This is a genomic window from Peribacillus phoenicis (assembly GCF_047238085.1).
Classification (GTDB): Bacteria; Bacillota; Bacilli; order Bacillales; family DSM-1321; genus Peribacillus.
The window spans coordinates 2,662,564-2,777,906 of sequence record NZ_JBDFMF010000001.1; the positions used below are offsets into that span (position 1 = coordinate 2,662,564).

Genomic DNA, 115,343 nt, shown 5'->3' on the forward strand with positions numbered 1-115,343 from the left:
CCCTGAACTTATATTAATACCGGGGACTTCAGAAAAAGTGGTTGAAAAAGCGAGGAAACTTGCTGAAAAAGCTGAAGCTTCATGTATGATTTCCAAGGCGATCAAAGGGAATGTAGCGGTGGAATTGAATGCAGCAATTTCCATAGCACAGTAACCTTGAACAAAAAAAGTGCCTAACCCTATATCGGTTTAGGCACTTTTTGAACTATTGAATGGCGTTCATTTTATTTTCAACCTCGCGGCACACTTCATCAGCCGTTAAACCACTTGCCTCAATGATAGACGCTTTTAATGAAGTATCGCTTATACCCATTACATTACTTTCCAAACCTGTTACCACACAACAATCCACGTTTTTTGCGTCAGCTTCTTGTTTAATCTCCACAACATCAAAACCTTTTTCACGAAGTGCTTCCTGAATATTCGTTAATGATTCTTCAACACCGATTTTTGACATCAACACACACCTCCTCTACCTTCTAACCTGTCCTTTTCACCTTCAATATATGTATAGGATGCAAAGGAAAAAGGGAAAGTAATATCGAGGTGATAAACATGAATGGAAAAAACAAGAAAGATGCTTCACAAACCCGTTTAGGGTCTTCCCAGGTAGAAGGGCAAGGTACCACTACGAAAGAAACCGGGTCCTTCACTCAACCCTCTTCACTTAAAAAGCAAAAGCGTTCTTGATAAGAATCCTAAAACAACCATGGAATTCCGTCTTCATGATACGCAAAAAAAAACGCTTGGTTTATCCGCCAAGCGTTTTCCTCTGCATGATCCTTTTTTGCTTAACTTTGAAGTCAGGGACTTCTCTTACATATTTTGCTTTCTGATTTCCTCTTGGATCTTTAGATCATTCAATTGATCTCCATCAATTGTTTTTGAATCCATTTTTCCTTTATCGGCTCCATCTGGGTTTAAATCACTTGCCCTTAAATTATTATTGCGAGATGCTTGCTCGTTCCATTTGGTCATCATGATCTCCTCCTCAGTCCTTATCCTTCCCAATCCTAATAATATTCATGAATACACCCCATCCTTTATTGCCAAGATACAAATGGAGGTGGTTTAATTGGAACCAAACAGACCCGGCAATAAGAATATTCCGGATTTTAAAGAGTTGAACGACCGTATCATCAGAGAAGCATCACAGAGTCCCCGTTTAGTGATTAAAACAAATTTGGATGCAAAGAATGTAAAAGATGAGAACCCTTATACCGATCGAATTAACAGTGAAGGATTTGCTGATTTTTTTGAGGAATAAAACAAAACCGGCTTGGCAGCCTCAACCAAATGGTTCGGCACCAGTTGATCTATAGTAATCATTTCAAGTTGAACACGCTGAATAGAGTCATGTTTAGAAAGCATCCTTATCACCTCAAGTTTTATTAATTCTATTTTTTAAGCAATAAAGACTTTAGGCGTAAGGGTTCTATCTAAAAGTTAAAACAAAGTTGATTGGAACGTAAGGTGCGAGACCCCTACGGGAAATGCGAGTCCAGGGGAGACCCCGCAGGCGCAAAGCCGCCGAGGAGGCTCCCGGACCGCCCGCGGTAAGCGAGTGCCCTACGTTCCAATCAACGTCCAAATTACAACAAACCCCTAATAAAAACTGTAGACAAACTGAAACCGGCTTAATAAGCCGGTTAATTTTAAAAATATTTTTTCTTCCAAAAAATGAATGCCGTCGTCCCCGCCAATGTGATGGCTATTAATAATGTAAAAATGAAAGCAAACCGATTATGTTCAAATGGCAGTTCCACATTCATTCCGTAGAAGCTTGCCACCATCGTCGGCAGCGTCAAAATAATGGTCACGGAGGTTAGAAACTTCATGGCATTATTGACATTATTGGAAATGATCGAAGCGAATGCATCCATCATACCGCTAAGAATGGATAGATACACTTCTGCCATTTCAATTGCCTGAGCATTTTCGATGATTACATCCTCAAGCAATTCTTTATCTTCTTCATACATTTTCAAATAATTAAAACGGAGGATCTTATCAAGTACTACGCGATTGGATTTTAATGATGTCGTAAAATAAACCAAGCTTTTTTCCAAAGCCAGGAAAGTGTATAATTCTTTATTTTTCATGGACTGATGCAATTCACGTTCCGCTTCATTAGTCATCTTGTTGATTTGTTTTAGGTAACGTAAATAATAGGATGAAATCTCAAATAGTAATTGTAAGGCAAACCTTGTTTTCTTATTGGTGAAAAATCCTTTTATCTTATTGTTTTTGAAATTCGCCAATATCGGTGTTTCTTTCAAAGATACCGTAATGAAACAGTCTTTGGTAAAAATCATCCCTATAGGTATTGTTTCAAAAATCGGTAAGTCGGCCTCATCCCTGGTCAAATATGGGAAGTCGACAATAATTAAAACATTATCATCCTCTTTTTCGATTCGAGGCCTTTCCTCATCATCCAACGGATCTTTCATGAAATTTATCGGTAACTTCAAAGTCGTACATATATAATCTATTTCAGCTTCTGTGGGCGCGACAATGTTCACCCAGGAACCTTTTGTCATTTCCTCGATCTTGTTTAGGTGTCGGTTTTCATCCGTCTTGTAGATTTCAATCATTTCTTGACCTCCTCTTCTATAGAGAAAGCCTTATTTACCTTCTTCGAGCAGATACTCAGGGAGAATAACAGTCTCGACTTCTAGCATCATATTGGCTTCCTCTTGCTTTCTGGGTTCAGGATCATAAGAACTGCTGCTCACTCGTATCCACTTCCTTTCGATTCTTTAATCTTAATCCTTATTCTTTTAAAGCACAATAACGAATTTAATACCTTGGTTCCCTGTTTTGAATTCGAAATTATCAGTTTTTATCGCTTGGAAAATTTAATAAAAACTACCACAAAAAAAACACTTGGGTTTCCCCAAGCGTCTGATAACGTTATCCATGCTTAGCATTATTATAATAGTGAACACCATACATGGCGCCTTCATCTACCATTTTATTGTCGTCATGATCATATGGATCAGGGTGACCTGCCTTTTCAATTACAGGATCCAGCTCTGAAGTCGTCCTATTCCAAAAGCCTACTGTTTTTGCTTTTGCATTTGACCATATGTCCTTCATTTTTCCTCTGTTCGTTTTATTCGATAAAAATGAGACTCCGGCAACTCCGACTCCTAGTAATACCACGTTTCTTCCTAATGCCATCATTACCTTCCCCCTTATTTATTGGCTTGATATATATATACCCAACGCCAATTAATGTAAACCTTTATTTATATGGAGGAATTTGATAAAAGAAATTAGGTTTCATTATTTCATTATTATATGGCTGATGAAAAACGTGGGTTGTGGCTGGAGATACCGGCGGAATTAACCAGGTCCAGTCCCCAGTAACTTTCCGGTTACAAGTGGTTTCTTTTTCTTCGAATTTCTTGAATTGTTTAGCTGCTGTATGGTGATCAACAATGCTGACTCCGTGTTTTTTATACGAATGAAGGACTGCTTCATTCAGTTCGATAAGAGCTCGATCTTTCCATAAACTTGAATCACGTTTAATATCCAAGCCCATCCTCTCCCCAATTGCCGGCAGCATATTGTAGCGTTCTTCATCAGCAAGGTTCCTGGCACCGATTTCCGTTCCCATGTACCACCCATTAAATGGTGCAGCTGAATACGTGATTCCGCCAATTTCCAGCCTCATGCCAGATATGATCGGAACTGCATACCATTTGATTTGAAGATCTTTGAACCATGTCAGTTCAGGGTGGGTGATTTGAACTTCTTTAACGAGGCTCTCAGGTATTTCATGTAAACTAGGGGTTTTTCCGTCCAATTGGACTACTAGGGGTAAAATATCGAAACGCCCGAATTTCCCTTCCCATCCCAATGCCATACATTGCTTGGTGAATGCTATTGAACTTGAATCGCCGATTACGCCATGCTCCGTCTCATATCCTGCATATCGAATAAGCTGATGATTCCAAATATCCACTTTTTGATCATGATCTTTTTGTTTGAAAATTGTAATCACAGGCCTGATGCTCCCATTATTCGTTGCATATTCGATATGCTCATAGAGAGCCGATACAATTTCTTCTTCGCTTTGAATCATCCTTTTATCAATCACCCTCAGCGACTCCCAAAAAAAGCGCCCTATGCAACGATTGCTATTACGCCAAGCTAATTTAGCACCATAAACCAATTCTTCATATGTATGTTCATATCTGCCTGTTTCATCTATTTCCTTTTTGATTTGTTCAATCCTGCCATCTATGTCCTCTTCCGTTTTCGATAATTCCAGATAACTTGTCCTGATAAAGGATACGGCCTCTTGCAGTAAATCACTCATCTTTCCCACGAACCCTTCCATTTGTAAAACTTTGACTTCAATATTAAAATAACATATTTTTCACGGTATCCCTAAAGAACACATTTTTTAAAAGCGCATTTTTTTAAAAAATGTGGCAATTACGAGGCGAATTTCTTTTCATGATACTTAAAGTAAGCACATAAATTTCTTATACTTTAATATCCTCTAGTAACTAAATAATTATCGGTAAAGTTGTTACATATGAGGTAAATGCATTATAATATATTAATAATGAGGTGATAAGATGAATAATACGACACTTTGTCCACGATTTGAAAAAGGAATGCAAATCTTGAGTAAACGCTGGACTGGATTGATTGTCAATCAATTACTTAATGGCCCTCAACGGTTTTGTAATATTGAATCTGCATTCCCGATAAGCGGCAGGATTCTTTCCGAACGTTTAAAGGACTTGGAAATTGAAGGTATTGTTAAAAGGGACGTATATCCAGAGACACCGGTCAGGATTGAATATTCTTTAACTGAAAAAGGCAAGGCTCTTGCACCGGTAATGAACGAAATTCAAAATTGGGCACAAGAATGGCTCGAACCAATACAAGAACAATGATACCGGCATTAACTGAAAAAGAGGAAGGTCCGCCAGCTGGCGGACTTTCCTCTTTTTTGTTTAAGCGCCAGCGACTAGTGGTATATTTTTTACAGATAGAATAACACTAGGTTTATTCCAAATTTATGGGCGGTGAATTCATGAAACAAGCAGATTGCATTATTATTGGTGGAGGTATAGCCGGTATTCAGGCAGCTATACAGCTCGGAAGGTATAAACATGATATTATCGTCATTGATTCTGCTCAAGGCCGCTCTTCCATTGCCAAGGCTTATCATAACATTCTTGGATGGCCGGATGGGGTAAGCGGTAAACAATTAAGGACGCTTGGCAGACAGCACGCTGAAAAATTCGGTGTCGAATTCTTGGATGATACTGTGACATCTCTTGAAAAAAAACAGGACAAGTTTTTTATCCAAACAAAGAATGACAGGGAATATCAAGCAAAAATGATTTTTCTCGGTACCGGCATTACCGATAACATTCCTCCAATCAAAAACATCTATCCAACTCTTGGGACATCCACATATATATGCCCTGACTGTGATGGGTATGAGATCATGGATAAGCAAACCGTTGTTCTTGGAGGCGGAAATACGGGTGCGGGCATGGCCCTTACACTTTTATATTGGTCAAAAAATATCATTTACGTAAATCATTTGAAATCAAAAATTGATGATGATTATAAGGAAAAATTGAAGGGAAATCAGATACCCGTAATCGAAGAAGAAGTTTGTGAGGTTCATGTCGACGACAAACAGCAGCTAACGGGCATACAATTAGTCTCAGGTAAAATAATCGAGGCTGAAAAAGCATTCACGGCGTTTAAAGGGAACAAACTAAATAATGACCTAGCCCTACAATTAGGTGTGCAAGTCAATGAAAACAATCATGTCGTGATTCATCCCCGGACTAAAGAAACGAATATTAAAGGAGTCTGGGCAGGCGGTGACCTCGTTGCCCATTCCGAACAAGTCACCATTTCGATGGGGGATGGCACCCAAGCAGCGATATGGATTCATAAGAGGTTGTTAGGCCAGCCACTTCCTTACGATTGACAACTTAATGGAAATGTAAAAGGCGGCCTGTTCACCAGGCCGCCTTTTACATTGGTATTTATAAGCTTTTCCACGTCAGCCATTCAATACACATCTACATTCGATTCCTTCCCTTAAAAACTTTAACCAAAATGAGAATGACCGCGATGATAAGCAAGATATGTATAAAGCCTGCAGCCACTTTAAAGACTAAACCAAGAACCCATAATAATATTATTACACCAATAATCGTCCAAATCATGATACTCCCCCATTCTTTAAGGATTTTTATTAATAAGAAGTTACATCAAAATATTTGCTTACATTTAAATTACCCATATCTTTCTTTAACAAACCCTTACCTATTTTTTTACATAAAACTGTAAATGCTGTAAATGATAATAAAGAAATAAGGAATCTTCCATAAAGAAAAACATTTTACAAGGAAGAGACTTTAAGGTTTTAAATGTTCTACAATTCTTCATAAGGCAAAAAAACAAAAGAAGGAGTCGTTCATTCATGAAAAAGTTTTTAGTCATCTGTTTAACAGCCTGTTCCCTATTCTTATTCAACCTCAACCACCCAGCTGCAGAGGAAAATAAAGCAAAAACGGAACGTGTACAATTCACTGATGCTCAAAAATCTGAAATCGCCAAGATCCAAAAGCAGATACTCGCTGACAAAAAGATATTGATCCAAAAATATGTCGAGTATGGAGCGCTTTCAAAAGAAGAAGCCGATAAAATGGTTTCAAATTTTGAAAAACATTATAAAATGATGGAAGAACATAATTTCCAAATACCGCCGCACCGCCCACATACACGACACATGCATAAGTAGTTGTGAGTTTTTTCCTATATAACCTGATGATCCGACCTGATGAAAAGGCCGGATTTTTTTCATTTCTTTCGTCCTTGATAAATAAACCTTACGCGTTTACCATTTACTAAAGGAATTATATTTCTCTTTAGCGAAATACATAACTATGAGAAATGAAAGGGTGAAAAGGATGAACAAAATAGGTATAACAGCAAGAGACTTATTTCACTTAAAATCAGTGACCGATCCAAAGCTATCACCGGATGGCAGTATGGCGGTTTATGTCCAAACCAGAATCGATGAAAAAACGGAAAAATACATTTCCAATCTGTTTATGTTCAGCCTGATTACGAATGAAACAAAGCAATGGACGTTTGGGAATAATCGTGATACATCACCATCATGGTCCCCCGACGGCAAGCATATTGCCTTTATATCAGACAGATCAGGGAAAAAACAAGTCCACATCATTGGGAGCATTGGTGGGGAAGCTCGCCAGTTGACCCATTTCGTTAACGGCGCTTCAAAACCTATTTGGTCTCCTTGTTCCACCAAGTTGCTGCTTTCTACCGGGTTAAAGGAGGACGAAAACCTTAATACGGTTAAGGAAAATGATTTGACCAAAGAAGTTAATAGGTATGACCGGATTAAGTATAAATGGGATGGAAGAGGCTATTTTGATCAGTTATATCAGCAGCTGGTTATAGTGGACATTTTTAAGGGAGAATCCACATTGCTAACGGAAAACAATGTGGATCATCAACCGAATGCATGGTCACCAGACGGACAGCATATTGCATTCATAAGCGAGGATGCAGAAAGAAGTGATGATGAACTTTTTTCCGATATTTTCATAATGGACCTTGAAACGAAATCTTTAGAGAAGATAACGGATAGTACAGGTTTCTTTAGAGATCCGAAATGGTCTCCAAATGGCGAATATCTATCTTTCATTGGCCATAATAAAGAATTTGCCGGTGCCACCTTTTCAAATATCTGGTTATATTCCATTTTCGATCAAACGACTCAGTGTTTGACCGATGGATGGGACGTCCAAATAGGCGATTCCGCAATTGGAGATTTCCAAATCGGAGCCGTAGACCCAGGTATTTTGTGGACAAACGATAGCCAAGGTTTTTACTTTTTAATAAGTGATTACGGAAATACTGGAGTATATTATGGTTCGATTGAAGGAGCCATGTATCCATCAATCCTTGACCCGCAGCATATATACGGCCTGACTATAGATCCCGAAAGCCACCGTGCTGTCGTGGCCATCAGTACACCTGTTCATCCCGGCGATCTCTTTGCTTATAACCTTACCAATGGCGATAAGGAACAAATCAGTTTTGTTAATGAGGATTTTTTGAAGGATAAACATTTGTCCACGGCTGAACCAATTACATTCCAGTCCGTTGATGGACTTACCATCCACGGCTGGATCATGAGACCGACCGATTTTGATGGCAATCAAAAATATCCGCTCATTTTAGAAATCCACGGCGGTCCGCATATGATGTATGCCAATACCTATGTTCATGAATTCCAGACCTTGGCTAATGAAGGCTATACTGTATTGTTCACTAACCCGCGCGGGAGTGTAGGGTATGGCCAAGACTTCGTAAATGCCTGCCGGGGCGATTATGGAGGCATGGATTATAAAGACTTAATGGCTGGAGTTGATCACGTTTTAGCTACGTATGATTTTATAGACCATGAAGATTTAGGGGTATCCGGAGGAAGTTATGGAGGGTTCATGACAAATTGGATCATCGGACATACCAACCGCTTCAAGGCCGCTGTCACTCAGCGTTGCATTAGTAACTGGCTAAGTTTTTATGGGGTCAGCGACATCGGCTATTATTTTACAGAGTGGGAAGTTGGCGGCGATATCGTTAACTCTGCTGAAAAATTATGGCAGCACTCTCCATTAAAATATGTTTCCGATGTGAATACCCCTTTACTTTTACTTCACGGTGATAAGGACTTCCGCTGTCCCATTGAACAGAGCGAACAATTTTTTGTCGCCTTAAAACGTCAAAATAAAGAAGCGGTACTTGTTTCCTTCCCAGATGAAACTCATGAAGTATCCCGAAGCGGATCTCCAAAAATGCGCTTGCAACATGTTGAGGAAATCAAAGAATGGTTTAATAAATATCTTTAAAAATAAAAACTCTGTTAGCAAAAGCTAACAGAGTTTTTATTTTTAGTGTTGAATTTGGTCTCTGTCTTCGGAAATTGAACTTAATGCATTTCCCGCCATTGAATTTGTCTGTTGGTGTACAGCAAGATCACCTAATGCCACGACTCCGACCAGCTTGTCATTCTCAATGATAGGGAGCCTTCTGATTTGTTCGGTAGCCATTAACTCCTCAGCTTCTTCCACTGACATATCAGGCGTGCCTGTTACAAGATTGGTGGAAATGACATCGGTAATTCTAGTCGAATTCGGCTTTTTCTCGGCAACACAGCGAATGACGATATCCCTGTCTGTAATAACACCAATTAAATGGTTATTCTCCAATACAGGAATGACACCAACATCATCATTCTTCATTTTGACTGCTGCTTCATATATATTATCTTCCGCAGTGCAACAGTCCACGTCTGTTGTCATGATATCTCTTAATTTAGTCACGGAAATCCCTCCATTTTTCATAAGTTGCTTGTTTATTTTTGACTTCTGAAGAGAAATTATTCATGAAACTCGTTCACGCTTCATTCCACATATTTCCCGTGATCCGGTTTAGCTAATGAATCGAATTCCTTTGCAAGCTTCGCTAAACCCATTTCCAGTTCTTTCCCTTCAACAGGATAACCATGTCCCGTTATGGCAACAGTCGGCTTTAGACTTTCCAATAACCTTACCGATTCTTTGGCAGCCTCCCAATCGGTTGTCAAATACCGCGGTGGGCCTGCTATTTCTTTCTCCTGAGTGATAACCTTGTATAGGGAATCTTGCCTGACATTCACAAAAGCATCTCCAGCAATCAAACTTCGGTCACCTTCACGGAAAAGTGAAATATGTCCTTTCGAATGGCCAGGGGTGTGAACCCATTTCCAATCGTGAAGCCCGGGAACACTATGATCATCAGGCAATGGCTGAACTTTTTCATCAAGGTTGATTCCCTCATTCGGAAATACCCATGAAATTTTAGCGACCATTCCCCCTTCAACGGTAGGATCAGGTTCGGGGTAATTTTCCTGTCCCGTTAAATAAGGCATTTCTTTAATGTGGGCATAGACAGGAGCATCCCAATACTCCATTAACTCAATCAGTGCACCAACATGATCGAAATGTCCATGTGTCAAAATAATCGCGGCAGGTGGATTTTGCGGTCCGTATATTTCTTCAGCAGTTTTCTTTATTACCTCTGCTGAACGCGGCATCCCAGCATCTATCAATACCCATTTATCATCTTTGGGTGACCCTATAAAAATTACATTAACGATTTGGACGGACAGACAATATATATCCTCATTTATAATCTGTACATCTCCACTGGAAACTGAAGTCATTGGCATGAATTTTTCATTCAAATGATTATCATCCATTTATAATCCTCCTAATTTGAACATACTGTTTTTTAAAGGATACCCTGTACGAGAAAATAAAAAACAACCTATAATTTATATAGGCTGTTTCAGATGGTAAGAAAGATTCGAAAGCGAGTTTGCCTACAGTTCTTTAAAAAAGTTGCAGTTGATTCCAGCCGGACTTTTTTCGTCAGTCACGGCACTTTTTTCGACCGTCCACGCAGGTATTCGACCTTCATCGCACTTTATTCGACCGTCCACGCAAGTTATTCGACCTTCCCTGCACTTTATTCGACCGTCCACGAATTTTTTCGACCTTCACTTCATTATTCGGGCTCCGAACCCCATTTTGTCGCCAAACTGAGCCATCTTTTATAATCATGTTCGGGGTGCAACACTCCCGAACCATTTATGTCAACAAACTGAAACTACCTATAATTTATTAGGCTGTTTCTCAGTATACATCCCGCCGGGTAAATACTGTAAAAGATACGATTAAAGCAAGCGCCCACCAAACGAGCAGAGTAATGACGGAGGATAATAAAGTCATCCCTTCAATCGGTGGAGCCGTCCCGCTAATGTAAGCGGTCAATTTCAAATTCACCATAAAGAAATATTTCGCTGATTCCCATGATGAAACCATATTGTTCAATATAGCCCCGGAAATCAATGCAGCCAGCATGATGCCCATGCCTGCAGGGGTGCTTCTCACTAAAACCGAAAGCATGAAAGAAAGGGTACCTACAACAACCGCCACCAGCCAGACAAGTCCCAAATCCATCAATAGGAATTTCCATTGTTCCACTAACCTTACTTGACTGACATCCACGTCTGACCCATTCAATTCGAATCCGGTTATTACAGGGGCCCCCCATCCTTGATATCCGAAAACGACACCTGATAATAGGTAAGATAATAAGGCTGTCATCGCCACGATAATCGAAACCGATAATAATAATGTTACATATTTGCTCAATAAGATTTTCCAGCGCTCCACTGGCCTGGTCAACAAAAGCTTGATCGTCCCTTGACTGCTTTCGGAGGAAACCATATCACTAGCCACAATCATGATCAACAGCGGAATGAACAAATCGATTGCATTTTCCAAAAACATGCGTGTAAAGGTGGCTGCGCCTGGTTCTGAGGGATTGATATCATGATCTAGATAATATTGCTGCTGCTTCAGACTTACTTGCAGCTGTTCACGCCACTCATCGAGCATCCTATTCGAGCCCAATCGATTTTGAGTATCAATGATTTGCTGCTGAAGAGCTGCACGCCAATCATCAGTTCCCAACTTCTCCCGCTGCTCTTCCACTTGTTTGTATTGGGCATATGTAAACATCAGCACTAAAATTCCCACGATGATACCGATTATGATTAACCGTTTCTTTGCCAACAACTTCATCATTTCATTTTGAATCAAGTTATTCAATGCCTGCACCTCCGACACTGGTAACTTGCAAAAACAATTCTTCCAATCCCGGGAGCTTACGATTCATTTCATGGACCCTCACCCCTGCTTGGTTAAGTGCAGCATTCCATTCGGGTGTTTTTAGTTCATCATAGGCTGTAATGATATATTTTTGATCTATGGTAATTTCGGTGAAGCCGCTAAGAATTTCCGCTCCCTTTTGTATAGGTTCCACCCGCCAAAATATCCGCTCCTGAGTGGATAATAAGCTTTCCACCGTATCCGTTTTGATAATTTCCCCCCCTTTAATAATTGCGACCCGGTCACAAAGTTGCTGTATTTCACCTAGTAAGTGTGAAGAAACCAGAACGCTCATACCTTCTTCTTCAGCCAACTTTCTGATGAATTGCCGCATTTCACGGATTCCGGCAGGATCTAGACCATTGGTCGGTTCATCCAAAATCAAGAGCTTGGGACTGTTCAGCATTGCCTGCGCGATTCCTAAGCGCTGCCTCATACCTAACGAATAGGTCTTCACTTTATCGTGAATTCTAGCTTGCAGACCGACGAGTTCAACAACCTCGTTCATTCTTGTTTCATCAACTTCAGGTAACATTCTTGCAAAGTGGAGCAAATTATCCCATCCGCTTAAAAAAGGATACAACTCTGGATTTTCAACGATGCAGCCCATTTGCTTCATAGCCTTCGTAAATTCCTGACGAACATCATACCCGCATATATGGATGGAACCCGAAGTTGGCTTAATCAAACCGACCAACATGCGGATCGTCGTCGTCTTTCCTGCTCCATTCGGTCCTAAAAAGCCGAAAACCTCCCCTTCATTCAGTTCAAAATCAATTCCTTTAATAATTTCCCTTTTGCCAATCCTTTTTCTCAAGTCCCTGACAGACAATGTCACCTGTTTCATCGTTCCACATCCTCCCATTTTATTAAAGGAGCAACTCTATCAGCAATTAAACGATATCCCTTCTTATTAGGGTGAAATTTATCCGAATACAAATACTCATTTACCGACAATTGAAATAAATCAAAAGTTGGAACGAAAATTGCATTTTGATAAAGAGCCACGACTTCCGCCGTTTCATTATTCCAGTCCCGTACGATGCGGTTCGTATCAAAGTCTTCATCCAAATCTATAAACGGATTATACAGCCCAAGCAATAAAATGGTAGCTGTATCATTGACTTTATTGATATCTTTAAAAATTTCATGTAAATTTCCCAAGAAATTCTTTTGTGATACAGATATAGCTTCACGATCATATTCAAGCAGGGTCTGGCCTTTTTGAAATAAATCGTTACCCCCGATTGTAACTAAAATAACATCAGCTGCCTGGATTTGGCGCTTCACTTCCGGTTGTTTCACTTGCTGCACCAATTCTTTAGACACTTGTCCATTAATTCCGAGGTTATGAATGATTGGTTTTCTATTGTACTCACTCTTCAAATCTTCAACAACAAGTCCAACGTAGCCTTTCCCTGTTTCATCACCTGTGCCACGTGTCAATGAATCGCCTAATGCCACTACCGTAAAATCATCAGGAAGATCATTTTTAATGGGGGTTTCTTCAATTACTTCTCTATCGGAAGTTCCTTTTCCGTAATGGTCAGTAATCGCCCATCCAAGGCAAAATAAAAAAAACAGGCCGGTAAGAGCCGATACGATGGTAGCAGCCAACACTTTTGGTTTGCTCAAAACAATCACCCTTCCATTCATTCTCTACCTTCCATTAAATCATATTATTTCCAAAAACAAAAAACTGATTGTTCTGGTTATAAATCCCAATTTTTAAAAGCATCTCCTTTTTAAAATTACCAATAAAAAAAGGCGGAAAGGGATTACAAAAGGGGTTCTATCATACCCTAAAAAACTTTTAATCGAGTTTGTATACAGTCTGAGGGATTCAATGAATACCATTCGGCTTTTATAGAATGTTCAAGCTGCTTGATCATTTAGCAGGCCTCTCAAACTTGTAGAGAGACAAGTAAAAAAGACCTCTTCACCATGAAAGGGTAAGAGGTCTCTCGTTATATTTTCCATCATTTACCTATTGTGCGTATGGGTTTTCCCATTACTTTTAATTTAATATCTAACCTCATGAGCCATATTGTAAGCAGCATCCCGATCAGCGTGAGTAAACCATAAAATAAATAGACAGCATATATTCCTGATTTATCCAAGATTATCCCGCCGCTGAAGGTACTGAACCAGTTACCCAATCCATTGCCAATGGCGGAATAAAGCGTTATTGCTGTTACTGTTATTCGTGCAGGGACAACTTCCCTGATATATTGTAAAGCTGCTGGAATGAATAAGCCAAGTGAAAACCCTTGAATGATCGAAGTCACATATACGGTAGCCAAACTTGGTTCGGTGAAGTACAAAACCCAGCGGACCAATGAGGCCGTTCCAGCCAATAAGGTAATTGGCAGCAGGCCTATTTTATGGATCCAGGTACCTGCGATTCTCATAAAGGGGATTTCCGATAATACAGCTAAAAGGAACGCAATGCCAATTCCTGTATATGTCCCACCCCTTGCCTCTACAAATAAACCATAGTATACATTATTTGCAAGATTAGGACCAAATAGCAGGAACGTTATGGCAAGAAAGATAAGAAATCGTTTCATGGTGATCAATTCTTTCATTCCACCGAAAAGCTTCACCTTTTCCCCAGGTGGCTCTTCAGGCAAACGAAGAGCAAGACTAGCCGCAATCAAAAGACCGAAGAAAAAGGCATAAAATATCACTGATGGACCCATGAAGGATTCAGATAACCTTCCCATTACAAAAACAGCCACACCGTAACCAAGTGATCCGAATAAACGGATTTTCCCATAATTCGTTTTGATTTTTGTTGTATATTGAAGGGTGATGCTATCTGAAACCGGTATTATCGCACTTTGAAAGATAGCTAAAGCGATTGCGACGGATACTATAAGTAAATAGTGCTCGAACAGTAAGTAGCCTAAACCGAATACACCAGCAAGCAACGATGTCATTGCCAGTATTTTTGCTGGTCTCCCGCTCCAATCACAGACAATTCCCCAAAAAGGTTGAAAAACGATCATCACTATCGGTCCAACAGACATGATCGTACCTATTTCAATACCGGACAAACCAGCCTCATTGGCCAAATAAACGCTTAATAGCGGTGTTAAACTTCCTACTGCAAAAAAAGAAAATAAGTAAAATACCTTCAAGCTAATAATATTGACATGCTTTTGTTTATCCAAATCCAGTTCCCCCACGCAGACAGCTTCTAAAAAGTTGTTGATTTAATTCATTGCTTCCTAGTATGGATATTAAATAGGGAGCACGATATTAAAGACTGTACCTTTATTGACCTCGCTCTCGACAAAGACATTTCCCAAATGGCTTTCTATGATTTTAAAGCTGATCATGAGACCTAACCCATTACCAGTTTTTTTCGTTGTGAAAAATGGTTCTCCCAGTCTCTTAAGCTGCTCTGGCGGCATCCCAATTCCTGTGTCGGTAATGGATATATGCACTTTATCATCTTTAAGTTCAGTCATGACTTTTATGAACCCACCGTCAGGCATAGCTTCCATAGCATTTTTAATGAAGTTCAATATGACTTGTTTTAATCGATTCTCATCACAACGAACGAGGATCTCTTCTTCATTGCAATCCGAAATTATCGTGATGTTCTTCTTCCTGGCTTCAAAATCCGTCAAAGATACGACGTTTTGAATGATCGGCACAAGATTCTTCGATTCCAATATCAAGGCCTGTGGTTTGGCCAATTGCAAGAACTCTTCAACTATCTCATTCACACGATTGATTTCGTCCATGATTATTTCCAGATATTCTTGTTTATTTTCGTCCGTTTCATCTAATTGCAAAAATTCCGTATACCCTTTCATGGAGGTCAGTGGATTCCGTATTTCATGTGCCACTCCAGCAGCAAGCTGACCGACAGCGGCTAATTTATCCTGCCGATTGAGCATCTCTTCCGATTGTTTACGCTCAGTTATGTCATATCTAATTGTTAAATACTGAAATGGCTTTCCTTCTTCGCTGAAAAATGGAACAATTGTTGTATCGACCCAATAAAAACTGCCGTCTTTCGCCTTGTTTCTAATTTCACCTTTCCAAACTTTGCGTTCACCGACGGTCTTCCACATATTTTCAAAGAATTCATTTGAGTGGTATCCAGAATTAACTATCTTATGGGTCTGGCCTATTAATTCACCTCTCCCATAACCAGAAACCTCCGAGAACTTTTCATTCACTTCGATAATGACTCCTTTATCATCAGTAATCGCCACAATCAAGGATTGGTTGATTGCATAATGCATATCTTCAAGTTCCTTAATTGACTCCTTTAAAGCATTTTCTGCTTTTTTACGACTGGAAATATCCGAACGGATGGAAATATATTGATATGGTTTACCCTTTTTCATAAATGGAACGATAGTTGTATCCACCCAATAAACATTACCATCTTTAGCCCGATTGCATATTTCACCATGCCATGTTTTCCCTTGGCTGATCGTTAGCCATAAGTCAGTGAAAAATTCTTTTGGATGATAACCAGAATTGATGATGGAATGATTTTTCCCTATTAGTTCATGTTTTTCATATTGTGATATTTCCAGGAATTTTTCGTTAACATATGTAATGATTCCTTTTGCATCCGTGATGGCAACGATCGCCGATTGATCTAAAGCATAACGGATATCGCTCACAGTATTGTCGCTTTTTGCCAACCGCCGGCCTACGATCGTACTTGAAGCGATCAAGCTGGCAAGGATGAATAATGAAACGAAGCATGTAAGATAAAGCATAAATGGGGTGAGTGGAACAAATTCACCCGTTTCATTTTTCGCGTTCATCGGTAACACTCTTACAAAAAGATAATAGCCTTCAATGATTGCCCCGCTCATCATGAGAGTACTGACTGGTTTTAGCGAGGATTGACTTAATTTATTAAAATAAAATAATATTGCAAGTGCTGCTACAAATAAAATAAAGATACTGAAAAGCGTACTGAAGACCGACAATGGACTAAAGTGCAAAGATTGGTTTAATGAGGATGTTCCCATTATATAATTAGATAATATGGCCATCGTAAACATGAAGCCGCAAAAAACGATTTGCAGGACTTGTGTTTTATACGAAATGGCTAATAACCCAGCCCCTGCGAGAGCAATCGCTAATGCTAAAGAAAAAATTATTGTAAAAAAGTTGTATGCTGCCATTCCTGAATTATCGAGGGTGAATATGACCACAAAATTAAGCGTCCAAATAGCCACACCCATAGAGCAGCTGCTCCCTATATACACAAGGCGTTTATATCGCTTTATCGTCAGTAATGTTGTCAATAAATCCAACGCCGTATAACAAGCCATTATTATCAAAAGTACTGCAATCATAAAGAGAAAAGGATTTGATGCTACAATTGATTGTTCCATTTTTTTACTTGATCACCTCAAACGTTCTATTCTCCTATATTGTAATGGAAATTCATAGTACCACAAAGGTTTTTTATTCCCTTACCCCTATATATTTACACATTGATTCTTTCGGTGCACCCCACATCTCAATAAAATGCAGGTTTCTTTCATAAAATCAATAAAATTAGAAATACTATTGTTTTGTAAGGAGTAGAATAGGAATACATGGTATTGACAAGCATTTTCAACCCTGCTTCATCATTGCAGGACATTATCAATAACAAAAATAATTATTCGGGAATATATTAATCAAGAATGTTAATTTCTTTATTTAATTATACCTATAGGTTTATAATTAAATAGAACCTATATAGAGAGAAGGAGTGGGGGGCATGATTATGTCAGACCTGGCAGGTGCAAGTACAACAGAAATTATGCAAAAGAAGACCCAGCATAAAAAATTAACACTGAGACAAATTTTACAGAGAGGTCTACTAATTACAATCGGTGCGGTTTTGATGGCTGTCGGCCTCGAGATTTTTTTAGTGCCGAATAACGTAATCGACGGGGGCATAACGGGTATATCGATTATGTTATCTTACATTACTGGATGGAAGCTTGGAATCTTTCTTTTCATTTTGAATCTTCCTTTCTTTTTTATCGGTTATAAACAAATCGGGAAAACCTTCGCATTATCTACCCTTTATGGAATTTTAGTCCTTTCCATTACCACTACATTGCTTCATCATGTACCAGCTTTCACTCAAGATATCCTCCTAGCGTCCGCTTTCGGCGGAATGATTCTTGGCATTGGTGTTGGAATGGTCATTCGATATGGCGGCTCATTGGATGGTACAGAAATACTTGCCATACTCGCGAGCAAGAAGCTCCCTTTTTCCGTTGGGGAGATCGTCATGTTTTTTAATTTATTCATCCTTGGCAGTGCGGGCTTCGTATTCTCGTGGGATCGTGCCATGTATTCGATCATAGCTTACTTCGTAGCATATAAAACGATGGATATCGTCATCGCAGGTTTGGACGAATCCAAATTTGTTTGGATTATCAGTGATGAATTTAATGATATCGGTGATGCCATAATGAATCGCCTTGGACGGGGCGTAACCTTTTTAGCTGGTGAAGGTGCTTATTCTGGTGATGATAAAAAAGTCATCTTTTGTGTAATAAACAGACTTGAGGAAGCTAAACTTAAAGAGATAGTCAAAAGTTTCGATCCATCTGCATTTCTTGCCGTTGGGGATATCGCGGAAGTTCGAGGCGGTCGATTCAAGAAAAAAGATATCCACTAATCATTCACCTGCTTTTTGCTTGATCCATTTGGCAAAAAGATAAAAAAAGCTGAAGGGAGAATCCCCTTCAGCTTTTTTTATGACCTTAATAGTTTCTTGGATTGTTGATTGCTTGAAGCATTCTGGTGCCGGGTTTCATCTCGCTGCTACATAACGGACAAACGTGTTCATCATTACTTGTAAAGTTATCGCGAATCCAACCTTTGCAATCTTCTGATGTACATTCCCACACCTTTGTTTCTTCAGGAATGATTTCTTCCGTATTATTTCTTCTATACATGTATCTCACTCCTTAGAATTGAATTGACTCCGTCCTGCATAACAGATCACAAGCCATAAAGATAAAAGAAGAATAGATGGCGTTTAATCTAAATTGTGAGTAAATACCCATTCGCAAATCTAAGTATGATCATTGTTCTTTCAACCAAACTTTTTGAATGGTAAGAACTTGAGATTACGACATGAATTTTTCATATCTCAGTAACCATTATATCATATATATGCTTTATATATTTGAGGAAAGATTCTAAAAAAGAAAGTAGTCCCCAAATGAAACACAGTCCCTGACTTACCCTTCAAGATAATCGAGACTGCGCTGTTTAAGAATCCATTCCATATGGTTCTTCCTGCTCGTTTGATGGAACATCGAGCATGAGAGTAATTTTTAATGCCAAAACCTAAAACAATGAAAGCCCTGCCTCTCTCCCATCCATACGGTTCCTAGACCGTGCCTGCGAGAATCAGATAAAAGCTTGTAAGTACATGTTTATTAATTAAAACCGTCCGTAATTCCAATTGGGTAGATTAAATTCCAAAAGACAAATGGTACATAGAAGTAAGTTAATGAAGAACAGAAATGGATCGAGGAAAATACTTGGTGATTACATGTATTTCTTTTTTCTAGATATGTTTAACTTGATTCTACTTCATCATGAAAATGATGAAAAATTATTTTATTAATAAAAATGTTACTTTAAATTACCCTCCAGTGCTTTCTTTTCATAACACTGAAATTTAATAATACCACACATATTTTTATATGTAAAGCATTAATCCAGAATAAAACCACTCCGCCCTACTTCATTTTAAAATAAAAAATAAAGAGGCTAAGATTCACCTCTTTTATTTAAACGCATTATACTCATTTTCAATTTTAGGAAGTTCCCTGACTTCCTCAACTAATTGACTTCCACACATTGGGCAATCATAGTTTTCCGAGGCAAAGTCTTTTCTCATCCAACCATTACAATCTGCTGATCCGCACGCATATACTATCGTATCTTCCATAACGATTTCTGGTTCCTCTGAATTCTTTTTACCAAAATACATGAGCAACCTCCTCTTTTTTATATAAAGACTCTGATTAAAGGCGCGAAATTTCACCTTTTTATCATTCCTAGTATACGCATTAAACCATATTCTTATTTATTCAATGAAGAAATTATCCAAAAATCCTTAGCACCTTTCGTTTTCCAGTCCTGCTTTAACCAAGATCGCTTTAATCATAAAGTAGGAAATATGCTCAGGCAGGGCTTCTTTTAATGGTTTCAATTTTTCAGAATCCACTTGTTTCGCAGTTTCCAAAACAAGATCGAAATCTTTCTCCAAGAAAATCTCATCCCAATTGATATCCAAGTGTTCTTCTGCACACTTTAATAAATGATTTTCAATTGAAATGGAAGACAGTCCTCTCAATGTCCCTATTTCCTTGATGGATTTGCCTTCCTGATATAAGCGATAGCTTTCTAAGTGAGATGGTTTAGTAGCTCGCTTTACCGTTTCCTTTGTAACCATAGTATTCGTTTCTAATTCTGGATGTGCCTGTACATACTGGGAAATCCCTTGTAAAAACACGGCTCCGAAGCGTTCGAATTTCTGCATCCCCACCCCTCTAACTTCCAGGAATTCCTCTTCCGTCCTCGGCAGTTTGACGGCCATATCTTTCAAGGATGCATCGGAAAAAATAATGAATGGAGGTACATTTTCCTTAACAGCCAATTCTTTTCTTAACTGTCTCAACTCTTCAAACAACCCATGATCCGCACTGATGCTCCTTACTTTTTTTATTTCCTTACGCAGTACTTTTTTCTGTCCCAATAGAACTTCCCTGCCAGCATTGGTAACTTTAAGTACCGGAAACTGGCCGCCCGTCATTTCGATATACTGTTTTGCTGTCAGGAAATCAATGAAATCACCTACATCCTTCGCTGATTGATCATTGATGATTCCATAGGTTGAGAGCTTCTGGAATCCGAACTCTTCAATTTTCTTATTGCGTGATCCCGTAAGCACTTGGGAAATCATCGTTTTACCGAATCGCTCACCCATTCTCAACATGCATGAAAGAACCATCTGTGCCTGTGTAGTTACTTCAACAGAGTCACGTTTATCTGTACAATTTTCGCAATGACCGCAATCCTCGGGGTTTTCTTCTCCAAAGTATTGCAGAATAAAGGCTTGCAAGCACCCTTCGGTAAAACAATAATCCTTCATTCTGTTCAGTTTCTTCAATTCCTGGGCTTGCCACTCCTGCGAGGGATTTGATTGATCAATCAAGAAACGCTGTATCTGCATATCCTGAGGGGAATATAAAAGGATACATTCACTATCCAAACCATCCCTCCCTGCACGGCCCGCTTCCTGGTAATAACTCTCCATGTTCTTTGGAGTTTGGTAATGGATGACGTATCTAACATTCGATTTATCGATTCCCATACCAAAGGCTGATGTCGCTACCATCAAGGGTATGTCATCACGAATGAATTGATCTTGCTGTTCCGAACGGTCTTGTTCATTCATGCCAGCATGGTATCGACCTGTTTTGAATCCCGCTTTTATAAGCTTCGCATACAAAGAATCGACTTCTTTCCTAGTGGCTGCATAGATGATACCCGATTCATTTTTGTTTTTCTCTAGATAGCGCATTAAAAACCGGCCGCGATTTTCTTCTTTCACTACGGAAAAGAACAGGTTATCTCTGGAAAACCCCGTTGATATTGTATGCTGCTCTGATATTCCGAGCGACTGACATATATCGTCCGTCACATGCGGTGTGGCTGTTGCGGTTAATGCCAGTACTGTCGGAGCTGATGGCATGTTTTTCAATAAGGTTTTGATTTTTAAATAGCTTGGTCTGAAGTCATGACCCCATTGAGATATACAGTGGGCCTCATCGATGGCTACCAATGAAATATCCACATTAAATAAATCCTGTTGAAATGCAGGATTTTCCAATCGTTCCGGCGCCAAATAAACCAACTTATATCTTCCGTGTTTAATATCGTTCATTCTTTTGGATGATTCCAACCCAGAAATGGAGCTATTAAGAAACGTGGCATCAATCCCAGTTTGTTCGAGGGCATCTACTTGGTCCTTCATCAAGGAAATTAGTGGGGATATAACGAGTGTTACACCTGGTAACAGAAGTGCTGGAATTTGGTAACATATTGATTTACCTCCGCCGGTAGGCATGATTCCCGCCGTGTTTATTCCTCCCAACACCTGTTCGATAATCTGTTCCTGACCTTTTCGGAATGACTCATAACCAAAGTATTCTTGTAAATATTCACGTGCTTTTTCCATCAATTTACTATTCCTCCTATTTATCTTCTAAGGATTTATAAGGATCTATTTCTTCCATTGTACCTGCTTTTCCCGACAACCTAAAGGACAAAAAAAGCAGACACATTATGTCTGTGTCTGCTTTATAAATATATAAACATGTTTTGCATGGTTAAATTAATTCAGGATTTGCACTTTAACGTTTTTAACGCCCCAATTCACGGCATCCTGTTCGTTTGGAACAAAAATGTCCACTCTGTTCCCTTTGATGGCACTGCCTGTATCGGCTGCCGTTGCGTATCCATAACCTTCAACATAAACCTTTGATCCTAGTGGAATGACTGAAGGGTCCACGGCAATCACCTTTGCATCAGGATTAGCTTTCAAGTCCACTCCTGTGGCTGTTGTTCCGCTGCAGCCTTGACAATCAGCCGTATATGCGGTTGCACTTACAGTAATCTCTTTTCCAGATTCTGCTTTATCTTGGGATTCATTATTTGTGTCTGCTGGTACCGATTGTTCAACTGGTTCTGATTGTTCAACTGGTTCCGATTGTTCAACCGGCTTTGTTTGTTCTGCTGGCTTGGATTGTTCTGCTGGTTCGGATTGCTCTGCTTTCTGTGCAGGCTCTACACTAGCAGCTTCGACTTTGTTAGCTGCCGGTTTAATGACCAGTTCTTGACCAGGATGGATTGTATCTGAATTTAAACCGTTCCAAGATTTAATATCATTTACCGCTACATCATATTTGTGTGCAATTCCCGATAATGTGTCCCCTGACTTTACTTTATAATGCTCTTCTTGAGAAATATGTATGGTTTCTCCGGCATAAATCGCGTCTGAAGACAAATCGTTCCAAGACTTAATATCTTCTACTGATACTTTATATGTTTGAGATATCCCCCATAATGTGTCTCCATCTTTCACTTTGACATCTTCTGCTTGTACCGGAATTGTGAATGCACCGGATATAGCAGCCGCTGCCGCTAACGATAAGATTGATTTTTTCATATGTTGTTACCTCCTTGTGAGCTGCTTTATAAGCTACGAGTTAAATCTTAACATAGTTTTTTTCTATACAAAGAACAAACAGATAAAGAATAGATGACAAACATCACAGTAAGATAACGGGACTATAACAAGGTTTTATAATATTCTGAAAAAACATCATTTCCCAGATAATTTCCTTTCCAGACCAGAGGAGTCATATTATGCATTAACCGGGCATAAAAATTAGAGGCTATATCTTTACAAAGGAGGTATTTTTTGTGACTCGCGAAAAGACTTTTACCTTAGTTAAGTCATATAAACCTTTCCATAGTAAATTCGATCCGTGTCCGCCTATTGGGAGAAAGTATTACAGGACACCTCCTAATTTGTATATTAATTTTCAACCGCCTAATATGGAGCAGTTCACACCTGAGGAAGCTTTGAAATACGGTACACTTTGGAAATTCTTTTATGATTTTTATGATAATCCATATCGGGAAAGGGAGACGTAAATGAATAAGAAACTGGATGATGAATATTATCAGTTGCTTGAACAAATACAGGCTGCCGATTTCGTACTTGTCGAGTTGACTCTTTATTTGGATACACATCCTAACGACCAGCAAGCATTACAGCAATTCAATCAATTTCATGAATACTCAAAACAACTGAAATCGGTTTTTGAGCCTAAATATGGTCCATTATTGGGATTTGGAAACAGTCCAGGCGGTGAAAATAAATGGGAATGGGGCCAAGGCCCTTGGCCATGGCAGGTATAAGGAGAGATGAGCTATGTGGGTTTATGAAAAGAAGCTGCAATATCCAGTTAAAGTAAGAGACTGTAATCCTCGATTGGCTAAATATTTAATAGAACAATACGGGGGTGCTGATGGTGAGTTGGCTGCAGCACTCCGTTACTTAAATCAACGATATACAATTCCGGATAAAGTGATTGGTCTGCTGACGGATATCGGAACGGAAGAATTTGCCCATCTCGAAATGATCGCCACGATGATTTATAAGCTTACAAAAGATGCCACACCTCAGCAGATGGCTGCCGCCGGACTAGGGGACCATTATGTCAATCATGATAGTGCCCTTTATTATCATGACGCAGCGGGGAATCCTTGGACCGCCACTTATATCCAAGCCAAAGGAGATCCGATTGCAGATTTATATGAAGATATCGCCGCTGAGGAGAAAGCCAGAGCAACCTACCAATGGTTGATTGACATCTCGGATGATCCTGATATCAATGATTCCCTCAGGTTTTTGCGTGAGAGGGAAATTATCCATTCGATGAGGTTTAGGGAAGCTGTGGAGATTTTAAAAGAAGAAAAAGGTAAAAAGAAGTTTTTTTAATGAAATTCACAAGAAAAAAGACAGCGGAGAAAATCCGCTGCCTTTTTCATTTACGGTCTGAAGAATATGTCCATCCATCTTCCTGGTAAATCTTTTCTTCTTTCATCAGTTTGCCGAGAGCACGCTTGAACGCTCCCTTGCTCAAACCGAAGTGAAATTTGATATCATCAGCTGGCGTTTTGTCACCATAAGGCATTGCACCGCCGCGATTCATTAAATAAGTGAAAATGACATCGGCATCTTCCCCCATTAAATCTTGTTTAAAGGGGATTAAAGAAACGTTAAGCGTTCCATCTTCTTTACTATCAATGACGCGCCCTTCAACTAATTCACCAAGACGGGGCTCCTCCTTGCGTTCACTTTCGTGAATGAAACAGCGGTACCCTTCTTGTGAAATAAAGAAAGATCCAACCATAAGCAAACGATAGACATTTCCCTTAATACTGGTGTTACGAATTCCTTTTAAAGGGGCTTTTACTGCAATCTCCTGAATGACATCTTCGGTTGCAAGTTTACCAAACAGGCGATCATGACGATCTGTCTTCAGGGATACATATAGACGATCACCAACCTCGGGCCATAATCGATCTATATTCGGAAGGTCGTCCAGAGATACAAGAATATCTTTGGAAAGACCGATGTCAACAAAAACACCCAGTTTCCTTTTCACATTGACAACTTCCGCCCAGCCATACTGATCAATCTGGATTTCGGGTATCTTCATTGTCGCTGTTAGCCTTGCTTGTTTGTCATGGTAGATGAACACAGTTACTTCATCGCCAATCTCAAGTTCCGTTCCTTCATTCATTTCATTATGATGAAGTAAGACATCTTCTGAACCATCCGTTAAAAACCATCCGAAATCAGCCTTACGTTCCACTTCTAACTCTACAGCCATGCCGGCCTGAATTTTTTGCATGTATAAAAATCCTCCTGTAACTTACCTTTACCTACAATTGTACCCAATTATTTATTTTTCCAACATATTTGAATTTATCATTTTTTTGTTGTTCTGTATACCTATTACGGTTTTTTATTTTTTAACCCTTGTTTTCTTCATGGAATGCCTGCGGAACCAGAATATGCCCTTGTTTACCGTTACTTAATAAAGTATGCATGATCACTTTGGATAATTGGCTCGGTTTATACGGTTTAACTAAATAATCCTTTGCTCCCAAGGAAATTCCCTTCTCCCTTTCGTCAAGAGCGGTCGATACAAAAACGGGAATCTCATTCAAGTCAGCGGAACCTTTTAATTCCCTCAAGATCGTCCAGCCGTCCATCTCACCCTCTTCAAGAAGGATATCCAGTACAATGGCATCAGGAGGTGAGCTTTTTAGCTTTTGAAATGCCTTTCTACCACTTTTGAAATAGCTGACGTGGAAGCCACTGTCCATCAATTCATATTTTAACAGTTCCGCTAAGTTAATATCATCTTCAATGACCATAATTTCATGGCTCAGTTTTCTTGACTGTCCATCATTGTTCAGTCCAACTTCTTTCAGAGTTACTCTGGGTAAGGATATGGTGAATGTACTTCCATGTCCATAATTGGAAACCACCGTAACATTTCCGCCGTGTGACTTTATGATTTCATCAACGATGGCTAATCCAAGGCCGGTTCCTCCAATCCGCCTGCGATCTGAATTATCTACCCTATAAAATTTCTGGAATAAATGTGGCAGTGATTCTTTTGGGATGCCTAACCCCTCATCCTGGATATCGATGGAAAGCATATCGTCCCTGCTATATACAAGGACAGAGATCCTTCCCCCATCCGGAGAATATTTGATTGCATTGCTTAAGAGGTTGGAAAAGGCTTGTTCAATTTTTAAGCGATCTCCTAGAATCATTAAATCCGTGGTTTCAATATTGAGCCGAATATCATGCTGTGCTGTATTAATTTCTAAATGTTCAATTACCTTTTGAATTAATGGAATGATTTCCACATATTTTTTATCATATATCTGTTTACCGGACTCCATTTTTTGAACATCCAAGAAATCATTGATAAGTGCGGTAAGCCTTTTTGCTTCATTATAGATTGTCTGTAAATATTTTGTCTGCCTTTCGGGTTTCAATGTTTTGTTCAGCATCAGTTCGGTAAAACCAAGGACGCTTGCAAGCGGTGTCCTTAATTCATGACTTACTGTACTGACAAATTCGGACTTCATTTGATCCACTTCATATTCTTTTGTAATATCACGATAAACCAAAATTGTACCATAACCTTCTTCGCGATAATGCAGTGTCTCAAGATATACTTTTATTACCTGATTACTCTCTTCCTTTTTGAATGTAAAACTTCGTTCTTCATAATTTACCCCCTCCAGATTATCAATAGCTTCATCCATTGCATGTAAAAACCTCTCCCCCTCCATTTGACCAGCCATTTCAGCACTCCACGTTTCCCATGGCAGGTCAATTATTTGCTCAGGAAAAGAACCTGTTTTAAAAATATCGCAAAATGGCTGATTGACCTGAATGACCTTTCTTTCCTGATCAATCAATTGGATACCTTCCTGAATCGTGTTCAGGATGTCCTGATTCAGCCTCCTATTCTCTTCCGTCTGTTCGTAAAGCTTGATCTTGTCAAGCGACGTTGAAATTTGCTTAGCCAACGTTTCGCATTCTTCCACTTCCTGATCGGTAAACGGGGTCCCATACCTGCTGAAAACCATGATGGCATCCACTTCTTTAAACGTGGATAAAACCGGAAGATATAAATCATAACTGTAATTCTTATTTTCGTGATACCCTTTCTCAGCCACATCTTGTTCTCTCTTTATTGTGAAGGGTTTCTTCTCTTCAAGAAGACGATGATTCAAACCGCTGTGGATATTATTCCGGAATTGCCGTACGCCATTTTCAGATATTCCGAATGACGAGAAGGCATCTTCATGAACTAAAGCAATCATTCCCCGATCGGCAGAAATCAATCTGCTCATATTAAGGACAATGCTTTTTAACACTTCCTTTTTATCTAAAGTAGATGATATACCATTGATCAGTTCATTCCTCCTCGTGAGCTTCTGCTCATTATCAGTGATGATTCCAAGTGTTGCTTGAAGTTCATTTTGCTGGGCTTGAAGTTCATCCTGCTGTGCAAGGAGTTCTTCATTATGCGCCATCAGTTCCTGCTCTTTTTCCTGAACGCTTGTAAACATTTTTTTGAATGCAATTGACAAAACCCCAAGCTCATCCCTACGGTTTTCCTTGACGGAAATAACAGCCTCCCGTCCAGCTGCAATTTCATTCGCCGCTATTGAAAAATCCGAAAGAGGTCTTCCTATGTTCCTGATGATCGATCTGACAATGAATAAGAAGATGAATAAAAAAATAAGGACGAATCCGACAAAGGCTCCTTGAATAATGGACTGCTCTTTCGTGAGATCATTCACATTTTTATCGAGCCTTTCCGTTAAAGTGCCAGAGTAAGATTTAATAGTACTGCGAAGATTCGTAATTTGTGCCGTAATTTCAGTACTATCCATTTTTTCAACCTCTAACTCCCCCCTTTTTTCGGAATCAAAGAAGGATGGTAGAACTCCACTAAAATAATATTCAGTAAATGCCTCAAGCTCATTGGAGATATTCTTATCCCCCTTTGTATTAGCAATCTCCTTAAACGCTTCAATATTCTCCGAAATTGAGGTTTCCTCATTTAATGCCTTTTCCTTCAATGCATCATTATCGAATGCTATATATCCCTTAATATCTAAAAAGACCGTATTATATTGATCGAATATTTCATCCATCAACAATTGTTTATCCACAATGCTTTGCCTCTGTTGGATATATTCTGCATTCAAAGACTGCAAAATATAAAACAAAATCCCTGTTCCGACTATAAATAAAATGATGCAACCCGTCATTAAAGAGACTACCTGCCTAGATAGGCTTTTAGTAAAGTAAGGATTCAGTTTCATGCAAAATGACCTCTATTTTTTCTATTAATTTTAACGGACTAAATGGTTTGGCCATGAAATAATCCGCACCAGCTTCCAATATCCTTTCTTGTTCAAATTGTTGGCTTTTTGCAGATAACATCAAGATTTTCCCTTGGTTTTTGATTTCAGAGGACTTGATTTTTTCAATGATTTCCAATCCGGTATATCCAGGCATCATATAATCTAGAATGATAAGATCATACGCATTGCTTTCGAGAAGCTGTACGGCCTCCATTCCATCCGCTGCTTCGTCAACCTCATAATCTTCATCCTCTAATGTGTCAACCACGAGCATTCGTAACACTTCCTCATCCTCCGCTAATAAAATACGCTTCATCATTCATCCTCCTAATTAACCTTCACTCGAATGGTGCCTTACCTCCTGAAGTATTTAGACACCATTTTGCAAATAGAAATCCATCAATGCATAACTGAAAATCCGTTTGCAATTTAAATTAACTTCGTCAATAGACGCTCTATTCTAGCCTCAAGTTCCCTAATGCTAAATGGTTTCGTTACATAATCATCCGCACCAAGTTTCAATGCATTTGCAATATCATCCATACTTTTTCTTCCAGTTAGCATTAAAACGGTGAAAAACTCCGCATTACTGCTTTGTTTCACTTTCTGAAGCACTTCTATTCCATCCATGATAGGCATCACTCCATCCAGGATTAAAAAATGCACTACATCTTCTTTGGCTCGATTGGATTTCAAAAAAGATGGACCATCTTCATACACCGCGATATTCAAATCAAAATGTGGAATCTGAAGCGAATGCAAGGCTTTAGTTAAGATGGTGCGGATAATGATATCATCATCGATAACGGACACATTGAGCGATTTCTTGTTATTTCCCACTTCTTGCATGCTTTCAACTCTTCCACGGCCTGAGCGTTTCGCCACATATAAAGAAGTGTCAGCTTCCTCCAAAGCCTCCTTGGGCGTAACATTTTCATGATCAATCGTAAAAACACCCGCAGAAAATGTAACCGAAAATGTGTAACCATTTTGGATGAATTTCTTTGCAGAAAAGTCCTTGATTAATTCTGTTAACTTGTGTTTAGCTTCATCATTCGAAGTATCCGGGAAAATAATGACGAATTCTTCCCCACCATACCGGCAGATTAAATCCGAACTCCTGATATTGCTTTTGATGAATTGTGCAAACTCAACCAGTACAAGGTCGCCCACCGAGTGTCCGTATTGATCATTCACCCTTTTAAAGTGATCTAGATCAATGATGCTTATCGTAAAATGACGCCCTGACCGCTTATAATCATTAAAATATCGTGGCAGTGTATCTTCAAGGAATCTTCTATTATATACCTGTGTCAACTCATCAATAAGAACCGATTGATCAAAGATTTTCTTCCGCTGTATATGCCTTTCCATCTTTACAATAAACTCATCGATATCAATCGGCTTACCAATAAAATCATCAGCACCCATCTTGAATGCTTTTATCCGGGTATGTTTATCGTTCTGAATGCTGATCATGATTTTCGGTATGAAATATTTTTCGTTATGCAGATGAATCTCCTGAAGAATTTGAAAACCATCCTTTGCAGGTAACTGAATATCAAGAATCAGGCAATCCGGCTGCATTTCAAAATATTGATTTGTCGCTTTGACGGGGTCGGCATTCGTTATGACCATCCACCCCTTATCCTCCAATAGATCTTTCAATAAAATCAGCATGGAAATATCATCGTCAATGATCTGGATAAGCGGGGCTTGTGAATCGCGGACAGGCTTAGCTTTTATTTCAACTTCATCGAAATGCTCATATTCATATGTATGTTCAATGAGCTCAAAAAGGAAATTCCTAAGTTCCGTCCGATTCCAGACCCGCTCACTGTCTTCATCAATTCCAGCCAATAACTGTTCTGTGATGGCCGTAAGTCCACATAATTGCAGCGTTCCAGCCGTCCCTTTGACTGAATGCAGAAAACGGAATATCTCTTTAGCCGGAATGGTTTGCCCTACATCCAGCCCCAGCCAATCAGAAAGTTTGTTTTTTATATTCCCAAATAAGCTATTTTTGTATTTTTCCATATTTAAAAGATTCACTTCATATCACTTAACCCTTCCCACTCAAATGATCCCATGGTCATCCTATTCCTAACAATCTTAACAGTGACCTTTTAACTATACAAATCTATTTAATTAGATTTTCATTAGGTCTAAAGTATATACTTTCAGGAATATTTTACATCATAAGGGGTAGTCTATAAATAGATTATTGCCATCTTGCACAATTTATTTAGGATTTGTCATAAAGTTTACTTATTTACCTGACTAATCTTCTAAACCCACGATTTCAAACTCTGGTATTTCGGTGATATAATTTAATGATCAATTGAAAGGAAAAAGAAATCATTCATGACAAAAAAATTGTATTACACGTCCACCAAGACTTCCCAATGGGATACCAAAATTCGGGAGACCATTGAAGAAAATGGCTTTTACTATATCACTCTTGAAGAAACCGCTTATTATCCCGAAGGGGGCGGTCAGCCTGCAGATACTGGTAAAATAGAAGGAATCACCGTTCTTGACGTTATAAAAGACAATGATGGAAAGATCCTTCATAAGATGGAGAGACGGCCAGATTCAGAGATCGTTCACTGTGAACTTGATTGGTCCCGCCGCTTCGATCATATGCAACAGCATAGCGGCCAGCATTTACTATCTGCTGTCTGCAGGGAACTGTTTGACTCTAATACGGTCAGCTTTCACCTTGGAAAGGAATATTTAACGATCGATATAATGGCAGGATTTCAATGGACTGAAGTACATACTGCTGCTGCTGAAAAGCTAGTTAATCAATATATCATCGAGAATCGCGAAATACTTATCTATTACGTGACAAACGAGCAATTACAGACACTTCCTGTCGTCAAAATGCCTAAAGTGTCTGAAAATATCCGTATTGTTGAGATAGAAGGAATTGAATATAACCCTTGCGGTGGAACTCATGTAGGGCGTACCGGTGAGATTGGCTTAATAAAAATTTTCAAAACGGAGAAGCAGAAAGAACTTACCCGTCTCTACTTTAAGTGCGGCTTCAGGGCATTGAATGATTATACCGAAAGTCTAGGAATTCTTGCTGCATTATCGAATAAATTCAATACCGGACGTACAGAGATCCTGAATAGGGTGGAGAAACTTGAAAATGACTATAAGCAGCTGCTATCGGCAAATGAAAACTTAAAACTTGAAAATGCAAATTTTCTTGCCGACTCCCTGCTTGCAGAAAATGGAGGGGGATTCATCTCTCGTATTTTCGAAGATAGCTCAATGAAAGAACTGCTTTACCTTGCAGGTACGATTGTAAAAAAAGAAAAGGTTACCGTATTATTAGCATCACGTAAGGAGCAAAAGGTCATCCTTTCACACAGTGGGGATACCCCCTTTCATTGCGGACAATATTTTAAAGCGGAACTGGGCTCGTATAACGGAAAAGGCGGAGGGAACGAACAGACTGCACAAGCAGGTTTTGCGTCACAAAATGACTTAATTGCTTTTTACGAATACACAGTTGAAAAATTAGGCCATAATCCTGGTGTATAAAATCGATCCGTAATGAGGGCATACGTGATGAACATGGAAATCATGACTTCTCGGAATTAGAAAAGAGAGGACAAATTAAGTCCTCTCTCCAGACTGTAGACAAACTCGATGAAAATCGAGCTTGTCTACAGTTTTTTTTCGCTTGTACAAATTTGGACGTTGATTTCCACTTCAGGCACTCGCTTTCCGCGGGCGGTCCGGGAGCCTCCTCGGCGCTCTTGCGCCTGTGGGGTCTCCCTTGGACTCGCTATTCCCGCAGGAGTCTCGCACCTTCCGTTGCAATCAACTATGTTTAAAAATTTAGATAGAACTCCTTTTGCCTACAGTCTTTTTTGTTTTAAAATAGATCTATAAAACTTGAGGTGATGAGGATGCTTTCGAAACATTATTCTATTCAGAGAGATCAACTTGGAATGATTACTTTAGATCAACTGGTGCCTGCGAACCATTTGGTTCGTAAAATTGAGGCTTCCATTGGGACTTCACTTTCATTTACGACTTGGCGAAAGATATGTATTCAGAGGTAGGACGCCCAAGTATTGATCCAGTTTTTAGTTAAACTGACATTCATTCAATATACCTAAGGTATTCGTTCTATGCGTAAAATGATTGAAGAAGCTGAAACAAATATGGCTTACCATTGGTTCTTAGGCTCTGGTTTCCATGATAAAGCACCTCATTTCTCAACGTTCGGGAAAAATTATGAGCGAAGCTTTAAAGATACAGACCTGTTTGAACACATATTCGTCGATTCCACTCATGTAAAGCCAATGCGAATAAGCCCAAATTTGAAAAGGAAATCGTACGCAAAGAAACTCGAGCATAACAAGGACGTCTTCAAGATGAAATAAATCAAGATCGTGAAAATCATGGAAAGAAGCCTTTTCCACCAGATAAATTTGATAAGGAAGAAACCAGAGCAATTAAAGAAAGTACTACGGATCCGAGAGTGGCTACTATGTAAAGATTGACGAATAAAACAGTTTGCCTATTCATTCTACGCGGCCGCAGACCGAAACGGTTTTGTATTGGGAAGAATGTAACACTTGGTAATACACATGACAGTCATATTTTGGAGCCACTTGTTGAGCAATTGATTGAGAAAGTTGGAAAACCAGAAGCAGTTGCCGCATATGCAGCTTATAAAACACCAGCGATTACAAGCTACCTATTTAACAAAGAAATCACACCTGCTTTACCCTATACACATCACCGTACAAAAGAAGGATTCTTTCGCAAACATGACTATGTTTATGATGAACACTTTGATTGTTATCTTTGCCCTTCGGGTGAAACTTTAAAGTACTCAACAACAAATAAAGAGGGCTATCGCGAGTACAAATCGCCAAAACATATTTGTGCAACGTGCTCATTTTTATCACGGTGTACAGAAAGCAAAGACCATCAAAAAGTAGTGACACGGCATATCTGGCAAGCATATGTGGAAGAAGCAGATCATCTGCGTCATCAACAAGATGTAAAACCTATATATGCGAAACGTAAAGAAACGATTGAGCGTGTATTCGCAGATGCAGAAGAAAAGCATGGTATGCGTTGGACTACTTTAAGGGGACTTAAAAAATTGTCGATGTAATCGATGCTTACTTACGCTGCCATTAATTTAAAGAAGATGGCCACGTGGACATTGCAAGGTCCTAAAATGGCTTAACATAGTGGCTCGAAGAACCCAAATCTCTTAACCTTTGGTCAAAAGGGGTTCGGAATTTTTTAATTCCGAACCCCTTTGTCTAAAAACTGAAGAGAGGACAAATTAAGTCCTCTCTCTTTTTATTCTTCCATTTTCAATTTCCCTAACCCGCGTTCTTCAATATGTAGATGATATTTTTCCTCGAGCTCCATGATGCGTATAAACGCTTCCTCCTGATTATATTCATGGTTTTCAGACTCCTCGGCAAACTCTTTTCTAGCCAAATGATAGGCAAGCTTATCCCTGAACACTCCATCTTCATACTCATTTATGACTGTTTGAAGTTGATCCTCCAATTCCCGGCTCAAATCATAAATTTCATATTCCTTCACAAACTGTACTCCTTCCATGCCGAAATCTTTGGCAAAGGAATTGAGATACTGTTCCATATCACTAAATTCTTCTTTATTATCTTCAGTATCGGAAGCAACCCAATATCCGTACTGAACCATTTTGAATAATGTTTCATACTGTTTCTTGGTAAAATTGATTTTCATTGTCGATACTCCTTTTCCTGTTTCCTTACAACAAAAAGAATAAACCGCATTGAAACAAAAGTCCAATACGGTTTATCTCAATCCGATATTTCCGTTACAGAAAAATAAGCTGCTTTTTCCGTATCTACTACATAATGGCAATCGCCTTTAACTAGATTATAATAACGGTGCTTTTGAATATTTGAAATCATTTGAGTTGAGTCGTCGCCTTCTACCTCATGCTCTAGTTCTTTGCCGCCCGGAAAATAAAAACCAACTTTCAATTTCATCTTTCTCATCCTTCCCTTCGTCTGGTTGAATCACTCTTTTATTTCATATCCTTTCTCATGCAGTTATAAACATAAATAAAATGCTTATTCACTTTTTCCATGATATTCTAGGGGAAAATACGAAATTCAGAAGGTGTTTTTATGAAGATAAGGAAAGCCATGGAACAAGATGTAAATGGAATAGCAAATGTACATATAAACAGTTGGAAAACGACTTATAAAGGAATCCTCCCGGATCAATATTTGTCTTCCATGAATCTGGAAGCCAAAAAGAAAAACTGGCTAAGAAATTTAAAGATGCTGCATAATGCCACCCTTGTAGCGGAAAACGCCAATGGGGAAATCATCGGTTTCGCTGCCGGCGGCCCTGAACAAACGAATGATCCGCTTATTCAAGGTGAAGTATATGCCATTTATTTTTTACAAGAATATCAACGACAGGGACTCGGCCGAAAAATGATAAAAGCGGTCATACATGAGCTTATGAAAATGGAACATCAGAATTTAATAATATGGGCATTAAAGGATAATCCTTCATGCGGTTTTTACAGAGCCCTTGGCGGTCAAGTGATAGCTGAAAAAACCGTTAAAATGGCAGGCATCGAGCTTATCGAAGTCGGTTTCGGGTGGGAAGACATTCAGGATATCCTTTTGCATTTGTAAGCATTCCCGAGGAGGGTGGTTACTCTCCACCCTCCCCCTCTCATGTCTCGATAAGGAAGGCCTTTTTCTCATTACCTAAAAAATAAAGCCGGTGCAATGGCCTTGTCATTGTTACGTACAGCAATTTGATATCAAGTTCATTTCCATGGCAATACGCTTCTTCGAGGGATATTGCAAATACGACATCGAATTCGAGACCTTTGGCTTGATAGGAAGGAACAATCAATGTTTTATCTTTAGGGATGTTTCCCGCTTCGTCTATTAAATGAAAGCCTTGATGGAATCCACTTAGTTTCTCGTTTGCCAGTTTGCAATCTTTCATCGTTTTGGCAATAACGGCAAACGTTTTAAAACCTTCTCCTTTAAGGCTTTCGATAAGATCGATCAGTTCTTCTTCCCAACCTTCCTTTTCAATGGAAATGAATTCTGGATCCTTGCCATGTCGAACTACAGGTTCAACTTCCGGGAAATCGTACGTTAACATCTGAAGTATTTCATTAGCTTGTTTCATTATTTCAACAGTTGTTCTGTAGCTTTTTTGTAATTCAGTATAAGTCGCCCGAGGGAAAATACGACTGTGAACCTCGTCCCACGTTTGAATTCCGCGATATGAATGGATGCCTTGTGCAAGATCGCCTACAAGTGTGAACATATCGGTATCCACTGCCGTCTTTAGTGCCTGTAACTGCATGAAGCTATAATCCTGTGCCTCATCAATGACGACATTTTTTGCTTTGTTTTCTTTATCGACACCAAAAAGCCGCTCATGAAGATATAATAATGCTCCTAAGTCCTCCATCTCATAACTTTTAGCAGAGAATAATTTATGATTATACTCACATAAAACACTGGCATCTTCAACAGTAAGTTTACCGTTGCTGTACGAGGCGAGACGCCCCGGATCTTGGTATAATTCCTGATAGTAATCCAGGAGATCTTTACTTTTGAATTGCTTAAAATACCCTTTTACCGAAGTACGGATCGCCTTTTGGACCTGCCCCATCCTTTCCTCTTTCTTATCGAGGCATTTTGTAACAAAGTCCTTGCGAATGACTGGATCGATATTCTTATAAAGAGCTTTCTCAATTTTGGCATCATAAAAATCAACAACACGTTCAAGCATTGTTTTCTTTTTCAATTTGACTTCATTTTGTAGTATGGCCTTCAGTTTGTCCAGCCTGCTGTATAACGGTAAATACCAATAATCCTCTTCCAATAATCTAATGAACTTCTTAGCGGAATAGAGGCGATATTTATCACAATAAAAATCAGCATCTGGATGAAAACCACTGAAAATATCCTTTACATATTCGTCCAATATATATTTAAAGGCAGGGGAACCCTTCAGACCTGATATCCAGACGGCTGAATTAATTTCTTCATCATCCTTTTCCAGCAATCGAGTTAATTTATCATCCGCGATAAGCTTCACTTGCTTTCCTATCGCTGCCTGAACATATTCCGAAAATGTGAATTGTTTTACCTTTTCGACACCCAATTCAGGTAAAGCTTCAGATATGTAATCAATGAAAACCCGGCTCGGAGCAAGAATCATTAATTGACGCGGATCGAACAAGTCTTTATAGTGATAAATGAAATAAGAGATCCTATGTAAAGCAATTGTGGTTTTACCACTGCCCGCTGCGCCCTGAACAATGATAGGTTTATTCAAATCTGCCCGAATGATTTTATTTTGTTCTTCCTGGATCGTGGTAATGATATCTGTCAATCGATTGCTGGAACTTTTGGAAAGCGATTCCTGCAACAATTCATCCGTTGTTGTCAAATCAATGTCCCTTATCTCCTCCAGGACACCTTCTTCTATCATTAGCTGTCTTTTTAAAGTGATATTCCCGCTGAATGTCTCCCCTTCCGCTTCATATTCTATTTCACCAATCCGTCCCTCATAATACAGGTTTGCAATCGGTGAACGCCAATCGACGATGATCTGTTCCTGGCTTTCCCTCTGATAAAGCGATGTTTTTCCGAAATAAAGGACTTCGCCTCTATCACCGTCATTCCTTTCAAAATCCACTCTTGCAAAGTAAGGTTTTTTACTTGCTTTGCGTAAACTTTCAAGTTCGGTTTTGGACATCTCAAAAAAGTTGGCCGTCGTCAGCAGCTGTGAATATAAGGCTGATTCAGACCAATCGGCATCGCCAAAAGCTTCTTGCATATTCCTCTGAAATTGATCTTTGCTTGTTTCTGATGTTTTGATGACTACATCGATATAACGTTTCGTAAAATCCAGCCGCTGTCGTTCCTGTTCAAAATCAGGGTGATTACCCAATAAAATCACTTCCCCTTCCTTGTGTATTTATCAAACTTATTAAAATGCCGATGCTAAGACGAAATGGACATTTATACTACCAGAAAAGCCAATGGTTGACAAATCTGGAGACATAGAATTATATAGTTGAAATTTACAATCCCTGATATTTCATATAATTCGAAGAATACACTATATATTCCAGATTGATTTTAGCTATAATATGTTGACTTTTGAACTGCTATTGTCATCAATTCTTAACATAAATAACGCTAATTTAATGTTTTATTGGAAACTCTCATTATATACTTAAATTACAATTACATAACTTTTTTAAGAAAGTGGGTTCTGTCATGGAAATAAATGAAAGACAACCAATGCTATCCCCTAAATTAATCCATGAACTTGAAAATTTATCATCCAAAACAAATATGCCTATTTCTGAATTACTGGAAATATCTGTTGTGTCACTACTGGAAAAAGTGAATAATACAAAAGAACTCAATGTTGGACTTAATAATAAAGAAATGATTTTAAGAAATAAAATCATCATTAATCAAAATAAAGAGGTTTTGAATAACAAAAGCACTTGACCCTTAAGGTTAAGTGCTTTTCGCTTCCTAATTGCCAGTGTATTAATGGAATAGATAATTCTATCGTGGTTTCGAATGTAATATTTATACCTTAAATTGTAATTTACCCGCAAAAAAAATCGTATCGGATTTTAAATTGTAGATTTGCATAAAAAAAAGCAGCTATTAAACTGCTGATCCATTATTCATGGTTTATTTGATGTCACGTATGTACCTGCTATGAAATCATGTATCGCTCTATGGTCTTTCCTTATACCAACCATGAATGCACTAACAATAAACCCTATCCCTAATGTAATGGCATAAACCAAAGCAGCAATAGCATTGTGCCTATCACTGTATAGCCATACCATAGTATCGGGACAATCACCATGTAGAGAAAGTTAAAAAACGTTGAAAAATTTTCATTTTCCCAATCACCGGTAATCACCCCAAATATTATCGCTAATGGTGCTGATACAATTATGCCACCCAATACTCCTGCGAAAAGACGTTTTCAAAAACCTAATGAATCACTCATATATGATCCTACCGTTGTGTTAGTTACAGTTACCTATATTACCAATAATAAGGATGGTGCATAATGAGTCTTTGTACCCGTAATTTTATTCAGCAAAAAAATAGTACTTACATTATAGGTGACAATTTATAAACAAAATTAAATCTCTGTGTAATTTTTGCTTATAAACGTTTGTTTTTGCTAATCTGCCTTTAATTTTCATTAGAAAGTAAGATACAATTTAAATGATGCACAGTTTAAAACATACAAGATCGTAAACTGCTGTTTGTATGAATCAGCGTAAAACTAATGAAACAAAGTGTTGAACACGTTGAAACAAAGTATTTTGCTGATTAAAATACTCTTTTAATAGTCAAAGTTTTGTTTAACTTGCTTAATCTTTTCTTGGTCACCATTTTCCATGTCAGGGATACAATGGCTGCGAATCCACCTTCTTTTAATAACATGCTTAATATATCTGGTTCCAAACTTTCCTCCCCCTTTCATTGCATAATAAAAAGCCGCCCTTATGGAACGACTTGATTTTTATTGGTGCTTATTAGCATTGTCTAAGTAATCGGTAAAGACTCCGTCAACACCGTAAGAAACCACTTCTTCAATTTGTTTTTTCTCATTTTTTTTATCGAAAAAAGTATGCACCACTAAATTAGCTTCATGCATCCTTCCTACAAACGCCTCATCAACCAGTTTGCCATTTAAACCAATTCCTATAGCGTATTGGTTAATTTCATTTAACTTTAGATAAGGCACTTCTGCATCTTTACAAAGCAGAATAAGAGGAATATCCTTATTCAATTTATGAACTAATTTCAAACTCTCTGATGAAAAGGACTGTATTACTACCTTATCCAAGAGTTGTCGTTCTGAAAGTATTTTAAGTAATTTCTTCTCCATAACGGTTTGATTATCGACTGTTCTGGTTTCAATATAATAGTTTGCATCAGTTTTAAATCTATCAAATATTTCTTCTAAGGTAACAACTTTTTCTCCTTTATAATCCTCATTAAACCAACTACCAGCATCCAATTTCTTTAGTTCATCTAAAGTGTATCCTGATACTTTGCCTATACCGTTAGTTGTGCGATCTACAGCTTCGTCATGCATGGCAATTAACTGATTGTCCTTTGTTATCCTTAAATCAATTTCAATAAAGTCGGCTCCCGAGTTAATTGCTTTCTCATATGACGGCATAGTATGTTCTGGTGCTTCAGAAGAATCTCCTCGGTGGGCAATGATTAACAACTCATTAGTTTCTGATACTTGAGTGGTACATCCAGTTAATAAAAGTGTGATTAAAATTAATGATTTTTTCATAGGTTCAGATAATTATAGTATAAATTCAGTTTTTTCATCTTGAACTTTAAGGTCGATACCTTTAGCGCCAGAGTCGTTAAGTAATTTTTTTGTTGGAAATCTTTTAATTTTTGGTATTCTTCTTTATCTTCAGTAATGTTTTTGTAAATAAGACCATAGTTAGTAGCGAAGTCTTTTCGTGAAACATTAGCTTTCGCCCCATCAGACAGATTATTGTAGTATTTATTCATTAATTCTTCATTGAACGAATAATCCTTAAAGAAAAGCGCTTTTTCTAGTTCTATAAATAATGTCGCACCTTTACTCATATCTATTAAATCTTCGTTTCCTTCATTTCGTTCAACGAATGATTTATGAGATTCATCAATTGTCTCTTGAGATACCCCTGAGTATTTCATAAGTTCATTCCTAAGAATACAGACTCTTTATCGAATTTTTTGGATTCGCCAAGACTAGACATATATTCATCAGCAAATTCTTTCAATTGTTTTCCGTTAACATCTTTACCTTCATAATTGAACACCACTTCACTATCTTTTAATTGACTCACTTGGTCCTTCTTATCCACTTTAGCAGGCGCACTTTGAGCAGTTGGTTGTTTAGTAGAACCAGCTTCCTCCCCTAATCCACAAGCAGCCAAAACTAATATAGACAACGATAATGCAAAGCCTAATACGATTTTTTTCATGATGAAATTCCTCCTGATTTTAAAAAGACTTTAATATTTTAACATAAAAAAAGGTAAAAATACCTACTTTTCCATAATAAACAAGAAGGTACAATTAACTTTAGAAAATTCATACTCGTATACGTTTTAATGTTCTTTACCAATTAGTGGATTAAATAATAAAAAGCCGCCCTGACAATTATATAAGGTTATTCTACTCACTCCGACTGTCTAAGCTATCTCTTTTTTCTCAATGTTACCAGTAGCTAACAACTCAGCAGCAGTCTGTTGTGCTATACCTAAATTACTTACACTATCCTTATCCACCTCACTTCATCCCCCCTTTACACGTTAATCTACAATGGATAATTCATGTCCCACTTTTCCCATCACAACAATAAAAAAAAGACATCATAATAATTAATGTCTCTCGGAAATAATCCTATTCGATCCCATTAAGCGCATAAATTCTTCAACATACATATTATCAAAGTCGCTTAATTTCATATCATATTTGTCCATTAGATATTGTCTTGCTTCCTTAACAGATGGAAAATCCATTCTATAAACATTCCTAATTCATTAATAATGTAATTACATAAGCAATAATACTGGCTAATAACATAGACAATTCACGGTTTTTAACTTGATGGGCTTTACATCATTTAGCTAACAAATCAAAAGAAAAATTTACCAGCTTTTTCTTTTACTTACTTATGATACTATAAATTCCTAGGCGGATTTTAATGAGGTAAAGCAAATTCTTAAACACGTTTTATGATTTGATCAGGTAGCCGAGTTGTTTATTTCAATTAGCCTAAATTTAAAATAAGAGGCGCAAAAATGCATTTTCCAACTATAATTTATGATGAATCTATCCATGCAATTAAAGACCAAAATAATAGTGAGTGTGGGTTGAAATACAAGGGCTTTTTTGTATTAACTAAGTACGATTTAAAAAAGATAAAATTTAGGCCACTTCAAGATATAACCTGTTCAAAATGTAAAACCATCATACTTTCGTGATGGTTTTTTATTAACTTCCTTCTCCAAAATTAAAAAGCATCCAAAGGATTGGATGCCTCATAAATTCATTACATGTCTATACGTGGAATAATATACTTCTGCAAAGTAGCTTTTCCTTTATAATCAACCAATGTATACACGTTAACATTTTCATCATTCAATGATATAAAGGTTTTTTCAATATTTAGTTCAGAAGGTAATGCAATACTACTCACTATTGAAGCTTGTTTTTTATTTAATATAGTATAACCTACTAAGTATTCACCATTTTCGAAAGAAATTGTATAAATTCCATTTTCAACATTAGTAAAGGCTTCAACTGAACCCTCAGCCAAATTATAACTCTTCTCAGTACCATCTTCATTCCAAATCAGATCCTTAGCTTTGAAATCGTAAGCCTCTGCTTCACTTGATCTTCCAAAGAATAAAACATCATTATGTAAAGTTGTTATAATAGGTATCCCAGAGTACTCTCCAAGATCTACAGCGTAATTGTCAATTGAATATAAAAGTTTTCCGTCTTTATCCATTACTCTTGATTTTGTTTCTTCATCTATAGAGATTGACTCAATAATATAAGTTTGTTCAAGCCCATCTATAAAATCATAACCTATACTTTTAGAAGTTTCATAGCTTTCATTGTTCGTCTCATCAAAAATTTTCTTATAGTGAGCTACACCGTCTTGAGAAAATGAGATCCGGTGAATTTGATTTATCGGGTCAACGTTTGAATTACTTTCAAATGTTGTATTAGTTTGGACAAAAAAGTTTGACCCACCCAGGTGGGTATTTGAAAACCAATATTTAGCATTCAAATCCTTTGTGTTATATATCTCATTAGTTAAATCTGTTGTTTTCCCCTTAACTACCCATTTGCCATCTTTAATAACTGATACTTTGAACATGAACGATAAAGCACTTGAGTCCCTTACGTTATTGTCAAAAACCGGTTCAATAACATAGGTATATCCATCTTGTTCAGTAACGATTGTATTTAAATGATCTGTTGGAAGACCACTCAGAGATTCGTTCCCAAGTTGATCAATCTTTTCTTTAACCTCAAATTGTTTAACCTCTTCTTCCAAAGGTTCCCCTGATTCATTTACTTGTTCAACAGAACCTTGCTCTTTACTTTCCTCTTTCTTTTCTTGACCACATCCACCTACAAGTAGAATGATAAAAATAACTAATGATGCCACTATTGAGTTTTTCATTGCTGCACTTCCTCTAAGTAATAAATTATTTAATACTAACAATCAAAAATAATACCAAAGTATCATATTATCTACAATAGTTTTCTAATGCAGGAGCTTTTTACCACTTATTCATTCATTAATTTCATCGAAAAATATTTATTTTTAGACAAAATATAAAAAGCCCTCAAAAAATGAGGGCTTCCTTTAAACTGGATATAGTTGAACCTCATTTTTAATAATGGTATCAACAATATATCCTCCTTCATAAGTCACAAGAGGTTTGCCATTGTTAATAAACTTAACTTCACTAATTGCAACTCCGCCATTTTTAATTCCTCTAGATACAGAAATGAGTTAATTTGTAATTTCAATAATAATTACCTTATTGAAAAGTGTAAAATGACCTATATCCTCATACACTCTTCCATCGATAATAATCTCATGAAATTTTTCCATCATTGCAGAATGCTCCCCTTTCGATTATCAATTCGATAATGTCAGAAGGATATCCTGCCAATAAAAATCACCCGATGAATGGATGCTTTCGTTTTATACATACTCTTTTACTGATTTAAGAAACCACTCTTGCCGGTATTCCTACAACTGTTACATCACTTGGGACATCTTTATTTACTACAGCATTGGCACCAATCTTAACATTATCGCCAATTGTTATTCCACCAAATAATTTAGCTCCAGGTCCTATATAAACATTATTTCCAATTACAGGACATTTCCCTTTTTTAATTCCTATATTTACAGCAGAGTGAATTTTACAATTCTTCCCTACCTTTGTTGATTTATGAACTACTATACTTCCCCAATGAGCCATACATAATCCTGGGCCAAAAACATTTCTTCCGATTGAAAACCCAAGCCTTATTCCTTGATTTATTAGAGTACCTTCAAGGAACTTTAAATAGATTCTACTAAAGGGACTCTTTTTACAATTCTTATAATATTCAACTTTCCTTAGAGTTCTTTGGTAATGAACAATAGGAAAACGATATCGTAAATACCAATTCCACTTTGCTATCTTATGTGCCTTTAAATCTTCATTTAAATAAAATCTATAATCCTTTTTCGACTTAATCATTTACCTTCTCCTTGTTGTGAAAACTCTAGATGAAATTTAAGATAATCTTAATAATTATTATGATTATATATCCTTAAACACATCATATAAAAATATCATAAATAGGAATAACTTACTATATAAATTTTGGTTATTTCATGCACAACTAAAATCCCTATAGACTTTATCTCTTCTGTTCAATTCAGGAACTTCATAATGTCCACCTTAATATTGTTCTCTTTAGCATGTTAATATTTAGTATCGAAAGGAAAACGTTAGAAATGTCACTGTGTTCACCTGTTTTTACTAATCCTCCTTTAACTTTTTGCAAAAATGAGATACAATTTAAATGATGCACAGTTTAAAACATACAAGATCGTAAACTGCTGTTTGTATGAATCAGCGTAAAACTAATGAAACAAAGTGTTGGACACGTTGAAACAAAAGTATTTTGGAGGAATGTAAATAAATGATTACAGTAAATAATGTTGGTTTACGTTATGGCGATCGTAAACTGTTTGAAGATGTTAATATAAAATTCACTCCTGGTAACTGCTATGGGCTGATTGGTGCGAATGGTGCGGGTAAATCCACTTTCTTAAAAATCCTTTCCGGTGAAATTGAAGCGCAATCCGGTGATGTCCATATGGGTCCTGGCGAACGCCTTGCCGTTCTAAAGCAAGATCACTTCGCTTATGAAGAGGAAGAAGTCCTTAAAGTAGTCATTATGGGACATGAAAGATTATATGAAGTCATGCAAGAAAAAGATGCCATCTATATGAAGGAAAACTTCACCGACGAAGACGGAATGAAAGCGGCCGAACTTGAAGGAGAATTTGCCGAATTAAACGGCTGGGAAGCTGAACCTGAAGCTTCAATCCTCTTAAAAGGCCTTGGCATCGCGGAAGACCTGCATACAAAGAAAATGGCTGAATTGAACGGTGGCGACAAAGTTAAAGTATTGCTTGCCCAGGCATTATTCGGTAAACCGGATGTTCTTTTACTGGATGAGCCTACCAACCACTTGGACTTAAAAGCGATCAAATGGCTGGAAGAATTCCTAATCAACTTTGAAAACACCGTTATCGTAGTTTCCCATGACCGTTACTTCCTTAACAAAGTTTGTACACATATTGCGGATCTTGATTTCGGTAAAATCAAAGTTTATATCGGTAACTATGACTTCTGGTATGAATCAAGCCAGCTTGCCCTTAAACTGACTCAAGATGCCAATAAGAAAAAAGAAGAAAAAATCAAAGAGCTTCAAAATTTCATCGCGCGTTTCAGTGCCAATGCATCCAAATCGAGCCAGGCTACATCCCGTAAGAAATTATTGGACAAAATCAGCTTGGATGACATCGAGCCTTCTTCACGCCGCTATCCATACGTCGGCTTTACTCCTGAACGTGAAATCGGGAACGACCTGCTTCGTGTAGACGGAATCTCGAAAACGATCGATGGCGTAAAAATATTGGATAACGTCAGCTTCACGATGAATAAAGGCGACAAAATTGCATTTGTCGGTAAAGATGAGATTGCTAAAACAACAATGTTCAAAATCTTGGCAGGTGAAATTGAACCTGATAGCGGCTCATTCAAATGGGGAGTTACCACCTCTCAGGCATACTTCCCTAAGGATAATGCTGAATTCTTTGAAGGTGTCGATTTAAATCTTGTCGATTGGCTCCGTCAATATTCACCAAATGACCAGAGCGAAAGCTTCCTGCGCGGTTTCTTGGGCAGAATGTTATTCTCTGGCGATGAAGTCACGAAAAAGGCAAGTGTACTTTCAGGGGGCGAAAAAGTCCGCTGTATGCTTTCCAAAATGATGTTAAGCGGTTCGAACGTCCTGATGCTTGATGAACCTACTAACCATCTGGACTTAGAGTCGATTACGGCATTGAACAACGGTTTGATCAGCTTTAAAGGATCTATGATCTTCTCTTCACATGATCATCAGTTCATCCAAACTATAGCGAACCGTATCATTGAACTTACTCCAAAAGGTACAGTCGATAAGCAAATGAGTTATGATGAGTACCTTGAAAATGGCGAATTGCAAAAACAAGTGGCTGAAATGTACAAATAATAATTTTATGAAAGCACATCCTTATTGGATGTGCTTTTTTCGTTCCTGATTCTTGCTGCCTGCATTTATTTCATACCTTGAATGCATTGAAGGTATAAAAAACACGCTGCAATAAATATAATAATATTCCCTGAAAGATGAGCACTGAATAATTTCATCGATAAAAAGGTATATTGGTAAGGAAGGAGTGAGTTAGAATTGGATAGTCATACTGTGAAAAATATTTTTGATGATACAGGGAACCTTTTTTTATATGATAAATTCAGTTATCATTTTTATATATCCGGATTGTTCGATGTAGTGGAACAAGAAAAAGTAATCTCGGATTTTTTAAATTCTTATAGCTTCGATGATAAAAACCCTCTCTTTTTTGACGACTTTTCCTTTTACTTTAATTGCTTTCATTATTCCCACCAAAAACAAAGGATGATGAATTACTTGAAAACCGAGTATGACGAACATATTTGTTAAGTATAAAAGGCCAGATAAACTGATCATGCCTTTTATAAGCGAAAACTATTTAAAAAAAGGTAAGAGCATATTAGTGCTCTTACCTTTCTTCATTTTATTTTACTCTTCCTTGCCTGCTGCCATATTCATGATCGCCTCGGCATGCTTCCGTTTTATGGTGGAAAATGGTAAATTCTGCTTTCCTGAGAAATTCTTAAGCAAGTCTTTGATCAATTCCCGAAGATGCCTATAATGACTTCGGCAATGTTGCCATTAAACCCGTTGCATATCCAGTCACTTTATTAGCACCCCTATTCACACCGGTTCCACCTGTATCCACTACAGTAATCTTGTCGATATTACTGAGTGGGCTTGACACTTGTTTTGCATACTACGGTAGCATTTTCAAAATCATGTCCATTACATCCGCTTGTCCAAACTGTTCAAAAGCTTCAGCGATCTTCTGCTTGGCTTCTGCCTCTGCGACCGCTGTTTAACCGGATAATTTCCGCTTCTTCGTACCTTGTGACCTTTGTGCGTCCGCTTTAGCAAGATTCTAAGGCCGGCTCTCTATGTCCCTCATCAAACATAATGAAATTAATCTGATTCTTTAATTTTTCAAAGTGCTCAGGATTTTTCTTTTTTATAACAAGTTTTTGAATTGTAATTATCAAGACTTTGTTATTTTGATTATTTAATACCTTATCTAAATAATCCGAATGTATCTCCATATTTTCCTTAGGTAGTTCTCCATTATATATCAAATTCCCTGCAGAAATCCCTCACAACAGGCAAAAACAAATCTGTCAAATTTAAATATACGGTAGAACAGAGACCTGTCCCAGTATCCCTCTCAGTCGCTCGATAACCAGTCTCCCTTTGCGACCAGTTGCACCTTCCCGCCAATCTGGATATCATATGTTCCATTTTTTAATTTGGCGGCCATATTCACATTTGAGGGACGTCCCATCTCGTAGCCCTGATTGACACGAACATCGATCTTCTCCTTATCAAAGAACCGATATTTCAGAAGGTAGCCCGCCAAATTGCCATTTGCGCTACCTGTCGCAGGATCCTCATAAAAGCCTGTGTCGCTCATGAATACCCGCACACGAAGGCAGTTTGGGTCCCTGCTTTCCTCCTCAGAAAAAACAAGCAGGTTACATTTATAATAAGTTTCCAGAAAGCGTTTGAACTGTAGGGGGTCGATGCTGCATCGTTGTACCCCGTCAACCGATTTCAGTGGGACAATGATGCAGGGCAGTCCTGTGGAGACCAGCTGGATTGGAAAATCTGTCCGTATGTCCTCCACTTGGATATTAAGCACCCTTGCGACAAATTCGAGCTGGTCTATCTTCATGTCGAAGGAAGGTTCGTTTTGGCTCATGGTGAGAGTGTCGCCGTTGAAAACAACTGGAATCTGTCCGACAGGCAGGTTCAAGACGACTTTGGAAGCCTTTCCGTTTTCCATAATCCGATTGATGATATACGCAGTGCCCAAGGTAGGGTGTCCCGCGAAGGGCACCTCCTCATCTGGGGTGAAGATTCGAACATCATACCCGCCATTTTCCTGTTTATTGGACATGATGAAGCTCGTTTCCGAAAAATGAATTTCTTTGGCAATCTGCTGCATCTCCTTCCTTGTGAGATTACTCTCTGGCACTAGAACAGCAAGCTGATTTCCCTGATATTTTTCTTCAGCAAAGACATCTACGATATAAAAATCCATATCAATTCCTCCTTTTTGCTCCATTATAGGTGAAGGGGAATAGAACAGATGAAAATCATTAGACCAGATCAAGGAGAAATATGCTAAAATCAAAGGGGTTGGGAGGGAAAGAAATGAATGGAGATTACTTATTTAAACAAGTATACGATTATGTATTACACCGAATCGAACTTAATGAATGGAATGAGAATGAAAAGCTCCCTTCAATTAGAAATTTAGCTGCTAAGATGAAGGTTCATCGCTTAACCGTATTAAAGGCCTATCAGCTTCTTAAACAGGAAAATAGAGTCTATGTCAAAGATAAATCCGGCTATTATGTCCAATCCCGTGAAATTAATAAATTAGAAAACATGGAAAATCCGATCGTTTCTGCATATGTACAAAAAAATCATTTATCGGAAATCCATGAGACACCTGTTTCCTACCAATTTTCACAGGCATTAATTGACCCTAATCTTTTGCCAAATCGCTTCATATCGGACTATGTAAAAAAAGTTTTTGATCTCTATCCAAAGGTTCTCTCCACCTACTCCACCGTACAAGGCGATCATGAACTGCGTCAATCACTTTCTGACTATTTTAATCAGCAATATAAAACGATTACACATCCAGATCAGCTATTAATTACGACCGGTTCGCAGCAAGCCATTCATCTGATTGCCCAGGCCTATGTAAAATCAAGAGACACTATCCTTTTGGAGAGACCAACCTATAGTTCTGCCATTGATATTTTTCGAGCACAAGGAGCCAATATTGTAACCGTCGATATTCATCCGTACGGATATGATTTAGAGCAGATTGAATTCATCATGAAAAAACACAAACCTCGTCTGTTTTATTTAAATCCAACCTTCCATAATCCAACAGGATACACGGTCCCATCGGCTCAAAGAAAACAATTAGTCCAGTTAGCCGAGGACCACCGTTGTCTGTTAATAGAAGACGATGTTTACAATGACATCTTTTTTGATCAGAAGCCTCCGCCGCCCATGTATACCTATGATACCTCCGGCATGGTGATATATATCAAAAGCTTTTGCAAATATGTATCACCGGGGTTGCGAATAGCCGTCATGATGAACTGTCAGTCTTCCGTGGTGAAATCATTGCTAGCAGTAAAATCATTGGCCGATAATGGATCACCGCTTTTAAATCAAAAGATTTTCCTGCATTACTTATCATCTCCAAGGCTGCAGCAACATGTTGAGAAACTGCGAATTGCGCTCCAAATACGAAAGGAAATCATGGAGGAAGAACTGTCCGTAACCGATTGGCGATGGACCAGCCCAAATGGTGGCTTGAATTTATGGGTACAGCTCCCAGGCTCCCTGTCAACAGAAGACTTATTGGTCAATAGTCTGGAGCAATCAATTTCCTTTGTTCCCGGCCAAATATGTGACCCTTTAAAGGAGCCTTCCTCATGGCTCCGGTTAAGCTATTCCTATGCCAGTGAAGAGCAAATCTCTGAAGGACTTAGGAAGTTTATTAATTTAGTACGCTCTACTCAATAAGGGGTAGCGTCAGGAAAATACGGTTTTACATTGTTTAGGAAACTTCAATACTAAAAAGCCCAATTTCTCTGTATTAAATTAGATAAATTGGGTTCATATTTATTACTACATTAAAGCGCCCAATTGTGGAAGATAATGATTATGATTGATGTCTTTAACTTGTTGAACTAACGCTACTCGTTAATAGTATCAATATTTCCATGATTTGGAGATTAATTGTAATTATCTTGGAGTTTTTGCACCAGAACCCTTTTTTATATGCCGCCAATCAATTTCAATATTTCCTCTTATTCTTTGAATAAGAATTAAAAACTAATTTCTGTTCCTCAATATTAATACTCTGAAGAGCTGTTGCATTAAAGTATTTCTCTTTTTTTCTATCAGTTTATATATTTCTTTTCCTTTTACTGTAGGGAATAGTTTTTTTATTTTTCTGTTCTCCTAATCACCCACTCTTTTTATAAATCCATTTATTTCTAACTTTTTTATAGCGCGAGCTGCTGTAGTTCTGTCTACTTTAATCACTTCAGCTATCTTTTCTTGAATCATTCCCGGGTGTTCACAGATTTGAATGAAATACAAGTACTGTCCCCTAGAAAGGTTAAGATCTTTATATACTATATTGTTGAGTGTATCTAAGCATCTTGCAATAACTTTAATCTCTTCAATAATTCTATCCATAATTCTTCTCCACTTATTTTTTCAAGATATGTTTATAAGGAGCGTTATCTAGAATTGCTTCTCTCTTTATCCAAGTAATGCTGAAAATCTATGAGCGTTAAGATTGTCGTAAAATATTGAATTGTTATTATTCAAATTAACTTTATGCACAAGGAGGCGATTGCTTCACTGGGGATTCTTTACACATAAGGCGATCAGGCGAAGTTTCAAGCGGTCATTTTTCAATTTGTTGCATCTGCGAAGACTATAGAATTTTCATGAGAACTAAACCCTAGTATCTTGCTTTAGTTAACAATTGACCAAACTGCTGATGAAAAAAAGCGTGCTTTAATGTAAATGTTGCTTTTAAATATCATGTAGAAGAAATCACTGTAAAAGGTATACGCTAATCCTGTTCTTTATCAATTACTCTTTATTTATCCGCTAACATCCTTCCCAATTGAAGAGTGTGATACCACCAGAAAACGCTGATTAACAATGTTCAGGATACTTCTGGGTTAAAATCCCAATCTCTCAGTATATAAATCAGAAATTGGGATTTAATAATTTATAAGCTACTCCCTCTTGTTGAATAAGGGTTATAACCTAGAAAGTAGTTATCTACTCTTGATATTATGTAGAAACGCGATTCATAAATTTACTGGTTTCATAGTTGGATTCACACTTATCTTAAGTATGGTCCGCGTTGAAAACATTTGATACATGGTACTATGAATTCCATAACATTTGCAGACAGAGTATGCTATTTGACTAATCAAAGATTGTAATTTCCCTATTATTAATATCTAATACTTCAATCTTCACAATACCACCAAGTTTATGTGACACTAAATCAGACAATTCTTTTAGCGCCATATGAAATTCATTACTTCTTGTTTCATCTAATAATTCAATGCAGAGGAATGCATTTTTTGTATTTTCTGTTAGCATCGTCCTCAGAGTTTCACGCCAATTCCAGCATTTGCATATTGCTCCGTCATCATCTTTATAAACAATTTCACCTTCATATGGTGAAGCATTTTCATCTTCTCCCAATGGGATAAACGGTTCGTTTCCATTTGCCTGCGTTAGCCGAATATCGCCTACGAAAGTGTCGATATCTTCTCCGCCGCATGGAAGCCCATAACGCAATGAAATTGAATTATAGATGTCAACAAGCGGGTTTATTGTTCCGATATGATTGCCATTTTTCACTCTTTTTAATAAAGCTTCAATGGAACACCTTGCCCCTTTCTTTGTCTTGAATTTCTGAAAAGCTTCTCGCCAAACGAATATGACTGGATTACTACTCAATTCCTCCAGACTGAGAAATTTATGTGCTTCTTTCTCTGCCTCCTGCAGCAGCTTCTCGTAGAATTCAACGTCCTTTATTGAAATGTCAATCCCCTGGCAAATAAGGGTGCCTATTTTTGCATGAGGGAATAACGACCAAAAATCATCTTCAATGATAAATCCAGGCATAAATTCTCTCTCCATTTCATTTTACTTATTGTCTTAGTGGAATCGCTATTTGTTGTGTAACAACTCGATAAATTTCATCAAACACTCTTATGTTTTGGAGGGACTCGCAAAGGCGGAGAATACCCCTAGAACAATATATAAATAACCAGTTATCCGATTCTGCAACTTAGAATTTACTTCACTACCCAGAATCCGCTTTCTAATACTTGCTGCAAGAACTGCATACAGACCATCACTAATAAAAGCTAGGATAATAAAAATAATTCCTAAAAGTAAAAATTGTATTGTGACTGATCCGGCCGAAGGTGATATGAATTGCGGAAAGAAGGCTAAAAAAAAGAGTGCTGTCTTAGGATTCATTACTTCTACGAGCGCAGATTCGTAAAATATCTTTAATAACTTTTTGCGAGGGGCTTTTGGAATTTCTGAAGCCGTTCGATCAGATGTAGAAAATAAAGTCCTACAACCCAGATAGATAAGATAAGCAGCACCTAAGTATTTAACGATATTAAAGGCCGTTGCTGATGTCATAAGGATTGCTGAAACTCCAATTGCTCCAGCTAAAACGTGAACAGAACCACCAAGAGATACACCAAGAACTGATACTATGCCCGCTTTCTTCCCTTGATCAATACTTCTTGCCATAATATACAACACAGCCGGTCCAGGTATTATTAACAATGTAGCAGCAGTAATTACAAATAGCCAAATATTTGAAAACTCCATAAAAAGCAACTCCTTGTTGTATTTTTGCATATGTTTTATTGGGCTCCTCCTCGATGGTGAAAGCAAGGTTACCACTTTTTTAAGGTTCGCTTTCATCAAGGAGGCGATTTGTTGCTCATTTAGAAAAGGAATCTGTTCCAACAGTTTTATTATGAGCTCTTGTCTGTGTAAGGAATGGTTTTGACTTACCTTTGCTTTCCCTTAAAAGTGATAAACACCATTTTTGCTTTTAGGGGTGCCACCCAAAAATCATTTAATTAACCCATTCCTTTGCTCACGCATCCATTGAGCAACCTGAATTTCCCCTTGTTCATTTGATTTCTCAAGCTCTGTAACAATCGCTTTGTAATCAGTGTCATTACGATTTTGACTCATTTTGGCTGCAGCTTGAATAGATGTGATTTCAATTTCAAAGCCCACTATTCCTTTCATTTCTCTCTTAAGCAACTCTGGATCAAACGTTTCCCAGGTCCGACCATTTTCTCGGTGAGACTCATAGTGATTAAGCATGGTATCCAAGGAGGAAATCAGCTCGTCTTCAGTGATTAAACGTGCTGATCCATACGCATGTACAGCTAGATAGTCCCAAGTAGGAACCTCTTCGCACTGATACCAACTTGATGAAATGTAAGCGTGCTGCCCTTGAAAAATCAGTAACACATCACTATTATTGTCTAAAGTTTTTTTCTGCTTGTTTCCGTATGCAATGTGCCCAGTCGCATAGATTTTCCCTTCATCTTCCCGTATTTCCAATGGAATATGCGTAGCCAAGGGACGATGTTCATTAACAGTAATCAATAAGGCAAACGGGTTTGACTTCATAATTTGAACTGCCTCTTCATTTTTCATACGATATTGCTTAGGAATGTACACAATAATCATCCTTTCAAATTTGTATTAGAGTTTTTAAAAATATAAGCATTAAAAATAAATATCCGATAAAAAAATATTATTATACAAGTTGACATGAAAAAAGGTACAATACTAAATAAATATACATGTCAGAGGGAATGCAAATGAATAATACCATTTTTACTTTCAATGATAACACCCCAAAATACAAACAAATCTATGAGAAATTTAAATCATATATTGAACAAGGAGACATTTTGGCAAATGAGCAATTGCCCTCCATTCGTCAACTTGCAGATTCCTTACATGTAAGCCGAAATACAACTTTACTGGCATATGAACAACTTGTTGCTGAAGGGTATATTCGTGGAGAAGGCAGAAAAGGTTATTTTGCAAATGAGTTAGAACCGCTAATATTTCAGGAGCCATTAATCTCTTATAATAAAAAGCAGACTGAGTCCAAGAAACCTCCGGTAGTTAATTTCAGGGCAGATGCCGTTGATCAAAAACATTTCCCGCTGAAAATTTGGAGGAGAATTGCTAATCAAGTATTAACTTTACAGGATAGCTTTCGATACGGGGAACCATTTGGGGAAGAATGCCTGCGCAGACAAATCTCCACATATTTATTCCAATCACGCGGAGTGAAAACAAATGCAAATGCAATTATTATCGGAAGCAGTACCCAACAAATGCTTGTATACCTTGGACATATACTGAAGGATGAATTCCAGAGTATTGTAGTTGAAGACCCAGGTTACGACGGTGCTAGGGAAGCTTTTCAATTCCATCGTTTTATGTTTGAAACTTTGCCGGTTTATGAAACAGGTGCTGAACTTTCACAATTAGAACAAATGAAATCACGATTAATCTATGTAACCCCTTCCCATCAAAGTCCAATTGGAGTAAGCATGTCTATTCAACAACGGCAAATGCTTATTCATTGGGTTAACAAGATTCGTGGATATATTATTGAAGACGATTATGATAGTGAATTTCGCTATACACAAAAACCATTTCCTGCTCTTGCCTCCATTGATTCAGCAAGAGTCATTTATTTAGGGAATTTCTCGAAGTCCTTTCTTCCAGGAATTCGTTTAAGTTATATGGTCTTGCCACAGCCATTAATAAATCGTTTTAAAAATCAGTTTCTTCATTTTGAAGCTACTACCTCCCTGCTTAGCCAGCTTACAATGGCTAAACTTATGGAAGAGGGAGAATGGAGTCGACATATTAAAAGAATGCGCCTTGTTTATAAAAGAAAAATGCAGCACTTAGTATCCGCATTAAAAGAGCAATTCGCTCAAAATATATCCATTATTGGTGAACAATCCGGTTTGTATGTATTAGTCAAAGTACATCTGAAGCATTCAGAAGAATGGTTAATTCAACAAGCTTCCTTTCATGGCGTTACGGTGTATCCTACGTCCCTCTACTTCATTAAAAATAACACCGACGGACCAATGGTTAAACTAGGTTTCAGTAATCTTTCTTCAAATGAAATTGATGTGGGTGTGAAACTCTTAAAGAAGGCATGGTTAAAAGAATGACTCCACAATTCTTTTAACTAACGAATTGTAGCTGTTTTATTTGAATGTTTGGTGTTGCAATGATAAATAATCTTCATAGGGCCCTTAAATGGAAATATCCCCCTTATTAGTTATTGGATTTGGAGCGGGATTGGCGTTTCTTTCCACCCTTCCTATGGGGGGACAGCTTATGGAATATGTGATATGGGATAATCCGAAGATTGGAAGAACTAGTTTTTATTGCGATGACATTAAGTGCAGCTATAGATCTAAAACTTGCTTTTTTATAAATTAATTAGAGGATAATTTTAAGCCTAATTTCCATCTGAAATTAGGCTTAATTTTTTAACAAATCTACCACATTAGTTGAACAAGACAAAGTCGAATAACTTTTATTTTTGTAGATTTTTCTTCATAAGAGATGCTATTTGTATATTATCTTGTTGAGAAGTATTTTCTAGATGCTTAATAATTAATTCTTGACGTTCCACAGGGTGATTTTGACTTAATTTAGCTTTCGCTTCAATTTTTGTGATTTTTATTTTAAATGCTACAATCCCTTTACTCATTCCTTCGATAAAACTGGAATCCACATCATTTAAATTGTATGGGCTATCTGGATTTTCATATTTGTTCACCATATCATTCAGAGAATCGAATATGACTTTTTGATCTTTGACAATCTCCATCTTTCCATATAAATGGATAGAGACATAATTCCAAGTAGGAACTGCCATCGTTGTTTCATACCAAGACGGAGATATATAAGAGTGAGGACCTTGGAAAACCGCAAGAACTTGTTGGTATTCTATATCCTTCCATTGTTCGTTTGGGCGGGCAAAATGACCATATAAAGCACTTTCACCTTTATTTAATGTGAGTGGAAGATGGGTAGCGTATGGTTCTCCATTGTGTTGAGAAAATAAAGTGGCAAAGCTGTACTTTTCGATAAAATCATAAATTATTTCTTCATCCTTGAGTTGAAAATGTTTAGGTATATACATGATTTGGCTCCTCCTGAAAAAGCCTTTGTCTTTTCGGCTATCCCCAATTTTAAAAACTAAGTATTATATGAGATATTTTATTATGTAAACTGACTTCTAAAAAGGTACAATTATTAATAATTGAACATGTCAACGGTGATTATAATTTTTCAAAGTTTAATTTTGCATTTAAGGATCCTTTTAAACCCTCTCCCCCGATATAGAAATGAAAGTTCATTGATTTCACCTTTTATTTTTGACGTATATAAACTTACATTTAGTGAATTAATTACATTTAAAATTAAATAACTTCCACCCGTATAAAATAAGGTATTTATGAGGAGCAATACTTCAATTTTAAGCAGTAATTAGATATGATTTCTGTTTAACCCGGCCCGTTATCCAACATCATAGTGAGTTATTTATGAACCAAAATAACTGATAGCTAATGGTGTTTTTTAATTTTACCCAGCAATCACGCCAAATTATGGAATAATTCCTTCAAATAAAGTAACTTAATAACTAGATTATTTTATTGGAGCATACATACAGATAGCCAATAATTATTTTCATTAGAAAGGATTGAAATAGTATCGAATTAAGACATTTAGAATATTTTTTAATGGTCAGTAAAGAACTACATTTTACAAAAGCAGCTGAAAAATTAGGAATTTCGCAACCAACTTTAAGCCATCAAATTAAAATGCTTGAACAAGATGTAGGCTATGCACTATTTAACCGTATTGGCAAGAAGATTGAACTTACTAAGGTGGGTGAAATCGTACAAAAAGAAGCATTGAATATTCAAAATTCCTTACAAAGTATATCTTCTCAAATTAAAGCCCTTACAAAAGTAGAAATCGGGGAATTGAAAATTGCCGTGTTACCAGGAGAAATAACTGATTTGGTATCCACTTTGTGTATTAAATTCAACCAATTATATCCAAACATAAAAGTGCTTGTTCAAAGTACGGATCAAGTGGAAAAGGCTGTTTTAGAGAATCAAGCTGATTTTGGTATTGGTTTTGAATTCAATCGTGATGATATGTTGACGGTGACGAAGTTGTATGATGAAGAATTTTACCTGATTAGTAATCAAAGTAATGGAGATCAGAAGGTTTCATTTTCCGATGTTTTAGATAGTTCTCTTATTTTATTTCCAAATATCCATCAATGCAGAAAAATACTTGATAAAACGAGTCTTGAGGTTGGCAGGCAGTTAGAACCTATTGTCGAAACGTCTAGCATTGAATCTATCTTGAAGCTCGTTCGAAATGGGGTTGGCCGCAGTTTTGTTTCGCGGACATTATATGAATTTTATGATACAGAGGATTTATTTTTCCAACGTATTGAAAAACCCACTTTGACTAGATCTGTTTATCTCGTGATGAAAAAGAATCGTTTTATCAATTATGCAGCACGTAAGTATATTGAGTTATTATTATGTGAAATCGAAAGGCTACGTTTTCATACAGAAAAAGATGAGATAGCTTCTTTAAAAAGTTCTATATTATAGTTTTTATCTATTATTATCATAGAAATGAATGGATAGATAAATGATAAATTCCTCTTTACAATGAATACAAGTTCATGGGGATAAGAACTATCAAATTGTAAAGGGGATTTTCAATTATGTTTCAAGAAGTAGCAGGTATTAAAATTCCAGATTCTCGATTGGCTAAAGAAGCAGCAGATCTTTTACGCGAGCATGGGGACGACTTGTTGTGGAATCATTCCAATCGTGTATTTTTATTTGGCGCAGTTAACGGAAAAAAAACGAAGCAGAATCATGATTTAGAGTTGCTTTATGTTAGTGCATTATTCCATGATTTAGGTTTAACAAAAAAGTTCAGCAGCCCAGATTTACGATTTGAAGTAGACGGTGCAAATGCAGCGAGGAGCTTTTTACAACAGTATCAAATTCCAGATGAGTCGATTCGTCTTGTATGGGATGCTATTGCATTACATACGACACCTGGCGTTGCAGAACATAAAGAAGCTGAAGTGGCACTACTCTTTTCGGGTGTTGGTTTAGAAGTGATGGGAGATGGCTTTGAACAATTCCCTGACGACTTGCGAGAAGAAATTATAAAAGCATTCCCACGTAACAATTTCAAAAAGGACATTATTCCAGCGTTTTATGAGGGCTTTAAGCATAAGCCAGAAACTACTTTTGGCAATATGAAGGAAGATATTATTGAATATTTTAGACCGGAATATAAAAATAAAAATTTCTGTGATTGTATTTTGCATTCACCTTGGACAGAATAGGGTACAAAAATGACAACGTAACAGCGAATCGTGGTAGAAAGTTAAGAACCAAAAGGAAATATCGACTAAGGAAGCTACCACTTTATTAAAGATGGTCATTGCATGAGTATGAGTGGTGGTGTTGCCTTAAAAAGATTGATTAATTTGGATGAAACCATGCATACATTGATTAAAAAATGAAGCACACGGAAGTCACATAGGCGTAGTTATTATGACAACAAATCCTGGTTGCCTATTACAGATGAAACTTGGTATTGAACGTGAAGGACTCACACAATCAATGCGTGCCCTTCATCTAATTGAACTTTTAGCTGAAGCTGCCATGATCGGGTTATTAAATTCCTTCATAATGTTTTGAATAGCACGTCATCTACACCGCCATAGAAGGATATTTCAGCGTTTGCCGTTTTGATTTTGCAAATGGGATCTTCTGAAGAGTAGATCGTATAGATTTTTTATTTTCGGCATGTAATGTAACGGGGACAATCGTTAATTTTTGTTGCGGCATAGGAAAAGCACCTCCTTTGATTGATACAAGTATCGTACCAGGAGGTGCTGCGTATTTAATATGCGCTGTTTAAATGGGGGCTTTCCTTTAACCGTAGTTTGCGACCCACTATCTAACTGTTTACGCTTAAAGATATAAGTTATCCTTTATCCTCTATCCTTCAAAACTCAGTTCGAGTGAGTGGCTAACTCTTATTCGGCGGGAATCCCACCCGATATATGTAACGGCCTATGCTCGATCGCTCTGACAGGCACCGGATGCTGATCCTAACTAGCAGCCGAATCGATGTGAAATTATCGAAACCAAATCCACCTGTTCGACGCTTTAACACACTGACTGGAAACTTCAGCTGAGTGGCGTCCTTACCTCAATTTTGTATTTTGTTTGGGAAGTATAATTTTCGCCTGCTAATAAAAGAATATCTCCAAAATCTTCAAACTCAATCGCTCCTGGAGCAGCTTGGGTTTCAAATGTTATTCCGCCGTGTTGAATTAATTTTTCTCCGTGCATAAGTGGCACACCTTTCACAAAGTTTGCAGTGTAAATGACAACCGCAGGCTCTTCTGTGTATACCTCGACTGTTATTTTCTGGTCAGGACTAATTAATTTGGCTGCAGTTTGATGAAGTCCTGAGCACGTAAGGAAGAATGGATGGTCGATTCCTTGAACCTTTTTAACTTCTGCGTCAATGGCTTCAAAGGTTGATTTTAATTTTTTCGGGGTTCGAAAATCATAAGGCGTGCCAATTGTGCTTCGCTTTTCCCCAGTTACCGTGGTATCGTCATTTACTGGTGCAAATTCTCCAGAAAAGATTTGTAAGAAATGATCATCGATTGGATTGCTTGGATGCCCTGTTAAGTTAAAATAGACGTGATTGGTTGGATTAAAAACTGTGTCTTTATCACTTATTGCTTGATAGCTCACTGACCAAATATTTAAGTTGTCTAATGTATAAATCACACTTACTTTCAAATTCCCCGGAAAACCATTCTCGCCATCAGGTGAGTGGGTTGAAAAGATGATCGATGCACTTTCATCCGTCTCCTTCACTTCATAATCCCAGATTTTTTCATCGAATCCAGGGCTGCCACCGTGTAATGTATTCCCCAATTGATTTACAGATGTTTGGTAACGTGATTCGCCAATTGAAAATTCGCCATTTTTTATTCTGCCAGCGACTCTTCCTATTGTTGCTCCATAATAAGTTTCTTTTTTGTAATCCTCAATTGAGTCAAATCCTAATACGATATTTTTACGACCCGATTCCGTTAAGACGAAAAGATTGACGATTCTTGCACCAAAGTTTGTTACTTCTATTCTTACTCCATGATCATTTTCTATAGTAAACAGCAAAACATCATTTCCAAACGAGCTTTGTGATACTTTCACTTCTTTCGGCTCCTTTCCCTATTAAGTTGCCTTCATATAAATACAAGCTAAAACACCATGAATTGCACTAAAAGTTCAGCAAACATTTTAATAGTTGAAAAGCCGAAGTAGCAACTTCGGCCTTAAGAAAGGGAATCATATTAGTAAATCAACATATTCTTGATGAAGTATTTTCCTTATGCCCCCCTGATTTAAAATCTCTTCTATTCGCGTATAGCTTCTTTTAATTCCGCTCCAAACCTTAATAGGTCTAATTTAAGCACTTTTCCCCTTAGCTTGTCTACTTTCCCCAATTTTTTCAATTTCCTCCAAAGTATGACCTCTAGTTTCAGGAACGCATGTCCGGATAAATAAAACACCAAGTAAACAAATAGCACCGAAGATTGCAAAAACAGCTTCTTGAGACATCGAAGCAGTCATGATTGGAAATAGCAATCCAACCAAGAAAGAACCAATCCAGTTAAATGATGAAGCTAATCCTGACGCACGCCCGCGAATTACCAACGGGAAAATTTCTCCAACTATGACCCAAGTTAAAGGAGCCCACGTGAATGAATAAAGTGCTACATAGATACTTAAAAAAACGACCATCATCATCGGATTTGCATTAGGGATTAATAAATTCAATATTGCCGGCAAAATAAAGGATAGCCCCATGATAGTTCCGCCGATTGTTAATAAAGTACGGCGATTAAATTTATCAGCAATCATTAGGAATATTAATGAACCTAGTACGAGAATAACCCCTTGAATAATCGGCCACATCAATACTGAGCTGGCTTCATGCCCTGTTGCTTTTTCCACAATCATAGGAATGTAATAAAAAATTGCGTTCGCTCCCTGGAATTGTTGAAACGCAGCAACACCCACACCAGCCATTACTAAATAACGGTATTTGTTACTTAAAAGTGTACCCCATGATGCTTTTTGATTTACCTTTGCTTCCTCTTTAACAGTTTCTTGAATTTGCGTTATTTCAGAATCAATTTGTTCTTTGTTAGAGCGAATATAGCCCAACACCTTACGAGCTTCATCCATTTTATTGTTCTTAATTAAAAAACGTGGTGATTCGGGTAATCTTGACACTCCAATAAATAAGATCAAAGCAGGTACGGCAGCCAAACTAAGCATCAACCGCCAAGCCATTGTTCCTGTTAAGTCTTTCAATAAATAAGCGACAATGTACGAAAGCAACATTCCAGAGACAATCATTGTTTGATTAATTCCTGACAGACGTCCACGTAAACGTGCAGGCGCCATTTCCGACATATAGGCTGGGACCAACGCAGAAGCAGCACCAACAGCCAACCCTAATAAAATCCGGGCAACAATCATAAAAAGGAGCCCATTATGTGGGGATATTCCTGCCAAAATGGATCCAACAGCAAAAATGATAGAAGATATTAAAATCATTTTGCGCCGTCCTAAACGATCAGAAAGTTGTCCTGCCATGGCACCTCCAAAAATAGCTCCAAACATCAACGAAGAGGTAATCCAGCCAATAGCACCAGGGTTGTTTTGAAGGTTCCAATCATGTTGCAGAAAAGGCAAAGCACCCGTCATAACGCCGATATCATATCCGAAGAGAATGCCTCCAAAAGCCCCAAAAAAATAAATGAATCCACTTGAGATTTTCTTTTCATTAACCATTTAAGTTCCCCCCTAAAGGTTTTAAAATTATATTTAATCCCACCACTAAAAATATTGATTGCTTTTTGAGAAATAATAATAGTGTTTTCAAACTACGAATACATTCCAGTTTCCATAGTAAAAATTATTTATTAGGATGAATTCCGTGTCTTCATTGTCTATTAAAACGCTTTCATCTTTTCCCTAAAAACCACGAAAACGCTTACGAAAATAAAGGGATCATACTAATGGTCACTATTTCCATTCTTCAACTTCTGGATTACCTATTTTTTCCCTCCAAGGAAGCAGAGCCTCCTTGGAGGGAGAGACATTACTTAATAACTACGTATTCCAAGCCAACAAGTTTTGCATAGGTTATGATTTGGTCTGTTGTTAAATTCAATGACACAACTGTATGGTGACCGCCACCATTCTCAAGCCAAGCTTTCACTCCATCTTGGAAGTTTGGCTTCACTTCCCAAAGTACACGGGCCACTGGCAGGTTTGGTGCTGGAACTGTTGGCTCGAATGCAGAAACTTCATTAATCAAAAGTGTATAGTTTGTACCAAAGTCAGCCATGGAAACAACGACACCGTCTCCTGCTTTGCCGTCGAATACTAAACGTGCTGGATCTTCACGATCACCTATACCTAATGGAGATACGACAATTTTTGGTTTGTTACTTGCTAAAGATGGGTCGACTTCAAGCATATGTGATTGAAGGATTGATTCTTGTCCAGCAGCTAATTCATATGTGTAATCTTCCATAAAGCCAGTTGATTGATTATGGCTCATCACTTTCAGTAAGCGATCAAGTGCTGCCGTCTTCCAATCTCCTTCACCCGCAAAGCCATATCCTTGTGCCATCAAACGTTGGACGGCAAGAACCAGGAAGTTGTTTCATCCCATATAAATCTTCGAAGTTCGTTGTAAAGGCCGTGTAACCACCATCTTCAAGGAAACGTTTAATCGCAATTTCATAGCTTACCTGTACCTTTACGCTTTTCTCCCAATCCTCCCTACTGTAGGTACCATAATCAAATTCATAAAGGCCTTCGTATTCTGCAAATAAAGTATCAATTTCTTCATCAGTAACCGCATTTACATATTGAACAAGGTCTCCGATTCCAAAATAATCAACTGTCCACCCAAATTGGATTTGCGCTTCAACCTTATCCCCTTCGGTTACTCCAACGTTACGCATGTTGTCTCCAAAGCGAGCGACCTTAATGTTGAAGCTTTCGTTATAAGCAACCGCTACGTCCATCCATTGTGCAATTTGCTTTTGCACTTCAGGGCGCTCCCAATAACCTACAACAACTTTATTTTGTTTTTTCAAACGGGCATTGATAAAACCATATTCACGGTCACCATGAGCGGATTGGTTCAGGTTCATAAAGTCCATATCAATCGTTGCCCAAGGAATGCTTTCATTGAATTGTGTAGCTAAATGAAGGAATGGTTTTTGTAATAGTTTTGTTCCACGAATCCACATTTTTGCAGGTGAGAAAGTATGCATCCAAGTGATGACACCGGCAACTTCGTCACGATAGTTGACTTCTTTCATGATGCTTGTGATTCTATCTGCACTAACAGCTAAATCTTGCAATACAAGTGGATAAGGTAAAATACCGCTTTCATTTAATGAATCGGTTATCGTTTGTGCATGCGCCTTGACCTCTGCTAACGCTTCTTCCCCATATAGATGTTGTGATCCTACGACGAACCAAAATTCCTTTTTTTCTGTTGTTAACATAATAATCCTCTTTTCTTAATTCTAATGGTTTGATAATTTAATAGAGTTGAAATTACTTTTGACCGTAATAAGCATATTTTCCATGTTTTCGTAAATAGTGTTTATCCAAAATATTTTGTGGTAATTCTTTTGCAAAATGATTTAAATCCCGTGTAAATAAATTCATTTTCGAAACTTCATCCAACACCACACTATTCATTACGGCGGATTTTGCATCTTTGCCCCAAGTAAACGGACCATGACCATGAAGTAAGACACCAGGAACGGCTAAAATGTCTAACCCACGCTCTTCAAATGTTTCGATGATTAACTTCCCAGTCTCCACTTCGTACCCACGATCAATCTCCTCTTGTGTTAGATAGCGGGCACATGGGACGGATCCGTAAAATGTGTCTGCATGAGTGGTCCCCATCGCTGGAACATCAAGGCCTGCTTGAGCCCAGATTGTCGCCCAAGTTGAATGAGTATGTACAATGCCGCCGATTTCTTGGTAATACTTATAAAGTACTGCGTGAGTCGCTGTATCTGATGAAGGCCTCAACTCTCCTTCAACAACATTGCCATCTAAATCAACAACGACCATATCACTGGCTTTCATCGTTTCGTAATCAACACCACTAGGTTTGATAACAAATAAACCGCTTTCACGATCAATGGCACTTGCATTTCCCCATGTATATTTCACGAGACCATATTTAGGCAAGTCCAAATTTGCTTGAAATACCTCTTCTTTCAGTTGTTCTAACACGTCAATCCCTCCAGTTTTCCACTCATAACATCAAATTGTCTACAGCAGCCTGCTCAATCACTAAACCCTTCCTGTATCTTTCAATAAATGCTTCAAATCCTTTAACATCTACTTGATCAGGATAAATTTCTTGTCCATAAACCTCTTCGAATACTTTTTTGTCGAGGAAGTCTTCTAAACTTTCTTTTTGATCTTTATTCATCATGTAAGATGCAAGAATCGCCATTCCCCACGCGCCGCCTTCTCCTGCTGTTGACATAACTGATACTGGAGTATTCATTGCAGCCGCAACAATTTTTTGTCCAACAAGAGGGGTTTTAAATAAACCACCGTGAGCCAAAATACGATCAATTGCAACATTTTCTTCTTTTGTCAAAATACCCATTCCGATTTTCAATGCACCGAAAGCAGTAAAAAGGTGAGTCCGCATAAAGTTTGCTAAATTGAATTGACTCTCAGGCGAGCGGACAAATAATGGTCGCCCTTTTTCTAATCCTGTGATATTTTCACCTGAGAAATAACCGTAGCTAAGCAAACCGCCACCATCTGGATCCGCTTCCAAAGCCTTATTCAACATTACTTCAAATAATTTATTTGTATCAATTTTTTGTCCCATTGCCTCAGAAAATTCACGGAACAATCCCAGCCAAGCATTGAGATCACTTGAACAGTTATTCGCGTGAACCATTCCAACTGGACTTCCGTTTGGTGTAGTTACCAAATCAATTTCTGGATATACTTTTGAAAGTTCTTTCTCTAGTACAATCATGGCAAAAACGGAAGTTCCCACTGAGACGTTGCCAGTACGTTTCCTCACACTATTCGTAGCAACCATTCCAGTTCCAGCATCGCCTTCTGGTGGGCAAATTGGAGTGCCTGGTTGTAAATTACTTGATCTATCCAGGATTTTCGCTCCAATTTCGGTTAATTCACCCGCTTGCTCGCCTGAAATGTAGACTTTAGGAAGAATCTCTTTTAGCTTCCATGGATAACCTTTTTTCGCAATTAATGCGTCAAACTGCTTGACCATTGGTTCATTGTAATCTTGCGTTGATTCATCAATTGGGAACATGCCTGAAGCATCTCCAATGCCAATTGCTTTATTACCAGTCAATAACCAGTGAATGTATCCAGCCAAAGTCGTAATATAATCAATGCGAGGCAAATGTTTCTCTTCATTCAATATTGCTTGATAAAGATGAGCAATACTCCATCGTTCAGGGATATTAAATTGAAATTGATTAGTTAATTCATTTGCTGCAACTCCAGTTGTTGAGTTACGCCAAGTTCGAAACGGAACAAGTAGCTCCCCTGTACTGTCAAAAGCCATATAGCCATGCATCATTGCAGAAAATCCAATAGAACCTATTTTTCGAATTGTAATTCCGTAATTCCGTTCAACTTCTTGCTTCATTTCACTATAAGCTGTTTGCAAACCAGTGATAATATCCACTAAGTTGTACGTCCAAATTCCATCTTCCAAGAGGTTCTCCCACTCATAACTTCCAGATGCGATTGTTTCATAACGATTATTAATCAACACCGCTTTAATACGTGTGGATCCAAATTCGATTCCAAGTGAAGTTTCTCCCTCGGTAATCGCTTGTTTAATTTTTAATATATTCGTTTGCACGTTAATCCCCCTTCTGGCAGCGCTTTCAATAAAAGGAGGCGCTTAAATTTAGTAACAACCATATTATATTTTTTGTACGTACATTTGTCAACATTAAATATTATTTATACTTACAACTTTTAAGAAAAATCCTCCACCCTCACTTTAAAATTAGTAATAAAGGAATTTATATGACTAAGTGGTAAATAGGAGGAATTTATAACTTTTCGATAATTTATACAAAAAACTAAGGTGAGTTGTTTTAATTTATTCAAAACTATGTTAGAATATGTCCGCACAAATATTTCAAGCAAATAATTAGAATGCAAACAACTATGAAAGAAGTGAGATTTAATGAAACCAAAGTATCAGGTAATCATTGATGATTTAAAAAATAAAATCCTTACAGGTGAATATAGTGTAGGGGAACAAATCCCTACTGAAACTGTCATGCAAGAAATGTACAACGTTAGCCGACACACTGTACGAAAGTCCATTTTAGAATTATCAAACGAGGGATTCTTAAGAAGTGAAAAAGGATCTGGTACATATGTTAGTAACCAATATCAATCAAAATCTGGTGGCAATTCCAAAAATAAAACCATCGGTGTAATCACGACCTACATTTCTGATTACATTTTCCCTTCTATTATCCGCGGAATTGAAAGAAGATTGAATGAAGATAATTATTCGTTATTATTAGCCAGTACAAATAATGATGTCGAACAAGAAAAAAAAGCCTTGGAAATGATGTTGTCATTTGGCGTGGATGGTTTGATCATTGAACCTACAAAAAGCAATCTATACAATCCCAACATCGCTTACTACCTATTGTTTAAGGAACAAGAGGTTCCATTCATCATGATCAACGCTTATTATGAAGAGTTAGAGGTTCCTTTCTTTTGCCTAGATGATGTGCAGTCAAGCTATCTCGCAACAAAAGAATTGATTTCGAAAGGACACACCCAAATTGGAATCATTTCGAAGATGGATGATTTACAAGGAAAGTATCGAATGAAGGGATATATAAAAGCACTTGGAGAAGCCAAATTACGCTTTCAACCAGAGCAATTGCTTTCGTATACTACAGAAACGAAGCTAGACCTATACACGAACTTGAAAGGGTTCCTAAATGAAAATAGAGACGTGTTGACTGCCATTGTTTGCTATAACGACGAAGTAGGGTTGGAGGTAGCAAATGTATGCAGACAACTTGATATTTCTATTCCCGAACAATTATCGATTATTGGCCAGGACAATTCTTATATTGCGAAAAATGCTAATATCAAACTAACGACATTGACACACCCACAAGAACAAATGGGACATGATGCAGCTGATTGGGTCATTAAGAAATTACAAGGAAAGAAGGATTTACCAAACGAAACCTATTATCAACCAGTGTTAATTGAAGGTGAAACTGTCAAAGAGTTAGAAATACAATAATCTTAGTGTGTGATCAATCACTATATAAATGGAATTAGAGGTTTTTGGGAATGTTTGTCTAATTCTTATTAGGTAACCAATCATACCTATGTGGAGGTAGTCAAATGATGAAAACCATTCAAAAGGAAACCCTTAACCCAGAAATCCTAGAAATAAAAAAATGCTTGCACGGTTTAAAAGATTTACGGATGTTTTAGCGCTACCAATGTATCTTGATGTAATTTAAAGGGTCGAAACTATACGGAAATCGCCGATATGATAGGATGTACCAAGCAAACGGTGTACAATTATATACTGGCTATCGAGCTAACCTGCCCCTTTAGTTGCATAAGAAAAAGGAGCTGTTGATCAGCTCCTGGTAATGAAGTAAGCACCTGTTTGTAGAATAATCAATTTAAAATCCATTACCCTGGAATATTATTCTCATTAATTCTACGGCCATAAATTAAACTAAACCAACAAATATACTAAGACCTAAAGCTAATTTTCTCAGAAGTCCTTTCTCACTGAGAAAAGAGAAAGATATAATGATTCCACATATCATCACTACACGAAACGTTGTTACTCCAGGATCACTTTCGAAGATCGATTACGTGACTTTCATACACGTTTATTTGAAGTGGATTTCGAGATGCGGAGTCCATTGTTATTTGCTTTCCCATGCCCCTTCAACCGATCGGCTAGAACAGAACTCTATAACACTCTCTGCTAGTCTACTTTTCCCGGCTGTTAATACCGCCTCTGAAGTAGGATATTCCTTTAACATCAATAAAGAAACCTTCGAATGTAGATCCCAAAAAAATCGCGATGCACCCAGACCTCCTAAGCCAGGTGTACCGCGATTTTTTCACAATCCGAAACGATATGATGAAGACTAAATCTTATATATATCCTCTTCGTTTGGTAGAGAAGAAATCGCTCCTACCTTCGTACACACTACGGCACCTACTTTATTTGCAAAAAGAATGATCTCTTTAAGTTTACTAAAATCACTAAAAATTGTGTCATAGGACTCAAGATTTGCAAATTGAAATAAAGCAGCACCGACAAATGCATCACCAGCACCAGTTGAGTCAATTGACTTTACTTCGACACTGTTTATTACACTCATTCCACTTCCATTTGAAAGAAGAGTGCCTTCCCATCCAAGGGTAACAGCCACAATTTTTACCCCTAATTGATGGAGCATTGCTATTCCATCATATTTATCCATTTTTCCCGTGATTAGTTCAAGCTCTACTTCACTTACTTTTACAAAGTCAGCCATTGATATTCCCTTTCTAGCTAAACTAATAAATTCAGCCACTCTATTTTTCCATAAATCATGTCGGAAGTTAGGGTCAAACGATAGAAATATCCCCCTATTTTTTGCAAATTCCATTGCCTTTAAATAAGTTGTTTTAAAAGGGTTTTCCAGAAATGCAGTTGCAGATCCAAAGTGAATGATCTTTGCACCACTTAATCTATCTAGGTATAAGTTATCCTCTGTTAAATTTCGATCCGCTCCTCTATTGAATACAAAATCCCTTTCACCATTTGCTTGTAAAGAAACAAACGCTAAAGTAGTTGGTGCTAAATCGTCAGTAACAATCATCGATGTATCAACCCCTACCTCTTTTATCGTTTCTATTAAAAATAATCCAAATGGGTCATTTCCTACTTTTCCAATAAGACTCGCTTCCCCACCTAGCTTTGAAATAGTAGCTGCGACATTCGCTGGTGCACCCCCGGCTTTCTTTAGAAAATGATTACCTTCTATTAAATTAACATCAATATCTGTACAATAAAAATCGATCAAAAGCTCCCCAACGCATATGACTGCGCGGTTTGTTTTATTCATTTACATTACACTCTCCATTCTTGTGATTTAGGTAAAATGAAAGGCTATCGATCATTTTCGACAGCCTTCATAAACTCTTACTATCAACCCCTCTTTAATAGGATTGAAATTTAGTCTTTATCTTTTCCATATACTCTTTAAAGGGTATATTTTCAAAGACTTTAATGTAACTTCTCCACCCTTACTATAAATTTGTAATCCTTTACTTGATGGATCCGGGAAAATTTGATCAGAAATAACAGTTTCACCTTTGTTTCCAAACACTTCTACAGCAGATCGGTCAATGAAAATATGCATTTTCACAGTCCCATTTAATGCATTTAACGGTCCGTCATGCTTACCGACTACATTGTTCCCATAATCAAAGCTTCCTGAACTTGAACGGTCTACGAATAACTGTTTGGTGGCAACATCATAGCCAATAGTCGTATATTCAGTTGCTCCTTTACGAACTTGAAAGCCGAATTCAGTTGCTTTTATATCATCTACATCAAACTCAGCTATCATTTCAAATGTATCTTCTGATAGTTTAGATAGGAGATTACTTTCACCAGATATGACTTTATTTTTATATGAAATTTTTTCACTCTTATCTCGAATGGTTTTTAAAGAAACTGGTGTTTGTTTTAAACGTAAACCTTCATCTGTCTGAGTTAGCTCCATCTTTCTTGGCAATGTCGTTGAACTTCTCCAAGTCGAGGTTGGTGTATTATTTGCATATTGCCAATTACTCATCCAGCCAATCCAATATTTTTCGCCATTCTTACCTTCAATTCCGCTCCAATCTACTGCGGCATAATAATCTGCCCCGTAGTCAGTCCATAACACTTGATCGGAAGGATTTTCATTTTCAAACGTTTTTCCGTCAAAGGTACCTACAAAATATTGCATACCTGACCCGCCTGCAGGAGCGCCATCATTAATGCTTACCTGTAGTACCCATTTTGTTTTTGAAGGATCACCATCAATTGGTAATTCGATTAGAGTAGGACATTCCCAAATCCCTCCGTTACTACCATGAGTAGAAGGTATCCACTCTCCAGAAACAGCAGACCAGTCTGTAAGGATGCCGCTTTCTTTCGAATCGTCTTTCTCAGCCTCTTTGGCAACTTGGTCAACTTCATTTGGCATGGCCCCTTCATTATAAACATTAACATCATCCATGTTTAAATGACCCCAACCACCTGTAGCTTGGTCTACAGCTTTAATATATAACACTTCTCCAATGTATTTAGAAGCATCCCAGACGTATTTTTGATATTTTTCTTCTTTAAATTTGGTATTGGCTTGTCGAATTAATTCTTGATCATCAGAGGCTCTCACTAACGAAACATAGCGGTTGTTGATATCATTACCACCGCCCAACAGAAAGTTGATTTCTCCAGAGCCATCTAGTTTAAAATATGAGGAGTGCAGTTCACCTGTTGCGTCATCTCCCTTTTGAAGATCAGTAAACCCCCATAAGTGGTAGTTTCCTTGGTGGCCGAAATCCCCTCCCCAGTATGATGCTACATTTGTCACATGATCGTTTGTGAAAGCATTACCTTCGATTGTACTCCACCCAGTTAGATCACCTGTCTCAAAATCATGATTAGTAATTTCCTTCTCATTTGTCATGATGTTCTTACCAACTTGAACATTCTGGAATAACGTGGATGACTTCCAAACATTTAAGCCAAAATGCCCTGATGAAAAAGTTGAATCATTTACATCATGAATGAGATTACCATCTAAAGAAATTTTAATAATTTTCCCATGAGTGCTTGCTTTTAAATGGTACCTTTTATCTGTATCTAGATTTATTGTTTTTTCAGCTAGAATAGATATGTCTCCATTTTCGATTTTCATGAATTTTATTGTATCGTTTAAAGCATCGATATTCGCCATATAACCGTTTGTTGCATTAGGATCTGCACGAAAAACGAGCGAGCCCGCTCCATTGCCACCTTTTTCCCCAGATATCTCTATGTTTGCTTCATAAAAAAAGTTATCCCCTGTTTGACCACTCATTACAAAAGCATCCTCCGTAGATGTTCCACTTTTTCCATCCATCGTGTTCTCCCAGCTTCCGTTTACATCTGTCCATTTTGATAAATTGGTTTCAAAGTTAGATGTATTCTTGAACTCCACATTTCGAAAGGCAGCCGTTGAATTCCACGCTGACAATCCATAGTATCCATAATCGAATTCTATATCTGTTTTTTTTATAACAGATTGATCGTTTACAGAGACTTGAATTTGATCCCCATCTGTTTCCACCTTCACATGGTAGGTAGTTGAAGTTTTGAGGGTAAAAGGTTTTCTCGCAATTTCCTCGTTTGTTCCATCTACATTCTTACTTAATGTTATGACATCGTTTTTGGCATCTAAGCTCGCAACATAGCCGTTCTTTGCACTCCTATCTGACCGAAAAACTAAACCGCCTGCCCCTTCTCTCCCATTCTTCTCATTAAGGGTAATATCTCCCTCATAGCTAAATGATTCACCTGTCTGGGATGACATGGTATAAGAAGTTCTGTCTAAGCTATTTGCTTGTATTCCACCATCTTCGCCGAATTCACTTGCATACTCCCACTCTTTTAAATTAGGTGAGGTATAAAACATGATCTTATCCTTAGCCGCTAACGACATAACCCATTGGTTTGATTCTTCATGCCAAAATACTTTAGGATCGCGCCAATCTTGTAAAGGAGGGTCTGGCATTACGGGATTCCCTTTATACTTTTCCCATGTTCTTCCTTTGTCTAGGCTATACGCTATACTTTGGACTTGCTTATCCCCTGCATGCGTAAAGATGGCAACCATTGCTTCTTTTCCAAAGCCAGCTGTATTGTTCCAATCAATAACAGCACTCCCCGAGAAAATCTGACCGTTTTCATCCGGCGATAAAGCAATCGGCAAATGCTCCCAATTAACAAGATCTTTACTGACAGCATGCCCCCAATGCATCGGTCCCCATGTCGTTCCATACGGATGATATTGATAAAACAAATGATATTCACCTTTATAAAAAACCATACCATTCGGATCATTCATCCAGTTAGCTTCAGGAGAAAAATGAAATTGATTACGGTATGGTTCATTATAATACCCAGGGTCTTCTGCATATGCACTATTAAATGGTAAACAAGTGACAGTTGAACATATTAGGAGAATACTAATAATCCTCTTCACTTTTATTTCACATCCCTTTTTTAAAATTTAAAATGACATGTGATCGTTATGCTGGACTATTTCCGCGCAATCGATCTAATAAAACGGCTGCTACAATAACTCCACCTTTTACAACTAACTGCCAATAATAGTTGACATCCATTAGAGTTAACCCATTACTGATTACCCCCATAATCAAAACCCCAATAATTGTTCCTATTATTTTCCCTTTTCCACCTGTTAAACTTGTTCCTCCTAGAATAACAGCAGCAATTGCGTCTAATTCATACATTTGACCAGCAGTTGGCTGTCCAGAAAACAACCTTCCCGCTAAAACGACTCCTCCTAAACCAGCTAGTAAACCACTAATCGAATACACATTGATTAAAGACTTTTCAACCTTAATTCCAGTTAACCGAGCTGCCTCTTCATTGCCACCAATCGCATAAATATGACGACCAAACATCGTATATTTAAGAACAAAAAACATCACAACATATACTAAAGACATGATATAAATGGGAGTGGGGATTCCAAAAATACTTCCACCACCGATGAATTTAAATGTTTCGTTTTGTAAAACAATTGGATAACCGCCACTAATGACATAAGCGAGTCCACGAACATATGTGAAGCTGCCTAGTGTAACAATAAATGCTGGTAACTTTGCTTTGGCTGTAAGAAAACCATTAATCAGTCCTACTGCATACCCTACTAGTACGCCTGATAACATCGCAATAATAGGATTAACTCCTGCAGAAGAGACCATGACTGAGATAACGCCAGATAGAGCAACTGTTGCACCAACTGATAAATCAATACCACCAGTTAAAATAACGATTGTCATCCCAGCAGCTAAAATAGCAATAATGGAAACTTGTTTTAATACATTCAATAAATTGGCTGTATCTAAAAAATTTGGTGCTGTAAATGAAAGTACTACACACAATAATAATAAAATCATGATCATGCCAAGCCTATTCCATAAAGAATAAAGGACATTTCCTATATTTAGGCGTTGTGAATGTGTAATAGTTTGCGTATTCCCTCTCATTTCTCTCTCCCCCCTTTGGTAGCTAAACGCATAATTGTTTCCTGTGTAGCTTCTTCCTTGGAAAGCTCGCCTGTTAACCTTCCTTCACTCATGACAAGTATTCGATCACTTACCCCCAATACTTCAGGAAGTTCAGATGATATCATTAAAACGGCCAATCCTTCATCTGCAAGCTTTGAAACAATCTTGTGGATTTCAGTCTTGGCACCTATATCAACCCCTCGTGTTGGCTCATCGAGTAGTAATACCTTTGGTGCAATTGATAGCCACCTAGCAATCACTACCTTTTGTTGATTCCCACCGCTTAAGTTTGATACTTGCTGTTCTGGGGAAGCTATTTTTATATTTAAGTCTTCAATATATTGGTTAGCGCTTTCATTTGCTTGCTTCCAATTAACAATTCCTGCTTTAGCGTGTTTTTTCAATTCAGCCATTATGATGTTCTCTTTTACGGACATTGATAAAAATAACCCTTGTTCTTTCCTGCTTTCAGGTACATGTGCAATCCTATTCGCAATAGCATCTATTGAGGATTTGATTCTAACAGATTGACCATCAACCAATATTTCGCCACTTTTCAACTCGGACAAACCGAAAATGGCCCTAACCAATTCTGTTCTACCAGCACCAACAAGCCCCGCCAAACCAACAATTTCACCTGGGTAAATTTTTAAAGATACATTCTTTACAATTGTGTTATCAGAAACATTTTTCAATTCAAGTACAGGTGAAACTTCCTTTGGATTTTTTGCACCAAAAGCTTTTGACCGATTAAACAAGTCTTTTAAATCCCGTCCTACCATCAGCTTTACGAGATGATCAGGATTTGTCTCTTCAATCGGCCCACTTGCAATCCATTCACCGTCACGTAATACAGTGAACCTATTAGAAATTTTAAAGATTTCTTCCATTCTGTGAGAGATATATACAATAGCAACTCCCTGCTTTTTCAAATCATCAATAATTTCAAACAGCTTTTTTATTTCTTTATCTGTTAAAGAGGCGGTTGGTTCATCCATTATGAGTACCTCTGCATTAAAGGATAATGCTCGAGCGATCTCGACCATTTGTTGTTGAGCAACACTTAAGGTCGAAACCAATTGGCGTGGATTTAGATTCGACCCCATTGAATCTAACACCTCTTGGGCACGTTCATGAACCTCATCCCATTTCACCATTCCTAAACCATTTCTAGGAAAGTTCGAACCCATTAAGATATTTTCGCTTATTGTTAAATTAGGAGAAAGGTTTAACTCCTGATGAATAACACTAATTCCTTTGTTCCTTGCATCAGTAGGGTCCTTCCATAAAATTGGTTGACCTTTTAAGTAGATTTTCCCACCATTGTCATCAGGTGTATGAATGCCTGCAAGGATTTTCATGAATGTTGACTTTCCAGCGCCATTCTCTCCCATTAATGCATGTACTTCACCTGGATAAAGTTCAATTCTCACATTGTTCAATACGGTTACACTTGAGAACGTTTTACTAATCCCTTCCATATTTAACACTGGCTTTTTTAGACTTTGTTGGCCTTTAAGGGACATTTCATTGACAGCCATACCTTTATCTCACCCCTTATATTGATTTGAATAGGCTGATTAAAGGAGGAATCCTTATCAGCCTATTTATTGAAAGATTCTTACCAACCTTGGTAAGAATCTAATGTATCTTGAGTCACAATCTCAACTGGAACTTTAATAAGCTCCTCAACTTCTTCACCATTTTTCACTTTCATTCCGATTTCAACAGCTTTTTTGATCATATTACCAGGTGACTGAGCTGAAGTTGCAGCAATTGTACTTCCTTCCTTTGCCATTGCTTCTGTGGCTTCAGGAGCACCGTCTACTCCGACAATGAAAAATTCATCTTTACGATTCGCTTGCTCTTGAGCAATTTCAACACCAATTGCTTCTGGATCATTAATCGCAAATACAGCGTCAATAGAGCCTGATGAATTAGCTTGTAAAATACTTTCCATCACCGTTAATGCCTTTTCGCGATTCCCTTCTCCATTTTGCTTCGCAATTACTTTAATTTCGGAATCCTTTATTGCATCTTCAAATCCTTGAATACGATCAGATACAGCCGAAACAGGAGGTCCATCAATAATAACTATTTTTCCTTTTCCACCTAATTGTTCAATCACATATTCTCCGGCCAGTTTACCAGCCTGATAGTTGTCTGAAGTAACAGTGGCATCGACACCACCTTCAGCATTAGTATCTACAGCAACTACTGGAATATCAGCAGCTTTGGCCTGTTGAACAGCTGCCGCAATTCCTTTTGTATCAACAGCATTTAAAAGAATAATATCTACCTTTTTTGTAATAAAGTTCTCAATTTGAGCTGCTTGTTTTGCTAAATCATATTCAGCGCTTTCAACTAGAACTTCAGCACCTAATTCTTTTCCTGCTTCTTCAGCACCTTTACCCATGGAGACGAAGAAAGGGTTTGCTAAACTACCCACCGCTACACCGATCGTTAATTGTTTGTTACCTTCTTGCCCTTCGTTACCGTCTGCTAATCCATTTGATGATTCACTAGCCCCACTACATGCCGTCATCGCGGCAATTACAAACGCCAAAACTAGTACTCCTAGTATTTTTACATTTTTCACCATATTAATCCCCCTAGTTTTTGAAGATGAAAATAATCAGCTACAGAACGAGAAATTGTTACCGCTCTCAATCTCTTAAACTAGATCACCTCCTTAAATGAATATTTTTGGTTGAAATAATGGAGATATGGTTGATTTTGATAGTTTTTCACATTGACATCTAATTTATTGATAACGCTTTCATCCTTTGTAAAACAATATAATTACCCCTTTCACATTAGAATTATAATTGAATGAATTTGGTTGGTTTTGATTGATTTTGATTATATTAAAGCTGCTTGTAATTGTCAATGGTTCCAATTATTACAAAAAAGTATATTGATAACATAAAATATTAAACGTATCAAATGGAATGTTTAATACATGGAGCAGATTTTCCCTCATTGTTAATTGGCCACATTACAATAAATCAAGCATTCTTTATTATATTGATACAATAAAGGGGAAAATTTTTAATAAAATAATTTCAGAATATTCAAAAAAAGCTCGTATTCTAAATGTCTGAATCAGACAGTTTGAATACCAGCTTTCCTCCAACGATAGCAAATTTAGTTTTTAGTCCCTCACAATAATTATCTCCGTTTTCTCCTTATATTTTCCTAACGTTATTGTACCTTCTTCATTCGTAATAACTTTTGTCTGGTTTAAATCTGCAAACTTAGAAAATGATACTTCTCCAAATTTTGTATGATCTGCTAATACAAATGCCTCACGTGACAAAAAAATGGCTCTTTCTTTTATTTGCGCCTCTTCTGGATCTGGGGTAGTCAATCCAAAATTATAATGAATAGCGTTCGCACCCATGAAACACTTATCAAATCTGTATTTTTTTATACTTTCGTATGCATAACGTCCAACTGTTGCTTTGGTAATCTTTTTAACAAATCCACCAATAAAATATGTACATATATCATTTTCAAGTAATGCATCTAAATGATCAATTCCGTTTGTAATGACAACGATATCTTTTTGTCTTAAATGTTTGATCATCTGATACGTTGTTGTTCCAGCATCAAGATAAACACATTCGCCGTCCAAAATTAGTTCTGCCGCATATTTTGCTATCTTAGCTTTTTCCTCAAGGTTCTGCGTTATTTTCTCAAACACACTTGGTTCGTCTCGTTTACTATGTAAAAGTGAAGCTCCACCATGTACACGTTTTAAGTAGTTCTGCTTTTCTAATTGATCTAGATCACGACGCAAAGTAGATTCTGAAGTATTTGTTAATACTACTAGCTCATGAATCTTAACATTCTCCTTTTCTTTTAATAGCTTTAAAATTAATTGATGCCGTTCCGTAATAAGCATGATATCTCCTCCTCGTGTTTCAATTCTATTTAAAGGTTCTTCGTGTATTCTAGTTTAATTAATTTTAGTATATAGAATTTTGCAGTGACATGTGAGAACTATTAGGGGTACCCCCATAAGAAAAAGGAGCTGTTGATCAGCACCTGGTAATGAAGTAACGCACCTGTTTGTTGAATAAACAATTTAAAATCCATTACCCTGGAATATTATTCTCATTAATTCTACGGCCATAAAGTAAACTAAACCAACAAATATACTAAGACCTAAAGCTAATTTTCTCCAAAGTCCTTTCTCACTGAGAAAAGAGAAAGAGAAAGAGATAATGATTCCACATATCATCACTACACGAAAAATTGTTACTCCAGGATCAATTACTTGTATTATAGTTCCAGCAAAGAAACAAATAATCAAGATAATTAAAGCAAACGAAATAACCCCTAAATATTTTTTCATAATTAACCACCCTTCTCCTCTAAATCATTTTACCAAATTGTAGTAAATATGAATTTTTTATTATTGGATTATCTTCCCCCTTTAGTTGTATAAAAAAAGAGCTGTTCATGAAGTGAACCCAAAAAGTTAGACACTTTATTTACTTAGGCAGCCTTGTGTATTGCCTTTTCCCCTAAATTCCAGAAGGCTATTTTCATGGTAGTTTAAGTGCATTTTTTCACAATCTTATGGTTTGAACATTAAACATTTAAGAAACACTTTAAAAATATAATTTCTTTTTAACACATAATTGAGGATTAGTGATTAATTTAGCTTTCGCTATTCCTCGCTTAAATCTTACATTGTTTAACCATTCAACAATTGCTTTTGCATCATAATTAGGGTGAATTCTTTCCCCATTTTCTAAAGCCCAATATTCTGTATTCTTTTCCTCGTCAAAAATCCAATTTAAAAAGTCCTCCTGAATACTGTTCATCTTCCTGCCTACTTTTGTTGAACAAGAAATGTATTGAATAAAATCGTCACTAAAGTCAATTTTTATAATCATAAGAGTTAACTCCTTAAAATCGTTTTAAAATTAAGGCTATTATAGCATTCCTTATTAAACTAACCTGACCCTTTAGCTCCATTAAAAAAAGCTGTAAACTGCCCCAATCAATCTACGTTCTTTAACCTAATGCGACGCGTTGAAGAACAAATCTAGTTTTTACTATTTCGACTATAATAAAAACTAAGATAATTCTAACCATTTTTAAGAATATATTCCCCCCTAAAAAATTAAGTTCTGAACTTTTCTTTTACAATCATACCATTTAGCACCTTTTCATTTGTATGGAAAATGGAAATTCCTTCTTTCACTAACCTGCCCCGATAGTTGCATAAGAAAAAGCTGCCTTAAAGACAGCTCCGATCTTAAGCTAACGCACCCGTTAGCTTAAGTACAATAATTCACAATCTTACTTTTTTAGATAAAAAATATTACTAAAAGTTTTATATTGTATAAATATTTTAAATATGTAATAAAGCTTACTCAAAGAGTAAGCTTAACCTCTATAAACACTATCACATGTTCCTGGTTTTGGTTCATAAAAACAATGGTCTTTAAATTGACCAGTATGAGGTTGATCATACCATGTTGGAGGGCATGGAGCATATGGATTAAAATACCAAAGAGCATATCTAGCCGGATGCTGTCTCCAGTGCTTCAAATTCTGTTCTGCTAATCTTCTTTCAATACCTCTCGCTCTTTGATAAAATACATTCCCTTTTTGAACAGCTTCAAAAGAATAATTTCCTCCTTGTACTTGATAAATGACTTGTGGAATTGTTCTTAAACCTTTAAAGTCTAAACAATTAGCTACAAGACGATTCACAATTACATTTCCAACATATAACATTCCTTGTTTTCCTTCACCTTCGGCTTCTGCTCTCATCATCCTTGCCATTAAGTCAACGTCTGAACTTGTGTATTTTGCTCTTGTCATTTTTCCACCCCAAAAATATTGTATGAAAAATAGCCTACAGTCATGTCATTATTTATGTAATATAAATGCTTAGTTATAATTACTTACAGCTTTTAAGTAAAATGAAAACTATTGCATTCTTTTTTCCCTTTAATTCAACTAACCTGCCCCGTTAGTTGAAGAAGAAAAATCAAAGCATTGTTTACAGTTTCTATTTTAAAGAAGTACAATCAAAAAAAAAGTTCGTAAAAGTGTACTTTTTCGAACAATGCAAGGCCCAATAAGTTTACCCTATTGGGATAAATGTAAAAAACTTTTAGTGTACATTTTCCTATTTGTGAACGGGACTCCTTAATAGACGGTCAAGAGAAAGTAAACGATCCATTTCTTTTGTCTTTCATTTTATGCACAAGAACCCATAGATGAGGGTCACTAATATTCTTCATCCTTGTTTTTGGAAATTTTAAAATATTAGGTCCCCTTCCAAAACGATAATTTTTCAACCTTTGGCCCTTGCAATATTTTGGAATTTTCTGCAGACCATTCATTAAGCCATTTTATCGTTACCTCTTCACGATTGGCTATTTTAATATGTTTAGGAATCTCTATTTCGACGGCAACTTCTCCATCTTTTCTTGCATAAATAGAGCAAACACTCTGAAATCTTTGTTCCTTCATTAACACATCTACTTCATAAAAACCATGAATTGGTAGCGTATTAAAGGAGGATACTTTCATTCTTACTTTAGACACAGGGTTTAAGCGAAGAAGCGGATATAATTGAGTTATACATCCTTTCGTTTGATAATGATCTCCCAGATAATCAGCAATTTGATTGACCTGTCCGGAGTTCAAAAAGTTCCTAATCAGAGTAGAGCTGATTTTTTTTCCGTATAACTCTACCTTTGACACCATATTTACACGAAATGCTCCTTTTCCATGTGTTTCAAGAGTTAGCATGTTACCTAATCCTTTACTGCCATATGTAAAGTCAAACCCGGCGACGACATCTTTTACTTGTAAGGAAATAAGATATTTTTGGACAAATAATTCTGGTTCTAGTCTTGCAAAATCTTTATCAAAACGGACCACATAAAGTTGCTCGACACCCAGATGCTCAAATATTTCTATTTTTCTTTCCAATGATATTAAATAATTAAACTTCACTTGATTTAGTACTTCTTGTGGATGTGGAAAAAATGTCAAAACAGCCAATTTTAATCTCTTTTGTCTTGAGATCCGCTTAGCCTTTTCTATCAGTTGTCTATGCCCTAAATGAATTCCATCGAAAAAGCCAAGAGCCATGACACATGGTTTTGATTCGGTTAGCACACATTCCGAAATTTGATTAAGAAAAGTGGTTTTCAAAATAACCAGCTCCTTCCGGCTTTCCATCTTATTTTTGGCTTTGTAACATTCCTCTGTTGAGAATAGCTCATATCCTTTCACATCACCGAAAGGATATGAGCCATTATGATTAATTAAACAATTTCACCTTTCTTACTCGGTATTAATATTATTCCAATTACCGCAACTAATCCTGCAATAACGAATGTATAGAAACTCCAAATTAAGTCCACATTCATACTTAACAAGAATCCAACAAGTACTGGTCCTGAAATGGCTCCGATCCTTCCGATCCCAAGGCCCCAGCCTAATGCAGTAGCCCTAGATTGAGCAGGATAATACTTTGTTACGAAAGCATTCATGATTTGTGTACCACCTACCGCACCAAAACCAGCTATCCCTACTAATAAATAAGTAATTGCAATCGGTGGTGCACCAATCGTTAAAAAGAAAGCACTTAACGCGGCAAAGAAATAGGAAACTCCGATTACCCTTTTTGAACCCCAGCGGTCGGCAATTGTACTAGCAAAAATAGCTCCTATTCCAGCTGTAAGATTCATGACTAGTAAAAATGACAAGCTGGAATTAAGTGAATAGCCCAATTCTCTCATGATTTGAGGCAACCACGTGTTTAGTCCATAGACTAAAAAGAAGCCCATGATATACGTTAACCAGATAAACAATGTGGCTCTAAGATACTGCTTCGAGAAAAGACCTTTAATTGATTTTTTTTCTTTCTCTGCCCCTTTTTCAATTTTTACTTCTTGGTCCATAAAAATGGAAATATCCATTTGATAACGCTTACAAATCATTTCTGCTTCTTCTTTTCGATTCCGAGAAAGCAGGAAGCTTACTGATTCCGGTAAAAACTTAATCATGATCGGTACTACTAATAAAGGAATCGATCCGATCCAAAACATCAATCTCCAACCAAATGAATCTAAAAGGAAAATGGCTAAAACAGCTCCTAAAACTGTACCAAAGGAATACCCCGAAAACATAAGTAAATAATTTAGTGATCGACGATGAGAAGGTGAATATTCAATGACAAGAGCAGATGCAGTTGGAATAACCCCACCTAGCCCAATCCCACCAATAAAACGAAACAAACCAAACATTTCTGGTGAAGTAGCCAATGCACAAGCTATCATTGTCAGTGAAAATAAAGTAACAGCAATCACTAATGTCCATTTTCTTCCGAAAAAATCAGTAATTGTACCAATCAAAATAGCTCCAATTAGCATTCCAAATAGGGCATAGCTTCCTATCGTACCTGCTTGAGCAGGGGATAATCCCCAAGGTTTGTAGTCTAATAAACTAGGCAGAACTGCTCCATAAATGCCCAAATCATAGCCATCTGCAAATATACAAAAAAAACAGATGCTCAATATGAGATACATTAAAGAACGTGGAACCCCACCTTTTGCTTTTGAAGAAGTTTCTATATTTATATTTTGAGGTGTTTCTTTAACAACTTGACTCATTCTCATTTCACTCCTTAAATTAGGCACATAAAATTTTTTAATGGGTCAATCACTATTAAGCTCTCCTTCTAATTTCCTTAGAAGGAACCTCTAATACTTATTAATTAAGAAAAAAAGTGATAAGTTAGTATGAAATTTTTATTTAGTAAGGATTTTCTCGACTCATGTTTAGGCTGTTCTCCACACAATCTTAAAAGTATTGAGCTTGCGGGCTAACAGCCTAACTCTTTTCACTATGTTCTTATTTTAATAATGCTTTATCTCTTTTCTAGAAAAACTATCGCACTTATTTTTTCTCAACCCAGCTATATTGATAGTTGACATCTTCCATCTGCTGCGCCTTCTTAACGACTTTTAAAGGACGAAATGTATCAATCATAACCGCCAATTCCAGTGTCTCTTTTTTACCGATACTTGCTTCAACTTTTCCAGGATGTGGACCATGCGGAATGCCCGATGGATGGAGTGTAATAGATTCTTGCTTTACTCCTTTACGGCTCATGAAATTCCCTTCCACATAATACAAGACTTCGTCACTGTCCACGTTACTATGGAAGTAAGGAGCCGGAATAGCTTCTGGATGGTAATCATATAAGCGAGGCACAAAAGAGCAAATAACAAAGTTATGTCCTTCAAACGTTTGATGGACTGGCGGTGGCTGGTGAATGCGCCCAGTTATCGGCTCAAAATCACTTATATTAAATATCCAAGGATATAAATAACCATCCCAGCCAACAACATCAAGCGGGTGATTCGCAAAATAATGGGAATGCAAGTAGCCTCTGGACTTTGTTCGCACTTCGAATTCCCCTTTTTCAGTGTAGGTCTCCAGTTTTTCAGGTCCTTTTATATCTCTTTCACAAAAAGGACTATGTTCAAGAAGTTGACCAAATTCATTTCGATAACGCTTAGGAGTCGTGATCCAGCTATTTGTTTCGACAACAAGCAGCTTGGATTCTCCTTTATCTGGCGCAACTCTATAAATCGTCCCTACCGGAATAACAATATAATCACCTGGCTTATACTGGAGAGTTCCAAAAGTGGTTTTAATTTCCCCCGTACCATGATGGACAAATAACAGCTCATCTCCATCTCCATTACGATAGAAGTAATCCATATTTTCGATGGGATTCACTACACCTATTAACAAGTCTTCATTTCCAAGAACATATTCCCTTCCCATTACAGCATCACTTGGTTCATTATTTACATTGTCGGTGTAAAAATGACGGGGACGAAGCGCACCTTGCTCCTCGTATACCACATGACGATTTCCGATTAAATCTGTTTTATAAAACTGGGTAGGAGGGTTATGATGGTATAAAATTGACTGAATCCCTGAAAATCCTTTTGTTCCCATAACTTGCTCTCTAAATAAAGAGTCATCCTCCTTACGAAACATGATGTGCCTCTTAGGAGGTATTTTCCCCATTTGTTGATACCACGTCATGCTAATAAGCCTCCTTTATATTTAAATTACCATATTGGAATCAGTTACCAATATACGTTGGATCTTTCTTTCGCAATACCTGTTCGCGGTCAAGCGCCGGCTCGATTACTCCGACAACTTCTCCAAAGCCGATTCGAAATCCTTCACCTTGGCACCAGCCTGTCATCGTCAGCTCATCCCCGTCTTCCAGCCACTCTCTCTGATCCTCTTCGTTTAAACGAATTGGTTCTGTACCTCTCCATGTCAGCTCTAGCAAACTACCGCGGGAGTCTTTTTCAGAGCCGCTAATCGTACCGGAAGCAAGTAAATCACCTGAGTTCAGGTCGCATCCTCCAATGGTATGATGGGCGACTTGCTGAGCTATACTCCAATATAAAGATTGATAATTACCTGAGCAGATTCGTTTTGGTGTACTCATCCCTTTGCTTCGTAAATGCACTTCAAGTTGAATATTAAATAAACCTGGCTCTGGCTGTTCGAGATATTCTAGCGGTTTCGGATCCTGGATCGGTCCTTTTACACGAAAAGGCTCTAGCGCTTCTAATGGAACTACCCACGGTGAAATGGAAGTTGCGAAATTCTTAGCTAGGAATGGACCTAAAGGTTGATATTCCCATGACTGGATATCACGAGCACTCCAATCATTTACTAAAACCATTCCAAAAACATGCTTTTCTGCCTCTTCAATCGGAATCGGTTCTCCACGATCATTCCCAATACCGATAAAGCATCCCATTTCCAGTTCAAAATCTAGTTGTCTACATGGCTCAAAAATCGGAGCACGATCAGGTAACTTTATTTGACCTAAAGGACGTCGAACATTCGTCCCACTCAAGACAACAGAACTAGCTCTTCCATGGTAACCTACAGGCAAATGAGTCCAGTTAGGCATTAAAGCATTCTCTTTACCGCGAAACATTATTCCAACATTCGTCGCATGCTCTTTGGAAGCATAAAAATCTGTGTAATCGCCAATTTTGACAGGTAGATGAAGTTTCACATCTTCTCTAGGAAGAAGTACTTGTTTACGAAAATCATGATTATCTCTTAGTTGCGGTTCATCCTTTGACAATAGGAGTTGGAGCTTTTTTCGTACTCCACTCCAAATCCCCCTTCCTAATTCCATAAAATGGTTGAGTGAGGACTTGTTAAAAACCGTATTTCCTTTGTCGATAATGTTCACAAAAAAACCTTTCTCTTCCAAAAGCGATAAATCTAATACATAGTCTCCAATTGCAACCCCAACTCGAGGGTTTGGTTGATTGTTTGTACTAAATACTCCATATGGCAGATTTTGAATAGGGAAATGAGAATCTGCATTTACTTCGATAAATGATTTCACTTGCTGGCCTCCTGTCGATTACTTAATTCCAATAATTCATCTCTTGGTTCATCAAAACTGCAACTCCCAAATGAACATAATGAATTTTTTCGAAGCTCTTTCATCTCTTGAGATGTAATACTTAAACTTTTCCAAACCAAACGATCATCAGCGATCGTAAAATGACTTGTATTTTCATCGGAAATGATTTTTTCAATCCTTTCTTCATCTAGATTTAGATGATAAGCAAGCATACCTGCCAGGAAGATGTTAAGAAAACCATGCATCTTTGTGTTAACTTCTTCCCGATACATTCGAATCGGGTGATGTAGTCCAGCTGTGAACTTTATAGGTAAATCTCGGTCACGACATGAAGCGATTACAAAAGCAACTTTTTCAGGGCTTGGAAACATCTCAGCTTTTATTCCACCGGTTCGCAGCTTCACTCCTAATCTATCTTTATGTAGTGAATTGAATGCTACTATTGCATCCAACGTGCTGCATAAATTCTTTTTCCAATGGTCGTCGTTAACTAGGGACATTTCACAGAATGCTTTCATTCCTAATTTTTTTGCCCCCGATGAAACTTCTTCTAACAGATCCTGAGTTGGCACAATAGATGGCAAAGGCATTTCAAACGCTTCTACGTTGGACCAAACATTATATTTATTAGAATAAGCGTGAATTTGCTCTAAGTCTTCTTTAAGCTGAACGACACATTCGTTCTCAGACTCGCTTTTTCTACCGACAACTGAGAGATTTAAAGGTTTTTTCTTTAAAAATAAATCAGCATAAGCTTGAAGTTCATTAATCTTCTTGACTGGTATAATGAACGGCCCTAACATCCAAGCATCTTCACTATTGATATAATTTGCATAATTTTCAATTGCAGCATCCAAAGGTAGATTAGCTGGCGGAAATAATCCTGCATAATCAATTAAATTTTCTAACAAAACGTTGAGATTTGGATTATTTTTCATTTCTTACCCTTTCTTATAACACACTCTTTATATTCGAATTTCCTTCTCTCTTGGCAAAGTTGATGTAATCCGTTCCCAGTAAGTGATATTCGAAAACACTTACTGGGAACGGATTTAAATATATATCTTATTCTCTAATTAACATTTGACCTAAGCCATGTTGCATATGAACCAGTTCATCAGCCAAATTACGGATACGCATCACAATTTCCTCATCATGAATCTCATTTTTATCATTATAATGACTTGTATGAGCGTACACGTAACTTGGTGCAATATAAGCACGCAAATAGCCCGCTATCGGTTTTAATTGATTTTCAACCATTAAGTAATGCTGGTATGTTCCACCATTAGCCGCAAAGCCCATTACTTTGTGACGGAATACGTCCGGGGGAATTAAGTCAATTAGATTCTTCAAAGGCGCAGGGATTGAACTATTGAAAATAGGTGACCCAATCAAATAAAAATCTGCTTGAGTCACTTTCTCTATTACTTTTCGTGTATCTTCGTTATAATCATCTAGTTTTCTGCCATCGCAAAATTGTAGTTCATAATCCCTTAAATCTAACATTCCCACTTCTATTTCAGGATGTTTTTGTTTTATTTCATCCAGTATCCTTTGCACTAAGACTGAGGTTTTTATACCTAAAATTGTCCCTGATATCCCAAGGAGTTTCATAAGTTCCTGCCTTCCTTTCTTGAGGTTAATAACTCAAAACGTTTTACAAAGTCTTTCTTATTAGACACCTTGATCGACTTAAACTAACAATTCTTTTTCCGCGGATTTCTTAAATGCCGGCATCACTTCTTTTGCGATCAATTCCATTGATTTTAAGACTTTTTCATGTGGTAATCCGCCAAAATTCATAAGCATCATGATATGATCACAACCAGCATCCTGATATCTTTTCAGCATGGCAATAACATCCTCAGGCGAACCAATTAGTACTTGCTCTCTATCTCTTAAATCCTGATATTTCGCGCTTTTGCCATACATACGTGTGTCAAGATATAAATCTAGATGAGGTTTAGCAGTTGCGATAGCTTCTTCTGTTGTTTCTGCTACGTAAGTATGAAGAGCGAGCGGAACTTTCACTTTCTTCTCATTATGACCTGCTTTGCGATACGTATCTTTGTAACTATCGATGATATCTTTCAATTCAGCGATTGAATTGCAGGCCACGTAAGGAACTCCACTAATGTTATAGCCCATTTTTCCAACAAAATTAGCACCATTATGACTTAAAGTACCAATCCAAATTGGCACTTCCTTCTGTTTAGGGACAACTTCAAGTTTAATATCTGTATATTGATAATAATCTCCATGATGTGAGAATTTCTCACCTTTCCATGCTTTTTCAATTACAGCAAGAGAATCATTGAATCTTAATGCTTTATCTTTCCCCTCAACATTAAATCCGGTAAATTCATGTGGAAGATAACCGCTTCCTAAACCTAAATTTAGTCGACCGTTGCTTAATACATCTAGTAAAGCGTAATCTTCTGCTACTTGAATCGGATTCTTAAAAGGTAATGTCACAATGGCGGTACCTAGTCGGATGTTCTTTGTCCGTTCTGCTGCTATAGCAAGAAACGTTTGAGGTGTAGTTAAAATTCCATACTCACTAAAATGATGTTCAGCAAACCAAGCAGCGTTATATCCAAAACCATCCGCTACAACCGTTTGTTCTAATACTTCATGCAATAGTTGCTCTGGTGTACGTTCAAATGTTGCTTTATAATTTTTATAATTGTCAAATACCGTAAATAAACCAAATTCCATCTAAAAAACCTCCAATAATTTTTTAAACAAACAAAAAACCAGCAGCAATAGAAATTAAACGAAGTGTTACTTCATTTAAAATTCTTATTACTACTGGCTCTTTATCTACTTATTGAGGTTCGGCCCTTGTCCTTGCTCAATAGATAATCCAGTTAAACACTAGCTTTATGTTGTTAGTGTTATTATATTATAAATTTTCAGTTATTTGCAAGCGTTTTCTTTAATCTCGAAATTATTTTTTCTTTCTTGATAACTTTTCTTAGCTGTAAGCAATGCTTGAATAACAGCCTTCTGTGGCGGAACAATAAACCTTTTTTCTATATCTACAATAATTTCATCCGTATTAAATAAGGATTTTCCTCGAAGTAATTCACTTACAAACTCATTTGTTAATTCTTGTAAAAAGGTAAATGTTGCTTTTATGATCGTATCAGTCTCCGTATCAACCATAAGGATACACCCTATTGTTTTTTGCAACTCAAAAACTGGCGTACCCTTCGGCAATTGAGCAAATCCTGCTACTAGAACATAACTTTCCTTGACTTCTATAGACATACATTTTCATCCTTTCTTCCGCAATTACTGAAATAATAAATATGCATCTATATTATTATAATCGATAAATAATGTATTATCATTATATGGTTCTAGTGCAAAGATAAAATAAAAGAGAATAAAGCAAATTTTTTCTGATTTTGGCCTGAATAATTAAGTTGATGGCACAATTATCTCAAGCAATCATTAGCAGCTTGTATTTTACGATGATGAATCTTATTTTGTTGATAAAATGTATGATTTTGAACTCAACAAAGCATCCTATCTAGCAAAAATAAAACGAGATTTCTCCGAATATCTGGATCTTAACACGTTAGCTAAGCAGGTTCTACCTAAAAAACCACGGCTTTAAACACGCGGCTAAATTTAGGATTAGAGGCTATTGATGTTCTATCTGCGCGTAAATTACCTAACAACAGTAAAAACTTATTCTTCTGAGTTAAAAAGCATTCCGGCAGCATTTTCAAAATCATGTCCATTACGACCGCTTGCCCGAACTGTTCAAAAGCTTCAGCGATCTTCTGCTTCGCTTCTGCCTCTGCTACCCCTTTTAACCTGATGATTTCCGCTTCAGTCGTACCTTGTGCCCTTTGTGCGTCCGCTTTAGCGAGACCGTCCATACGAACACATTCTGCTTTCGCCATGGCTTCAATTTTATACTTATCTGCATCCGCTTCTGTAATCTGTTTCATTTTGTTAGCGGAGGCTGCCTGCTCTACCGCATAACGGTCGGCATCGGCCTTTTTCTTCACTTCTGAATCATATTGCTTTTCACGGCGAAGGATTTCTTTTTCCTCCAGCTCAATTTGCTTCTGACGTTCAATGATCCTGATTTGCATTTCCTGTTCTGTTACATCCTGTTTGGATCTGGCCGTTTCAAGATCATAAGCTTGGTCAGCTCGTGCTTTGGCAATATCCTGCTCACGCCGGAATTCCGCAACCTTTAGCTTGTTGATTTTTTCGGCTTCTGCTATTTCGGTTGCCCTTTCAAGTTCGGCACGCTGGGCTTCCTTCGAAGCTTCGGCTCGCTTGATTCGCGTTTCTTTCTCTGCATCGGCGGTTGCTATATCGGCATCCCTCTTCACCTGGGCAATTCTTGGCTTTCCGAGCGATTCAAGATATCCATTTTTATCCCTAACATCTTTAATCGTGAACGATACGATAATGAGTCCCATTTTAGCTAAATCCTGCGAGGCTACCCTCTGTACTTCCTGGGAAAACTTTTCACGGTTTTTATAAATTTCCTCGACTGTCATCGAACCAAGGATGGAACGAAGATGTCCTTCCTTGTAACAGGGTTATATTATGGGAGAAATAAAAGAATCTTTATATGGTGTATGGAGTACTCATTAAACCCAAGTGTTTCTGGGAGAAATAAAACCTAAAGTTGTATCTTCTTTATGTATGATTCTAGCCAGTATTACTATAATAAAACTAGCCGTGCCATATTAGAAAGATTCCTGTTACTTTTTGTTAATACCTTACTTTATATCAGGTCTGATAAAGCTATAACTCGGCATATTTCCCCACCTGTATCAAAGAAAAAGAATCGTACAATGAAATCAAAATCAGAGTTTTCCTCTCCTTATAGACGTGTTGGAGAGAAAATTACCATTACTTCTGCTCAACGGAAGGCTTATAAAGAAGCGAACACTTTGTTATAAGGCGTGAACAGAAAGCATAATAAGCCATCTCATCAATGGATTGTAAGAGAGCATTGGAGGATCAGGCGTATGGTGAGAGATTAAAAGATAGAAAACTCATATGGATTCAACCATATGTAAAAGGAGCAGGCCCACTAGTACAGAAAGATTATGTATTTAAATAAATACAAAACAATATAATCGGGTGCTTTTCTAGAGTAATATAATTATTTATGGGATGATCGTTTTTTACCGTTCAGTCTATGTTTTATCAATAAGTTTTACCGTTTTCAACTACAGCCCCGTTAGTTGAACAAGTAAAAATACACACTAGAGTCATTAAATGCTTTCATAACACAAAACCACAATTACTCAATAACAAAATCAAAAATGTAAATAAAAAAAGACAATTTCCCAAACTTTGAAAATGTCCTTTGATATTTAACGGCTACTACAATAAAAAAAGAACCTCATAAGAGATTCATTAAGGTGTATCTACTAATTTATCCACTACATTTCCATTTTCATCATAAATCACAAGAAAGGGTTTCCCAGTTGTCCAATCTTCACTTGCAGGAATCAAAAACAATGAAAATATTAAAACTATAGATAACCTTAGTAAAATTTTCATTTACATCCCCCTTTTTAATATTTTTCTATATTTTACCATAAACTATCCGGAAACAATTTGAACATTATGTAAGATACAAAAAAGAACCACTAAAGAGATCCTAAATTATATTTTTAGTTGTTTAATTTTAAAAAAGTAATTATGCGGAATTAAAACGTCTAATTCTATTTACTGTAATTTTTTGCATATACTAATAATTAATTACGTCTAATCTGAGTCCGAAAAACGCTCCCGTAGAATTCTCCACAAACCTTGCTGCTAATTTAAATCATTACAGGAATGCTATTCTGCATAAAGAAAGAGCTGCCTTAAAGACAGCTCCGATTTTAGCCTGTTAGTTCTATAAGAAAAGCGAACCTTATTCAAGAATCGCGCCCGAGAACGAATATAAAAACTTGGTGGGCAGGTTTTCCCAAATTAATACATGTCTACTTCTATGGACGCAATGCACTGTCACTTTTTATTAATAAAGAAAGTTTCATCTCCATATGGTGGTTAGAAGTTTCTCTTGTCTCCATTCTGGAAATTTGGGTGATTATCGTGGAATTTCTAAAAGAAGTGTTGAAAGGGATTGTTTCCAGGCAATCTCATATCTCTTTCTCAGCAAAGAAAACCACCCCGCGTAGGAAACAAAAGGGTGGTTCCCGATCAATCTTTATTCACCAAACATGGATCCTATTTTGCATTCTCATCAGCTTGATGAATTCCGAATATATTCCCTTCGGTATCAATATAGTATCCTTGCCACGCCATTCCAGGCAGTGCATATTTGGGCAATGCGACCTTGCCGCCATTCTCAAGAATTTTGGCTTCCGCTTCGTAATAATTATCGACACCCATTGTATAAGCATCCCCATTGAGAGCATGGCCAGCTTCCGGCGGAGGACTTTGACGCTGCATCAAAGCACCATTTCCCAGGTTCATTCTCATCGCCAGTCATGCTCCCAAGTAAGGCATTCCTGCGAAATCACTCCAATCTTGAAATGACCATCCAAATACCTCACCTTAAAATTCTTTGCCCGTTCCATGTCATCCACATGAATTTCGAGGTGAACTAATCTTCCCTTGATTACCTCCTAGTTTTGTTCAAAATTTTTCCTCTTTCCGTAAGTTGATACTTATGTAGCTTCATGCCTATGGTGTTTATTTATTTTTTTAAGTCTAAGATGAAGCAGGCTTTTCAATTTGAGTTAAGTCACTTCTTTATCATAGGACAGTTGCGGGAATATCTGACAAAAAAGGCAGCTCCCTGATGGGGGATAGCTACCTTCGTTTACGATTACTATGAAAAGGTAGGAGCAGGGAATTCATCAATTCTCATACGAAGTAAACTATATGGTTTTTCCCGCAGGTCTCTTCCATAATGAAATCTCGCCTGCCGATGTAATTGATTCACAATGACATATAAGTATTGATCGGGGCCAATCGAAAAAGTATCCGGCCATAAAATTCTCGGGTCATGTGCGATGGTTTCCATTGCGCCATTCGGCAATATCTTCCGGATACTATTGTTTTCATAGTCTCCCGCATAAACGGTTCCTTTTGAGCCGGTGATCATTCCATCAGACGCACCTTTTTCCCCCCAATACAGCACATATTGGGATAAATTCAGGTCCTGTATCCTTCTGTTTCTTAGAGCTTCTGTTGAAATCGAGAACAGCTGACGGCTGGTTAGCGGAGCATAAAATAAAACCTTTCCATCAGGAGAAATCGCTAAACTATCGGAAGCCAATCTAAATGGGAAAGTCGAGCCGTCCGGGTTTCGATTCATCAAAATTTCACCTTCTACTTTCGGTAAAAAATAGGGATCAGGTGAAGTTGATATTGCCCCATTTAACCGTCTAAACGCGTTCCCATTTTCTAAATCTACGACGATAATAGCCCCTGGCCCTCTGGAAGAAGAATCCGTTATATATGCATAGCCAGCTCTTCCAACCCGAAAATCCAAACGGACATCATTCAGATAAGTTGTTGGCAAGACAACATCTTCTGTAAAGGTATATACTCTCCTTATTGTATTCGTGCTTAAATCAACAGCAACTAATTTTGCTCCCCCTTGAATAGGTTCAGAAAAATTTGGTGCCCCTGTATCTAGTACCCAAAGTGTTCCACTTCCATCAGCAACGATACTTTGGACACTGACGAAAGACATCGTAATATTCCCAGTATTAACTAAATTGGTTTCTACACTGGGATAAGGCTGCAATTCACCCTCAACAATTTCCGCCACAGTAAATTGAACGTCGTCTCCCCATTTCGGAAAGCATACAAAAATACGACCGGTTTCGGAAACGCTGACACCTGTAGGCATAGCCCCATAAAAAGCATGCACCAGTTCAAACTGCCCAAAATATTTTTCCATAGGTAACATAGGTTGCATGATATCCTCCTCATCAAATCCGAACGGATATCACCTATATATGATGAAAATTTTTTGTAGTGCCTGGTTCTTGATAAATTTTTCTATCGTGATGGATGCTGTGGGTTTATTAGTCCAGGAGAAACATGGGAGTTTCGATAAAGTGATTCAAACTTCCACTGGCTCTTCAAAGACGGGAAATGAGAGCATCTGAATTTACGTTTGCAGTCAATTTTAGAACTAACATAAAAACTATTCTGATTTGCTCCCGTCCAGCAGCCTGGTTAGAAAATAAATCTGTCTCCTTTAAAGGGGAGTATTTTTAAGTTTAGTGTAACTTTTTCATCCTGAGCATAAGTAAGAATTTTTAGAAGCCTATAAAGTGGGCGGTTATTCATTTAATATAGATTATTTAAGAACCTCATTTACTTATGATACGGTTCCTCTAACGAATCTAAATGAGGTTATAAAACCATGATATATTTTATTTTTCATTTAAAGATCTACTTTACCACAGTCAAAACTAATACCTGTTTCATTTTTTTTGCCATTTTCCAACGTTGTAGTCTTTTACTTTTGAGTAAATAATTTTGGTGTCTAAAAAAGTTTTAAATATTCATTTGCTGCTTTTGATAAATAACTATTCTTCCTCCAAATTACTTTGGGTTCAGATATTAAGGTCTGATCCTTTAGCTGAATGACTCTCAATCCTCCCAATGAATGGAGGGATAATAACGAGAGCGGTAAGATCGTTGCACCAAACCCCGATGAAACGAGACCAAATTTCTCAATTTAATGCTGAGAAATTGGGCTTTTTAATATTGGTATTTCCTTAACGTTGTAAATTCGCGTTTTGCTGGTGGTACCCCTGTAAGTACGCACTTTATAATTAAATAGTATCAGTAAAATTACATAGTGTAATAAAGTATACCAATTACTGGGTCTTTGTATAATATTCCTAGAAACGAAAAGGTTTTCCCCTCTGAGTAGACACTCCTTCATTAAGCTAACCGTACACTACCCTGGCAAGAGATTTGCACCCATGCCGGGTGCATGTGAAAAAGCCAAGGTCAGCGACTATACAAAAATCGCTAACCTTGGCTTTTAATAACTGATTATTAAATGTTGTGCTTTTCTCTACCTTAATTTGATACGTGACCATATCAAGGTAAAGAAAAAGGAGAAAACATCTTTGAATAAGGAAGAAGGGATAGTTTTTCTACTTGATATCCTCTTTTCTTTTTACTTGGTCCCCAACATTATTCTCCATATAATTTTTACCCCAATTATACATCGAATCAAGAATCGGCATCAGGCTTTCTCCTTGTTCTGTCAGAGAGTATTCCACTTTGGGAGGTACAATTGGATAGACTTCGCGATGAACAATAAGATCTTCTTCCAGCTCTCGAAGCTGGTTAACGAGCATTCTTTGAGTGATGCCCGGCATAAGAGCCTTCAGTTCACCAAAACGCTTGGTCCCCTGCTTGCCTAGGTGCCATAAAACAAGCATCTTCCATTTCCCCCCAATAACAGAAAGGGTCAATTCCTTCTCACAATTGAATGTTTTATTCTGTAGCCTTGTCATTCAAACCACCTCCAAATATAAATCCTAAATCACATAGTATACTTTTTAACACTATGTAAAATTAAAGTGCGTACTTACAAAAATATTATACTTAGTATACGATACATTGTACAGTCGATATGAATTTCTTGCGGTGCAATGATTGAGTGCCAGAGGGACATACTTACTGTGCAACAAACTAAAACATACTATTAGGAGTGAAGGATAAATGGAATTACAATTGGCACTGGATTTAGTAAACATTCAAGAAGGTATTGAATTGGTTAAACAAGTGGAGGAATATGTTGATATCGTAGAAATCGGTACACCTGTGGTTATTAATGAAGGGCTTAGGGCTGTTAAAGAAATGAAAGAAGCTTTCCCTTCTTTGAAAGTATTAGCCGACCTAAAAATTATGGATGCAGCCGGTTATGAAGTGATGAAAGCATCTGAAGCTGGCGCTGATATCATCACGATTCTTGGTGCAGCTGAAGATATGTCCATTAAAGGGGCTGTTGAAGAAGCTAGAAAACAAGGCAAAAAAATCCTTGTTGATATGATCGCTGTGAAAGATCTTGAAACTCGTGCTAAAGAAGTGGATGCATTTGGCGTCGACTACATCTGTGTGCACACTGGCTACGATCTTCAAGCTGTTGGAAAAAATTCTTTTGAGGACCTTCAAACCATTAAACGTGTTGTAAAAAATGCAAAAACTGCTGTAGCAGGCGGCATAAAATTAGATACACTTCCGGAAGTCATTAAAGCACAACCTGACCTTGTCATTGTTGGTGGAGGTATCACTGGACAAGCTGATATTAAAGGGACAGCTGCCCAAATACAAAAATTAGTAAAACAAGGCTAATATCCATCATGCAGACTTCTCAATATTTAGCTGAAATCATAAAAGAGCTAAATCGTTCAGTAGACTTAATAGCTAACGAAGAAGCTGAAAAACTGGTTAATGGGATTCTTGAATCAAAGAAAGTTTTTGTAGCCGGTGCAGGCAGATCAGGATTCATGGCCAAATCCTTCGCCATGCGGATGATGCATATGGGAATTGATTCTTATGTAATCGGTGAAACTGTAACTCCCAACTTTGAAAAAGAGGATATCTTAATCATCGGATCCGGATCCGGGGAAACGAAAAGCTTAGTCTCCATGGCTGAAAAAGCAAAAAGCATTGGTGGTAAAATTGCAACTGTCACGATATTCCCTGATTCCACTATTGGACAGTTAGCAGATATCACCATTAAATTGCCTGGATCCCCGAAAGACCAATCAGAGGGCGATTATAAAACCATCCAACCAATGGGCTCACTATTTGAGCAGACCCTTTTACTTTTTTATGATGCCGTCATCTTGAAATTCATGGAGAAAAAGGGATTAGATACCAATAATATGTATGGCAGACATGCCAATCTTGAATAAAACATAGTCCTAAGAATGTAATAACCAAAAGACCGCAGACATACTAAAGAAACTTTGCGGTCTTTTGGTTAGTCTTTAAAACATTATTTTGTTATTATTAACAATTATTCTAAAATTTTTTAAAAAGGAATGATAGCATGATTTCATTAAAAGGAAAAACTGCTTTAATTACTGGGGCAGGCAGAGGAATCGGGCGTGCTACTGCGATTGCTTTAGCAAAAGAAGGAGTTCATATAGGATTGATTGGATTAACGATGTCAAATCTTGAAAAGGTAACCGCGGAACTAGAGCAATATGATGTGAACGTTTCAGCAGCAACAGCAGATGTAGCCGATCTTGAAGCAGTTCATCATGCTGTTGAACACATCAAATCAGACCTAGGTTCTATTGATATTTTAATCAACAATGCAGGTATAGCTAAATTTGGCGGTTTTCTTGATTTAACTCCTGAAGAATGGGAAAAGATCATCCGTGTAAACTTGATGGGTGTATATAATGTAACAAGAGCCGTTTTACCTGATATGATTGAAAGAAAATCAGGAGATATTGTGAATATCTCCTCAACTGCGGGCCAAAAAGGAGCACCTGTTACAAGTGCTTATAGCGCTTCTAAATTTGCTGTTTTAGGACTAACGGAATCACTCATGCTAGAGGTAAGAAAGCATAATATCCGTGTAACGGCTTTAACACCAAGTACAGTTGCAACTGATTTGGCCATTGAAACCAATCTTATTAGTGGAAATCCTGAAAATGTTATGCAATCAGAGGATTTAGCAGAACTGCTTGTAGCAGGGTTAAAGCTTCATCCAAGAGTCGTAGTAAAGACTTCAGGATTATGGTCAACTAATCCTTAATTTGAGAAGCGATCGTCTCTTCTTGTCTATATTGGTTAAGAAGTAGGCTAGTTGTAAAGTGTACCCTTTGTAAAGGACATTTTTAAAAAAGGGATTAGGCAGCCTAAAGAAGATGAGCTCTGTATTGTGGAGTGACCCCAGTTAAATAGACAGAAATAAAAAAGACCAATTAAGCAACCTGAGTTCTATATATTGATATGGACTCAGGTTGTTTAATTTTTTCTGGAAGCGATGATGGTTATAGAATCGAATATACATACTTACAGCACCTCGAACCTCTTCAGAGGTACCGAAGGAGTTCATATGGAAACACTCCGATTTAAAGTGGCTGAAGAAATTCTCCATACAAGCGTTATCCCAGCAGTATCCCTTTCTTGACATACTGGATTGCATTTTATATTTTTTCAAATAGGTTATTGTATTGGTGGGAAGTGTATTGGTACCCCTGGTCGCAATGCAGAAGAATTCCTTTAACATTCCGTTTTTTCTTTGCTTTTTTTATTGTTACTATTACAAGTTTTAAGTCGTTTCTCCGGCTGACTTGATAAGAAATGATTTCATTGTTATAGAGGTCTTTTATGGCGGATAGGAAAAGTCTCTGTCTATTAAAAATCAAATATGTAATGTCAGTTACCCATTTATCATTAGATCTGGATGCATGAAAATCCCAATTAAGAAGGTTTTTAGAAATGACATATGCTTCTTTCTTCCCGTAATAAGGTTTCCTTTTCCGAAAAGAGACTTTAACCCTAGCTCCCGCATAAGACGCTGGACACGCTTGTGGTTCAGGTTTAAACCGTAGGTTTAATCCAGCCATACATTTTCCTCTTCGATACCCATAGATTCCTTTGAGTTTATTGTAGCATCCTATAATTTTTTTCTTAATCTCTTCATCATCCAGTTGCTTTTCAGAAGGGGATATTTTACGTTTTAACCATTTGTAGTATTCGCTTCTTGATACATGTGCAATTTCACTGAATAGGATAGCGTTCCTAGGACATTTCCCTAATTAACTCATACTTTTTCCTTGTCGTTACTGCCTTCATTCCCCCTTTTACATCTTTAAGAGCTTTTTTAGCATTTCGTTCTCCGCCTCTAAACGTCTGATTTTTTCTTCTGGATCCTTCGGAGCTGTTCTTGGTCTGCCCTTACCAAGCCCCTTCGCGTCTTCTTAAGTATTGCCTTTTCCCCTAAATTCCAGAAATCTATTTTCATGGTAGTTCATTAAGAAATGATTCAATATTCAACTATATTTAGCCATTGACCATTAGGACCAATTGTTATGTGAGGGATATTATTTGATTCAAATATGTTGTAAATATCTAAGTTCTTCTCCATTTAATATATTTAAATGTTGAGATACATCCGTCTCTGAAAACACTAAAAAATTCATTGTTGTAGACCGTAAGTAAAATTCGTATATATATTGTTTTTTTTCTATCCTTTTATATACCCTAAAAACCCTATTGTTCTTGGAAAAATGCGTGTTAGAGTGAACCGGATTTTATTAATTATAATAAAATCATTTGAAAGTTCGTCGTTAAATAGTTCTTCTTCCCATTCAGGAATAACGGCATAGATATAACATTCCTGTTTGTAAATTGAATTTATTATTTTAACAAATTCCTGCTTTTCAATTTCTTCATCAAGTAATACTTCGCTTTTCTTTGGAAGACAATCCAACCTACCCCCCCTAATTTTTTATGATTATAACTTTAAATGAACTGTTTCCTAGTTAAACTAACCTCCCTCTATAAACATTGACGTATCAACGGTTTGCACCACTCGGTGTATTTGGGGAATTATTTTTTCATTCTACTAGCTTCCTTAAAGACAGCTCAGATCTTCAGCAAAAGCACCCGTTAGTGGAATACCAAAACTACCTAACATATTGAAGAATTAACTGATATAAGGCTATGCAAGGTCCTAAAATACACGCTTTCATTTTAGATGGATGTCTTTTACTGCGAAACAAGTAAAAGAAACCTAATATAAAACCCAACGGAATCCATAGCTGAAAGACACCTTCTTTTGTACTGCGAGAAAAAATTGGAGCGCTGTAAGTGCTTATCAGAAAGTAAAAGAAAGTCGTAAATCGTTGTGTTTCTAATTGCTGGCTCCGCCTTGCAAGCTATAAAAAAAGGGAATTCCATAATCGGATTCCCTTTTCTCACGTCTTTTTTTAATTGTCAAAATAGTTGAACGCTCGGTCGTTCTGACAGTTTTCACAGACATAAAGAATTCTGGTTCTTTCTGATTCTGTTTCTTCTGTTTCCATTTTCTGCTCACTGCCGCATAATTCACAAATCTGCATAATCTTCCTCCTCTTGATGAGGTGAATTTTGGTTTTCCGTTTTTATATCGTAGCCTGAGTCTCTGATGGCCTGTTGAAAATCCTGGAATGAAGCGGCATTTTTATCATAGCCAATTCTTGCTTCTCCGCTTTCTTTATTTACATCCGCCCGGAGAATGCCCCATACATCGTTTAATGACCGAATGATTTCGTCGGAATCTTTTTCCGATAGCGGTCCATGAATCTTGATAACACCTTGTTCTTCCATTACCCTTGTCCTCCTTCTGGATGAAGTTCCTGTGAAGGATGCTGTGTAAATGATTCACCCATGCCATGAAGGAATTCAACCATGGTTGTCATCGCCGCTTTGATTTCTGGATCTCTCAAGCTTTTACCTAATTTCCATAAGCTGTGTTTTTCATGGTTTTTGATGCTTTCGCCCATATGGTCAAGGCCTTTTGTAACACCGCCCAGCATAGATTGCAGCTGGTCCGGTTTTAAGGTGCCCATGAAATTGAAAAGGTAAATGGCATTTTTGATCGTGTTATGCATACCAGGCTGGTTAACTTGCTGCATGGCAATAACCCCGACGTCTGTACGATTTTCCAAAATGGCATGAAGCGCATCGAGAATCCCGATTTCCTGCAGATTCTTTAAAATAGCGAGTGCGGAAAGAATCCCTTCTTTGTTATCAGCAAGGGCTTTTAATATTTCCCCGATTGACTGAGCTTGTTCTTCCATCGTATTTGGCACATGTTTATTAATTTGCCTGATTGCTTTCGCCATTTGCTTCCCCCCCATTTCCAAATAACTCTTCTATCGCTTGAAAATCGTCACGCTGCCATTTTTCCTCTACCCGAACGCTGATCTGCGGATTCCTGTTACCGAATCGGTGGTTATGCTTAGGCAATGGCGGTTCACCCGTTGCTTCTAAAATCTCCATTTTAACACCAATTTCCTTATATGCAGGAGTATGTGTAACTAGATCATGATAGCTGCTTGTCAGGTAATTGACTGCTTCATCGTCCTCAAAGCTGTTCATCGTGAGGTAAATTTCCTTGCCTTTCACCCGGTCCGTAACAAGCGTCCTTACTTTAACCTGTCCATATGGTGAACTTAATCTAACTAATGTACCGTCACTGAGATTGCGTTCCTCCGCCAATTCGTGCGATACTTCGAGCCATGTGCCAGGTACCTTATGGATAAGTCCTTCTGTCCGGTACGTCATATTTCCTTCATGGAAGTGCTCAAGCAAACGCCCATTGTTTAAATGGAGATCATATTCTTCTCCTGCCATATATGGAGGAGTCCAGTCAACAGCGAACAGCCTTGCCTTTCCATCCGCAAAGGCAAATTTGTCTTCATATAATAGAGGTGTGTCCGTTCCATCTTTATGAACCGGCCAAACCTGGCTGTTAAAGCCTTCAAGACGGTCATAGCTCACACCGGCAAATAGGACAGCAAGACTAGCTGCTTCATCCATAATTTCACTGGGATGCGAATAATTCCAATTGGCACCCATCCGGTTGGCCACTTCCTGGAAAATCTGCCAGTCCGGTTTCGATTCGCCCAGAGGATCAAACACTTTATAGAACCTTTGAATGCGACGTTCCGTATTTACAAATGTCCCATCTTTTTCTAGTGAAGGCGATGCCGGTAATACAACATCGGCAAATTGAGCCGTTTTCGAGAAGAAAATGTCCTGTACGACAAAGAAATCTAATTTTTCAAATGCACTCTGAACATGGTTCGAGTTTGCATCCACAAGCCCCATTTCTTCTCCAAATAGATACAGGGATTTTAATTTTCCTTTGTGGATGGCCTCTACCATGTGGTGGTTGTCCATTCCAGGATCTTTTGGAATTTCAACACCCCATGCTTTTTCATACTTTTCTCTAACCTCGGCATTTCCGACTGGCTCATAACCTGGAAACCATGATGGCATTGTACCGAAATCACAGGCTCCCTGTACGTTATTATGGCCTCTTAACGGATAGGCACCTGTACCTGGACGGCCATAATTTCCCGTAATCAACAATAAATTCGAAATGGCTGTGCTTGCGTCTGTAGCTCCGGAATGCTGGGTAATTCCCATAGCCCAGAGGATACAGGCTGAATTAGCTTCATGAATCATTGTAGCTGCCTTGATTAATTCCTCCTGCGAAAGTCCTGTCATCTCTTCTGCGTAGCTTAAGGTGAATTTATCCAGTGTTTTAATATACCCTTCTACGCCTGATACACGATTTGCCAGGAACTCTTTATCATGCCAACCTTGATCGATGATGTATTTCGTTACGGCAGAAATCCAGATTAAATCAGAACTAGGCTTAGGATGCATGAGGAAATCCGCACGCTGTGCTAGCTCATGCTCTCTTATATCAGCTACTATTAATTTTTGTCCAAATAGCTTATGAGCCCGTTTTACACGTGTAGCGAGGACTGGATGTGATTCTGCTGGATTTGCTCCAATTACAATAACCAAGTCTGTAGTTTCAATATCCTGGATAGTTCCAGAATCGCCTCCCAACCCTACTGTCCTTAAGAGCCCTGCAGTAGCCGGAGATTGGCAGTATCTAGAGCAGTTGTCGATATTGTTTGTTCCGATAACCGCACGTGCAAATTTTTGCGCCAAGAAGTTTTCTTCATTGGAGCACTTGGAAGAAGCGATCACTCCAATGGACTCCGAGCCATGCTCTTCCTTTATTTCCGTAAGCTTACTTGAAATCAGATTTAACGCTTCATCCCAGGTTGCTTCTTCAAACTCTCCGTTTTTACGAATTAAAGGCTTGGTTAAGCGCTGGTCACTGTTAACAAAATCCCAGCCCCATTTTCCTTTAACACAGGTTGAAATGCCGTTAACGGGAGCTTCATGGGTAGGCTCGATTTTTAAAATCTGCCTGTCCTTTGTCCATACTTCAAAACTGCAGCCAACACCGCAATATGTACAAACCGTCTTAGTCCTCTTAATCCGTGCTTTCCTCATGGCGGCTTCCACTTCTGATATCGCAAAAATTTCTTTATATCCAGGCTCCACTTCTTTAATTAAATCAACCATAGGCTCTAAAATTGGAGCCGGCAGCTTTGTTAAGAAGCCTGCTTCACCGAGCATGGATTTCTCCATTAAAGCGTTACAAGGACACACGTTCACACAGTGTCCACAGGATACACAAGAAGACTCATCGATTGGAACATCATTATCCCAGATAACCCTTGGTCTTTCTCTTCCCCAATCAATCGCCAAGGTTTCATTGACCTGTAAATCCTGACAGGCTTCAACACACCGGCCGCACAAAATACATTGATCCGGTTCATACCTATAGAATGGATGGGAATTATCCGGAGGGTAGGGTTTTTCTCTAAATTCATATTTCTGATGCTCAATCTCTAGGTATTCAGCAGTATTATGGACGGTACAATTGCCGTTATTATTATCACAAACAGTACAATACAGTTCATGATTTTCTAGGATCCGTGACATCGCTTCATACTGGGCATCCTTAACAGACTTTGACATTGTATCAACCGTCAAACCTGGAACAGCCTTTGTCGAGCAAGCACGGACTAATTCCCCACCCACCTGCACAAAACATGTATCACAGGTTTGGATTGTCCCCAGATCGGGATGATAACAAATGCTTGGAATGTACAATTCATGACTTTGGGCGACTTGCAATATCGTTTGACCTGGCTGTGCTGTTAATTCCTTTTCGTTGATTCGGATGGAAAAAGAATGGTCAGACATGTGATTCCTCCTATCTTGCTGCCGTTAAGCTGAATTATTTTATAAATTAAGCCATACACCAGCAAATGCTGTTGATTTATCCTAGTATTCCCAAAAAGGATATGAATAAAATAAAATATATTTTTACATCCCTTAAAAATTATTCTAAAGCCTCTGTGTATTAATCCTTTCTTTTTTGGCAAGTTTATAGGAGATGATTTGTTGATAGCGAATCGAGTCTACATATATAAAGAAATTTAACTGAAGGCAGGCTAACCGAAGCTATGGAAAAAGAAATTCTTTTACAGCTAGTTCAATCAATGATCATGTCCTCATCAAAGAAACCAAAATACATGAGCATCTCTACGGTGAAAGTTGCAGACCTCCTAGAAACCTCCATCTCCCATATCGAAAAGGGATTGCAGGAACTTGTACAAGAAGGACGCCTCCGACAATCAAAACTGGAACAGCCACCGCACAACACCATTTACATGCTGCCATAATAAGGGACCGTCCCCACTTCCCGAATTATTTCCCATAGTAAAGTTTTTTTTCGCCCTTTTACATTAAAATGGCCCCATCTTGATGGGGTCCTTCTTGTATCTTTAACAATAACCGGATTACCTTAAGGTAGTCCGGTTAACTTTCAAGTCGTCTTTCAGAAAACCTAAACCAATCTACAAATTGAAGGTAATCAGGATTTTGAAAGGGTTAAGAATAAGCAAAGAGTTTGAGGAGTTTGTAAGAAGTTTTACTGATACTCTTAATTATTTGATGTTAGATGCATATACATTAATAACCTTTTGGGAAGTAGAAAACTATTCATCAGCTCTTTAACTGAAAGTGAACGCCAAAAAGCTTTAGACCGTGGCGCCACTTTTTATGATCTGTTTTTTCAAATACTTGGGGATGGGAGTGGTTAAGTGAACCGGCATATAAAAGATTCATTGGACAGACCACTAAGGGATTTAAGGATTTCCGTCATTGATCGGTGTAACTTTCGCTGCCAGTATTGTATGCCTGCTGAAATTTTTCATGATAATTTCCAATTTTTGCCTAAAAGTGAGCTCTTGTCATTTAAGGAAATCGTAAGGCTTTCTAAAATATTTGCAAGCTTGGGAGTTATAAAACTAAGATTGACAGGCGGGGAACCTTTACTGCGGAAAGACCTTACAACTCTTATTTCAAAGCTCGTCAAAATTGAAGGTATAGAAGATATCGGTTTGACTACAAATGGTGTTTTTCTGAAAAAACAAGCCGGGAATTTGAAATCAGCGGGATTAAAGAGGGTGAATATCAGTTTAGATAGCCTGGATGATGAACTTTTTAAGCAAATGAACGGCAGGGGTATCGGGATAAAGCCTGTCATAGAAGGTATAGCTGCTGCCAAAGAAGCAGGCCTTGGAGTTAAAGTGAATATGGTAGTGAAAAAAGAAATTAATCAATCCCAAATACTTCCAATGGCACATTTTTGTAAAGAAGAAGGTATTCAATTACGCTATATAGAATTCATGGACGTCGGACATACAAATGGCTGGCAGATGAAGAATGTACTTACAAAAAAAGAGTTACTCGAGATTCTCCAAGCAAAATTCGATCTTGAACCAGTTGAAGAAGATTATTTTGGAGAAGTGGCAAAACGCTTCCGGTATAAGGGAACTACAACCGAATTGGGGTTTATAACATCCATGTCTGAGTCTTTTTGTTCCAGTTGCACTCGTGCTCGTCTTTCTGCTAACGGAAGTTTATATACATGCCTGTTTAATGGAAAGGGGCATGACTTAAAGTCATTGCTCCGTTCCAAGATGTCAGATGAAGAATTGACTTGCTTCATCATTTCACTTTGGAACCAGAGGGACGACCGCTATTCGGATGAGCGGTCAGCGGGAACAGTGAAAAAACAGGATAAAATCGAAATGTCATTCATAGGCGGGTGACAAACAGCAAGTTCTCCTCAATCATAAAGGGATGGCAACGTTTCCATCCCTAATTCAAAAATTAGAATATAGAGGGCTTATTTTAGCATGGATTTTTTACTTTTGTGTTTTCATACAAAAAAGCTGCCTTATAGACAGCTCCGATCTTAGATAATGCACCCGTTAGTTTAAGTATAATCCTTCACAATCAAACTTTATTCATTTTCATAACAATCGGATAAACCATTGTGGGTTTATCTGTTGCGTTTGATGGCATTCGTCATCTTCCAGAATACCCCTTGCCAAACTAATTACATTGGTTTAATCTATTAGAATTCTTTCTATGGACAGTATTTATAGGTAACCTAACTTCAACCGTAGTACCATGATTTTTTTTACTTTTCACTGTTATTTTTCCATTATGTTCTCGAATAATTCTAAAACAAAACATTAAACCTAAACCAGTTCCTTTTTCTTTATTACTATAGAAGGGCTCACCTAATCGATGAATTCGATCCTCACTTAACCCAATTCCATTATCGATTATTTTTATAAGAACATTTTTCCCTTCTATATTTCCTTGGATTTTCACAAATCCACTATTAGGAATTGCTTCAATGCTGTTCTTAATTATATTAATGAAAACCTGCTTTATTTGGTTTGTATCACACATAATCTGAGGAAGATTTTGTTTATACTCATGGAGAATTTGTACGTTTTTCAAATTTGTCTTAGATTTTAATAACGTCTCAACTTCAATAAGTATATTGTCAATATTAATTTTTTTTAATTGAATTTCTTTTGGTTTTGCAAGATTAATAAACTCTTCCAGAATCTCCTCAATACACTTAAATTCTCTGCAAATTATTTCGAAATATTCTTTCTTAATAATTCCTTCTTCTAAAAGTTGAATGAATCCTTTTATTGAAGTAAGAGGGTTTCTAATTTCATGTGCAACACCTGCAGCAAGTTGACCCACAACTGATAATTTCTCTGATTTTGACAGCTGTTGTTCCATTTCCCTTTTTTCTGTAATGTCTCTCCCTAGTAATATAAAATGTTCTGGCTCCCCATTTTCTCCAAGTACTGGGGTACCCAGTCCTTCAAATAATACCGATTTCCCATCAACTTTCAAAAACCGAGCTTCCATTTTTAACGGATTCATAGTATTTAGTACTTGTCCAAATCCTATCATTACGCTTTGTTTGTCATCAGGATGTATTAAATCGAACGACTCTTTACCTTCATATGAATTTAATGGGGCACCCATTAATTTTCCAAGGGAAGGTGATGCATACCGTATCGTTCCATTAGTATCCAATAACATTATTATGTCCGTCATGTTTTCAGCAATCAATCGATATTTAGCTTCGCTTTCTTGTAAAGCTTTCTCCGCTCTTTTGCGTTTCGTAATATCTATACATGAACCTATTACTTGTACTACTTCACCCGCTTTTTTTATAGGACGTAAAGTTGCAAGATAATTAATTCCATTTAGCTCGTCCTCATAAGTAACAAATTCTTCTCCTTCCCAAGCCATCTTATAGTAGGCAGTTTTATCAATGGCATTTTTATATGGTAGAAAATCATCTAATTCTTTTCCTATCACTTGAGAAGGAATTATTCCAAAACGGTATAATAATTCCCCATCACATTGTGTATGAATAAATCGTTCATTAATTTTTTTATACTTAAATATCATCCCTTGCTGCAAACGAATCGTATCTTGTAACTCTCTTTGGGCTGATTCCAAAAATTCTTTCAAAAATAATTGGTGATTTTCATCTTTAGAGATTCCATGTTCTTCAACTATTTTTTCGATTTCAAACCGTTTTTCTTGTAATTGAGATGCTGTTAATGGCTTACTTAAAAAATACCCTTGCCCTTCATCACATAAATGTTGTTGTAGAAAAACCAGTTGTTCCTTTGTTTCTATTCCTTCTGCCACTACAATCAAATTCAAATTATGTGCCATTGAGACAATGGTTTTAATCATGGTTTCATCATTTGGGTTGTTATGAAGTTCTCTCACAAAACTCTGGTCAATCTTCAGGGTATCAACTGGGAAGTTTTTCAAATAACTTAATGAACTGAAACCTGTACCAAAATCATCAATACTTACACGGACACCAATCTTTTTAAGCTGTTGTAACATTAAAATTGTACGGTCAATATCGGCTGTCATAGTTTCAGTGATCTCAATTTCTAAAAAGTGGGGTTCTAATCCTGTTTTTTGAAGAATGGATTCAATGGTATCAATTATATTAGTCTGATTAAATTGAATAGCTGATAAATTGACGGAAACAACTGTTGAAAAACCTTGTTGATGCCAAGTTTTATTTTGTTTACAGGCAGCTTTCAAAGCCCATTCTCCAATAGGTAAAATTAATCCTGTCTCTTCAGCAATAGGTATAAATGTTCCTGGTGATACCATTCCCCATTCTGGATGGTCCCAACGAAGTAATGCTTCAACACCCTCAATTTTCCCCGTATTTAAATTGATTTTAGGTTGATAGTGAAGTAATAACTGATTATTTTCTACCGCCTTATGGAGCTCCATCTCTAATTTTAAAGCATCCACTCTTTCTTCATTTTCATCAAAGGCGTAGAACTTATATTTATTTCTACCCTCTTTTTTTGCCTGATACATTGCATTTTCCGAATGTTTTATTAATAACTCTTCACTTTGTCCATCCTTAGGAAACTGGCTAACTCCAACACAAATTGAAATTTTTATGTCAAATCCATTTATACAAAATGGACTTGAAAATGATTCAATTATCCGTTCAATTACAGATGAAATTTCATTATCATCAAGGTTTTCCAGCGTTAGAAGAAATTCATCTCCAGAGTATCGAGCTATGAAACCAAATTGAATTATTTTTTTCTCAATTTGTCTTGAAATTTGTTTTAATACCAAATCACCTACTTCATGACCATATGTATCATTAACATTTTTAAAATTATTAATATCTATAAATAAAACAGCAAATGAAACACCAATAGATTGTAATTGTAACTTGCGTTTTAAGTATTTATTAAAGTAAAAACGGTTCGGTATTTCTGTTAATACATCGTAATTAGCTAGAAAATTAATTTGTTGATACTCTTTCTTTTGTTCTGTAATATCTCTAAAAAATACAGACAAGCCTTCCTCAGAAGGAAATGCCCTTATTTCATACCATCTATTATTAAAAAACTCTTCAAATTCTGCAGGTACTTGTTCCGACAATGCCCTTTTATATCGTGATACAAATTTACGCAAGTCACTGTGTGGTAATACATCATAAATATATTGGCCAATCACATTTTCTCGTTTAATTTGTAGAAGTTTTTCTGTAACATTATTTATATATTCAAATTTTAATTCATTATTTAACGAATAAAATGCATCGGATACTCGCTCCAAAATATCCTTAGTATTGTTTATAGCACTCAATAGTGATCTCCTTTCATTTGGACAAAAAAAGGAATTGAATTAAATATTAAAATATTCCCTAATATATTATATAGTTATTTTCCATTGAAAGGACATACTTAATTTACCCCGTTGATATTCTTAAAAAACCATTGAGCCTTCATCCTTTATTAATCCCTTTTTGACCAGAGTACCTAGCATCATGGCATTTTTCTCTTTCAACTGCTAAACCTGCCCCGTTAGTGCATAAGAAAAAGGCTGCCTCAGCAACCTTCCTTATTGAAGTAAAGCACTCGTTAATTTAAGTACAAACCTTCACAATCTGCTTCTTTTATCAACCCAAAAACATTGAAAAATTAGTGAAATCCTATTTCTATTTATTGCTTAATAATTAGATAAGTTTTCCAAAATTTCAATACTCATTGAAGTTGTAAAATCTATTTTTCCAAATGAAAACAAAAACAACCATCTTTATGGCTTAAGGACCACTTTAATACATCCATCTGTCCTTGTATCAAATACTTCATACCCATGCTTTGCTTGGTCAATTGGAAGTACATGGGTTACAACATCGCCAGGATCTACTTTTCCTTCTGATATTAGTTTATAAAGGTAGGGCATATAGGGAATAACAGGAGCCTGTCCGGTTTTAATATCCACGTTTCTTTGGAAAATATCTCCTAGGGGGAATCCATTATAACGGCCGCCATAAACGCCTGTTATCTGTATGGTTCCCGCCTTACGCACTGCTTGGGACGCAATTACAATCCCTCCCATGGCTCCCCCATGTAATTTAAGACCCGATGCAAGATATTCCATCGGAGTCATTTTGCCACTCATCCCGGAACAGTCAATAACGATATCTGCACCACCTTTAGTGATTTCTTTAAGGTATTCACCAGTGTTTTCATATTGTGCAAAATTTACGGTTTCGACTTTATTCGTCCTTTTTGCATGCTCTAAACGATAATCTAGATGGTCGACTGCAATCACTCTTTTCGCCCCTTTAAACCAAGCGAATTTTTGAGTGAGTAGACCTACAGGACCACAGCCTAAAACGATAACCGTATCGCCTGATTTGACACCTGCGTGATCTACACTCCAGAATGCTGTGGATGCTGCATCAGCGAGCAACACCAATTTTTCATCTTCTACCTCGCAGTCTTCTGGGATTTTGAAAGGGGTAAAGTTTCCATAAGGAACACGCATATATTCAGCTTGCCCGCCCGCATACCCACCAGTTGTTTCTGAGTATCCAAAAAAACCACCCATTTCCCCATGAGGATTTGAATTATCGCACTGACTTGTAAGGTCGTGGTCGCAATACCAGCAGCTCCCGCAGCTAACGTTAAAGGGGATAATGACCCGGTCTCCCTTCTTTACCTTAGTTACCCCTGGTCCAACTTCCTCAACAACCCCCATCGGCTCATGACCAATGACATAATCTGTAGGCATATTGGGAATTAATTGATGAATTAAGTGCAAATCGGAGCCGCAAATCGCTGAAGTAGTGACTTTTACAATAATATCATCCGAATTTTTGATGTTAGGGTCTTTAACTTCTTTAACCTGTACATTTTTATTGCCCTGGTAAGTTACGGCTTTCATATGCTTTTCCTCCTTTATTTATTCGGCGTTGCGAACATGCCGAGTCTGTCAGTATCATTCGGGAAAAGATTCATTCCAGCGATACTAACCGCCATATCGGCTGATTTCAAATCTAATTCCACCTGTTTACCTACATCGTTCGGATAAAGCCAGCCCTTCCTGATCATTAAATCGGATAACTCACCATGTAAGTCAATAGATTGCTCCATTTGCTGGTACAATGCTTTTCTCAATGCGGGATTCGCTGTTTCAGATAATGCAATACCATAAGTATGAATCCCACTTTTGATAGAGAGTAGAAAATCTAACGCGAAAGAGGAATCAGCCATTTCCGGCATATGTTCAGCGCCTTGAGGATCTAAAAAATCCATTTCCATTTAAATTTCACCTCATTTTTCATAGTTTGTTCGGGCTTGTGTATAAAATCCCTTTAGCTCGTTTATAGCAGCTATAGATTGTTGTACGTCTTTTTCCATTAATGCTTTTAAGTCATTGTCAAAGCAAATTCCTTGCATTAATTTAGATCTCATCAAACCTATTGTTTTAAAATTTAAAATTTCATGTGTTTCCATGGTTTCATGAAATGCCAAGCTTTCATTTTCCATACGTTCACCTCCCTAATCTATATAACAAAAATACTTTTCCCAGTTCATCTGTTTGTTATACGGAATATTGACCGATAGGTAGTTTAAAATAAACGTTTCCTTTGCAAATGATGATGTATAAAAACTTTTGTATTACGAAAGATATGTAAGTGAATTCTCAAAGAAATGGAGTGAAAAATCATGACGAAAAATTTAGGACTGCATGAGACTTTAGAGGCGCACGAAATTTTAAATTTCAAGAGTCTTTGTCTAACAAAGTCCTCTACAATGAGCAGTTTAGTGCAGGATACAGAACTACAAAATATTCTATTAAAAGACATGAGCACTGGGACACAAGATATTCAAACACTCCAGGAAATTCTGACGAATCGAGGGGAACAGTAATGACAAATTTTTTGCAAAATATGGCGGGGATGGGTGGCATGAGTGATCAGGTGATTGCAACTGACTTCTTAATATCCGCAAAATCTGGAATTAGAAATCTTGCTTTTGCCATTACAGAAACAAAAACACCTGAATTGAAAGCAGCCTTAAGAGAACAGCTTCGTGTCGCTGTAGAAAGACACGGAGAGATAAGTAACTATATGATTTCAAAAGGTTACTATCATCCACATGATTTAAGTGAACAATTACAAGTTGATTTAAATACAGCAAATACAGCCCTAAACCTTCCTCAACAATAAAGTCACCTCATGGATGTGAAAACAGAAAGATTACACAGAGGTTCGGGCAAGTCGAAAAAAGCAATGAATTTCTCGAACTTGAGAAACATTGCTTTTTTTAGGGGTATATTATAGGAAGTGCTTAGCAAAACAAGGTAATAATGGTAATGTAGATGATCCAATCTAAACGATTTTCACTTCTTTCTTACTAGGGTTAAATCGATTTCTTCATGCCATACTCTCTGCATTTACGAATATATTTAACCGAACTTTCAAACTAAGCTTTACCGCAATTGTCATAGCGACCACTAACGTCAGGATAATCTTCGTGGTCATAAATAATTACCTTCTGGATTTTCTATACACAAAGTAAAATCACCTTCACTATTTTATTTGATTATATAAGACAGCAATGCGGAGCAAGCCGCCCTTTGTATAATTTCTAAACTTTACCTTGCACTTAATCTTCGAATCTAAATAAATAATTTTCATTTTCTTGTTTTCATCTACAATTAAATCTGATACTGACTATAGAATATTTTTTCCTCGCTGCAGGAGTGACAAACTCTATTATACCAGCTGGCTTTATTCGGTTATTTTCTTCAATCCATAGAAGCAAACCAAATTCATCTTTTCACAATCCAGTTATTACTGCATCGGTATATTGATAATAGATAACCTTGAGCCCTGCAATCGTTTACCAATCTGATATTTTCAATTTCCTTTTTTTACAATTCCTTCTAGCCCTTGTTGTTTTACTAACTCAAAATAAGCCGGACCATTTCCATACATCCATTGAACCTTACAAATTACGCTAACGCACCCATTAGTTTCTTAAGACTTGTTGTAGCGTTGACGCAAACTGCAAAAAAAGTTAAAAGGAGTAGTATAGCCGACTACTCCCAAAGAAAATTAACCATTACAAATCATAAGTACATTACCATTTGGATCTTGAAAGTTAAAATAAGCAAAATCTCCAATTCGCTCTATTTCTTTGACAATGGATATGTTATTACTCTTGATGAATTGGTTAACTTCGCTGCGTAGAAGTTAAATAAGACGTTATTGGATGGCTTAAATATAAAATTCGGATCAAACGTATGGTCATCTAAGGTTAATCCAGTTTCACTTGTTACAGGGATATTGTAAACAGGTGATTCTACAAAGTCATTTTCTGAGGGATACCAAGGAGACTGCAATACCATTCAACTGATTTTTTTAAATCTTTAACATGGATAAAAACATTGTTTATTTTACTATTAATAGGAGAACTGGCTATCTTCATTTTTTTCCACCTTTCATTGAATCTTATCTAAAGAAATTCAACAAATTTCAAAAAATTCCTTTAGAGGTTCATCATAGTTTGAAAAAGAAATGAGTGATCTTTTGAAGATAGCCTTTGGAGCTATTTCATTTACAGTTGATCTTTTTGTAGAAGGAGAAACATTTATGGCAAGTAATTCTGCAGAGTGCACTCTTGTTAAGATTACTTGTGAGGAGTGTCATATAAGATTCCAACCAGGAACATTACCGACCTTTATTAATAATTGTCCTTCGTCAAATAGTTTTAAAAGAAAACTATGAGCAACTTGCATTATTTTAAAACACAGTCCAAAGAAACTGAGATACTGTACTACACATATCCATACAGTCATATTATGAAAGCAAAGGTCATTCACTGTGTGTTCAAACTAAGCTTTTTCAACTAAACTACCTCCCTAGTTCCATAAGAAAAAGGCTGCCTCAGCAACCTCCCTTATTGAAGTAAAGCACCCGTTAGTTGAAGAAGAATTAAAGTTTTTAGGTATTTAATTCAAGAAACGCTCATCGTCATTAATATTCGAGACTCGTTTGTCACAAAGCCGTTCTTTCTGAAAAACAACTCCGGTTTACCTTTGCCTCTCTCGGTTGATAAATATGCGACATCGACTTTTCTCTGTGTAAGGATATTCCCTAAATATTTTAGTAAGCTCGTACCAACGCCGTTTTGTTGAATATTATTTAGAACACAGATTTCATTTATGTAAAAGTGCTTGCTATCAGCCCATTGCTCTTCATTTCCAACTAAAAAGCCAATCATTTGATTATTAGAATTAAAATAACCTATTCCAATATAGCCAGGAGTCTTACTTATATCTAACAATCGTTTGTAAGATGTTTGTAAACTCCAAGGTTCGTTCCAAGGATTAGAGCTAAAAATATTGGTGAAAATCTTTGATTCTTCTTCTAAATCTTTTTCTGACAATACACGAATTGTATTCTGCATTAATAATTCCTCCTTCCAATCAACCCTATCACAAATTTTTGTTTACCATACTAACTAATGAACTATCCTGCCCCGTTAGTGCCATAAGAAAAAGCTACCTTAAAGACAGCTTCTAAACAACACGGTGATACTTTTAGTAATTATTTTTTAACCGTTACAATCCTGATATAGAAATTCCTACAACGAGAATAATGAAACCAATTGGAAGAATAATTAAAATCGTTGCTGACGCTCTTCTCCAAAACCCACTATGACTGTACCATGAAGCAAAGGCAGCAGCGATATAGCCAGTCAAAAAAAACACATACAAAAACCAGTGAGGTAATGGTAATTTATCAATTCCAGGTATATAGAAAATGCAGTAGGTTCCTATTAGTATTAGAATAGATATAATGCCTAGATACTTTCTCAATTCAACTCCCCCTTTATTTGTCACTTTACCATAAATGACCAATCGAAGGGTCAATAAAATTATTTAACTAAGCATTATTAAGGAGGAATAGAGAAGCGTTTGTATGCCAGTAAAAGTGAAAATCAGCTATAAAAAGAATAGCGTCAAATCACGTTTCATTTCTTAATGAACTGCCCCTTTAGTTCAATAAGAAAAAGGCTGCCGAAGCAACCCCTGTTATAGAACTAACGCACCCGTTAGTTTAAGTACATTTCTTCACAATCCAGAAGCGTAGGAATCATATATTTCACCAATGATCCCTTTCAATTGATGGACACCTAAATCTGTATTTGTCATTATGACTAATCCTATTTCTAAATAGGGATATGCAACCATCATACATTGAAAGCCCACTCCCCAACCAAGCGATGAAATTTCTAGTTCTCCTTTTGAATCATCTAAACCCCCCCTAATCCAGTCCACTCTTTACAACCTTGGGAGGTTATTATTTCTTTTGCTTTACTTACAGAAAGTCCAATCTTACTTTTACCTTTTAAAGAATTAATTAATTCAATAACCAAAATGGATAAATCTGAAGGTGTTGTCCATAGCCCTGACGCAGCTTGATAAGGGTATATAGCATATTTTCCATCAGCTAATTCTCCACATTTTTTATGACCACAAGAAAAGTTATCGTTTTTCTCTTCTGAAATGGTCATTGCTAATGAACTGTTGTGCATTTGTAATGGTTGAAATATTAGTTCGTCTATTATATCTTCGAAAGGTTTACCAGTCGCATCTTCTATCAGTAGTTGTATTATACAATAGCCCGCATCTGAATATTGAAAGTCACTCTTAGGTTCATAGTTCACTTGAATAGGTACTTTACAATAGGGTGTGTGTCCCTTTAATAGGTCAACAATAGAGGGAATACCGACATTCGAATTAAGTTCCATAAAACTATCTTCAGGATCTATAATTCCAGATTGATGACTAAGCAAGTTTCTTAATGTAACATATTGGTTTTCAGTAAATTTATTATCATTCACAAGAGTAAGATTCGGTAAAAAAAATAATCTACATTATACATGATAACTAAAGCTAACAATAGGTAAGTAAGTGTAATGACATATTGTTTTGAGGTTTTCAGGTACTTCCACTCCATAAACGACTGAAAACCAAATGATACAATAAAAAAGCACATATACCACTTTACAACATTTATGTCCTCTTCTATTGCATAGGGAAGAATACATAAAGTTAATAGGATTAGACCTCTTCCCCATCGGTCATTATTCTTACCAGAAGTTTCTGATATCTTTTCTTTCTTTTCTACACCAAGCCATTTCGTTAGAAATTTATTTATAAAGAGCGAAAGAAGAATAATAATGATAAAGAACATAATGAACACTAAGAATTCGAATTAAATATCCCCTTTTAACCACTTTATCTATAATTTACCACAATATTATTTGTATCTTATTCAAACTATCCTGCCCCTTTAGCTCTATAAGAAAAAGGCTGCCTTAGCAACCTTCCCCATGAACATTTTACATATTGAATACAAGTAATCTCTTATTGGCGTTGCATGATTCTTATATTTAAAACCGACCGACCGACCTTTCTAGTTTAAATTAAGTTCAATTATGCTGTTTAAGAGATACCTTTAATGATTTGAGTTAAGCCCTCACTAATTGGTGTAGCTGACCGTCCAAGAAGTTTTTCGAAATCATTGCTTTCTACTTCAAGGGTGCCTTCTCGAACGCCTTTTTGGATATCAATGAGCATAGGAATAAGGAAATCAGGTAAGCCAACATTTTTCATAATATCAGCATAAGTAGCATCATCAACCTGTTGAACAGGTACTTCTTTACCCAATACATTACCAACTGCAGATGCAAGTTCTTCCTGAGTCAATAACTTGCCAGAAAGCTCATAGATTGTATTTTCGTGTCCGTTACCAGATAGTACCGATGCCGCAGCTTCTGCATAATCTTGTTGTAGTGCCCATCCTACCTTGCCATTTCCTGCTGATGTCACCCAAGGAGCTCCTGCTTGAACACCTTGAATACTTGAAATTTCATTCTCCAAATAC

At 37.3% G+C, this 115,343-nt stretch carries 106 protein-coding genes and 8 pseudogenes (2 of these 114 only partly in view); 28 read left to right on the forward strand and 86 right to left on the reverse strand.

Going from position 1 to position 115,343, the window contains the following annotated elements:
• Nucleotides 1-154, forward strand: partial view of an OsmC family protein gene (locus ABC374_RS12990; RefSeq protein WP_350299021.1) — the final stretch only. Its footprint begins 296 nt before the window's first position; the window shows 154 of its 450 coding nt (coding positions 297-450); the start codon falls outside the window, past its left edge; its stop codon occupies nucleotides 152-154.
• A gap of 51 nt (nucleotides 155-205) precedes the next feature.
• Here the strand turns inward: ABC374_RS12990 and ABC374_RS12995 are convergent, their stop codons facing one another.
• Nucleotides 206-457, reverse strand: a complete 252-nt coding sequence (locus ABC374_RS12995) for a YkuS family protein (RefSeq protein WP_350299022.1) — start codon at nucleotides 455-457, stop codon at nucleotides 206-208.
• A 98-nt stretch (nucleotides 458-555) separates the two neighbouring features.
• Between ABC374_RS12995 and ABC374_RS13000 the strand changes: the two genes are divergently transcribed.
• Nucleotides 556-690 (forward strand): YuzL family protein, encoded by a 135-nt coding sequence (locus ABC374_RS13000; RefSeq protein WP_101225105.1) that lies wholly within the window; start codon nucleotides 556-558, stop codon nucleotides 688-690.
• A gap of 126 nt (nucleotides 691-816) precedes the next feature.
• Here ABC374_RS13000 and ABC374_RS13005 read toward each other — a convergent pair whose 3' ends face one another.
• Nucleotides 817-981 carry a hypothetical protein gene (locus ABC374_RS13005; RefSeq protein ID WP_156324953.1) on the reverse strand — a complete coding sequence of 55 codons (165 nt, stop codon included), beginning with the start codon at nucleotides 979-981 and terminating at the stop codon, nucleotides 817-819.
• A 94-nt stretch (nucleotides 982-1,075) separates the two neighbouring features.
• Between ABC374_RS13005 and ABC374_RS13010 the strand changes: the two genes are divergently transcribed.
• Nucleotides 1,076-1,267, forward strand: a complete 192-nt coding sequence (locus ABC374_RS13010; RefSeq protein WP_350299024.1) for a hypothetical protein — start codon at nucleotides 1,076-1,078, stop codon at nucleotides 1,265-1,267.
• Nucleotides 1,268-1,655: 388 nt separating this feature from the next.
• Here ABC374_RS13010 and ABC374_RS13015 read toward each other — a convergent pair whose 3' ends face one another.
• The 3 genes from ABC374_RS13015 to ABC374_RS13025 all read right to left on the reverse strand — a co-directional run bounded on the left by ABC374_RS13015 (nucleotide 1,656) and on the right by ABC374_RS13025 (nucleotide 4,327).
• Nucleotides 1,656-2,594: a magnesium transporter CorA family protein gene (locus ABC374_RS13015; RefSeq protein WP_413018206.1), complete on the reverse strand. Its 939-nt coding sequence runs from the start codon at nucleotides 2,592-2,594 to the stop codon at nucleotides 1,656-1,658.
• A gap of 319 nt (nucleotides 2,595-2,913) precedes the next feature.
• Nucleotides 2,914-3,186, reverse strand: a complete 273-nt coding sequence (locus ABC374_RS13020; protein ID WP_413018208.1) for a hypothetical protein — start codon at nucleotides 3,184-3,186, stop codon at nucleotides 2,914-2,916.
• A 61-nt stretch (nucleotides 3,187-3,247) separates the two neighbouring features.
• Nucleotides 3,248-4,327: a nitric oxide synthase oxygenase gene (locus ABC374_RS13025; RefSeq protein WP_350299027.1), complete on the reverse strand. Its 1,080-nt coding sequence runs from the start codon at nucleotides 4,325-4,327 to the stop codon at nucleotides 3,248-3,250.
• Between the two features lie 265 nt (nucleotides 4,328-4,592).
• On the opposite strand from ABC374_RS13025, the gene catR reads away from it, so the two are divergent.
• Nucleotides 4,593-4,916 carry a catDE operon transcriptional regulator CatR gene (gene catR / locus ABC374_RS13030; protein ID WP_101225109.1) on the forward strand — a complete coding sequence of 108 codons (324 nt, stop codon included), beginning with the start codon at nucleotides 4,593-4,595 and terminating at the stop codon, nucleotides 4,914-4,916.
• A 140-nt stretch (nucleotides 4,917-5,056) separates the two neighbouring features.
• Nucleotides 5,057-5,974, forward strand: coding sequence for an NAD(P)/FAD-dependent oxidoreductase (locus ABC374_RS13035; protein WP_413018211.1), 918 nt, complete (start codon nucleotides 5,057-5,059; stop codon nucleotides 5,972-5,974).
• A 94-nt stretch (nucleotides 5,975-6,068) separates the two neighbouring features.
• Here ABC374_RS13035 and ABC374_RS13040 read toward each other — a convergent pair whose 3' ends face one another.
• Entirely contained in the window at nucleotides 6,069-6,215 is a 147-nt protein-coding gene (locus tag ABC374_RS13040; protein WP_106027466.1) for a lmo0937 family membrane protein, read from the reverse strand.
• 257 nt (nucleotides 6,216-6,472) lie between these two features.
• Between ABC374_RS13040 and ABC374_RS13045 the strand changes: the two genes are divergently transcribed.
• A complete protein-coding gene (locus ABC374_RS13045; protein WP_413018213.1) occupies nucleotides 6,473-6,793 on the forward strand; it encodes a YckD family protein in 321 nt (106 codons plus the stop codon).
• Between the two features lie 169 nt (nucleotides 6,794-6,962).
• Nucleotides 6,963-8,936, forward strand: a complete 1,974-nt coding sequence (locus tag ABC374_RS13050; RefSeq protein ID WP_413018215.1) for a S9 family peptidase — start codon at nucleotides 6,963-6,965, stop codon at nucleotides 8,934-8,936.
• A 42-nt stretch (nucleotides 8,937-8,978) separates the two neighbouring features.
• Here the strand turns inward: ABC374_RS13050 and ABC374_RS13055 are convergent, their stop codons facing one another.
• The 7 genes from ABC374_RS13055 to ABC374_RS13085 all read right to left on the reverse strand — a co-directional run bounded on the left by ABC374_RS13055 (nucleotide 8,979) and on the right by ABC374_RS13085 (nucleotide 17,182).
• A complete protein-coding gene (locus ABC374_RS13055; RefSeq protein WP_350299031.1) occupies nucleotides 8,979-9,410 on the reverse strand; it encodes a CBS domain-containing protein in 432 nt (143 codons plus the stop codon).
• A gap of 80 nt (nucleotides 9,411-9,490) precedes the next feature.
• Nucleotides 9,491-10,327, reverse strand: a complete 837-nt coding sequence (locus tag ABC374_RS13060) for an MBL fold metallo-hydrolase (protein ID WP_413018218.1) — start codon at nucleotides 10,325-10,327, stop codon at nucleotides 9,491-9,493.
• 436 nt (nucleotides 10,328-10,763) lie between these two features.
• Complete coding sequence (locus tag ABC374_RS13065) at nucleotides 10,764-11,744, reverse strand: ABC transporter permease (RefSeq protein WP_413018220.1); 981 nt, start codon at nucleotides 11,742-11,744, stop codon at nucleotides 10,764-10,766.
• Complete coding sequence (locus ABC374_RS13070; protein ID WP_413018222.1) at nucleotides 11,737-12,651, reverse strand: ABC transporter ATP-binding protein; 915 nt, start codon at nucleotides 12,649-12,651, stop codon at nucleotides 11,737-11,739. Before ABC374_RS13070 ends, ABC374_RS13065 begins: the two co-directional genes overlap by 8 nt.
• Entirely contained in the window at nucleotides 12,648-13,439 is a 792-nt protein-coding gene (locus ABC374_RS13075; RefSeq protein ID WP_350299036.1) for an SGNH/GDSL hydrolase family protein, read from the reverse strand. Before ABC374_RS13075 ends, ABC374_RS13070 begins: the two co-directional genes overlap by 4 nt.
• A 344-nt stretch (nucleotides 13,440-13,783) precedes the next feature.
• The gene (locus tag ABC374_RS13080; RefSeq protein ID WP_413018225.1) at nucleotides 13,784-14,980 is read right to left on the reverse strand and encodes an MFS transporter; all 1,197 of its coding nucleotides are present in this window, start codon (nucleotides 14,978-14,980) and stop codon (nucleotides 13,784-13,786) included.
• A 69-nt stretch (nucleotides 14,981-15,049) separates the two neighbouring features.
• Nucleotides 15,050-17,182 carry a PAS domain S-box protein gene (locus tag ABC374_RS13085; RefSeq protein ID WP_413018227.1) on the reverse strand — a complete coding sequence of 711 codons (2,133 nt, stop codon included), beginning with the start codon at nucleotides 17,180-17,182 and terminating at the stop codon, nucleotides 15,050-15,052.
• A gap of 374 nt (nucleotides 17,183-17,556) precedes the next feature.
• Between ABC374_RS13085 and ABC374_RS13090 the strand changes: the two genes are divergently transcribed.
• Nucleotides 17,557-18,471, forward strand: a complete 915-nt coding sequence (locus tag ABC374_RS13090; RefSeq protein WP_260320902.1) for a YitT family protein — start codon at nucleotides 17,557-17,559, stop codon at nucleotides 18,469-18,471.
• Nucleotides 18,472-18,556: 85 nt separating this feature from the next.
• On the opposite strand, the gene ABC374_RS13095 is transcribed toward ABC374_RS13090, so the two are convergent.
• From ABC374_RS13095 to ABC374_RS13110, 4 genes are all read right to left on the reverse strand, one after another.
• A complete protein-coding gene (locus ABC374_RS13095) occupies nucleotides 18,557-18,751 on the reverse strand; it encodes a cold-shock protein (RefSeq protein ID WP_034307294.1) in 195 nt (64 codons plus the stop codon).
• Nucleotides 18,752-19,593: 842 nt separating this feature from the next.
• Nucleotides 19,594-19,800 (reverse strand): cold-inducible protein YdjO-related protein, encoded by a 207-nt coding sequence (locus tag ABC374_RS13100; protein WP_061463486.1) that lies wholly within the window; start codon nucleotides 19,798-19,800, stop codon nucleotides 19,594-19,596.
• Nucleotides 19,801-19,926: 126 nt separating this feature from the next.
• Nucleotides 19,927-22,053, reverse strand: a complete 2,127-nt coding sequence (gene recQ, locus ABC374_RS13105) for a DNA helicase RecQ (RefSeq protein ID WP_413020339.1) — start codon at nucleotides 22,051-22,053, stop codon at nucleotides 19,927-19,929.
• 156 nt (nucleotides 22,054-22,209) lie between these two features.
• The gene (locus ABC374_RS13110) at nucleotides 22,210-23,043 is read right to left on the reverse strand and encodes a LysM peptidoglycan-binding domain-containing protein (RefSeq protein WP_413018230.1); all 834 of its coding nucleotides are present in this window, start codon (nucleotides 23,041-23,043) and stop codon (nucleotides 22,210-22,212) included.
• A gap of 257 nt (nucleotides 23,044-23,300) precedes the next feature.
• Between ABC374_RS13110 and ABC374_RS13115 the strand changes: the two genes are divergently transcribed.
• From ABC374_RS13115 to cotJC, 3 genes are read left to right on the forward strand one after another with little or no spacing between them, the layout of a single operon-like run.
• A complete protein-coding gene (locus ABC374_RS13115; protein ID WP_048679115.1) occupies nucleotides 23,301-23,534 on the forward strand; it encodes a spore coat associated protein CotJA in 234 nt (77 codons plus the stop codon).
• Nucleotides 23,535-23,801 carry a spore coat protein CotJB gene (locus tag ABC374_RS13120; protein WP_063234474.1) on the forward strand — a complete coding sequence of 89 codons (267 nt, stop codon included), beginning with the start codon at nucleotides 23,535-23,537 and terminating at the stop codon, nucleotides 23,799-23,801.
• A gap of 13 nt (nucleotides 23,802-23,814) precedes the next feature.
• A complete protein-coding gene (gene cotJC, locus ABC374_RS13125) occupies nucleotides 23,815-24,384 on the forward strand; it encodes a spore coat protein CotJC (RefSeq protein ID WP_350299040.1) in 570 nt (189 codons plus the stop codon).
• 46 nt (nucleotides 24,385-24,430) lie between these two features.
• On the opposite strand, the gene ABC374_RS13130 is transcribed toward cotJC, so the two are convergent.
• The 4 genes from ABC374_RS13130 to ABC374_RS13145 form a co-directional block, all read right to left on the reverse strand.
• On the reverse strand, nucleotides 24,431-25,303 hold the full coding sequence (locus ABC374_RS13130) for a CvfB family protein (RefSeq protein ID WP_350299041.1): 873 nt from the start codon (nucleotides 25,301-25,303) through the stop codon (nucleotides 24,431-24,433).
• Nucleotides 25,304-25,424: 121 nt separating this feature from the next.
• On the reverse strand, nucleotides 25,425-28,313 hold the full coding sequence (locus ABC374_RS13135) for an ATP-binding protein (protein ID WP_413018233.1): 2,889 nt from the start codon (nucleotides 28,311-28,313) through the stop codon (nucleotides 25,425-25,427).
• A complete protein-coding gene (locus tag ABC374_RS13140; RefSeq protein ID WP_413020341.1) occupies nucleotides 28,288-28,671 on the reverse strand; it encodes a response regulator transcription factor in 384 nt (127 codons plus the stop codon). Before ABC374_RS13140 ends, ABC374_RS13135 begins: the two co-directional genes overlap by 26 nt.
• Before the next feature lie 113 nt (nucleotides 28,672-28,784).
• On the reverse strand, nucleotides 28,785-30,392 hold the full coding sequence (locus ABC374_RS13145) for a GGDEF domain-containing response regulator (RefSeq protein ID WP_413018235.1): 1,608 nt from the start codon (nucleotides 30,390-30,392) through the stop codon (nucleotides 28,785-28,787).
• Between the two features lie 327 nt (nucleotides 30,393-30,719).
• Between ABC374_RS13145 and ABC374_RS13150 the strand changes: the two genes are divergently transcribed.
• Nucleotides 30,720-31,910, forward strand: a complete 1,191-nt coding sequence (locus ABC374_RS13150) for an alanyl-tRNA editing protein (protein WP_413018237.1) — start codon at nucleotides 30,720-30,722, stop codon at nucleotides 31,908-31,910.
• Nucleotides 31,911-32,281: 371 nt separating this feature from the next.
• Nucleotides 32,282-33,579 (forward strand): annotated as a pseudogene (locus ABC374_RS13155) (transposase).
• Between the two features lie 119 nt (nucleotides 33,580-33,698).
• Here the strand turns inward: ABC374_RS13155 and ABC374_RS13160 are convergent.
• Both ABC374_RS13160 and ABC374_RS13165 read right to left on the reverse strand, forming a co-directional pair.
• Nucleotides 33,699-34,115 (reverse strand): hypothetical protein, encoded by a 417-nt coding sequence (locus tag ABC374_RS13160; protein ID WP_413018239.1) that lies wholly within the window; start codon nucleotides 34,113-34,115, stop codon nucleotides 33,699-33,701.
• Nucleotides 34,116-34,192: 77 nt separating this feature from the next.
• Nucleotides 34,193-34,384, reverse strand: coding sequence for a hypothetical protein (locus ABC374_RS13165; protein ID WP_350299046.1), 192 nt, complete (start codon nucleotides 34,382-34,384; stop codon nucleotides 34,193-34,195).
• Between the two features lie 141 nt (nucleotides 34,385-34,525).
• Between ABC374_RS13165 and ABC374_RS13170 the strand changes: the two genes are divergently transcribed.
• Nucleotides 34,526-35,047: a GNAT family N-acetyltransferase gene (locus ABC374_RS13170; RefSeq protein ID WP_413018241.1), complete on the forward strand. Its 522-nt coding sequence runs from the start codon at nucleotides 34,526-34,528 to the stop codon at nucleotides 35,045-35,047.
• 40 nt (nucleotides 35,048-35,087) lie between these two features.
• Here the strand turns inward: ABC374_RS13170 and ABC374_RS13175 are convergent, their stop codons facing one another.
• Complete coding sequence (locus tag ABC374_RS13175; protein WP_413018243.1) at nucleotides 35,088-37,346, reverse strand: HelD family protein; 2,259 nt, start codon at nucleotides 37,344-37,346, stop codon at nucleotides 35,088-35,090.
• 323 nt (nucleotides 37,347-37,669) lie between these two features.
• Here ABC374_RS13175 and ABC374_RS13180 point away from each other — a divergent pair, with 323 nt between their 5' ends.
• Entirely contained in the window at nucleotides 37,670-37,909 is a 240-nt protein-coding gene (locus ABC374_RS13180; RefSeq protein WP_350299049.1) for a hypothetical protein, read from the forward strand.
• 185 nt (nucleotides 37,910-38,094) lie between these two features.
• Here ABC374_RS13180 and ABC374_RS13185 read toward each other — a convergent pair.
• The 8 genes and pseudogenes from ABC374_RS13185 to ABC374_RS13220 all read right to left on the reverse strand — a co-directional run bounded on the left by ABC374_RS13185 (nucleotide 38,095) and on the right by ABC374_RS13220 (nucleotide 43,728).
• A pseudogene (locus ABC374_RS13185) lies at nucleotides 38,095-38,384 on the reverse strand (RDD family protein).
• 377 nt (nucleotides 38,385-38,761) lie between these two features.
• Nucleotides 38,762-38,896 carry a hypothetical protein gene (locus ABC374_RS13190; protein ID WP_413018245.1) on the reverse strand — a complete coding sequence of 45 codons (135 nt, stop codon included), beginning with the start codon at nucleotides 38,894-38,896 and terminating at the stop codon, nucleotides 38,762-38,764.
• A 58-nt stretch (nucleotides 38,897-38,954) separates the two neighbouring features.
• The gene (locus ABC374_RS13195) at nucleotides 38,955-39,743 is read right to left on the reverse strand and encodes a glycerophosphodiester phosphodiesterase family protein (RefSeq protein ID WP_413018247.1); all 789 of its coding nucleotides are present in this window, start codon (nucleotides 39,741-39,743) and stop codon (nucleotides 38,955-38,957) included.
• Nucleotides 39,740-40,141 carry a hypothetical protein gene (locus tag ABC374_RS13200; RefSeq protein ID WP_413018249.1) on the reverse strand — a complete coding sequence of 134 codons (402 nt, stop codon included), beginning with the start codon at nucleotides 40,139-40,141 and terminating at the stop codon, nucleotides 39,740-39,742. The genes ABC374_RS13195 and ABC374_RS13200 overlap by 4 nt, the downstream gene beginning before the upstream one ends.
• Nucleotides 40,138-40,431 (reverse strand): hypothetical protein, encoded by a 294-nt coding sequence (locus ABC374_RS13205; RefSeq protein ID WP_413018251.1) that lies wholly within the window; start codon nucleotides 40,429-40,431, stop codon nucleotides 40,138-40,140. Before ABC374_RS13205 ends, ABC374_RS13200 begins: the two co-directional genes overlap by 4 nt.
• 399 nt (nucleotides 40,432-40,830) lie before the next feature.
• On the reverse strand, nucleotides 40,831-40,971 hold the full coding sequence (locus tag ABC374_RS13210) for a hypothetical protein (RefSeq protein WP_413018253.1): 141 nt from the start codon (nucleotides 40,969-40,971) through the stop codon (nucleotides 40,831-40,833).
• A 533-nt stretch (nucleotides 40,972-41,504) separates the two neighbouring features.
• Nucleotides 41,505-42,650 (reverse strand): hypothetical protein, encoded by a 1,146-nt coding sequence (locus ABC374_RS13215; RefSeq protein ID WP_413018255.1) that lies wholly within the window; start codon nucleotides 42,648-42,650, stop codon nucleotides 41,505-41,507.
• 553 nt (nucleotides 42,651-43,203) lie between these two features.
• Nucleotides 43,204-43,728, reverse strand: coding sequence for a serine O-acetyltransferase (locus ABC374_RS13220; RefSeq protein WP_350299056.1), 525 nt, complete (start codon nucleotides 43,726-43,728; stop codon nucleotides 43,204-43,206).
• Nucleotides 43,729-44,176: 448 nt separating this feature from the next.
• Between ABC374_RS13220 and ABC374_RS13225 the strand changes: the two genes are divergently transcribed.
• A complete protein-coding gene (locus tag ABC374_RS13225) occupies nucleotides 44,177-45,796 on the forward strand; it encodes an ABC-F family ATP-binding cassette domain-containing protein (RefSeq protein ID WP_241591034.1) in 1,620 nt (539 codons plus the stop codon).
• A 570-nt stretch (nucleotides 45,797-46,366) separates the two neighbouring features.
• On the opposite strand, the pseudogene ABC374_RS13230 reads toward ABC374_RS13225, so the two are convergent.
• From ABC374_RS13230 to ABC374_RS13240, 3 genes and pseudogenes are all read right to left on the reverse strand, one after another.
• Nucleotides 46,367-46,796: pseudogene (locus ABC374_RS13230) on the reverse strand (flotillin domain-containing protein); the annotation flags it as partial.
• A complete protein-coding gene (locus ABC374_RS13235) occupies nucleotides 46,792-46,977 on the reverse strand; it encodes a DEAD/DEAH box helicase family protein (RefSeq protein WP_413020342.1) in 186 nt (61 codons plus the stop codon). The pseudogene ABC374_RS13230 and the gene ABC374_RS13235, both read right to left, overlap by 5 nt.
• 122 nt (nucleotides 46,978-47,099) lie before the next feature.
• A complete protein-coding gene (locus ABC374_RS13240) occupies nucleotides 47,100-47,975 on the reverse strand; it encodes a PhzF family phenazine biosynthesis protein (RefSeq protein ID WP_413018258.1) in 876 nt (291 codons plus the stop codon).
• Nucleotides 47,976-48,088: 113 nt separating this feature from the next.
• Between ABC374_RS13240 and ABC374_RS13245 the strand changes: the two genes are divergently transcribed.
• Nucleotides 48,089-49,486: an aminotransferase-like domain-containing protein gene (locus tag ABC374_RS13245; RefSeq protein WP_413018260.1), complete on the forward strand. Its 1,398-nt coding sequence runs from the start codon at nucleotides 48,089-48,091 to the stop codon at nucleotides 49,484-49,486.
• A 222-nt stretch (nucleotides 49,487-49,708) separates the two neighbouring features.
• Here the strand turns inward: ABC374_RS13245 and ABC374_RS13250 are convergent.
• The 4 genes and pseudogenes from ABC374_RS13250 to ABC374_RS13265 all read right to left on the reverse strand — a co-directional run bounded on the left by ABC374_RS13250 (nucleotide 49,709) and on the right by ABC374_RS13265 (nucleotide 53,236).
• Nucleotides 49,709-50,167, reverse strand: a pseudogene (locus ABC374_RS13250) (MarR family winged helix-turn-helix transcriptional regulator).
• A 750-nt stretch (nucleotides 50,168-50,917) separates the two neighbouring features.
• Entirely contained in the window at nucleotides 50,918-51,628 is a 711-nt protein-coding gene (locus ABC374_RS13255) for a B3/B4 domain-containing protein (RefSeq protein ID WP_413018262.1), read from the reverse strand.
• An 87-nt stretch (nucleotides 51,629-51,715) separates the two neighbouring features.
• A complete protein-coding gene (locus tag ABC374_RS13260) occupies nucleotides 51,716-52,354 on the reverse strand; it encodes a LysE family translocator (protein ID WP_350299060.1) in 639 nt (212 codons plus the stop codon).
• A 249-nt stretch (nucleotides 52,355-52,603) separates the two neighbouring features.
• Nucleotides 52,604-53,236 carry an FMN-binding negative transcriptional regulator gene (locus tag ABC374_RS13265; protein WP_413018264.1) on the reverse strand — a complete coding sequence of 211 codons (633 nt, stop codon included), beginning with the start codon at nucleotides 53,234-53,236 and terminating at the stop codon, nucleotides 52,604-52,606.
• Nucleotides 53,237-53,370: 134 nt separating this feature from the next.
• Here ABC374_RS13265 and pdxR point away from each other — a divergent pair, with 134 nt between their 5' ends.
• Nucleotides 53,371-54,756 carry a MocR-like pyridoxine biosynthesis transcription factor PdxR gene (gene pdxR / locus ABC374_RS13270; protein WP_413018266.1) on the forward strand — a complete coding sequence of 462 codons (1,386 nt, stop codon included), beginning with the start codon at nucleotides 53,371-53,373 and terminating at the stop codon, nucleotides 54,754-54,756.
• A 371-nt stretch (nucleotides 54,757-55,127) separates the two neighbouring features.
• Here the strand turns inward: pdxR and ABC374_RS13275 are convergent, their stop codons facing one another.
• Entirely contained in the window at nucleotides 55,128-55,739 is a 612-nt protein-coding gene (locus tag ABC374_RS13275; RefSeq protein ID WP_413018268.1) for an FMN-binding negative transcriptional regulator, read from the reverse strand.
• Between the two features lie 571 nt (nucleotides 55,740-56,310).
• On the opposite strand from ABC374_RS13275, the gene ABC374_RS13280 reads away from it, so the two are divergent.
• The 3 genes from ABC374_RS13280 (at nucleotide 56,311) to ABC374_RS13290 (ending at nucleotide 58,347) form a co-directional block, all read left to right on the forward strand.
• Nucleotides 56,311-57,234: a LysR family transcriptional regulator gene (locus ABC374_RS13280; RefSeq protein ID WP_413020343.1), complete on the forward strand. Its 924-nt coding sequence runs from the start codon at nucleotides 56,311-56,313 to the stop codon at nucleotides 57,232-57,234.
• Between the two features lie 116 nt (nucleotides 57,235-57,350).
• Entirely contained in the window at nucleotides 57,351-57,989 is a 639-nt protein-coding gene (locus ABC374_RS13285; RefSeq protein WP_413018270.1) for an HD domain-containing protein, read from the forward strand.
• Between the two features lie 211 nt (nucleotides 57,990-58,200).
• Nucleotides 58,201-58,347, forward strand: coding sequence for a hypothetical protein (locus ABC374_RS13290; RefSeq protein WP_413018272.1), 147 nt, complete (start codon nucleotides 58,201-58,203; stop codon nucleotides 58,345-58,347).
• A 12-nt stretch (nucleotides 58,348-58,359) separates the two neighbouring features.
• Here the strand turns inward: ABC374_RS13290 and ABC374_RS13295 are convergent, their stop codons facing one another.
• The 6 genes and pseudogenes from ABC374_RS13295 to ABC374_RS13320 form a co-directional block, all read right to left on the reverse strand.
• A complete protein-coding gene (locus ABC374_RS13295; protein WP_350299066.1) occupies nucleotides 58,360-58,497 on the reverse strand; it encodes a hypothetical protein in 138 nt (45 codons plus the stop codon).
• Between the two features lie 345 nt (nucleotides 58,498-58,842).
• Nucleotides 58,843-59,886 carry an aldose epimerase family protein gene (locus ABC374_RS13300; RefSeq protein WP_413018274.1) on the reverse strand — a complete coding sequence of 348 codons (1,044 nt, stop codon included), beginning with the start codon at nucleotides 59,884-59,886 and terminating at the stop codon, nucleotides 58,843-58,845.
• Between the two features lie 255 nt (nucleotides 59,887-60,141).
• Nucleotides 60,142-61,536, reverse strand: coding sequence for a sugar porter family MFS transporter (locus ABC374_RS13305; protein WP_413018276.1), 1,395 nt, complete (start codon nucleotides 61,534-61,536; stop codon nucleotides 60,142-60,144).
• 310 nt (nucleotides 61,537-61,846) lie between these two features.
• A pseudogene (gene araA / locus ABC374_RS13310) lies at nucleotides 61,847-63,272 on the reverse strand (L-arabinose isomerase).
• A 52-nt stretch (nucleotides 63,273-63,324) separates the two neighbouring features.
• Nucleotides 63,325-64,020, reverse strand: a complete 696-nt coding sequence (locus ABC374_RS13315) for an L-ribulose-5-phosphate 4-epimerase (RefSeq protein WP_054395601.1) — start codon at nucleotides 64,018-64,020, stop codon at nucleotides 63,325-63,327.
• A 22-nt stretch (nucleotides 64,021-64,042) separates the two neighbouring features.
• The gene (locus tag ABC374_RS13320; protein WP_413018278.1) at nucleotides 64,043-65,653 is read right to left on the reverse strand and encodes a xylulokinase; all 1,611 of its coding nucleotides are present in this window, start codon (nucleotides 65,651-65,653) and stop codon (nucleotides 64,043-64,045) included.
• 333 nt (nucleotides 65,654-65,986) lie between these two features.
• On the opposite strand from ABC374_RS13320, the gene ABC374_RS13325 reads away from it, so the two are divergent.
• Nucleotides 65,987-67,078, forward strand: a complete 1,092-nt coding sequence (locus ABC374_RS13325) for a GntR family transcriptional regulator (protein ID WP_350299071.1) — start codon at nucleotides 65,987-65,989, stop codon at nucleotides 67,076-67,078.
• An 874-nt stretch (nucleotides 67,079-67,952) separates the two neighbouring features.
• Here the strand turns inward: ABC374_RS13325 and ABC374_RS13330 are convergent.
• The 24 genes and pseudogenes from ABC374_RS13330 to ABC374_RS13445 all read right to left on the reverse strand — a co-directional run bounded on the left by ABC374_RS13330 (nucleotide 67,953) and on the right by ABC374_RS13445 (nucleotide 94,107).
• Entirely contained in the window at nucleotides 67,953-68,918 is a 966-nt protein-coding gene (locus tag ABC374_RS13330; RefSeq protein WP_350299072.1) for a carbohydrate kinase family protein, read from the reverse strand.
• 117 nt (nucleotides 68,919-69,035) lie between these two features.
• Nucleotides 69,036-70,970 (reverse strand): glycoside hydrolase family 32 protein, encoded by a 1,935-nt coding sequence (locus tag ABC374_RS13335; RefSeq protein ID WP_413020345.1) that lies wholly within the window; start codon nucleotides 70,968-70,970, stop codon nucleotides 69,036-69,038.
• A 78-nt stretch (nucleotides 70,971-71,048) separates the two neighbouring features.
• A pseudogene (locus ABC374_RS13340) lies at nucleotides 71,049-72,083 on the reverse strand (glycoside hydrolase family 32 protein); the annotation flags it as partial.
• Nucleotides 72,084-72,138: 55 nt separating this feature from the next.
• Nucleotides 72,139-73,041 carry an ABC transporter permease gene (locus tag ABC374_RS13345; protein WP_225988884.1) on the reverse strand — a complete coding sequence of 301 codons (903 nt, stop codon included), beginning with the start codon at nucleotides 73,039-73,041 and terminating at the stop codon, nucleotides 72,139-72,141.
• An 80-nt stretch (nucleotides 73,042-73,121) separates the two neighbouring features.
• Complete coding sequence (locus ABC374_RS13350; RefSeq protein WP_413018281.1) at nucleotides 73,122-74,687, reverse strand: sugar ABC transporter ATP-binding protein; 1,566 nt, start codon at nucleotides 74,685-74,687, stop codon at nucleotides 73,122-73,124.
• 80 nt (nucleotides 74,688-74,767) lie between these two features.
• Nucleotides 74,768-75,748, reverse strand: coding sequence for an ABC transporter substrate-binding protein (locus ABC374_RS13355; RefSeq protein WP_413018283.1), 981 nt, complete (start codon nucleotides 75,746-75,748; stop codon nucleotides 74,768-74,770).
• A 552-nt stretch (nucleotides 75,749-76,300) separates the two neighbouring features.
• Nucleotides 76,301-77,053 (reverse strand): DeoR/GlpR family DNA-binding transcription regulator, encoded by a 753-nt coding sequence (locus ABC374_RS13360; RefSeq protein WP_413018285.1) that lies wholly within the window; start codon nucleotides 77,051-77,053, stop codon nucleotides 76,301-76,303.
• Between the two features lie 183 nt (nucleotides 77,054-77,236).
• Complete coding sequence (locus tag ABC374_RS13365; RefSeq protein ID WP_413018287.1) at nucleotides 77,237-77,506, reverse strand: hypothetical protein; 270 nt, start codon at nucleotides 77,504-77,506, stop codon at nucleotides 77,237-77,239.
• Nucleotides 77,507-77,765: 259 nt separating this feature from the next.
• Nucleotides 77,766-78,053 (reverse strand): hypothetical protein, encoded by a 288-nt coding sequence (locus ABC374_RS13370; protein ID WP_350299077.1) that lies wholly within the window; start codon nucleotides 78,051-78,053, stop codon nucleotides 77,766-77,768.
• Between the two features lie 496 nt (nucleotides 78,054-78,549).
• Nucleotides 78,550-78,990 (reverse strand): cell wall hydrolase, encoded by a 441-nt coding sequence (locus ABC374_RS13375; RefSeq protein WP_034310898.1) that lies wholly within the window; start codon nucleotides 78,988-78,990, stop codon nucleotides 78,550-78,552.
• Nucleotides 78,991-79,440: 450 nt separating this feature from the next.
• Nucleotides 79,441-80,337, reverse strand: a complete 897-nt coding sequence (locus ABC374_RS13380; RefSeq protein WP_413018289.1) for a bifunctional riboflavin kinase/FAD synthetase — start codon at nucleotides 80,335-80,337, stop codon at nucleotides 79,441-79,443.
• 113 nt (nucleotides 80,338-80,450) lie between these two features.
• Nucleotides 80,451-81,716: an MFS transporter gene (locus ABC374_RS13385; protein WP_413020346.1), complete on the reverse strand. Its 1,266-nt coding sequence runs from the start codon at nucleotides 81,714-81,716 to the stop codon at nucleotides 80,451-80,453.
• Nucleotides 81,717-82,086: 370 nt separating this feature from the next.
• Nucleotides 82,087-83,250: a homogentisate 1,2-dioxygenase gene (locus ABC374_RS13390; protein WP_413018291.1), complete on the reverse strand. Its 1,164-nt coding sequence runs from the start codon at nucleotides 83,248-83,250 to the stop codon at nucleotides 82,087-82,089.
• Between the two features lie 40 nt (nucleotides 83,251-83,290).
• The gene (gene fahA / locus ABC374_RS13395) at nucleotides 83,291-84,592 is read right to left on the reverse strand and encodes a fumarylacetoacetase (protein WP_413018293.1); all 1,302 of its coding nucleotides are present in this window, start codon (nucleotides 84,590-84,592) and stop codon (nucleotides 83,291-83,293) included.
• The gene (locus tag ABC374_RS13400) at nucleotides 84,589-85,551 is read right to left on the reverse strand and encodes a hypothetical protein (protein WP_413018295.1); all 963 of its coding nucleotides are present in this window, start codon (nucleotides 85,549-85,551) and stop codon (nucleotides 84,589-84,591) included. The genes fahA and ABC374_RS13400 overlap by 4 nt, the downstream gene beginning before the upstream one ends.
• A gap of 127 nt (nucleotides 85,552-85,678) precedes the next feature.
• Nucleotides 85,679-86,230, reverse strand: coding sequence for an NADPH-dependent FMN reductase (locus tag ABC374_RS13405; RefSeq protein WP_413018297.1), 552 nt, complete (start codon nucleotides 86,228-86,230; stop codon nucleotides 85,679-85,681).
• Between the two features lie 78 nt (nucleotides 86,231-86,308).
• Nucleotides 86,309-87,334 carry an LLM class flavin-dependent oxidoreductase gene (locus tag ABC374_RS13410; RefSeq protein WP_413018299.1) on the reverse strand — a complete coding sequence of 342 codons (1,026 nt, stop codon included), beginning with the start codon at nucleotides 87,332-87,334 and terminating at the stop codon, nucleotides 86,309-86,311.
• Between the two features lie 201 nt (nucleotides 87,335-87,535).
• Nucleotides 87,536-87,889 carry a DUF3870 domain-containing protein gene (locus ABC374_RS13415; protein ID WP_201224777.1) on the reverse strand — a complete coding sequence of 118 codons (354 nt, stop codon included), beginning with the start codon at nucleotides 87,887-87,889 and terminating at the stop codon, nucleotides 87,536-87,538.
• A gap of 1,055 nt (nucleotides 87,890-88,944) precedes the next feature.
• Nucleotides 88,945-89,163, reverse strand: a pseudogene (locus tag ABC374_RS13420) (flotillin family protein); the annotation flags it as partial.
• Nucleotides 89,164-90,016: 853 nt separating this feature from the next.
• Entirely contained in the window at nucleotides 90,017-90,163 is a 147-nt protein-coding gene (locus ABC374_RS13425) for a hypothetical protein (protein WP_179891087.1), read from the reverse strand.
• Nucleotides 90,164-90,838: 675 nt separating this feature from the next.
• Nucleotides 90,839-91,191: pseudogene (locus ABC374_RS13430) on the reverse strand (VOC family protein).
• A 254-nt stretch (nucleotides 91,192-91,445) separates the two neighbouring features.
• Nucleotides 91,446-92,543: an L-dopachrome tautomerase-related protein gene (locus tag ABC374_RS13435; RefSeq protein ID WP_413018302.1), complete on the reverse strand. Its 1,098-nt coding sequence runs from the start codon at nucleotides 92,541-92,543 to the stop codon at nucleotides 91,446-91,448.
• 576 nt (nucleotides 92,544-93,119) lie between these two features.
• On the reverse strand, nucleotides 93,120-93,314 hold the full coding sequence (locus ABC374_RS13440; RefSeq protein ID WP_413020348.1) for a LysR substrate-binding domain-containing protein: 195 nt from the start codon (nucleotides 93,312-93,314) through the stop codon (nucleotides 93,120-93,122).
• Nucleotides 93,315-93,741: 427 nt separating this feature from the next.
• Nucleotides 93,742-94,107: a winged helix-turn-helix transcriptional regulator gene (locus tag ABC374_RS13445; protein WP_095394856.1), complete on the reverse strand. Its 366-nt coding sequence runs from the start codon at nucleotides 94,105-94,107 to the stop codon at nucleotides 93,742-93,744.
• A gap of 208 nt (nucleotides 94,108-94,315) precedes the next feature.
• Here ABC374_RS13445 and hxlA point away from each other — a divergent pair, with 208 nt between their 5' ends.
• The 3 genes from hxlA (at nucleotide 94,316) to ABC374_RS13460 (ending at nucleotide 96,368) form a co-directional block, all read left to right on the forward strand.
• Entirely contained in the window at nucleotides 94,316-94,948 is a 633-nt protein-coding gene (gene hxlA, locus ABC374_RS13450; RefSeq protein WP_098371994.1) for a 3-hexulose-6-phosphate synthase, read from the forward strand.
• 8 nt (nucleotides 94,949-94,956) lie between these two features.
• Nucleotides 94,957-95,514, forward strand: a complete 558-nt coding sequence (gene hxlB / locus ABC374_RS13455; RefSeq protein ID WP_413018304.1) for a 6-phospho-3-hexuloisomerase — start codon at nucleotides 94,957-94,959, stop codon at nucleotides 95,512-95,514.
• 137 nt (nucleotides 95,515-95,651) lie between these two features.
• Nucleotides 95,652-96,368: a 3-ketoacyl-ACP reductase gene (locus ABC374_RS13460; protein ID WP_413018306.1), complete on the forward strand. Its 717-nt coding sequence runs from the start codon at nucleotides 95,652-95,654 to the stop codon at nucleotides 96,366-96,368.
• A 141-nt stretch (nucleotides 96,369-96,509) separates the two neighbouring features.
• Here the strand turns inward: ABC374_RS13460 and ABC374_RS13465 are convergent, their stop codons facing one another.
• From ABC374_RS13465 to fdhF, 6 genes are all read right to left on the reverse strand, one after another.
• Complete coding sequence (locus tag ABC374_RS13465) at nucleotides 96,510-96,845, reverse strand: IS3 family transposase (protein ID WP_413018308.1); 336 nt, start codon at nucleotides 96,843-96,845, stop codon at nucleotides 96,510-96,512.
• Entirely contained in the window at nucleotides 96,763-97,185 is a 423-nt protein-coding gene (locus ABC374_RS13470) for a DDE-type integrase/transposase/recombinase (protein WP_459564380.1), read from the reverse strand. Before ABC374_RS13470 ends, ABC374_RS13465 begins: the two co-directional genes overlap by 83 nt.
• 620 nt (nucleotides 97,186-97,805) lie before the next feature.
• The gene (locus ABC374_RS13480) at nucleotides 97,806-98,051 is read right to left on the reverse strand and encodes a hypothetical protein (protein ID WP_413018310.1); all 246 of its coding nucleotides are present in this window, start codon (nucleotides 98,049-98,051) and stop codon (nucleotides 97,806-97,808) included.
• A gap of 617 nt (nucleotides 98,052-98,668) precedes the next feature.
• Nucleotides 98,669-98,929, reverse strand: a complete 261-nt coding sequence (locus ABC374_RS13485; protein ID WP_063575958.1) for a heavy-metal-associated domain-containing protein — start codon at nucleotides 98,927-98,929, stop codon at nucleotides 98,669-98,671.
• A complete protein-coding gene (locus ABC374_RS13490; RefSeq protein WP_063575957.1) occupies nucleotides 98,929-99,447 on the reverse strand; it encodes a helical membrane plugin domain-containing protein in 519 nt (172 codons plus the stop codon). The genes ABC374_RS13485 and ABC374_RS13490 overlap by 1 nt, the downstream gene beginning before the upstream one ends.
• A complete protein-coding gene (fdhF, locus tag ABC374_RS13495; RefSeq protein ID WP_402937433.1) occupies nucleotides 99,422-102,403 on the reverse strand; it encodes a formate dehydrogenase subunit alpha in 2,982 nt (993 codons plus the stop codon). Before fdhF ends, ABC374_RS13490 begins: the two co-directional genes overlap by 26 nt.
• Before the next feature lie 263 nt (nucleotides 102,404-102,666).
• Between fdhF and ABC374_RS13500 the strand changes: the two genes are divergently transcribed.
• Both ABC374_RS13500 and moaA read left to right on the forward strand, forming a co-directional pair.
• Nucleotides 102,667-102,885, forward strand: coding sequence for a hypothetical protein (locus ABC374_RS13500; RefSeq protein WP_048683094.1), 219 nt, complete (start codon nucleotides 102,667-102,669; stop codon nucleotides 102,883-102,885).
• Nucleotides 102,886-103,305: 420 nt separating this feature from the next.
• Entirely contained in the window at nucleotides 103,306-104,319 is a 1,014-nt protein-coding gene (moaA, locus tag ABC374_RS13505; protein WP_101225164.1) for a GTP 3',8-cyclase MoaA, read from the forward strand.
• Between the two features lie 286 nt (nucleotides 104,320-104,605).
• Here the strand turns inward: moaA and ABC374_RS13510 are convergent, their stop codons facing one another.
• From ABC374_RS13510 to ABC374_RS13525, 4 genes are all read right to left on the reverse strand, one after another.
• Nucleotides 104,606-107,737: an EAL domain-containing protein gene (locus ABC374_RS13510; RefSeq protein WP_413018314.1), complete on the reverse strand. Its 3,132-nt coding sequence runs from the start codon at nucleotides 107,735-107,737 to the stop codon at nucleotides 104,606-104,608.
• 450 nt (nucleotides 107,738-108,187) lie between these two features.
• A complete protein-coding gene (locus tag ABC374_RS13515; protein ID WP_063575945.1) occupies nucleotides 108,188-109,324 on the reverse strand; it encodes a zinc-dependent alcohol dehydrogenase in 1,137 nt (378 codons plus the stop codon).
• Between the two features lie 14 nt (nucleotides 109,325-109,338).
• Nucleotides 109,339-109,701 (reverse strand): spore coat protein, encoded by a 363-nt coding sequence (locus ABC374_RS13520; protein WP_048682441.1) that lies wholly within the window; start codon nucleotides 109,699-109,701, stop codon nucleotides 109,339-109,341.
• Nucleotides 109,702-109,713: 12 nt separating this feature from the next.
• Complete coding sequence (locus ABC374_RS13525; RefSeq protein WP_137020448.1) at nucleotides 109,714-109,929, reverse strand: spore coat protein; 216 nt, start codon at nucleotides 109,927-109,929, stop codon at nucleotides 109,714-109,716.
• A gap of 383 nt (nucleotides 109,930-110,312) precedes the next feature.
• Here ABC374_RS13525 and ABC374_RS13530 point away from each other — a divergent pair, with 383 nt between their 5' ends.
• Entirely contained in the window at nucleotides 110,313-110,612 is a 300-nt protein-coding gene (locus tag ABC374_RS13530) for a spore coat protein (RefSeq protein WP_413018316.1), read from the forward strand.
• Between the two features lie 1,792 nt (nucleotides 110,613-112,404).
• Here ABC374_RS13530 and ABC374_RS13535 read toward each other — a convergent pair.
• The 6 genes from ABC374_RS13535 to ABC374_RS13560 form a co-directional block, all read right to left on the reverse strand.
• Nucleotides 112,405-112,857: a GNAT family N-acetyltransferase gene (locus ABC374_RS13535; RefSeq protein WP_413018318.1), complete on the reverse strand. Its 453-nt coding sequence runs from the start codon at nucleotides 112,855-112,857 to the stop codon at nucleotides 112,405-112,407.
• A gap of 154 nt (nucleotides 112,858-113,011) precedes the next feature.
• Complete coding sequence (locus tag ABC374_RS13540; protein WP_040373705.1) at nucleotides 113,012-113,269, reverse strand: hypothetical protein; 258 nt, start codon at nucleotides 113,267-113,269, stop codon at nucleotides 113,012-113,014.
• 255 nt (nucleotides 113,270-113,524) lie between these two features.
• Nucleotides 113,525-113,731 (reverse strand): hypothetical protein, encoded by a 207-nt coding sequence (locus ABC374_RS13545; protein WP_413018321.1) that lies wholly within the window; start codon nucleotides 113,729-113,731, stop codon nucleotides 113,525-113,527.
• Nucleotides 113,707-114,297 carry a serine hydrolase domain-containing protein gene (locus ABC374_RS13550; RefSeq protein WP_413018323.1) on the reverse strand — a complete coding sequence of 197 codons (591 nt, stop codon included), beginning with the start codon at nucleotides 114,295-114,297 and terminating at the stop codon, nucleotides 113,707-113,709. The genes ABC374_RS13545 and ABC374_RS13550 overlap by 25 nt, the downstream gene beginning before the upstream one ends.
• Nucleotides 114,294-114,650 (reverse strand): DUF4181 domain-containing protein, encoded by a 357-nt coding sequence (locus ABC374_RS13555; RefSeq protein WP_413018325.1) that lies wholly within the window; start codon nucleotides 114,648-114,650, stop codon nucleotides 114,294-114,296. Before ABC374_RS13555 ends, ABC374_RS13550 begins: the two co-directional genes overlap by 4 nt.
• Before the next feature lie 251 nt (nucleotides 114,651-114,901).
• Nucleotides 114,902-115,343, reverse strand: partial view of an SDR family oxidoreductase gene (locus ABC374_RS13560; protein ID WP_098187397.1) — the 3' portion only. Its footprint extends 422 nt past the window's final position; only the last 442 of its 864 coding nucleotides appear in the window; its start codon lies off the right edge, out of view; its stop codon occupies nucleotides 114,902-114,904.

What these genes read in the sequence shown, in the direction of transcription:
- ABC374_RS13260 (WP_350299060.1), bottom strand. Translation starts at nt 52,354, where the DNA reads ATGGAGTTTTCAAATATTTGGCTATTTGTAATTACTGCTGCTACATTG.
- ABC374_RS13500 (WP_048683094.1), top strand. Translation starts at nt 102,667, where the DNA reads ATGGAAAAAGAAATTCTTTTACAGCTAGTTCAATCAATGATCATGTCC.
- ABC374_RS13360 (WP_413018285.1), bottom strand. Translation starts at nt 77,053, where the DNA reads ATGCTTATTACGGAACGGCATCAATTAATTTTAAAGCTATTAAAAGAA.
- ABC374_RS13370 (WP_350299077.1), bottom strand. Translation starts at nt 78,053, where the DNA reads ATGATTATAAAAATTGACTTTAGTGACGATTTTATTCAATACATTTCT.
- ABC374_RS13090 (WP_260320902.1), top strand. Translation starts at nt 17,557, where the DNA reads ATGATTATGTCAGACCTGGCAGGTGCAAGTACAACAGAAATTATGCAA.
- ABC374_RS13485 (WP_063575958.1), bottom strand. Translation starts at nt 98,929, where the DNA reads ATGGAAGAACAAGGTGTTATCAAGATTCATGGACCGCTATCGGAAAAA.
- ABC374_RS13040 (WP_106027466.1), bottom strand. Translation starts at nt 6,215, where the DNA reads ATGATTTGGACGATTATTGGTGTAATAATATTATTATGGGTTCTTGGT.
- ABC374_RS13200 (WP_413018249.1), bottom strand. Translation starts at nt 40,141, where the DNA reads ATGAAATACTCAGGGGTATCTCAAGAGACAATTGATGAATCTCATAAA.
- ABC374_RS13160 (WP_413018239.1), bottom strand. Translation starts at nt 34,115, where the DNA reads ATGAAAATCAATTTTACCAAGAAACAGTATGAAACATTATTCAAAATG.
- ABC374_RS13025 (WP_350299027.1), bottom strand. Translation starts at nt 4,327, where the DNA reads ATGAGTGATTTACTGCAAGAGGCCGTATCCTTTATCAGGACAAGTTAT.
- recQ (WP_413020339.1), bottom strand. Translation starts at nt 22,053, where the DNA reads ATGGAAAAAGCACGTGAATATTTACAAGAATACTTTGGTTATGAGTCA.
- ABC374_RS13060 (WP_413018218.1), bottom strand. Translation starts at nt 10,327, where the DNA reads ATGGATGATAATCATTTGAATGAAAAATTCATGCCAATGACTTCAGTT.
- pdxR (WP_413018266.1), top strand. Translation starts at nt 53,371, where the DNA reads ATGAATAATACCATTTTTACTTTCAATGATAACACCCCAAAATACAAA.
- ABC374_RS13145 (WP_413018235.1), bottom strand. Translation starts at nt 30,392, where the DNA reads ATGGAAAAATACAAAAATAGCTTATTTGGGAATATAAAAAACAAACTT.
- ABC374_RS13245 (WP_413018260.1), top strand. Translation starts at nt 48,089, where the DNA reads ATGAATGGAGATTACTTATTTAAACAAGTATACGATTATGTATTACAC.
- ABC374_RS13520 (WP_048682441.1), bottom strand. Translation starts at nt 109,701, where the DNA reads ATGGAAATGGATTTTTTAGATCCTCAAGGCGCTGAACATATGCCGGAA.
- ABC374_RS13535 (WP_413018318.1), bottom strand. Translation starts at nt 112,857, where the DNA reads ATGCAGAATACAATTCGTGTATTGTCAGAAAAAGATTTAGAAGAAGAA.
- ABC374_RS13465 (WP_413018308.1), bottom strand. Translation starts at nt 96,845, where the DNA reads ATGTTAAAGGAATTCTTCTGCATTGCGACCAGGGGTACCAATACACTT.
- ABC374_RS13435 (WP_413018302.1), bottom strand. Translation starts at nt 92,543, where the DNA reads ATGCAACCTATGTTACCTATGGAAAAATATTTTGGGCAGTTTGAACTG.
- ABC374_RS13035 (WP_413018211.1), top strand. Translation starts at nt 5,057, where the DNA reads ATGAAACAAGCAGATTGCATTATTATTGGTGGAGGTATAGCCGGTATT.
- ABC374_RS13305 (WP_413018276.1), bottom strand. Translation starts at nt 61,536, where the DNA reads ATGGTTAATGAAAAGAAAATCTCAAGTGGATTCATTTATTTTTTTGGG.
- ABC374_RS13425 (WP_179891087.1), bottom strand. Translation starts at nt 90,163, where the DNA reads ATGAAAATTTTACTAAGGTTATCTATAGTTTTAATATTTTCATTGTTT.
- ABC374_RS13290 (WP_413018272.1), top strand. Translation starts at nt 58,201, where the DNA reads ATGACAACAAATCCTGGTTGCCTATTACAGATGAAACTTGGTATTGAA.
- ABC374_RS13375 (WP_034310898.1), bottom strand. Translation starts at nt 78,990, where the DNA reads ATGACAAGAGCAAAATACACAAGTTCAGACGTTGACTTAATGGCAAGG.
- ABC374_RS13345 (WP_225988884.1), bottom strand. Translation starts at nt 73,041, where the DNA reads ATGATCATGATTTTATTATTATTGTGTGTAGTACTTTCATTTACAGCA.
- catR (WP_101225109.1), top strand. Translation starts at nt 4,593, where the DNA reads ATGAATAATACGACACTTTGTCCACGATTTGAAAAAGGAATGCAAATC.
- ABC374_RS13005 (WP_156324953.1), bottom strand. Translation starts at nt 981, where the DNA reads ATGATGACCAAATGGAACGAGCAAGCATCTCGCAATAATAATTTAAGG.
- ABC374_RS13000 (WP_101225105.1), top strand. Translation starts at nt 556, where the DNA reads ATGAATGGAAAAAACAAGAAAGATGCTTCACAAACCCGTTTAGGGTCT.
- ABC374_RS13490 (WP_063575957.1), bottom strand. Translation starts at nt 99,447, where the DNA reads ATGGCGAAAGCAATCAGGCAAATTAATAAACATGTGCCAAATACGATG.
- ABC374_RS13295 (WP_350299066.1), bottom strand. Translation starts at nt 58,497, where the DNA reads ATGCCGCAACAAAAATTAACGATTGTCCCCGTTACATTACATGCCGAA.
- ABC374_RS13410 (WP_413018299.1), bottom strand. Translation starts at nt 87,334, where the DNA reads ATGGAATTTGGTTTATTTACGGTATTTGACAATTATAAAAATTATAAA.
- ABC374_RS13325 (WP_350299071.1), top strand. Translation starts at nt 65,987, where the DNA reads ATGAAACCAAAGTATCAGGTAATCATTGATGATTTAAAAAATAAAATC.
- hxlB (WP_413018304.1), top strand. Translation starts at nt 94,957, where the DNA reads ATGCAGACTTCTCAATATTTAGCTGAAATCATAAAAGAGCTAAATCGT.
- ABC374_RS13265 (WP_413018264.1), bottom strand. Translation starts at nt 53,236, where the DNA reads ATGATTATTGTGTACATTCCTAAGCAATATCGTATGAAAAATGAAGAG.
- ABC374_RS13255 (WP_413018262.1), bottom strand. Translation starts at nt 51,628, where the DNA reads ATGCCTGGATTTATCATTGAAGATGATTTTTGGTCGTTATTCCCTCAT.
- ABC374_RS13555 (WP_413018325.1), bottom strand. Translation starts at nt 114,650, where the DNA reads ATGTTCTTTATCATTATTATTCTTCTTTCGCTCTTTATAAATAAATTT.
- ABC374_RS13100 (WP_061463486.1), bottom strand. Translation starts at nt 19,800, where the DNA reads ATGTATTTTGGTAAAAAGAATTCAGAGGAACCAGAAATCGTTATGGAA.
- fdhF (WP_402937433.1), bottom strand. Translation starts at nt 102,403, where the DNA reads ATGTCTGACCATTCTTTTTCCATCCGAATCAACGAAAAGGAATTAACA.
- ABC374_RS13275 (WP_413018268.1), bottom strand. Translation starts at nt 55,739, where the DNA reads ATGTATATACCTAAACATTTTCAACTCAAGGATGAAGAAATAATTTAT.
- hxlA (WP_098371994.1), top strand. Translation starts at nt 94,316, where the DNA reads ATGGAATTACAATTGGCACTGGATTTAGTAAACATTCAAGAAGGTATT.
- ABC374_RS13445 (WP_095394856.1), bottom strand. Translation starts at nt 94,107, where the DNA reads ATGACAAGGCTACAGAATAAAACATTCAATTGTGAGAAGGAATTGACC.
- ABC374_RS13285 (WP_413018270.1), top strand. Translation starts at nt 57,351, where the DNA reads ATGTTTCAAGAAGTAGCAGGTATTAAAATTCCAGATTCTCGATTGGCT.
- ABC374_RS13220 (WP_350299056.1), bottom strand. Translation starts at nt 43,728, where the DNA reads ATGATTAAGTCGAAAAAGGATTATAGATTTTATTTAAATGAAGATTTA.
- ABC374_RS13415 (WP_201224777.1), bottom strand. Translation starts at nt 87,889, where the DNA reads ATGTCTATAGAAGTCAAGGAAAGTTATGTTCTAGTAGCAGGATTTGCT.
- ABC374_RS13195 (WP_413018247.1), bottom strand. Translation starts at nt 39,743, where the DNA reads ATGAAAAAATCATTAATTTTAATCACACTTTTATTAACTGGATGTACC.
- ABC374_RS13385 (WP_413020346.1), bottom strand. Translation starts at nt 81,716, where the DNA reads ATGTATCTCATATTGAGCATCTGTTTTTTTTGTATATTTGCAGATGGC.
- ABC374_RS13110 (WP_413018230.1), bottom strand. Translation starts at nt 23,043, where the DNA reads ATGAAAAAATCAATCTTATCGTTAGCGGCAGCGGCTGCTATATCCGGT.
- ABC374_RS13165 (WP_350299046.1), bottom strand. Translation starts at nt 34,384, where the DNA reads ATGAAATTGAAAGTTGGTTTTTATTTTCCGGGCGGCAAAGAACTAGAG.
- ABC374_RS13170 (WP_413018241.1), top strand. Translation starts at nt 34,526, where the DNA reads ATGAAGATAAGGAAAGCCATGGAACAAGATGTAAATGGAATAGCAAAT.
- ABC374_RS13070 (WP_413018222.1), bottom strand. Translation starts at nt 12,651, where the DNA reads ATGAAACAGGTGACATTGTCTGTCAGGGACTTGAGAAAAAGGATTGGC.
- ABC374_RS13045 (WP_413018213.1), top strand. Translation starts at nt 6,473, where the DNA reads ATGAAAAAGTTTTTAGTCATCTGTTTAACAGCCTGTTCCCTATTCTTA.
- ABC374_RS13515 (WP_063575945.1), bottom strand. Translation starts at nt 109,324, where the DNA reads ATGAAAGCCGTAACTTACCAGGGCAATAAAAATGTACAGGTTAAAGAA.
- ABC374_RS13335 (WP_413020345.1), bottom strand. Translation starts at nt 70,970, where the DNA reads ATGGATGGAAAAAGTGGAACATCTACGGAGGATGCTTTTGTAATGAGT.
- ABC374_RS13460 (WP_413018306.1), top strand. Translation starts at nt 95,652, where the DNA reads ATGATTTCATTAAAAGGAAAAACTGCTTTAATTACTGGGGCAGGCAGA.
- ABC374_RS13330 (WP_350299072.1), bottom strand. Translation starts at nt 68,918, where the DNA reads ATGAATAAAACAAACCGCGCAGTCATATGCGTTGGGGAGCTTTTGATC.
- ABC374_RS13470 (WP_459564380.1), bottom strand. Translation starts at nt 97,185, where the DNA reads ATGGCTGGATTAAACCTACGGTTTAAACCTGAACCACAAGCGTGTCCA.
- ABC374_RS13405 (WP_413018297.1), bottom strand. Translation starts at nt 86,230, where the DNA reads ATGAAACTCCTTGGGATATCAGGGACAATTTTAGGTATAAAAACCTCA.
- ABC374_RS13135 (WP_413018233.1), bottom strand. Translation starts at nt 28,313, where the DNA reads ATGAAACTGAATCCTTACTTTACTAAAAGCCTATCTAGGCAGGTAGTC.
- ABC374_RS13130 (WP_350299041.1), bottom strand. Translation starts at nt 25,303, where the DNA reads ATGCAAAAAATTCAGGCCGGCATGGCTGTAGAGTTAGAAGTGGAACGT.
- ABC374_RS13150 (WP_413018237.1), top strand. Translation starts at nt 30,720, where the DNA reads ATGACAAAAAAATTGTATTACACGTCCACCAAGACTTCCCAATGGGAT.
- ABC374_RS13140 (WP_413020341.1), bottom strand. Translation starts at nt 28,671, where the DNA reads ATGAAGCGTATTTTATTAGCGGAGGATGAGGAAGTGTTACGAATGCTC.
- ABC374_RS13350 (WP_413018281.1), bottom strand. Translation starts at nt 74,687, where the DNA reads ATGGCTGTCAATGAAATGTCCCTTAAAGGCCAACAAAGTCTAAAAAAG.
- ABC374_RS13235 (WP_413020342.1), bottom strand. Translation starts at nt 46,977, where the DNA reads ATGGAGATACATTCGGATTATTTAGATAAGGTATTAAATAATCAAAAT.
- ABC374_RS13355 (WP_413018283.1), bottom strand. Translation starts at nt 75,748, where the DNA reads ATGGTGAAAAATGTAAAAATACTAGGAGTACTAGTTTTGGCGTTTGTA.
- ABC374_RS13205 (WP_413018251.1), bottom strand. Translation starts at nt 40,431, where the DNA reads ATGAAAAAAATCGTATTAGGCTTTGCATTATCGTTGTCTATATTAGTT.
- ABC374_RS13180 (WP_350299049.1), top strand. Translation starts at nt 37,670, where the DNA reads ATGGAAATAAATGAAAGACAACCAATGCTATCCCCTAAATTAATCCAT.
- ABC374_RS13215 (WP_413018255.1), bottom strand. Translation starts at nt 42,650, where the DNA reads ATGAAAAACTCAATAGTGGCATCATTAGTTATTTTTATCATTCTACTT.
- ABC374_RS13085 (WP_413018227.1), bottom strand. Translation starts at nt 17,182, where the DNA reads ATGGAACAATCAATTGTAGCATCAAATCCTTTTCTCTTTATGATTGCA.
- ABC374_RS13050 (WP_413018215.1), top strand. Translation starts at nt 6,963, where the DNA reads ATGAACAAAATAGGTATAACAGCAAGAGACTTATTTCACTTAAAATCA.
- ABC374_RS13015 (WP_413018206.1), bottom strand. Translation starts at nt 2,594, where the DNA reads ATGATTGAAATCTACAAGACGGATGAAAACCGACACCTAAACAAGATC.
- ABC374_RS13365 (WP_413018287.1), bottom strand. Translation starts at nt 77,506, where the DNA reads ATGAAAAAATATTTAGGGGTTATTTCGTTTGCTTTAATTATCTTGATT.
- ABC374_RS13120 (WP_063234474.1), top strand. Translation starts at nt 23,535, where the DNA reads ATGAATAAGAAACTGGATGATGAATATTATCAGTTGCTTGAACAAATA.
- ABC374_RS13390 (WP_413018291.1), bottom strand. Translation starts at nt 83,250, where the DNA reads ATGACGTGGTATCAACAAATGGGGAAAATACCTCCTAAGAGGCACATC.
- cotJC (WP_350299040.1), top strand. Translation starts at nt 23,815, where the DNA reads ATGTGGGTTTATGAAAAGAAGCTGCAATATCCAGTTAAAGTAAGAGAC.
- ABC374_RS13020 (WP_413018208.1), bottom strand. Translation starts at nt 3,186, where the DNA reads ATGATGGCATTAGGAAGAAACGTGGTATTACTAGGAGTCGGAGTTGCC.
- ABC374_RS13225 (WP_241591034.1), top strand. Translation starts at nt 44,177, where the DNA reads ATGATTACAGTAAATAATGTTGGTTTACGTTATGGCGATCGTAAACTG.
- ABC374_RS12995 (WP_350299022.1), bottom strand. Translation starts at nt 457, where the DNA reads ATGTCAAAAATCGGTGTTGAAGAATCATTAACGAATATTCAGGAAGCA.
- ABC374_RS13400 (WP_413018295.1), bottom strand. Translation starts at nt 85,551, where the DNA reads ATGAAAAATAATCCAAATCTCAACGTTTTGTTAGAAAATTTAATTGAT.
- ABC374_RS13525 (WP_137020448.1), bottom strand. Translation starts at nt 109,929, where the DNA reads ATGGAAAATGAAAGCTTGGCATTTCATGAAACCATGGAAACACATGAA.
- ABC374_RS13095 (WP_034307294.1), bottom strand. Translation starts at nt 18,751, where the DNA reads ATGTATAGAAGAAATAATACGGAAGAAATCATTCCTGAAGAAACAAAG.
- ABC374_RS13210 (WP_413018253.1), bottom strand. Translation starts at nt 40,971, where the DNA reads ATGGATTTTCCATCTGTTAAGGAAGCAAGACAATATCTAATGGACAAA.
- ABC374_RS13530 (WP_413018316.1), top strand. Translation starts at nt 110,313, where the DNA reads ATGACAAATTTTTTGCAAAATATGGCGGGGATGGGTGGCATGAGTGAT.
- ABC374_RS13240 (WP_413018258.1), bottom strand. Translation starts at nt 47,975, where the DNA reads ATGGATTTTTATATCGTAGATGTCTTTGCTGAAGAAAAATATCAGGGA.